This is a genomic window from Streptomyces yokosukanensis (genome assembly GCF_001514035.1).
Taxonomy (GTDB): Bacteria; Actinomycetota; Actinomycetes; order Streptomycetales; family Streptomycetaceae; genus Streptomyces; species Streptomyces yokosukanensis.
Genome location: NZ_KQ948208.1, coordinates 540647 through 652254, shown reverse-complemented (window position 1 = coordinate 652254; position 111608 = coordinate 540647). Strand labels below are relative to the sequence as shown.

The 111608-nt window shown below is 68.9% G+C and carries 122 protein-coding genes, 3 other RNA genes and 1 pseudogene (2 of these 126 running past the window's edge); 70 read left to right on the top strand and 56 right to left on the bottom strand.

The features are described from left to right. The 16 genes from AQI95_RS09680 to AQI95_RS09610 form a co-directional block, all read right to left on the bottom strand. Nucleotides 1-190: the beginning of a DNA cytosine methyltransferase gene (locus AQI95_RS09680; protein WP_067120289.1), read on the bottom strand. Its footprint begins 2054 nt before the window's first position; the window shows 190 of its 2244 coding nt (coding positions 1-190); its start codon is at nucleotides 188-190; its stop codon lies off the left edge, out of view. Continuing rightward, complete coding sequence (locus AQI95_RS47275; RefSeq protein WP_159056493.1) at nucleotides 190-363, bottom strand: hypothetical protein; 174 nt, start codon at nucleotides 361-363, stop codon at nucleotides 190-192. The genes AQI95_RS09680 and AQI95_RS47275 overlap by 1 nt, the downstream gene beginning before the upstream one ends. Then, the gene (locus AQI95_RS09675) at nucleotides 360-728 is read right to left on the bottom strand and encodes a hypothetical protein (RefSeq protein WP_067120287.1); all 369 of its coding nucleotides are present in this window, start codon (nucleotides 726-728) and stop codon (nucleotides 360-362) included. The genes AQI95_RS47275 and AQI95_RS09675 overlap by 4 nt, the downstream gene beginning before the upstream one ends. Nucleotides 729-749: 21 nt before the next feature. Beyond that, an RNA gene (locus tag AQI95_RS09670) (hammerhead ribozyme type II) lies at nucleotides 750-817 on the bottom strand. 58 nt (nucleotides 818-875) lie between these two features. Continuing rightward, on the bottom strand, nucleotides 876-1112 hold the full coding sequence (locus AQI95_RS09665; RefSeq protein WP_067120285.1) for a hypothetical protein: 237 nt from the start codon (nucleotides 1110-1112) through the stop codon (nucleotides 876-878). A gap of 113 nt (nucleotides 1113-1225) precedes the next feature. Then, on the bottom strand, nucleotides 1226-1645 hold the full coding sequence (locus AQI95_RS09660) for a hypothetical protein (protein ID WP_067120283.1): 420 nt from the start codon (nucleotides 1643-1645) through the stop codon (nucleotides 1226-1228). Continuing rightward, on the bottom strand, nucleotides 1642-1884 hold the full coding sequence (locus tag AQI95_RS09655) for a hypothetical protein (RefSeq protein WP_067120281.1): 243 nt from the start codon (nucleotides 1882-1884) through the stop codon (nucleotides 1642-1644). Before AQI95_RS09655 ends, AQI95_RS09660 begins: the two co-directional genes overlap by 4 nt. An 86-nt stretch (nucleotides 1885-1970) precedes the next feature. Continuing rightward, nucleotides 1971-2699: a DUF2786 domain-containing protein gene (locus AQI95_RS09650; protein WP_067120279.1), complete on the bottom strand. Its 729-nt coding sequence runs from the start codon at nucleotides 2697-2699 to the stop codon at nucleotides 1971-1973. Nucleotides 2700-2718: 19 nt separating this feature from the next. Further along, an RNA gene (locus AQI95_RS09645) (hammerhead ribozyme type II) lies at nucleotides 2719-2781 on the bottom strand. A gap of 5 nt (nucleotides 2782-2786) precedes the next feature. Continuing rightward, on the bottom strand, nucleotides 2787-3038 hold the full coding sequence (locus AQI95_RS09640) for a hypothetical protein (RefSeq protein ID WP_067120277.1): 252 nt from the start codon (nucleotides 3036-3038) through the stop codon (nucleotides 2787-2789). A gap of 74 nt (nucleotides 3039-3112) precedes the next feature. Beyond that, on the bottom strand, nucleotides 3113-3760 hold the full coding sequence (locus tag AQI95_RS09635; protein WP_067120275.1) for a hypothetical protein: 648 nt from the start codon (nucleotides 3758-3760) through the stop codon (nucleotides 3113-3115). Nucleotides 3761-3780: 20 nt separating this feature from the next. After that, nucleotides 3781-3866, bottom strand: an RNA gene (locus AQI95_RS09630) — hammerhead ribozyme type II. Then, nucleotides 3865-4077 carry a hypothetical protein gene (locus AQI95_RS09625; protein WP_067120273.1) on the bottom strand — a complete coding sequence of 71 codons (213 nt, stop codon included), beginning with the start codon at nucleotides 4075-4077 and terminating at the stop codon, nucleotides 3865-3867. Before AQI95_RS09625 ends, AQI95_RS09630 begins: the two co-directional genes overlap by 2 nt. A gap of 84 nt (nucleotides 4078-4161) precedes the next feature. After that, nucleotides 4162-4521: a hypothetical protein gene (locus AQI95_RS09620; protein WP_067120271.1), complete on the bottom strand. Its 360-nt coding sequence runs from the start codon at nucleotides 4519-4521 to the stop codon at nucleotides 4162-4164. A gap of 1197 nt (nucleotides 4522-5718) precedes the next feature. Continuing rightward, on the bottom strand, nucleotides 5719-6528 hold the full coding sequence (locus AQI95_RS09615) for a hypothetical protein (RefSeq protein ID WP_067120269.1): 810 nt from the start codon (nucleotides 6526-6528) through the stop codon (nucleotides 5719-5721). A gap of 30 nt (nucleotides 6529-6558) precedes the next feature. Further along, nucleotides 6559-7545: a hypothetical protein gene (locus AQI95_RS09610; protein ID WP_159056492.1), complete on the bottom strand. Its 987-nt coding sequence runs from the start codon at nucleotides 7543-7545 to the stop codon at nucleotides 6559-6561. A gap of 730 nt (nucleotides 7546-8275) precedes the next feature. Here AQI95_RS09610 and AQI95_RS09605 point away from each other — a divergent pair. From AQI95_RS09605 to AQI95_RS09495, 24 genes are all read left to right on the top strand, one after another. Further along, a complete protein-coding gene (locus AQI95_RS09605; RefSeq protein WP_229852562.1) occupies nucleotides 8276-8710 on the top strand; it encodes a phage terminase small subunit in 435 nt (144 codons plus the stop codon). A 29-nt stretch (nucleotides 8711-8739) separates the two neighbouring features. Beyond that, nucleotides 8740-9027, top strand: coding sequence for a hypothetical protein (locus tag AQI95_RS48880; RefSeq protein WP_229852564.1), 288 nt, complete (start codon nucleotides 8740-8742; stop codon nucleotides 9025-9027). A 24-nt stretch (nucleotides 9028-9051) separates the two neighbouring features. Beyond that, complete coding sequence (locus tag AQI95_RS09600; protein ID WP_244188684.1) at nucleotides 9052-10389, top strand: terminase; 1338 nt, start codon at nucleotides 9052-9054, stop codon at nucleotides 10387-10389. Between the two features lie 33 nt (nucleotides 10390-10422). Continuing rightward, nucleotides 10423-11850, top strand: coding sequence for a phage portal protein (locus tag AQI95_RS09595; RefSeq protein ID WP_067120263.1), 1428 nt, complete (start codon nucleotides 10423-10425; stop codon nucleotides 11848-11850). 38 nt (nucleotides 11851-11888) lie between these two features. Further along, the gene (locus AQI95_RS09590) at nucleotides 11889-12983 is read left to right on the top strand and encodes a VG15 protein (protein WP_244188683.1); all 1095 of its coding nucleotides are present in this window, start codon (nucleotides 11889-11891) and stop codon (nucleotides 12981-12983) included. 3 nt (nucleotides 12984-12986) lie between these two features. Further along, complete coding sequence (locus AQI95_RS09585) at nucleotides 12987-13484, top strand: hypothetical protein (protein ID WP_067120260.1); 498 nt, start codon at nucleotides 12987-12989, stop codon at nucleotides 13482-13484. A gap of 77 nt (nucleotides 13485-13561) precedes the next feature. Further along, nucleotides 13562-14623: a P22 phage major capsid protein family protein gene (locus AQI95_RS09580; RefSeq protein ID WP_067120258.1), complete on the top strand. Its 1062-nt coding sequence runs from the start codon at nucleotides 13562-13564 to the stop codon at nucleotides 14621-14623. Nucleotides 14624-14693: 70 nt separating this feature from the next. Further along, nucleotides 14694-15146 carry a hypothetical protein gene (locus AQI95_RS09575; protein WP_067120256.1) on the top strand — a complete coding sequence of 151 codons (453 nt, stop codon included), beginning with the start codon at nucleotides 14694-14696 and terminating at the stop codon, nucleotides 15144-15146. 2 nt (nucleotides 15147-15148) lie between these two features. Then, nucleotides 15149-15478, top strand: a complete 330-nt coding sequence (locus AQI95_RS09570; RefSeq protein WP_229852569.1) for a head-tail adaptor protein — start codon at nucleotides 15149-15151, stop codon at nucleotides 15476-15478. Further along, nucleotides 15478-15861: a DUF5403 family protein gene (locus AQI95_RS09565; protein ID WP_067120252.1), complete on the top strand. Its 384-nt coding sequence runs from the start codon at nucleotides 15478-15480 to the stop codon at nucleotides 15859-15861. Before AQI95_RS09570 ends, AQI95_RS09565 begins: the two co-directional genes overlap by 1 nt. 60 nt (nucleotides 15862-15921) lie before the next feature. Further along, entirely contained in the window at nucleotides 15922-16359 is a 438-nt protein-coding gene (locus AQI95_RS09560) for a hypothetical protein (protein WP_244188682.1), read from the top strand. 25 nt (nucleotides 16360-16384) lie between these two features. Next, on the top strand, nucleotides 16385-17125 hold the full coding sequence (locus AQI95_RS09555; RefSeq protein ID WP_067120248.1) for a phage tail tube protein: 741 nt from the start codon (nucleotides 16385-16387) through the stop codon (nucleotides 17123-17125). 97 nt (nucleotides 17126-17222) lie between these two features. Continuing rightward, nucleotides 17223-17561, top strand: a complete 339-nt coding sequence (locus AQI95_RS09550; protein ID WP_067120246.1) for a phage tail assembly protein — start codon at nucleotides 17223-17225, stop codon at nucleotides 17559-17561. A gap of 134 nt (nucleotides 17562-17695) precedes the next feature. Next, complete coding sequence (locus AQI95_RS09545; RefSeq protein ID WP_229852570.1) at nucleotides 17696-17938, top strand: hypothetical protein; 243 nt, start codon at nucleotides 17696-17698, stop codon at nucleotides 17936-17938. A gap of 3 nt (nucleotides 17939-17941) precedes the next feature. Beyond that, nucleotides 17942-22036, top strand: coding sequence for a hypothetical protein (locus AQI95_RS09540; RefSeq protein ID WP_067120243.1), 4095 nt, complete (start codon nucleotides 17942-17944; stop codon nucleotides 22034-22036). Next, nucleotides 22037-22882, top strand: coding sequence for a phage tail family protein (locus AQI95_RS09535; RefSeq protein ID WP_229852571.1), 846 nt, complete (start codon nucleotides 22037-22039; stop codon nucleotides 22880-22882). 1 nt (nucleotide 22883) lies between these two features. Continuing rightward, the gene (locus tag AQI95_RS09530; RefSeq protein ID WP_067120241.1) at nucleotides 22884-24089 is read left to right on the top strand and encodes a siphovirus ReqiPepy6 Gp37-like family protein; all 1206 of its coding nucleotides are present in this window, start codon (nucleotides 22884-22886) and stop codon (nucleotides 24087-24089) included. 35 nt (nucleotides 24090-24124) lie between these two features. Beyond that, the gene (locus AQI95_RS09525) at nucleotides 24125-24394 is read left to right on the top strand and encodes a hypothetical protein (RefSeq protein WP_067120239.1); all 270 of its coding nucleotides are present in this window, start codon (nucleotides 24125-24127) and stop codon (nucleotides 24392-24394) included. Between the two features lie 491 nt (nucleotides 24395-24885). Further along, nucleotides 24886-25311, top strand: coding sequence for a hypothetical protein (locus tag AQI95_RS48870; RefSeq protein ID WP_244188693.1), 426 nt, complete (start codon nucleotides 24886-24888; stop codon nucleotides 25309-25311). 14 nt (nucleotides 25312-25325) lie between these two features. Next, nucleotides 25326-25556 (top strand): hypothetical protein, encoded by a 231-nt coding sequence (locus AQI95_RS09515; RefSeq protein WP_067120235.1) that lies wholly within the window; start codon nucleotides 25326-25328, stop codon nucleotides 25554-25556. Nucleotides 25557-25628: 72 nt separating this feature from the next. Next, a complete protein-coding gene (locus AQI95_RS09510) occupies nucleotides 25629-26873 on the top strand; it encodes a tail fiber domain-containing protein (protein WP_067120233.1) in 1245 nt (414 codons plus the stop codon). After that, the gene (locus AQI95_RS09505) at nucleotides 26870-27226 is read left to right on the top strand and encodes a DUF2746 domain-containing protein (protein WP_067120231.1); all 357 of its coding nucleotides are present in this window, start codon (nucleotides 26870-26872) and stop codon (nucleotides 27224-27226) included. Before AQI95_RS09510 ends, AQI95_RS09505 begins: the two co-directional genes overlap by 4 nt. Beyond that, nucleotides 27141-28154: a peptidoglycan recognition protein family protein gene (locus AQI95_RS48865; RefSeq protein WP_341849464.1), complete on the top strand. Its 1014-nt coding sequence runs from the start codon at nucleotides 27141-27143 to the stop codon at nucleotides 28152-28154. Before AQI95_RS09505 ends, AQI95_RS48865 begins: the two co-directional genes overlap by 86 nt. Then, nucleotides 28151-28378, top strand: coding sequence for a DUF7439 family protein (locus AQI95_RS09495; protein ID WP_067120229.1), 228 nt, complete (start codon nucleotides 28151-28153; stop codon nucleotides 28376-28378). Before AQI95_RS48865 ends, AQI95_RS09495 begins: the two co-directional genes overlap by 4 nt. A 52-nt stretch (nucleotides 28379-28430) precedes the next feature. Here AQI95_RS09495 and AQI95_RS47270 read toward each other — a convergent pair whose 3' ends face one another. Then, nucleotides 28431-28733 carry a hypothetical protein gene (locus tag AQI95_RS47270; RefSeq protein WP_159056491.1) on the bottom strand — a complete coding sequence of 101 codons (303 nt, stop codon included), beginning with the start codon at nucleotides 28731-28733 and terminating at the stop codon, nucleotides 28431-28433. A gap of 201 nt (nucleotides 28734-28934) precedes the next feature. On the opposite strand from AQI95_RS47270, the gene AQI95_RS09485 reads away from it, so the two are divergent. The 14 genes from AQI95_RS09485 (at nucleotide 28935) to AQI95_RS09425 (ending at nucleotide 36795) form a co-directional block, all read left to right on the top strand. Next, nucleotides 28935-29378 (top strand): hypothetical protein, encoded by a 444-nt coding sequence (locus AQI95_RS09485; RefSeq protein ID WP_067120225.1) that lies wholly within the window; start codon nucleotides 28935-28937, stop codon nucleotides 29376-29378. Between the two features lie 268 nt (nucleotides 29379-29646). Continuing rightward, nucleotides 29647-29922, top strand: coding sequence for a hypothetical protein (locus AQI95_RS09480; protein ID WP_067120224.1), 276 nt, complete (start codon nucleotides 29647-29649; stop codon nucleotides 29920-29922). 91 nt (nucleotides 29923-30013) lie between these two features. Further along, a complete protein-coding gene (locus AQI95_RS09475; RefSeq protein WP_079071169.1) occupies nucleotides 30014-30883 on the top strand; it encodes a hypothetical protein in 870 nt (289 codons plus the stop codon). Nucleotides 30884-30934: 51 nt separating this feature from the next. Then, nucleotides 30935-31384, top strand: coding sequence for a hypothetical protein (locus AQI95_RS09470; RefSeq protein ID WP_067120221.1), 450 nt, complete (start codon nucleotides 30935-30937; stop codon nucleotides 31382-31384). 133 nt (nucleotides 31385-31517) lie between these two features. Next, nucleotides 31518-31940, top strand: coding sequence for a hypothetical protein (locus tag AQI95_RS09465; protein WP_244188680.1), 423 nt, complete (start codon nucleotides 31518-31520; stop codon nucleotides 31938-31940). A gap of 26 nt (nucleotides 31941-31966) precedes the next feature. Beyond that, nucleotides 31967-32875 carry an AAA family ATPase gene (locus AQI95_RS09460; protein ID WP_341849465.1) on the top strand — a complete coding sequence of 303 codons (909 nt, stop codon included), beginning with the start codon at nucleotides 31967-31969 and terminating at the stop codon, nucleotides 32873-32875. A gap of 29 nt (nucleotides 32876-32904) precedes the next feature. Next, a complete protein-coding gene (locus AQI95_RS09455; protein ID WP_067120218.1) occupies nucleotides 32905-33273 on the top strand; it encodes a hypothetical protein in 369 nt (122 codons plus the stop codon). After that, nucleotides 33270-33416: a hypothetical protein gene (locus AQI95_RS47265; RefSeq protein WP_159056490.1), complete on the top strand. Its 147-nt coding sequence runs from the start codon at nucleotides 33270-33272 to the stop codon at nucleotides 33414-33416. Before AQI95_RS09455 ends, AQI95_RS47265 begins: the two co-directional genes overlap by 4 nt. A gap of 11 nt (nucleotides 33417-33427) precedes the next feature. Further along, nucleotides 33428-33823, top strand: coding sequence for a CHC2 zinc finger domain-containing protein (locus AQI95_RS44645; RefSeq protein ID WP_341849463.1), 396 nt, complete (start codon nucleotides 33428-33430; stop codon nucleotides 33821-33823). Continuing rightward, nucleotides 33705-34319: a topoisomerase gene (locus AQI95_RS09450; RefSeq protein WP_208614112.1), complete on the top strand. Its 615-nt coding sequence runs from the start codon at nucleotides 33705-33707 to the stop codon at nucleotides 34317-34319. Before AQI95_RS44645 ends, AQI95_RS09450 begins: the two co-directional genes overlap by 119 nt. Next, on the top strand, nucleotides 34316-34669 hold the full coding sequence (locus AQI95_RS09445) for a hypothetical protein (RefSeq protein ID WP_067120213.1): 354 nt from the start codon (nucleotides 34316-34318) through the stop codon (nucleotides 34667-34669). Before AQI95_RS09450 ends, AQI95_RS09445 begins: the two co-directional genes overlap by 4 nt. Before the next feature lie 499 nt (nucleotides 34670-35168). Continuing rightward, nucleotides 35169-36071: a hypothetical protein gene (locus tag AQI95_RS09435; protein ID WP_244188679.1), complete on the top strand. Its 903-nt coding sequence runs from the start codon at nucleotides 35169-35171 to the stop codon at nucleotides 36069-36071. Continuing rightward, the gene (locus tag AQI95_RS09430) at nucleotides 36068-36415 is read left to right on the top strand and encodes a hypothetical protein (protein ID WP_067120208.1); all 348 of its coding nucleotides are present in this window, start codon (nucleotides 36068-36070) and stop codon (nucleotides 36413-36415) included. The genes AQI95_RS09435 and AQI95_RS09430 overlap by 4 nt, the downstream gene beginning before the upstream one ends. Continuing rightward, entirely contained in the window at nucleotides 36412-36795 is a 384-nt protein-coding gene (locus AQI95_RS09425; protein WP_067120206.1) for a hypothetical protein, read from the top strand. Before AQI95_RS09430 ends, AQI95_RS09425 begins: the two co-directional genes overlap by 4 nt. Before the next feature lie 63 nt (nucleotides 36796-36858). Here AQI95_RS09425 and AQI95_RS09420 read toward each other — a convergent pair whose 3' ends face one another. Further along, nucleotides 36859-38205 carry an NsdA family TPR-like regulatory protein gene (locus AQI95_RS09420; RefSeq protein WP_067120204.1) on the bottom strand — a complete coding sequence of 449 codons (1347 nt, stop codon included), beginning with the start codon at nucleotides 38203-38205 and terminating at the stop codon, nucleotides 36859-36861. Nucleotides 38206-38327: 122 nt separating this feature from the next. Here AQI95_RS09420 and AQI95_RS50335 point away from each other — a divergent pair, with 122 nt between their 5' ends. From AQI95_RS50335 to AQI95_RS09385, 7 genes are all read left to right on the top strand, one after another. Further along, entirely contained in the window at nucleotides 38328-39224 is an 897-nt protein-coding gene (locus tag AQI95_RS50335; protein WP_079071151.1) for an aminoglycoside phosphotransferase family protein, read from the top strand. 71 nt (nucleotides 39225-39295) lie between these two features. Beyond that, on the top strand, nucleotides 39296-40546 hold the full coding sequence (locus tag AQI95_RS09410) for a methionine adenosyltransferase (protein ID WP_067120200.1): 1251 nt from the start codon (nucleotides 39296-39298) through the stop codon (nucleotides 40544-40546). 101 nt (nucleotides 40547-40647) lie between these two features. Then, a complete protein-coding gene (locus AQI95_RS09405) occupies nucleotides 40648-41472 on the top strand; it encodes an aminoglycoside phosphotransferase family protein (protein WP_244188678.1) in 825 nt (274 codons plus the stop codon). Further along, the gene (locus tag AQI95_RS09400; RefSeq protein ID WP_107121581.1) at nucleotides 41469-42098 is read left to right on the top strand and encodes a histidine phosphatase family protein; all 630 of its coding nucleotides are present in this window, start codon (nucleotides 41469-41471) and stop codon (nucleotides 42096-42098) included. The genes AQI95_RS09405 and AQI95_RS09400 overlap by 4 nt, the downstream gene beginning before the upstream one ends. A gap of 73 nt (nucleotides 42099-42171) precedes the next feature. Continuing rightward, nucleotides 42172-43464: a serine--tRNA ligase gene (gene serS, locus AQI95_RS09395; protein WP_067120197.1), complete on the top strand. Its 1293-nt coding sequence runs from the start codon at nucleotides 42172-42174 to the stop codon at nucleotides 43462-43464. Next, nucleotides 43464-44486 carry a glycosyltransferase gene (locus AQI95_RS09390; protein WP_067120194.1) on the top strand — a complete coding sequence of 341 codons (1023 nt, stop codon included), beginning with the start codon at nucleotides 43464-43466 and terminating at the stop codon, nucleotides 44484-44486. The genes serS and AQI95_RS09390 overlap by 1 nt, the downstream gene beginning before the upstream one ends. Further along, nucleotides 44480-45457 (top strand): hypothetical protein, encoded by a 978-nt coding sequence (locus AQI95_RS09385; protein ID WP_229852581.1) that lies wholly within the window; start codon nucleotides 44480-44482, stop codon nucleotides 45455-45457. The genes AQI95_RS09390 and AQI95_RS09385 overlap by 7 nt, the downstream gene beginning before the upstream one ends. A gap of 2 nt (nucleotides 45458-45459) precedes the next feature. Here the strand turns inward: AQI95_RS09385 and AQI95_RS09380 are convergent, their stop codons facing one another. The 4 genes from AQI95_RS09380 to ychF form a co-directional block, all read right to left on the bottom strand. Continuing rightward, nucleotides 45460-46632 carry a PDDEXK family nuclease gene (locus AQI95_RS09380; RefSeq protein ID WP_067120192.1) on the bottom strand — a complete coding sequence of 391 codons (1173 nt, stop codon included), beginning with the start codon at nucleotides 46630-46632 and terminating at the stop codon, nucleotides 45460-45462. 3 nt (nucleotides 46633-46635) lie between these two features. Beyond that, nucleotides 46636-47682, bottom strand: a complete 1047-nt coding sequence (locus tag AQI95_RS09375; protein WP_229852582.1) for a DNA-methyltransferase — start codon at nucleotides 47680-47682, stop codon at nucleotides 46636-46638. Between the two features lie 19 nt (nucleotides 47683-47701). Continuing rightward, a complete protein-coding gene (locus AQI95_RS09370; protein WP_208614111.1) occupies nucleotides 47702-48601 on the bottom strand; it encodes a hypothetical protein in 900 nt (299 codons plus the stop codon). A gap of 580 nt (nucleotides 48602-49181) precedes the next feature. After that, nucleotides 49182-50270: a redox-regulated ATPase YchF gene (ychF, locus tag AQI95_RS09365; RefSeq protein ID WP_067120186.1), complete on the bottom strand. Its 1089-nt coding sequence runs from the start codon at nucleotides 50268-50270 to the stop codon at nucleotides 49182-49184. 184 nt (nucleotides 50271-50454) lie between these two features. Here ychF and AQI95_RS09360 point away from each other — a divergent pair, with 184 nt between their 5' ends. After that, nucleotides 50455-50976, top strand: coding sequence for a DUF6542 domain-containing protein (locus AQI95_RS09360; protein ID WP_208614110.1), 522 nt, complete (start codon nucleotides 50455-50457; stop codon nucleotides 50974-50976). A 73-nt stretch (nucleotides 50977-51049) separates the two neighbouring features. Here the strand turns inward: AQI95_RS09360 and ppgK are convergent, their stop codons facing one another. Next, nucleotides 51050-51796 carry a polyphosphate--glucose phosphotransferase gene (gene ppgK / locus AQI95_RS09355; RefSeq protein WP_067120184.1) on the bottom strand — a complete coding sequence of 249 codons (747 nt, stop codon included), beginning with the start codon at nucleotides 51794-51796 and terminating at the stop codon, nucleotides 51050-51052. Nucleotides 51797-51825: 29 nt separating this feature from the next. Continuing rightward, nucleotides 51826-52842 carry a 4-hydroxy-3-methylbut-2-enyl diphosphate reductase gene (locus tag AQI95_RS09350; protein WP_067120182.1) on the bottom strand — a complete coding sequence of 339 codons (1017 nt, stop codon included), beginning with the start codon at nucleotides 52840-52842 and terminating at the stop codon, nucleotides 51826-51828. Nucleotides 52843-52915: 73 nt separating this feature from the next. Here AQI95_RS09350 and AQI95_RS09345 point away from each other — a divergent pair, with 73 nt between their 5' ends. From AQI95_RS09345 to AQI95_RS09330, 4 genes are all read left to right on the top strand, one after another. Beyond that, nucleotides 52916-54286, top strand: coding sequence for an APC family permease (locus tag AQI95_RS09345; protein WP_067120180.1), 1371 nt, complete (start codon nucleotides 52916-52918; stop codon nucleotides 54284-54286). A gap of 194 nt (nucleotides 54287-54480) precedes the next feature. Next, a complete protein-coding gene (gene xseA / locus AQI95_RS09340; protein WP_067120178.1) occupies nucleotides 54481-55689 on the top strand; it encodes an exodeoxyribonuclease VII large subunit in 1209 nt (402 codons plus the stop codon). Next, on the top strand, nucleotides 55686-55910 hold the full coding sequence (locus AQI95_RS09335; protein WP_067120176.1) for an exodeoxyribonuclease VII small subunit: 225 nt from the start codon (nucleotides 55686-55688) through the stop codon (nucleotides 55908-55910). The genes xseA and AQI95_RS09335 overlap by 4 nt, the downstream gene beginning before the upstream one ends. A 174-nt stretch (nucleotides 55911-56084) precedes the next feature. Beyond that, nucleotides 56085-56675, top strand: coding sequence for a malonic semialdehyde reductase (locus AQI95_RS09330; protein WP_067120174.1), 591 nt, complete (start codon nucleotides 56085-56087; stop codon nucleotides 56673-56675). Between the two features lie 60 nt (nucleotides 56676-56735). Here the strand turns inward: AQI95_RS09330 and AQI95_RS09325 are convergent, their stop codons facing one another. Further along, nucleotides 56736-57263 (bottom strand): DUF4245 domain-containing protein, encoded by a 528-nt coding sequence (locus tag AQI95_RS09325; RefSeq protein WP_079071150.1) that lies wholly within the window; start codon nucleotides 57261-57263, stop codon nucleotides 56736-56738. Nucleotides 57264-57390: 127 nt separating this feature from the next. Here AQI95_RS09325 and glpX point away from each other — a divergent pair, with 127 nt between their 5' ends. Next, entirely contained in the window at nucleotides 57391-58425 is a 1035-nt protein-coding gene (glpX, locus tag AQI95_RS09320; protein ID WP_067120172.1) for a class II fructose-bisphosphatase, read from the top strand. A 113-nt stretch (nucleotides 58426-58538) separates the two neighbouring features. Here the strand turns inward: glpX and AQI95_RS09315 are convergent, their stop codons facing one another. Both AQI95_RS09315 and AQI95_RS09310 read right to left on the bottom strand, forming a co-directional pair. Further along, the gene (locus tag AQI95_RS09315) at nucleotides 58539-58913 is read right to left on the bottom strand and encodes a WhiB family transcriptional regulator (protein WP_079071149.1); all 375 of its coding nucleotides are present in this window, start codon (nucleotides 58911-58913) and stop codon (nucleotides 58539-58541) included. A 178-nt stretch (nucleotides 58914-59091) separates the two neighbouring features. Beyond that, a complete protein-coding gene (locus tag AQI95_RS09310; protein WP_067120167.1) occupies nucleotides 59092-59826 on the bottom strand; it encodes a DUF1707 SHOCT-like domain-containing protein in 735 nt (244 codons plus the stop codon). A 205-nt stretch (nucleotides 59827-60031) separates the two neighbouring features. On the opposite strand from AQI95_RS09310, the gene AQI95_RS09305 reads away from it, so the two are divergent. From AQI95_RS09305 to AQI95_RS09290, 4 genes are all read left to right on the top strand, one after another. After that, complete coding sequence (locus AQI95_RS09305; RefSeq protein WP_067120165.1) at nucleotides 60032-61702, top strand: fumarate hydratase; 1671 nt, start codon at nucleotides 60032-60034, stop codon at nucleotides 61700-61702. Between the two features lie 218 nt (nucleotides 61703-61920). Beyond that, entirely contained in the window at nucleotides 61921-62568 is a 648-nt protein-coding gene (locus tag AQI95_RS09300) for a hypothetical protein (protein WP_067120163.1), read from the top strand. Nucleotides 62569-62588: 20 nt separating this feature from the next. Beyond that, complete coding sequence (locus AQI95_RS09295) at nucleotides 62589-64175, top strand: hypothetical protein (protein ID WP_067120161.1); 1587 nt, start codon at nucleotides 62589-62591, stop codon at nucleotides 64173-64175. Then, the gene (locus AQI95_RS09290; protein ID WP_067120159.1) at nucleotides 64172-64885 is read left to right on the top strand and encodes a TIR domain-containing protein; all 714 of its coding nucleotides are present in this window, start codon (nucleotides 64172-64174) and stop codon (nucleotides 64883-64885) included. Before AQI95_RS09295 ends, AQI95_RS09290 begins: the two co-directional genes overlap by 4 nt. 61 nt (nucleotides 64886-64946) lie before the next feature. Here AQI95_RS09290 and AQI95_RS09285 read toward each other — a convergent pair whose 3' ends face one another. Beyond that, complete coding sequence (locus tag AQI95_RS09285) at nucleotides 64947-65873, bottom strand: macro domain-containing protein (RefSeq protein ID WP_244188677.1); 927 nt, start codon at nucleotides 65871-65873, stop codon at nucleotides 64947-64949. 89 nt (nucleotides 65874-65962) lie between these two features. On the opposite strand from AQI95_RS09285, the gene AQI95_RS09280 reads away from it, so the two are divergent. Next, nucleotides 65963-67324: an AfsR/SARP family transcriptional regulator gene (locus AQI95_RS09280; RefSeq protein WP_244188676.1), complete on the top strand. Its 1362-nt coding sequence runs from the start codon at nucleotides 65963-65965 to the stop codon at nucleotides 67322-67324. Between the two features lie 102 nt (nucleotides 67325-67426). Here the strand turns inward: AQI95_RS09280 and AQI95_RS09275 are convergent, their stop codons facing one another. Further along, nucleotides 67427-68932: a ricin-type beta-trefoil lectin domain protein gene (locus tag AQI95_RS09275; RefSeq protein ID WP_067120155.1), complete on the bottom strand. Its 1506-nt coding sequence runs from the start codon at nucleotides 68930-68932 to the stop codon at nucleotides 67427-67429. Between the two features lie 103 nt (nucleotides 68933-69035). On the opposite strand from AQI95_RS09275, the gene AQI95_RS09270 reads away from it, so the two are divergent. The 3 genes from AQI95_RS09270 (at nucleotide 69036) to AQI95_RS09260 (ending at nucleotide 73652) form a co-directional block, all read left to right on the top strand. Further along, nucleotides 69036-70433 (top strand): class II fumarate hydratase, encoded by a 1398-nt coding sequence (locus AQI95_RS09270; protein WP_067120153.1) that lies wholly within the window; start codon nucleotides 69036-69038, stop codon nucleotides 70431-70433. Between the two features lie 83 nt (nucleotides 70434-70516). Further along, complete coding sequence (gene fomD, locus AQI95_RS09265) at nucleotides 70517-71206, top strand: cytidylyl-2-hydroxypropylphosphonate hydrolase (protein WP_067120151.1); 690 nt, start codon at nucleotides 70517-70519, stop codon at nucleotides 71204-71206. 292 nt (nucleotides 71207-71498) lie between these two features. Then, nucleotides 71499-73652: a SpoIIE family protein phosphatase gene (locus AQI95_RS09260; protein WP_067120149.1), complete on the top strand. Its 2154-nt coding sequence runs from the start codon at nucleotides 71499-71501 to the stop codon at nucleotides 73650-73652. 85 nt (nucleotides 73653-73737) lie between these two features. Here AQI95_RS09260 and AQI95_RS09255 read toward each other — a convergent pair whose 3' ends face one another. Beyond that, nucleotides 73738-76086, bottom strand: a complete 2349-nt coding sequence (locus AQI95_RS09255) for a transglycosylase domain-containing protein (RefSeq protein ID WP_067120147.1) — start codon at nucleotides 76084-76086, stop codon at nucleotides 73738-73740. 240 nt (nucleotides 76087-76326) lie between these two features. On the opposite strand from AQI95_RS09255, the gene AQI95_RS09250 reads away from it, so the two are divergent. From AQI95_RS09250 to AQI95_RS09230, 5 genes are all read left to right on the top strand, one after another. Beyond that, a complete protein-coding gene (locus AQI95_RS09250; protein WP_067120145.1) occupies nucleotides 76327-77262 on the top strand; it encodes an SPFH domain-containing protein in 936 nt (311 codons plus the stop codon). After that, nucleotides 77259-77492, top strand: coding sequence for a type II toxin-antitoxin system antitoxin (locus AQI95_RS09245; RefSeq protein WP_079071148.1), 234 nt, complete (start codon nucleotides 77259-77261; stop codon nucleotides 77490-77492). The genes AQI95_RS09250 and AQI95_RS09245 overlap by 4 nt, the downstream gene beginning before the upstream one ends. A 94-nt stretch (nucleotides 77493-77586) precedes the next feature. Then, nucleotides 77587-78111, top strand: a complete 525-nt coding sequence (locus tag AQI95_RS09240; protein WP_067120141.1) for a PadR family transcriptional regulator — start codon at nucleotides 77587-77589, stop codon at nucleotides 78109-78111. Further along, nucleotides 78108-78797, top strand: a complete 690-nt coding sequence (locus AQI95_RS09235) for an ABC transporter ATP-binding protein (RefSeq protein ID WP_067120139.1) — start codon at nucleotides 78108-78110, stop codon at nucleotides 78795-78797. Before AQI95_RS09240 ends, AQI95_RS09235 begins: the two co-directional genes overlap by 4 nt. After that, nucleotides 78794-81133, top strand: a complete 2340-nt coding sequence (locus AQI95_RS09230) for an ABC transporter permease (protein ID WP_067120137.1) — start codon at nucleotides 78794-78796, stop codon at nucleotides 81131-81133. Before AQI95_RS09235 ends, AQI95_RS09230 begins: the two co-directional genes overlap by 4 nt. Nucleotides 81134-81220: 87 nt before the next feature. Here AQI95_RS09230 and AQI95_RS09225 read toward each other — a convergent pair whose 3' ends face one another. Next, complete coding sequence (locus tag AQI95_RS09225; protein WP_425264871.1) at nucleotides 81221-82165, bottom strand: LysR substrate-binding domain-containing protein; 945 nt, start codon at nucleotides 82163-82165, stop codon at nucleotides 81221-81223. Between the two features lie 139 nt (nucleotides 82166-82304). Between AQI95_RS09225 and AQI95_RS09220 the strand changes: the two genes are divergently transcribed. Together AQI95_RS09220 and AQI95_RS09215 are read left to right on the top strand one after the other, a co-directional pair. Further along, nucleotides 82305-82859: a peroxiredoxin gene (locus AQI95_RS09220; RefSeq protein ID WP_067120133.1), complete on the top strand. Its 555-nt coding sequence runs from the start codon at nucleotides 82305-82307 to the stop codon at nucleotides 82857-82859. Between the two features lie 3 nt (nucleotides 82860-82862). Next, nucleotides 82863-83396: an alkyl hydroperoxide reductase gene (locus AQI95_RS09215; protein WP_067120131.1), complete on the top strand. Its 534-nt coding sequence runs from the start codon at nucleotides 82863-82865 to the stop codon at nucleotides 83394-83396. A 24-nt stretch (nucleotides 83397-83420) separates the two neighbouring features. Here AQI95_RS09215 and AQI95_RS09210 read toward each other — a convergent pair whose 3' ends face one another. The 6 genes from AQI95_RS09210 to AQI95_RS09185 all read right to left on the bottom strand — a co-directional run bounded on the left by AQI95_RS09210 (nucleotide 83421) and on the right by AQI95_RS09185 (nucleotide 90623). Further along, complete coding sequence (locus AQI95_RS09210; RefSeq protein ID WP_067120129.1) at nucleotides 83421-84794, bottom strand: AI-2E family transporter; 1374 nt, start codon at nucleotides 84792-84794, stop codon at nucleotides 83421-83423. Between the two features lie 139 nt (nucleotides 84795-84933). Then, a complete protein-coding gene (locus AQI95_RS09205) occupies nucleotides 84934-85644 on the bottom strand; it encodes an aggregation-promoting factor C-terminal-like domain-containing protein (protein ID WP_208614109.1) in 711 nt (236 codons plus the stop codon). A 428-nt stretch (nucleotides 85645-86072) separates the two neighbouring features. Then, nucleotides 86073-87398 carry an RNA 5'-3' helicase PhoH2 gene (locus tag AQI95_RS09200; RefSeq protein ID WP_067120126.1) on the bottom strand — a complete coding sequence of 442 codons (1326 nt, stop codon included), beginning with the start codon at nucleotides 87396-87398 and terminating at the stop codon, nucleotides 86073-86075. Nucleotides 87399-87771: 373 nt separating this feature from the next. Then, entirely contained in the window at nucleotides 87772-88545 is a 774-nt protein-coding gene (locus AQI95_RS09195; protein WP_067120124.1) for an isoprenyl transferase, read from the bottom strand. A gap of 771 nt (nucleotides 88546-89316) precedes the next feature. Further along, entirely contained in the window at nucleotides 89317-90111 is a 795-nt protein-coding gene (locus tag AQI95_RS09190; RefSeq protein ID WP_067120122.1) for a class I SAM-dependent methyltransferase, read from the bottom strand. A gap of 26 nt (nucleotides 90112-90137) precedes the next feature. After that, nucleotides 90138-90623 carry a GNAT family N-acetyltransferase gene (locus AQI95_RS09185; RefSeq protein WP_067120120.1) on the bottom strand — a complete coding sequence of 162 codons (486 nt, stop codon included), beginning with the start codon at nucleotides 90621-90623 and terminating at the stop codon, nucleotides 90138-90140. 288 nt (nucleotides 90624-90911) lie between these two features. Here AQI95_RS09185 and AQI95_RS09180 point away from each other — a divergent pair, with 288 nt between their 5' ends. Beyond that, nucleotides 90912-91340 (top strand): DUF192 domain-containing protein, encoded by a 429-nt coding sequence (locus tag AQI95_RS09180; RefSeq protein ID WP_067120118.1) that lies wholly within the window; start codon nucleotides 90912-90914, stop codon nucleotides 91338-91340. A gap of 26 nt (nucleotides 91341-91366) precedes the next feature. Here AQI95_RS09180 and AQI95_RS09175 read toward each other — a convergent pair whose 3' ends face one another. The 14 genes from AQI95_RS09175 to AQI95_RS09110 all read right to left on the bottom strand — a co-directional run bounded on the left by AQI95_RS09175 (nucleotide 91367) and on the right by AQI95_RS09110 (nucleotide 102519). Continuing rightward, complete coding sequence (locus AQI95_RS09175; RefSeq protein WP_425264868.1) at nucleotides 91367-91981, bottom strand: OmpA family protein; 615 nt, start codon at nucleotides 91979-91981, stop codon at nucleotides 91367-91369. Nucleotides 91982-91988: 7 nt separating this feature from the next. Then, the gene (locus AQI95_RS09170) at nucleotides 91989-92573 is read right to left on the bottom strand and encodes a hypothetical protein (RefSeq protein WP_067120116.1); all 585 of its coding nucleotides are present in this window, start codon (nucleotides 92571-92573) and stop codon (nucleotides 91989-91991) included. 31 nt (nucleotides 92574-92604) lie between these two features. Next, complete coding sequence (locus tag AQI95_RS09165) at nucleotides 92605-93186, bottom strand: pilus assembly protein TadG-related protein (RefSeq protein ID WP_107121591.1); 582 nt, start codon at nucleotides 93184-93186, stop codon at nucleotides 92605-92607. Next, nucleotides 93183-93380 carry a Flp family type IVb pilin gene (locus AQI95_RS09160; protein ID WP_067120114.1) on the bottom strand — a complete coding sequence of 66 codons (198 nt, stop codon included), beginning with the start codon at nucleotides 93378-93380 and terminating at the stop codon, nucleotides 93183-93185. Before AQI95_RS09160 ends, AQI95_RS09165 begins: the two co-directional genes overlap by 4 nt. A gap of 125 nt (nucleotides 93381-93505) precedes the next feature. Beyond that, nucleotides 93506-94258 carry a response regulator gene (locus AQI95_RS09155; protein ID WP_067120112.1) on the bottom strand — a complete coding sequence of 251 codons (753 nt, stop codon included), beginning with the start codon at nucleotides 94256-94258 and terminating at the stop codon, nucleotides 93506-93508. 11 nt (nucleotides 94259-94269) lie between these two features. Beyond that, on the bottom strand, nucleotides 94270-95541 hold the full coding sequence (locus AQI95_RS09150) for a sensor histidine kinase (protein ID WP_244188692.1): 1272 nt from the start codon (nucleotides 95539-95541) through the stop codon (nucleotides 94270-94272). Nucleotides 95542-95662: 121 nt separating this feature from the next. Continuing rightward, on the bottom strand, nucleotides 95663-96550 hold the full coding sequence (locus AQI95_RS09145; RefSeq protein ID WP_067120109.1) for a DUF5936 domain-containing protein: 888 nt from the start codon (nucleotides 96548-96550) through the stop codon (nucleotides 95663-95665). A 14-nt stretch (nucleotides 96551-96564) separates the two neighbouring features. After that, nucleotides 96565-97509, bottom strand: a complete 945-nt coding sequence (locus tag AQI95_RS09140; protein ID WP_067120107.1) for a type II secretion system F family protein — start codon at nucleotides 97507-97509, stop codon at nucleotides 96565-96567. A gap of 7 nt (nucleotides 97510-97516) precedes the next feature. Beyond that, nucleotides 97517-98854: a TadA family conjugal transfer-associated ATPase gene (locus AQI95_RS09135; RefSeq protein WP_067120105.1), complete on the bottom strand. Its 1338-nt coding sequence runs from the start codon at nucleotides 98852-98854 to the stop codon at nucleotides 97517-97519. 16 nt (nucleotides 98855-98870) lie between these two features. Beyond that, entirely contained in the window at nucleotides 98871-99218 is a 348-nt protein-coding gene (locus tag AQI95_RS09130; RefSeq protein ID WP_067120103.1) for a TadE/TadG family type IV pilus assembly protein, read from the bottom strand. Between the two features lies 1 nt (nucleotide 99219). Next, nucleotides 99220-99600 (bottom strand): septum formation initiator, encoded by a 381-nt coding sequence (locus AQI95_RS09125; protein WP_067120102.1) that lies wholly within the window; start codon nucleotides 99598-99600, stop codon nucleotides 99220-99222. Between the two features lie 7 nt (nucleotides 99601-99607). Next, nucleotides 99608-100843: a CpaE/TadZ family protein gene (locus tag AQI95_RS09120; protein ID WP_067120100.1), complete on the bottom strand. Its 1236-nt coding sequence runs from the start codon at nucleotides 100841-100843 to the stop codon at nucleotides 99608-99610. Between the two features lie 12 nt (nucleotides 100844-100855). Further along, nucleotides 100856-101563, bottom strand: coding sequence for a Flp pilus assembly protein CpaB (cpaB, locus tag AQI95_RS09115; protein WP_067120098.1), 708 nt, complete (start codon nucleotides 101561-101563; stop codon nucleotides 100856-100858). A gap of 65 nt (nucleotides 101564-101628) precedes the next feature. Continuing rightward, a complete protein-coding gene (locus tag AQI95_RS09110; RefSeq protein WP_107121580.1) occupies nucleotides 101629-102519 on the bottom strand; it encodes a hypothetical protein in 891 nt (296 codons plus the stop codon). A gap of 312 nt (nucleotides 102520-102831) precedes the next feature. Here AQI95_RS09110 and AQI95_RS09105 point away from each other — a divergent pair. After that, nucleotides 102832-104534: pseudogene (locus tag AQI95_RS09105) on the top strand (chitinase). 121 nt (nucleotides 104535-104655) lie between these two features. Here the strand turns inward: AQI95_RS09105 and AQI95_RS09100 are convergent. The 5 genes from AQI95_RS09100 to AQI95_RS09080 form a co-directional block, all read right to left on the bottom strand. Then, entirely contained in the window at nucleotides 104656-105246 is a 591-nt protein-coding gene (locus AQI95_RS09100; RefSeq protein ID WP_079071144.1) for a hypothetical protein, read from the bottom strand. 73 nt (nucleotides 105247-105319) lie between these two features. Beyond that, entirely contained in the window at nucleotides 105320-106801 is a 1482-nt protein-coding gene (locus AQI95_RS09095) for a GntP family permease (RefSeq protein ID WP_067120094.1), read from the bottom strand. A 120-nt stretch (nucleotides 106802-106921) separates the two neighbouring features. Continuing rightward, a complete protein-coding gene (locus AQI95_RS09090) occupies nucleotides 106922-107332 on the bottom strand; it encodes a RidA family protein (RefSeq protein WP_067120092.1) in 411 nt (136 codons plus the stop codon). Nucleotides 107333-107348: 16 nt separating this feature from the next. Beyond that, nucleotides 107349-108122, bottom strand: a complete 774-nt coding sequence (locus AQI95_RS09085) for an IclR family transcriptional regulator (RefSeq protein ID WP_067120090.1) — start codon at nucleotides 108120-108122, stop codon at nucleotides 107349-107351. Next, nucleotides 108119-109162, bottom strand: a complete 1044-nt coding sequence (locus tag AQI95_RS09080) for a sugar kinase (protein ID WP_067120089.1) — start codon at nucleotides 109160-109162, stop codon at nucleotides 108119-108121. Before AQI95_RS09080 ends, AQI95_RS09085 begins: the two co-directional genes overlap by 4 nt. 144 nt (nucleotides 109163-109306) lie before the next feature. On the opposite strand from AQI95_RS09080, the gene AQI95_RS09075 reads away from it, so the two are divergent. Together AQI95_RS09075 and AQI95_RS09070 are read left to right on the top strand one after the other, a co-directional pair. After that, on the top strand, nucleotides 109307-110578 hold the full coding sequence (locus AQI95_RS09075) for an amino acid deaminase (RefSeq protein ID WP_067120087.1): 1272 nt from the start codon (nucleotides 109307-109309) through the stop codon (nucleotides 110576-110578). Between the two features lie 24 nt (nucleotides 110579-110602). Then, a protein-coding gene (locus AQI95_RS09070; RefSeq protein WP_067120085.1) for an N-acyl-D-amino-acid deacylase family protein crosses the window boundary here: on the top strand, nucleotides 110603-111608 show its 5' portion. 605 nt of this gene lie beyond the right edge of the window; 1006 of the gene's 1611 nt are visible here — the first part of the coding sequence; the start codon lies at nucleotides 110603-110605; the stop codon falls past the right edge of the window.

Genomic DNA, 111608 nt, shown 5'->3' with positions numbered 1-111608 from the left:
CCCAACCACCGGGCCCCGCAAAGAGGTTGACCACTCGGTCGGGGTCGCCAGGCTGAGGAGCGAAGAGCCAGTGCACCGGCCAGGGCGCCGCGACCTCCTCCAACTCGTTGGGCGACAGGTTGTCGAGGTCCAGTTCCTCGGGGGTTCCGAGTGCCCCGGCCGTGTCGAGGGTGAACGGAGCGGTGAGCATCACTCGCCCTCGTCTTCGAACAGGCAGTCATAGCCGAAGCAGTCACAGAACATGAACTCGCCCCAGAGTCCGCCGTATCCGCACAGGTTGCAGACGGCCCACTCTCGAACGGTGAGGCGGATCGACAGGGATATGCGGCAGCGGGGGCAGCCCAGATGGCTGGGGCCGTTCATGCGGCATCGCCCATCAGTCCGTACCGAGCGCGGTCGCGGGCGGGCATAGCGGTAGGCGGGTACCAGTCGAGGGGTTCGTGCTGGTTCCTGAGTTCCTGGACGGCAAGGTGATCCGCGGCTTCCGGCCGGACCGCGAGCTGGGCGTGCTGGAGCACCTCGTCAAGAAGGGCGTTCGGGTCGACGTCTTCGGGGTTGTGGGCCCACTTCATCTCGTGCGAGAAGTGGATGGTCGGTTGTGCCTGCCGCATGTGGGCGGCGGCTCGACCACCGCCCCAGGTGACGACCACATGGAAGGTGTCGTTGGCGAAGAACCTGGCGCCCGAGGCATTGAAGCCTACGGCGCCATGGGTAGAGCGTGAGCGCATCGTACGTATCCTTGAAGGCGATGCTGGCTGGCATCATCAGGCGAAGCGCACCACCGCTTCGCGACCCGCCTCACCAGCGGGTTTCGCCGGGCGCCCGTCCCTCGCCACTTCCGATGGCAAGGGGCGGGCGTCTTGGTTCACGGGAGATCAGGCGTCGGTGCCGTACACGTCGGTCACATCACGGGCGACGTCGTGGGCGTCGTCGGTGTCGAGGTCGTCAATCCACTGGTCCTCGTTCTCATCGAGCCAGTCCTGAAGGGCCTCGTCGTCATCGGCGATGTCGGCGGGAACCGTGACGGTGGACTCCACGTCGGTGACCGTGGTCTCGGTGACCTCGAAGCGGATGGTCAGGGTGACGGTCTCGGGCTCGGTTACGGTCGTCACTTCTTCTCCAATCGGATGCGTGCACGGCAGGGGGTGCAGGTCAGGTCTTCGTCGAGGAGCTCGGGCACGAGCCCGCACTCGAAGCACGGTTCGGTGTTGCGGTCGGTCATGAACTAGTCCTTCAGCGCACGGTCGAGGACCGGCCAGTACCAGGGGCATTCGTCCTCGGACCAGAGGCGATCTGCTGCGACGCGGCGCCGGGCCTGGGTGGCGCAGTTAGCGCACATGAACTGATCTCCGAGGACGTGAGTCGTCCAGGGGCCGCGCCCGCGCACCTTCGGCGGGCAGGTCTCGCAGGGGCCGCCACCGCGGATGTGCTGGTACGAGAGGACGGTGTTCCCGGTGTGCGGGGAGGTCGTCCAGACGGCCGCGTGCCCGCTTTCCTCGGCCTGGTCGTGAGCGAGCCGAAAGGCGTCGCGGTACCCGTAGTCGAGGAAGGTCCCCTCGGCCTTCTCCATGCGGTCGTGGCAGTAGAGACCGTGACTCAGGGCATCCGAGTCGGGGCACACGTACACGTCGTATCGCCAGGTCACTTGGCGTCCTCCTTGGTGGATTCCTGGAGGGCGTCGAGGATCTCGGCCATGGCCGGGCTCGGCTGCTCCTCTTCGGGAAGCAGCTCGGCGGGGAGGCTGATCAGGAGCCTGTGCGTTTCCTGGGCAAGGGCAACCAGGGTGTACCACTCGGCGGTGCCGGGGTCGAAGTCCTCGCGCCACGCGGTGACTTCGCGGCACATCTTCAGGACGGTGCGGATTGAATCCTTGGTGCTGTCCATGTCGGTCTTTCAAGCTCGGGGAGGTGTCTTCAGGGGGCCGCCCCCGTCCGTACAGAAGGGAGCAGGGGCGGCCGATGGGTGAGGGGTCAGACGCTCAGTGCACGGCGGCGTTGACCGACACGGGTCTGTCCGAGGTCGGCGCGGCGGCCTGCTTCCTGCCCGGCCTTGAGGCCGGTTCCGCGTCGCCTGGTACCCCCGCCCTTCCGGCTGTCGGGGTAGGCGGCGTTGAAGCGCGCCATGGTCACGGCCTTGCGGTCGGCGACGACCAGTTCGGCGGAGCGTCCCGAAGCCGATGCTGGAGCTTCCTGCCGTGCGCGGGCCTCGATCTCCTGAAGTCGCTTGTGGACGGTCAGGATGAATCCGGCCACCCAGGACTTCCGGTAGGTAATCGTGCTCTCGCCAGGGGCGGGGCGGCCCTGGCGCATGCCGTTGAACATCTGGAGGAGTAGCGAGGTAAACAGCAACTCCACACGGTCAAGGTCGGACTCGTAGCCGAAGAGGTGAACCTCCGCCTTCCCCCGGCTCTTGTCCTTCGTGATGCCGTGGCAGTTCAGCACATCGGCGATGTAACCGAGCAGGTATATCCGGTCGTTGGCGTAGTTCCCCTCGACGACGATCACGCGGTCACCGGGACGGTCCAAGGCCGGGTCGGAATCGGCGAGCATGGCCCGCTCAATTCCATACTTCGCCATCAGCTCAGCGGCCTTCGCGAAGTACGCCTTGGCCTCTTCGGCGGAGGCGGCGGTGTCTTCGGCCTTGGCCAGAAGTGCGCGAATCCTCGCGAGCATCGGGTTCGACTGCTCGTTGTCGTTCATGTCTACCTCGTAAATCTTGATGCGGCTGGCATCGTCAGGAAGCGGGCACCACCCCGCCCCGACCCCCGAAGGGGTTTCGCCTTTGCATCAGGTGGCGCTTATGAGGTCCCAACCGGTCAGCAGGTGCTTGATGAAGAGGTCGTTGAACTTCGCCTCCGCTGCTGCCTTGCGGGTTTCGTGGTCGTCGTCCTCGAAGGTGAAGGCCGTCTCCATGAAGGGCTCATCGACTCCGGGCAGGAAAAGCCCGGCCACCACCACATCGTCGAATCGGAGAACCAAGCCGAGCGCACCGGTCGCCAGACTAGAAAAGGCGGCCATCTCGTCGGGGTGCAGCATCATTTCTCGCTTTCGAGCAGGTTGAAGCCGCCCCTCCCCAAGGGGGAGTAATTGAGAAGGGGCGGCAGAACGGGGGATTAAGCGCGAGCCAGGTCGCGGTTGGAAGTGACCTCCTGAACGGAGATCCCGTGCTCGTGGATGACTCCACAGTCGTCCTCGCCGCACTCGCACTCCTGGCGGAGAGTCGTGGCGTGCATGTCGGCGCAGCCCTGGGCGTACTGCCAGGCGGACCACAGGCTTGTGAAGATCGATTCGGCGTCGCGCTCGTATCCTTCGGACTGCGTCACGACGACGCGCTCCGGCCCTTCGGCCTTGACCTCCCACAGCCCCACGAGGTCACCGGTTTCGCGCCACACACGCACCTCGTGCGCAGGCTCGCATTCACCCTCGAAGGTGCACCCGGACCCGTCGCAGTAATTCGTGAAGCAGTGCCATGTCACGGCCGGATCGCAGGTGTCCGGGTTTTCTCGACACTCGCGGCACTGACGGCGATCAATGACCTGGATGCCGCAACAGTCGCAATCGTGGTATCCGCGAACGATCTCCTCGGACTGGTCCTCAATCAGGTACCAACCCTCGGGGACGTATTCCTCGGCGTCGTCGGGTTCATCCGACAGGTAGAGCCAAACGTCGTCAGTCTGGGTTCCGGTAGTCCGGTCCCCCTTCCCGATGACCAAGTACAGGCAGTACGCGGCCTCACTCGGGTTTACGACTTGGGCACTCATGTGACCCCTGTTCATGCTTGATGCGGCTGGCATCGTCAGCAGCCGGGCACCACCCCGGCCGGACGCCCTGCCCACCGCTGGCGTGCGGGGACAAGGCGTTTCGCCTAGCTGGCCAGTTGCCAGACGCCCGCGAAGGCCCTGGACTTCTGGCCCGAGCACATCGGGCACCAGCGGCTGAATTCGCCGCGCTTCGGCGCCGGTTCGGTGACCGTCATTCCGGCACCGCACCGCGCCACGGCGGACGTTCCGAGCTGGCCTCGCTTCACGTGCAGCAGTCGGGAGTAGCCCCCGGTGCGGAAACCGACCTCGATCGGCATGGGTCCTCGCTTCGACTCGGCGGGCAGCCGCTCACACTTCCGATGAGAGCGACTGCCACTTTGCTAAGTTCTCGCAATCGGCCATCAAGAAGCGCGCAGCACCTCGTACTTGCGCCGCCACTCCTCGGCCTGAGCCTTGTAGTGGTTGCGGTACGCAGTCATCTGCGCCAGCTCGCGCTTCAGATCGTCGATGGCGTCCTGACGAGCGGTCGCCACGAGGGCAGCAAGCTCACGCTGGTCAGCCATGGCGAACACCATGCGGATCAGCTCGATCTCACCCTCCTCGGCCTCAGCGACCTCACGCTTCAGCGCATCCAGCTCACGAGCCACCTCGAAGAGTCGGTTCGACAGGTTGGCGTTCTGCTCCCAGAGGTCCGGGTTCGTCAGAACGTCGACCTTCTTCGCGAGGCTGACACCCTGAGCCTTGAACGTGGTGGCGGACATGTATCCCCATTTCAGATAGGGGTCGGCCCTCGGCCGGCCCCGACATACACCCCACCTCTTGATGGAGTGCTGCCACCCAAGCGCCACACCCTCTCGCTTGGGTCGCAGCACCCCACCGGACCGGAGCCCGGCGGGTGCATTCACGTTCGACAATGTGTCAGGCGCAGTCACGCCGTCGCTTCTCTTCGATCAGCACAGCCAGGCATCCCGCCCCAATGGGCAATCCAGGACGCCGACCGCCCGCCCCACATGGGCATCTCAGGCGGCTCGATGGCTGCGAACTATTCGCGTTCACTGTTGAGTTCTCAAGGATCGGGCGGTGCCTTTCTGTACCAACCCCTCTCGGGGTGGCCTCGGTCCGGCCGCCCCTGGCCAGTCGCCCAGCCAGGCCCGAGTTCAGCGCACTCGGAGCGCTCGGGCACTGCGGTCTTCGCTTCTCGCGCTGACCTTGCCGTACTCCCTGCAACAGCTCGCTTTGCAGAGCGGCCCCCCGCTCCCTCGGGGGTGGGGCACCCGATGCCCGGATGCTGGCGTGATGGTCATTTCCGCCCGGCCTGTCGGCCTTGCGGTGGTTCCGACCCTAGCGGATCTTCCTCGGTCTGCCAAGTTCTCGCATTCGCTTCAACTTGACCGCCTTGCCAGGCAGTTGGCGGCGCCGCATCGTGCGGCCCGTTCTCGGTTGCCCGGTTCGGCGTGGTCCCCACCGTAGTCGGCGGCTTCCGTTCGAGTCAAGTTCTCGCTTTCGCTGGAACTCGAAGCGGCTCAGCCTTGGGTTCTGCGCTGCGCGCCTTGCCCGTTGACCTGTCCGCTTGCCGCCTTGCCTGCCTGCCTTGCGGCCGGTCGGTGTTGGCGACGAGTCAGAGCTTGGCACACGTCGGCGAGTAAGCGCAAGTCTCGCAATCGTGGGCCGGTTGTCCGCCTTGGGGGTGCGGGGGGTGTGCGTCAGTGCGTGGCGCGCGAGGGTAGCGGAGGCCCCGGCCGGACCGTGCGGGGTGGGGGTATGACCCCCGGTACGCGAAAGCGCCGACCGCCACGTCTTAGCCGCTCGAAAACTGCCACGGTTCCAGGGTCGACCAATGACGAAGGGCCCGCCTGCCACCTGGGCAAACGGGCCCGCACGCGCGCCAAAGAACGCACCGATTTGTCTGATTGCCGTCGCCTCAGCGAGGGCCGCCGTACCTTGGAGCGGGCGGTGACTCAGGCCGCCTGAACTGCGCCGAGGTAGCGGTATCCGGTCCGCTCTGAGCAACCGAGGCGTTCCGCCAAGGTCTTGCCGTTGACCTTCGTGCCTTCGGACACCATGGCGGCGACGGTCTCCTTCACGACTGTCAGGGGGACCGCCTTCTTGGCACTGCCGTTGTGGCAGGGCTTGGGCTCTGACACCCCGGCGGTTGCCACTTCGCCGATCAGTTCCTCTGCCAATTCGTCGGCTGCGACTGTCAGCTCCTCGGCCGCCTCGGTCAGCTCGTCGAGGGTGTTCTTGACGCCATGAGCCTTGGAGAGGAGGACTCGGCCTTCGAGGTCGAGCGACTCGGCGAGGTCGGTTGCCATGAGGAGGAGGGACTCCTCCAGCTCGGTGATGCGCTGCTCGGCTGTCACGGAGGCCGGCGGGGTCGCCGCCATGTGGAGCATGTGTGCCACGACGAGTGGCGGCACCGCTGATACGACGGCGACGAGTAGCGGGGACGTTGCCATGTAGCTCCTGTCAATCAGGTGTGCCACGACCTGAGCTGACAGTGCCAGCCCGAGGGCGGCTCCGGCGCCTATGGTGGCAGTGACACGGCCTGGCGCTTGGGCGCGGCGGCGCACTTCGGAGATGACAGCGGCGCACGCGGCGTAGGCGGAGATGGACACCGGCATGAGCCAGGTGATCCAGCCGTGCCAGCCTGCCAGTTCTGCCATGCGGATCTCGCCAGGCACGGACATGACGAGGGCGGCGACGAGGACGAGCGGACGACCGCCGGTGAAGACGGAGCGGGCGTACCAGGGCATGTGCATCGAAGACATGGGCTTGCCTTTCAGGTCTACCGGTGGCGGTCAGGCAGCGGCCAGGGCGGCGCGGACGAGGGCGCGGCCCCGCGTGTTGGTGTCGATGGCTTCGTCGACCTGGGGCGCAGGCGTGTCGCTGTCAGTGCCAAGGAAGGCGGCGGCGCGGTCGAGTTCATCGCGGCAAGCACCGCACACGGTGCCTCGGCGGCCGAGCGGGAATGGCGCGCGGCAGACCTCGCAGCGAGCGCGGGTGTCCGGGGCAGGCTTCGGCCTCGGCTGCGGCCGGGCGGGCATTTGGTTCTTCAGCCGGTAGGAGATGAGCGCTGCGGCGCTGTCGACCTGTTCAGGGAGTCGGGTGGTCAAGGCGTTGGTGATCTTCAGGGCGCTGTGGCCCTCGGTGAGCCAGGCGGCGGCGAGCGGGGCCAGGCGGAGCACTTCGCTGGTGCTGAGCTTCAGGCGCCGGTCGGCTTCGCCGAGTGCGGCGAGCGCCTGGGCGGCTCGGCCGGTTTCGGCGTCTGCCGGGTTGTGCTTGGTGTTGGGGACTTCCTCCTCCTCGCGGGCCCTGGCCTGCTTGGTGCCCTCGCTGTCAGCGGCGGAGGGGTCGGGGAGGAGGTTCTTCCCCTGGTTCTTTTCTCCCTTGGGAGAGCCGCCGATGGGCCGACCGTCCGGCTTACCGACCGCCGGAATGTGGTCAGTCGGAAGATCGGTGACATGGGTCTCCGTGCACCACGTGCCGGTGCTGGGGTTCTGGAAGCGCTCGCGGCGGAAGTAGCCCGCTGCTTCGAGCTGCCGGAACGCCTTGGAGACGGCTGCCCGCCCTTCCTCTACGGCGTCGGCGAGTGACTCGACAGTGACCTTCGCGTCGTCGGGCATGGACAGGAGCGTGACGAGTAGGCCGCGGGCGACCAGCGACAGCTTCTTATGCCGTGCGGCCTGGTTGGGCACGACCACGAAGGCGTGGTCGTGGCGGTTACGATGCACGCGCATCGAGAGACAACCCCTCTCGGTGTCGGCCCCGGCGAGGTGTTCGCGCACCTACGACCCGGGGCCGTTTGCTTGGATGCTGCGCAACCTACGCGATACTTTGACTGCATGTCCAGCGCGGTGACGACTGAGCCAAGATCTCGCCATCGGATGTGACGGGCGTCACCTGCTGGCTCCTTTCCGAAAAGAAGCCACCGCTCCGTATATATAAGTAGAGGCTTGAGCGAATTAAGTTCCTCGCCCATTGGGGCCCCTTCGGGGCCCACAGATCGAATCTCCTTCGCCGCTGCGACTTTCTCCCTTTGGCCCCTTCGGGGCCCCTCGGAGAAGACCTTCGCCGCTGCTCTCCTCCTTGAGGAATGTCAAGTAATAGGGAGGGAAGTTGGCTTGGTCTACTTCAAGTCGAAGAGAACGTCTGCCAGCGAACTGGGAGAAGATTCGGCGCCGCGTCCTGAACCGCGACGGCCATGAGTGCACAGCCAGAGACCAATACGGCGTGCGGTGTGCCGAGCCAGCCACCGACGTGGACCACATTCGACCCGGTGACGACCATCGAGAGGCCAACCTGACATCGCTCTGCGGGTGGCATCACCGGGTCAAGTCCTCCCGAGAGGGAGCCACGGTCAAGGCTGCCGTACGTCGGCGCCAAGACCGCAAGTTCCGCAGGACCGAGTCTCATCCGGGCCTGCTGTGAGCGCGCAGAGCTCTGGGCTTCGAGCCTGTTGAGCCGCGCCGGCCCCCGAGGTCTCCCCTCCCTCGGGGGCCCTTGACTTGAAAGGAGGTGGGCGAGATCCCTGGCCCCGTACCGAACCGCGAGGCGGATCTCGCCCGCCCCCGCGAACGCAAGGGTAGTGATGTCCAGTCGGTGACCAAGGGTGTCCTCCGAGACGTCAAGGTCCCCAATGCCGACCGGAATTGGCACCCGATCGCAAAGCGCCTGTGGGACTCGCTGAAGTCCTCCGGCCAGTCCGACTTCTACCAGAACAGCGACTGGGCTTTCGCCTACTCGCTGTGCGAAGACCTCAGCTATTACAAGAAGGCTGGCAAACGTTCCGGCCAGATGCTTCAGACCATCTATTCGGCCTTTGAACGGCTTCTCGTTACCGAAGGCGACCGGCGTCGTGTGCGCATCGAGCTTCACGAGCCCGAGGCAGAGGAACAGTCCGCTGCTGTACTCGCCATCGCCGACTACAAGCGGGATCTCGGCCTCGACTGACCGCCGCTCCCCCTGAGTTACCCGAGGGGGTGAGACCCATCGCAGCCCTGACAGCAGAAGAGATCGATGCCCTCGAACCGTCCTTCCTTGGCCCCACCTGGCAGCGCGAGCCTGATGGCGCGTGGAAGCTGCCCGAGCACACCCTCGGGTGGCAGATCGCCGGATGGTGCGCCGAGTACCTGAAGGCCGAGGACGGCGGGCCCTGGCGCTTCACGCGCGAGCAGCTCCGCTTCGTTCTTCACTGGTACGCCGTTGACGAGTCCGGCCGGTTCACACACCGGAAGGGCGTCCTTCAACGGCTCAAGGGCTGGGGCTAACCCGGTAAGGACCCCCTCCTCGCAGTGATCTCCCTGGTTGAGTTCGTCGGGCCGTCCCGCTTCTCCCACTGGGACAGCGGACAGCCGGTCGGCGTCCCACATCCCCAGGCGTGGGTGCAGATCGCAGCCGTGTCCCGCGACCAGACTCGCAACACCATGACCCTGATGCCGTCTCTGATCTCGGACAAGATGATCGAGACGTACGGCATCAAGGCAGGGGCCGAGCTGATCCGCGCCAACGGCGGCCGGCAGAGGCTCGAAGCGGTCACCTCGTCGTTCCGAGCCCTTGAGGGCGGCCGAGTCACGTTCACGGTGCTCAACGAAACGCACCACTGGGTGACTGGCAACAACGGCGACCGCATGTACGAGACGATCGACGGCAACGCCACCAAGAAGGACAGCCGTTACCTCGCGATCACGAACGCCTACCTCCCCGGGGAGGACAGCGTCGCCGAGAAGATGCGCGAGGCGTACGAGAAGATCCTCGACGGCCGGGCCGTGGACGTCGGCTTCATGTACGACTCGATCGAGGCGCACCCCGCGACCCCTCTGACGCCCGAAGCCATGCGCATTGTCCTGCCGAAGATCCGCGGTGACGCGGTGTGGCTGCGCGTCGAAACGATCCTTCAGTCGATCCTCGATACGACGATGGCGCCGAGCCGCTCGCGACGGATGTGGCTGAACCAGATCGTTGCATCCGAGGATGCCCTGTACGGCCCGGCCGAATGGGATGTGCTCCGCGACGAGACGTTGCTGCTCCAGCCTGGTGACGAGATCACGCTCGGCTTCGACGGCGGCAAGACGGACGACGCGACCGCTCTGGTCGCGCTCCGTACGAAGGACATGGCGGCCTTCATCCTCGGTCTGTGGGAGAAGCCGGACGGTCCGAAGGGTGACGGCTGGATCGTCCCCCGTGAGCGGGTCGACTCGGCCGTGCATGAGGCGTTCCGTGTGTTCGAGGTGCAGGGCTTCTACGCCGACGTGGCGCTGTGGGAGTCGTACATCTCCGAGTGGGACGCCACGTACGGCGAGGGCCTGGCCGTGAAGGCGCCGGGCAAGGACCGTATCGGCTGGGACATGCGCTCCAGTTTGAAGCTGTCGACGCTCGCGCACGAACGGCTGATGCGCTCGGTCTTTGACCGCAAGCTCAAACACGACGGCGACCGCAAGCTCCGCCGACACTCGCTGAACGCAATGCGCCGCACCAACAACTACGGAGTCTCGTTCGGCAAGGAGAGCCGCGAGTCACCCAGGAAGATCGACGCCTACGCCGCGCTGATGCTCGCGCACGAGGCCCTGGTCGATCTGCGCGCCCGTGGCAAGAAGGTCCGCAAGCGGACCGGCCGGGGCTTTTTCCTTTAACCGATTGCGAGATCTTAGCAAGGGTGGTGTCTCTTGACTGCCTCCGTTTCGCCCGCCGCGCTCGCGCGGCAGCTCCTCGCCATCCTGAATCGGGACGGCGACCGGCTGAAGAGGGTCGACGACTACCTCCACGGCCGTCATGACGACCCGTACATGCCGCCACAGGCCGACGACGAGTACCGGCTCCTCGCGCGCCGCGCGGTCTCGAACTGGATGCCGTTGCTCGTCGGCACCCCGGCCCAGGCCCTGTACGTCGATGGGTTCCGGCCGGGCAGCACCGAGGACGGGTTGCTGGCCGAGGTCGAGACGACCTCGCCGGAGTGGGAGCACTGGCAGCGGTCGCGTCTCGATGCTCGCCAGGCCGCCGTCTATCGGGGAGCTCTGGCGTACGGCCACGCCTTCACCGTCACCGAGCGGGACGACAAGGACGGACTGGTGCGCACGAAGGGGCTATCCGCGCTCCGGACGGCCGCTCTGTACGAGGACCCAGCGAATGATGACACCCCGCACGCGGCGCTGACGGTCACCGCCTGGCCGTCGGGCGATACGCGCGGCAAGGCGCGGATGTGGGATGCCGCGCACGAGTATGCCGTGACGTTCCGTGGCCTGGACGACGAGAAGAGCATCACGGTCGCCTCGCTGCGGCGACACGGCTCGTCGGAGTGCCCGGTGACCCGGTTCGCTTCCCTCGTCGACCTTGAGGGGCGCACGCTCGGAGTGATCGAGCCGATGATCGCCCTGCAAGACCGAATCAATCAGACGATCTTCGACTTGCTTGTTGCGCAGACGTACGCCTCGGTGAAGGTCCGGACAGCCACGGGGATGGCGCCGCCCATTCAGCGCGACCTCGAAACGGGCGAACCGGTCCTCGACGCGCAGGGCAACCCCATCCCCCTGCCGATCAACCACAACGCCCGCCGGTTCCTGTTCGCCGAGGACCCGGACGTCCGTTTCGGAAGCCTCGACGAGACTCCGCTCGGCGGGTTCATCGACAGCGTGGACATGTCCATAAGACACTTGGCCGCAGTCAGCCAGACCCCACCGCACCACCTACTCGGCCAGATCGCGAACCTGTCGGCCGAGGCCCTTCTTGCTGCCGAGACGGCCCTGAGCCGCAAGATCGCCGAGTTCCGTACGGCCTTCGGGGAGAGCTGGGAGAGGGTGTTCCGCCTGGCCGCCGAACTGGCCGGCCACTCCGCCATCGACTTCAAGGGCGAGGTCATCTGGCGCGACATGGAGTCGCGGTCCCTGGCTCAGGCAGCCGATGCGCTCGGCAAGCTCCGCGAGCAGCTCGGCATTCCTGCCCGTGGCCTGTGGCGACGCGTCCCCGGCGTCACACAGACCGAGCTTGAGGACTGGGAGCGGACGGCCGAAGAGGACGACTCGGTGGGACAGTTGGCCACCGCACTGACCCGGGCCACACCTGAAGTCCCGGTCGCACCTGCGGCGGTTGCGGCATGACCAGTGCAGCACGGCAGGCGGAGACCGATCGGGCATCAGTGGCCTTCCATGTCGCGCTGAGCCAGATCGGCGCGAAGACCACGGTCGAGGCCCTGTCCCTGTGGAACGAGGTTCCGGCCGCGCAGCGCGCGGCTACGGCGTCGGGCTGGCTGCGAAAGGCAATCACGCTGGTTATGTCGAGGCGGCGCATGTCGCGCGACCTCGCTCGGGCCTACTACAGGCTCGCCCGCGCCCTTCAGACGGGCCGCACCGTCGCCGACCCGTACCACCCGGAGCCGACGCACGTCACGCTCGGCGACCTCCGGCGGGAGTTCGCCGCGCTGGCCGGCACCTATTCACCCGGCAACGATCAGGCGGGCGGGGCCGCGACCGGCGAGTCCGGGGAAGCCCCGTCCGCCCATGATGATGAGTCCGGCCCCGCCGATCAGGATGCCCCGGAGACGCCCAAGGTCGACGACGGTCCGGAGCTCGACGACGGAGACGACGACTGGGAAAGGGTGCTCGTCGAGGAGCTCGACGGTCTCCGCGAGGAAGAGGAGCGCATCGAGCGGGAAGCGGAGGAAGAACTCCGCACGGTCCTGGATGCGCTCGGCACACAGAACCTCGACCGGCGGCTGTCCCAGGTCGACGACGAGCAGGCCGCGAAGGACGCCGATCGGCAGCGCGCCGAGGCTCACCGGCAGGCAGGCGCTCAACAGGCCGCAGCCGCCAGCCGAGTTGCGATGAACGGCGGCCGGTCAACGACGTGGAACCACATGCGGCGTGATCGCCGATCCCTCGGGTACGTCCGGCTGTCTCGCACAGGGACACCGTGCGGCTGGTGCGCGATGCTGATCAGCCGGGGCCCGGTCTACAAGAGCCGCGAGTCCGCCACCTTCGCGGACGGCGACCGCTACCACGACAACTGCCACTGCTACGCGATGCCGGTCTTCTCCTGGCAGCAGTACGGCTCATCCGAGCTGTTCGCCCTGTCCCGCGAGTGCGAGGCCCAGTGGCCCAAGGTCACCCGAGGACTTAGCGGCAAGGCTGCGGTGAGCGCTTGGCGGCGCTTCATCCGCCAAAAGCAGCGCGAAGCACACAAGGCCGCAGCCCAGGAGGCGCGGCGATCCACGACCACAGCCCAGGAGGCGTGACCCGTGTCCGAACAGACCCCTGCCCCGACCGACGAGCAGACCAGTGAACACGAGCAGCTCCAGGGCGAATCGCCCTCTCCGGAGTCGCAGGCCGGCGCTTCGGAAAGCGACCTGCCCGAGTGGGCGCGCAAGGAACTGACCAAGGTGCGGGGCGAGGCCGCCTCGTACCGCACGCGGCTCCGTGACGCCGAGTCGAAGCTCTCCGAGGCGAAGTCGCCGGAGGAGTTCGAGGCCGCGCTCGCCGAGGTCAAGGCGAAGGACGCGGAGCTCGAACGCTCGGTCCTCGTCGGCTCAGTCGCCCGGAGGTTCGAGCTTCCTGACGACCTCGCCTCCCGTCTGCGCGGCGAGACGCCCGAGGAGCTGGAGAGCGACGCGAAGGCGCTTCAGATGCTGCTCGCCCCGAAGGCTCCCCCGTCTCTCGGTGGCGGCCTGAATCCGTCCGACGAGGACGACGGCGAGATGGACCCGCGCAAGCTCGCTCGCCGCACTCGGCGCGTTTAGCGCCGTGAAGGGACGTTTTCCCTAGCCCCCCCGAGCCGACCGGCCGGGGGTTTCCCTATGCCCCCGGAGTAGCTCTTTTGCCCACCGCACAGCACCAGGTCGTCAAGCCGCAGAAGCTCGTGAACACCGCAGTCGGGATGCTCGAACAGGAGTTGATCATCCCGAACCTGTTCCAGAAGCAGGGACTCGACGCCTTCAAGGGCGCCGAGAACGACACCATCTCCATGAAGGTCGAAGGCATCCTGCCGTTCCACGACTACGCGTGGCGCAACGACCGCAGTCAGCCGATCCAGTTCGACGAGTACAGCGAGCGCAAGATCGCTGTGAGTTTCGGCGGCAACTCCTACAGCGCCGTCAAGCTGACCGACGAGCAGAACGACTTCGATATCGACCAGTGGTCGAAGCTGCTCCGCCCGCAGGTCAAGGCGGTCTCCCGCGGCCTTCAGCGCCGCGCGGTGAAGACCCTGACCGGCCAGGCGTACAACGTCACCATCGGCAACGCGGCCCAGAACCTCCGCTCCGCGCTCATCGAGGCCCGACGCGTCCTCAACGCCTTCCACGCCCCGCGCGAGGGCCGCTATCTCCTGGTCGGCTCCGACTTCGAGTCGGCGCTACTGAACGACGAGAAGCTCAACCTGGCGCAGAACGTGGGCGATTCGGAGGCTGAGTCCGCGCTTCGCACCGCGACGCTGGGCGAGCGGTTCGGCTTCCGGATCATCGTCGACCAGACCATTCCGAGCGACGCCGCATACGCCTTCGCCTCCAGCGCCTTCATCTTCCTGTCCGGCGCCCCGAGCGTCCCGCAGTCCGTTCCGTATGGCGCCACCACCAGCTTCGAGGGCATCGCTCTCCGCTGGATTCGCGACTACGACTCGCTGTACCTCCAGGACCGCTCGGTCGTGAACACGTACAACGGCTTCCGCTCCGTGACGGACATCCTTGTCGGCTGGGACGACGCCGCCGAGAAGGAGATCATCTCGACGCAGGAGCACTTCGTGCGCGGTATCAAGCTCTCCCTCGACGGCAAGAGCGACTACCCCGAGGCCGCCTCCGAGCTGGCCAAGATCACGGGTGTCTCCGACGCGAAGGTCTGGACTCCGACCGGCCCGAAGCCGGAGGACGACCCGGCCAACGCCTGATACCCGCCGCGCAGGGGCCGGCGCCATGTGTGCCGGCCCCTGCTTGGCCTGCCCGAAAGGAGGTTGAGACGTGGCGTACGCGACGCTCGACGAGCTGAAGGGCCGCCTCGACTGGGAGTTGGACGAGGACGAACTCCGCATCGCCTCAGCGGCGTTGGAGGATGCCTCCGACTTGGCGGTGACGTACGGGCGGGAGTGGCCGGAGGCCACGGCTCCTCGCCTGGTGAAGACGCTCGTGCTGAAGTCCGCGGCGAGGTACATGCGCAACCCGAACGGCTACACGCAGAGCCGGGCGGGAGACGAGACGCTCGCCTGGTCGGACATCGGTCGCGACGCGGGCTCCATCTACTTCACGCGCGAGGAGATCCGGCTCCTGGAGGAGCTAGCAGGTCGCAGGCGAGGTCTCAGCAGCGTCCCCGTCTCGGCCTGGGGTACGCGGCTCCGCCCCGGCCGGTCCTCGGTCCCCGTCGACTACGGCGGCGACCCCTTCCCGCTGTTCGCTGACCAAGCGAGCCCCTGGTGAGCGTGCAACGACGACGCGGCCAGAAGGCGCGCGTCTGGCGAACGGTCGAAGTCGTCGACAACCGAGGCAACAAAGTCGTCGTGGCCGACCCCGAGGGCCCGATCTCGGTTCGGGCGGCCTTCATCCCTCAACGCTCCTCCAAGGCGGAGGTGCCGGGTCAGCAGCAGATCAACGTCACCAGGATGGTGGTCGACGCCCATCTCACGGGCGTCTCCCTGTGGTCACGCGTGGAGTACAACGGCCGTGAGTGGGACATCGTGTCCCCTCCCTCCTACCACCACGGCGACCGCCGCACCCGTCACTGGAGCATCGACATACGGGAGCGGCCCTGATGGCGAACATCTACAACAGCGTCGGCGGTAGGAAGCTCTCAAAGGTCATCGCCCTGAATGAGGGCGTACAGGCCGAACTCGAAGCGCGGACCTTCGAGATTGCCGTCCGCGCCGAGGAGATTCTTCAGCAGCACCGCGCCGACGGTCATTCGGAAATCCTCATAGAGGAGGGGAAGGTCGACAAGTACGTCATCCTCTCCGACGATCGCGGCCAAAGGGCCGCCATGTCGATCGAGTACGGGCGCAAGGCTTCCGTGGTCGTCCGCAAGGACAAGCACGGGAACGAGTTCCTGGACGTCGTACCCGAGATGGATGGCCTGTACGTCCTGGCCACTGCATCGAACCTTCCCAAGAAAAGGAAGGGCAAGGTGAAGGTCGACTAAGTGGCCGGCATACCAGACCACATCAAGGCCCTCGCCGAGCTCTCCCCCGTCGAAGACCTCTTGCTGGCCATCCTCCGCAAGGGTCTTCCGGGCATTCGTGTGAAGTCCCTCATCGACCAGCACGAGAAGTTTCCTCTGGTGCTGATCCGCCGCGATCCGTCCTTCGGTCAATGGTCTGCCGACACGCGCTTCACGGACTCGGCGCGAGTGGTGATCAACGCCTTCGCGCCCGATCCCAACGGCGACGAAGACGCCGCGATCCTGAGCGAAGCCGTGCGTGTCACCCTGCGGGATGCCTGGCTCAAGCCTCAAGTCATCCCCGGCCGGGGGCACATCACCCGCGTCGACATGAACTCATCCCCTCGCCGGGCAAGCGACTGGGCCACGGCCACCGGTCCCGTGCAGTACGCGGACCTCCCCACGGACGTGTGGCGTTACGAGTCGATCTACGACATCCAGATCCGGAAGCCGCGGACGCGCCCCTACCCCCCTCCCTGAAATCCCCCAGTAAGGAGTGCGCCCCTTGGCGCTGAACGACAATGCAACCCTTGTCGTTGGGAGTGGCAATTACCTGACCGCGCCGGTCGGTACCGCCATGCCCGATGACCTTCTGGTGCCTGTTTCCCCGTGGCAGTCCGTTGGCCACACGAGTCTTGAGGACGTTTTCGGCATCACGTCCGAAGGCGGCGAGGCCACCACCATCGGCACCCTCCAGAACAAGTCTCTGCGAACGAAGTATTCGGCTCGTACTGAGACCATGACCTTCACGCTTCAGCAGTTCGACACGACTGGACTGAAGCTCTATTTCGGCGCCAACGCGCCGATCCTTCCGGATGGTTCGGTCGGCGTGCCTGCCGATCCGGTGCCCACTCAGTCGGCATTTCTCGCCATCTTCATCGACGGTGAGAACCACTTCGCGTTCTACGCCCCCAAGGCGGAGATTTACCGCAACGACGACATGGCGATTGCGGACACCGAGTCTCTCGCGGGTCTGCCGCTCGGCGTGAAGCCGATGACGCTCGGCAACAACTCCTGGACGTACGCGGTGACTCCGCTCGGCGGAACGGTTGCGACCGGCGCTACGGCCGGTTCGCCTGGCACGTACACCCCGGCCGGAGCCGTCGCCCCTGTTGACCTCGCCGCTCTCGGCGCGGTGATCGCCACCCCGTCGAGCGCTTGGTCTGCCGGTCAGCACGTCGTGCTCGGCGACAGCTCGAAGGCGCACTGGGACGGCTCGAACTGGGTGACCGGCCCGGCCGCCTGACCCCTTCCCAGCCCCCGGTGCGAGCGCACGCGGACCCCGTTCACACCGGGCCCTCCCCTTTCTCGGTCCGCCCCAACTTCCGGAGGTCCGCACCCCCATGGCTTCTTTCTCCCTCGACAACATCCGCACCGCCGCCGAGGCCAAGTACGGCAGCACAGACATCGAGCTCGGCGACGACACCATTCGCCTCCTCAATCCGCTCCGCCTGCCGAAGGCGAAGCGCACGGCGCTGTCGCAGCTCCAGGACCGCATGGGCGGCGAGGACGCTGACCAGGAAGAGCTTCTGTCCGAGGCGATCCGTCTCGTCGCCGAGCACCCGAAGGCTGCTGACAAGCTCCTCAAGGAGGTTGGCGGCGACCTCGCTGTCCTAGCCGAGATCTTCGACCGGTACGGCAAGGGTGCCCAGGTGGGGGAAGCCTCGGCCTCTGCCACCTGATCGACGACTTCGGCGAGGGCCTGTATGCGGACCTGCGCTTCTACTACGGCGTTGATCTTGCCGACGTGATCGCAGGCCGCGGGCCCTCGCCCGCGTTGGTCCTCGCCTTGGTGCAGAGGCTGCCTGACACCTCCTTGACCGTCGCCCTCGCGTCCGGCGGCCGGGAGCACTTCGGCTGGGGCGTCGATCGCCACATGGCCGCAGACATCTTCGACGCGGTGAACCAGAACACGCGCGCCACGGGGCAGTGGGGCAAGGGCAAGGCCCCGAAGATCCCGCCGTTCCCCCGCCCGCAGATCAAGGCCAAGGCCAAACCGAAGGCCGGAAAGCGGGCCGCTTCGGTGGCCGCGATCTACAAGCACTTTCAGCGGAGGTAGCCCTTGGCAACGGGGCAGATCATCGGCCGCGTCGCCGTCAAGGTTCTTCCCGACACGTCGGACTTCCGCAAGCGGGCGGAGCGTCAGCTCGAACGCGTCGAGCAGCAGCTCAAGTTGACGGTCGCAACGAAGATCGACATGAGCGGTGCGTCGAAGGAGTTCGTCGAGGAGCTCCGGAAGATCAACAAGCGGAACAAGCAGTCCGACGCCCGCAAGATCAGGTTCTACACGACGATCAGCACCGACGGCATGGCGACCGCTGTGCGGAACGCCGCCCGCGAGCTACAGCACCGGGCGAACAGTCAGAAGATCGATTTCAAGGTCGACGACCTCAAGGCGGCCGGCAAGGTCGAGCTGGAGCTTGACGAGGAGTCCGCCCGCAGGGTCAAGCACAAGCTCAAGGACTGGGCCGACGACCTCAGCCCGCTGAAGATCAAGGTCGAGCTCGACATCCCCAACGGGGCCGGGGCCCGCATCTCCGCTCGGCTCCAGGTGCTCACGCGTCCGCGCACAGTGCCGATCGTGCCGAAGCTGGACAGCACCGCCGTCACGAAGGTGGCGACCGCGCTGGCCGCGCTGTCGGGTGCCCGCGTGCTGAACCGGATGTTCGAGAGGCTCAGCAACACCCTCAAGAACCTGGACAAGAGCGTGCCGGTCATCGGCTCACTGGCCCTGGCCATCGCGGGCCTGGCCGGGTGGGGCCTCTCCGCCGCGAGCAACCTGGCCGCGCTGTCGTCGAGCCTCGCCTCGATCGGCGCAACCTCGCTTCTCCTGCCCGGCCTCCTCGGCGGCATGGCGGTCGGCCTCGGTACGACGATCGCCGCGTTCAAGGACTTCAACAAGGTCCTGCCGGAGGTCAAGACCCAGCTCTCGGCGCTCCAGGACACCATCTCCGAGAACTTCTGGGCGAAGGCCGCGGAGCCCATCCGCACGATGGTCGACGAGCTCCTCCCGGAGTTCACGGCCGGTGTCGCCAAGACCGCCACCCAGCTCGGCGGATTCTTCGGCGGTCTCGCCAAGTCCCTTCAGGGCGCGCTCGATCCGGCCCTGAACCAGATGTTCACCGACCTCTCGTCGTCGATCAACATCGCGACGAGCGGCACGAACGCCTTCGCGAACATCATCGCCGTCCTCGGCAAGGTCGGCACCAGCTACCTGCCGTCGCTGGCTCAGTGGTTCGTCGACATCTCGGAGCGCTTCTCCGACTTCCTCACCAAGAGTGAGGGGAACGGCAAGCTCAAGGGCTGGATCGACGAAGGAATCCAGTCCCTCAAGGATCTGGGGTCGGTCCTCTTCAACGTCGGTGGGATTTTCGCCGGCATCAGTCGCGCGGCCGAGGCTGCGGGCGGCTCCTCGCTCGGCATGATGGCCGACACCCTCGAAAAGATCCACACGACGGTGGACAGCGAGGGCTTCCAGACCGGCCTGACCAACGTCTTCGCCGCAGCCCACACGGCGATGAACGCCATCGCCACCCAGTCGGGCCCGGCGGTCAAGAACCTCTTCGCTGAGCTCGGCAACCTTCTCACGGAGCTTCTGCCGCAGGTCGGCGAGATCATCGGCACTGCCCTGGACGCGGTCGCCTCAGCACTGGCGCAGCCAGCTGTGACCGAGGGCGTCAAGGCGATGTTCAACGGCATTCAGACTGCCGTCGAGGCCCTCGCCCCGGCCATGGCCCCTCTGGGCCAGGCGCTCGGCGCGCTGATGCAGGTAATCGGCGCGTTCGCCGCGATGCTCGGCCCGCTGATCGCAGCCGCGCTCGTTCCGTTGGCCAATGCGTTCACGGCGCTGGCGCCGTCGATCACGCCGATCATCCAGCTCCTCGGTGGTGCGCTGACGCAGGCGATCCAGGCCATCGCGCCAGTCCTGACGCAGCTCGTCCCGGTGATCGGCCAAGCGCTCAACGGTGCCTTCCAGTCGCTGAGCGGCATCCTGCCGACCATCGCCGAGGCGTTCGGGCAGATCGTCACGGCGATGGCGCCAGTCATCGCCCAGCTCGTGAGCGCGCTCGCGCCGATCCTGCCGATCATCGCGCAGCTCTTCGCGCAGATCTTCTCGGCACTCGCGCCGCTCGTGTCGACCCTGGCGTCCGCGCTGGCGCCAATCCTTCCGGTCCTGTCGCAGGCCCTCCAACAGGTACTGACGGCACTCCAGCCGATCATCCAGGTCGCGCTACAGATCATTACGGCGGTCATCCAGCCGCTGTTGCCGATGCTGAGCGAGGTCATCCAGTCGGTTCTTCCGCCACTGGCTGACGCGATTCAGCGACTGCTCGAAGCGCTCCAGCCGGTATTCGACGCCCTGCTCAAGGTCGTCAACATCCTGATGCCGGTCCTCGTGCCGGTCATCCAGTTCATCGTCGAGCTGTTGGCCAAAACGCTGGTCGACGCGGTCAACGGCGTTGCCCTGGTCTTCGAGGGCCTGGTCGAGATCGTGAAGGGTGTCTGGGACACCATCGTCGGCGTCCTGAAGATCGCCTGGGGCTTGATCGAGGGCCTGTTCACCGGCAACTTCAGCACGCTGAAGGAGGGCTGGTCTCAGTTCTGGTCCGGCATCTGGAGCTTCGTCAAGGGCATCTGGGACACCATCCTCGGCGCGTTCAAGACCTTCTTGAGCGTCGGCATCCTCGGCGCGGCCGGCAAGGGCCTCAAGGCCATTGGCGCCGCGTTCAAGGCGGGCTGGAAGGCCGTCCTGGAGTTCGGCAAGTCCGCCTGGTCGGCCATCACCAGCGGCTTCAGCTCCTTCGGCTCGTTCCTCGCCAACCTGGGCCGCTCGATGATGTCCCGTCTCGGCAGCCTGTTCTCTGCGGGCTGGTCGGCGATCAAGGACGTGGCCGGTAGGGCAATGTCCGCGCTCGGCCGGGCGATCTCCACGGGCATCACCGAGACGATCGGGTTCGTCCGACAACTGCCCGGCAGGGCCAAGGACGCGCTGAGCAACCTCGGTTCGACACTCGTCGGCGCAGGCAAGGCGCTGATCCGGGGCCTGATCGACGGCATCAAATCCATGTTCGGCGCGGTCAAGAACAAGCTCGGCGAGCTGACCTCGAAGCTGACCGACTGGAAGGGACCGGCACCGAAGGACGCCGTACTCCTCTATGACGCCGGTCGGCTGATCATCAAGGGCCTGGTCAAGGGGCTGGAGTCGGAGTTCGACAGCGTCAAGGCGGCGCTCAACGACCTCACGGCGCAGATCCCCGCGAACGCCTCTCAGGGCCTGAAGGACCGGATCAACAGAGACCGCGCCCAGCTCCTGAAGCTCGCAGCCCAGTGGGATGGCGGAGCCAAGAAGCTCGAAGCCGCCCGTGACAAGCTCGACAAGCTCCGCGAGGAGGCCGCGGACTACGCGTCCCGCGTGGCAGACAAGATCGTCGACACGGGCAATGTGACCCGCTTCGAGGACTCCACGTTCCAGGGCATCGTCACCGGCCTGCAAACGGCAGTCGACCAGGCCAAGCGGTTCGCGCGTGCTCTGGCCGATCTGAAGGCCAAGGGTCTGAATCAGACGGCCATCGACCAGATCGCCAGTGCCGGGCCGGAGGCAGGGCTCTCTGCGGCCGAGTCGATCGCGGCGGCCGGCAAGGACGGCATCGCCGAGATCAACCGTCTGCAAGACGAACTCGCGAAGTACGGCAAGCAGGCAGGCAAAACCGCCGCGGACGCGATGTACGCCAACGGCATCGCCATAGCCGAGGGCCTGGTCAAGGGCCTGGAGGCACAGCAGAAGTCCATCGAGAAGCAGATGCTCAAGATCGCTGATGCCATGGTGGCGGCGATCAAGAAGAGCCTCGGCATTCACTCGCCCTCGCGCGTATTCGCAAAGCTCGGCGGCTTCGTCGGCCAGGGCTTCGCCAAGGGCATCGAAGGCGAGTCCGACCGCGTGGCCAAGGCTGTCGACGCCATCACGGCCCGCCCCGGCTCGGCGGACTACGCCAGCGCCGCCCGCTCCGTCTCGGCCGCCGTGTCACACGGACTCGGCGCGGGCTCCTCTGGCGCGGTGACCAAGGTTCTCAACTACTACGCGGCCCCAGGGGCGTCGCTCAGCTCCGAAGAGGAGCTGTTCGCCGCGACCGGCCGCGCACGAATGGTGGGGTGGTGAGTGACTGCACTCCTACTGCAAACCGAGCGTGACGCGCTCGATCTGAACGGAGTGGCAGGGCAGGGTTCGGGCTTCCAGGCTACGGCCGGGCTGACCGGCCTCGGCCTGCCCTCCGTGTCCGCACAGTGGCTGGAGGGCGCGGGGGACGGCTCGCGCTTTCGAGGTCAGCGGGTCCTCTCCCGCGACTTGGACATGCCTCTCGACATCGTGGGCCGGGACAGGAAGCACCTGCGGCAGCTCATCTCTCGTCTCGCGCGGGCGGTGGCCGGGGAGTGCTCCCTCGTCCTGGTCGACGACGAGGGCGTTCGCTGGACGACACCCGTGTACCGCACGGGCGGCGGAGACATCGAGCTCAGCAACGGCAACGACCTGCAAACCGTCATCTCCTTCCGCGCTCCGGACCCGTACTTCACCGCCGGAACCGTCTCCACCCAAACCGTGGGTGGCGATCCCGGCAGTCAGCCGTTCCTCTCGTCGCTTGTCTCCCTGCCCCTCGCGGCCTCGCAGGCGATCGGCGAAGTGCAGCTCGACAACATCGGCGACGCTGACGCCTACCCGAAGTGGGAGGTGTACGGACCAGGCCGCGAACTGACCGTGGTCTCACCGACTGGCGAGACGCTCCAGTGGCACGGCACGCTCTCCGCCACGGAGAAGCTGATCGTGGACGTACGGGCCGGAGCCGTGAAGGACGGCACCGGGGCCAACCGGTACGCCGACCTGGCGTCGGCCCCCCGCTTCTGGACCGTGCCCCCTGGCACGTCGACCGCGAGCGTGAGCCTCCTCGACACCACCGCGGCCTCCAAGGTCGTGTGCTCGTGGAGGCCGCGCCGATGGATGGTGATCTGAACTGAAGCTCAGTGACCTCACGGTCGAGGTCCGCGACAAGTCCTTGACCCGCCTCGGTCTGATCCGGCCGGAAGACCTGTCGCTAGAGATCCAGGACCAGTACAACAACGTCGGCACGTGGAAGTTGACCTTGGCCAGCGAACACCCGCTCGCCGACGTTCTTCGGGTTCCCGGCTCCGGCCTCATCATCACCGGCCCCGGTGATGTGCTGATGTCCGGGCCGGTCACCTCGTCCGAGTACGCGGCCACCCCGGAGGACCGACACGGCAGCATCGTCTTCGATGGTGTTTCCGACACGGTGATCCTCTCGGACATGCTTGCCTGGCCCGAGCCGTCCAACCCCGACGTGACCAAGCAGTCCACTGGCCACGACGAGCGCACGGGCCCGGCCGAGTCCCTGATGCACGCGTACGTCAGCGCAAACTGCGGACCAGCGGCACCGGCCGCTCGGCGGCGAGCCGGGCTGGCCATGGGGCCGGACCAGGGCCGGGGCCCTTCCATCTCCAAGTCGGCTCGGTTCCCCCCGCTCGGTGAGCTGCTGACGGCTATCGCGGTCGTTGCCGATCTGGGCTTCCGCATCGTCCAGCGCGGCACACGCCTCGTCTTCGAGACGTACCAGATCGCCGACCGCACGAAGGAGGTCCGCCTCGACGTATTGGCGGGCACCCTCGCAGGCCAGCGCGTCTCGGTGTCGACCCCTGGTGCCACGCGCGTCATCGTCGCGGGCCAAGGCCAACAAGCAGACCGCACCTTCGTGCCGGTCGACAACGAGACCTCGATCGGCGCCGAAGCCGACTGGGGCCGACGAATTGAGAGGTTCGTCGACCAGCGCAACACCGACAACCTCGACGAGCTGACGCAGGCCGGCAACGAGGTCCTGGCTGACCAAGGGTTCACATCAACTGCTGTGCAAGCAGTGCCGGTTGAAGATTCGGCAGCCGAGTTCGGCGTCGACTGGGCCCTCGGCGACCGCGTGAGCGTCATCGCTGGCGGCCAGGAACTGACGGCGCCCGTAACCGGCATGGTCATCAAGGCCAACGACTCCGGGTTCCAAGCCGGAGCACTCCTCGGTGACCCGACCGGCTTCAACCCCAACGCCCTGGCGGCCAAGCGCGCGCAGAGCACCGAGAACCGCGTCTCCGCCCTGGAGCGCAACACAGAAGGAGGCGGGGCAGATCCCGTCATGAGTCTCATGGGAGCGTGGTAGTGGCGAATACGCCGAAGGCTTTCTTTCGAGCGGCGATGCCCACCGCGATGTCGACGGCCTACACCGTCCCCAATGCCGGTCTCGCCGTCGTGACGAACATCGTCGCCACCAACCCTTCGCCCACGGCAAGCGCGAGTGTGACTGTGCGGCTCGGCGGGGTGCCCCTCCTCTCGGGTGTCGGCATCGCGCCGAGCGGTGTCCTCACCCTCGACCTCCGGCAGGTGCTCACCTCGGGCGACACGATCGAGATCCAGGGCAGCGGCGCCCAGGCCCATACCCACATCAGCGGCGTGGAGGTGATCTGATGAGCCTCACTGTGTGGCCCGCCCCGGAGGACAAGGGAGTTGTCGGCCCCACTGGAGCATCCGGCGTCCAGGGGCCGAAAGGCGACACCGGCCAGCCCGGACCGCGAGGCGACACGGGAGCCACCGGCCCCGCAGGGCCCATCGGACCAACCGGGCCCCAAGGCGCAGCCGGACCCCAGGGCCCGGCCGGAGCGCCCGGAGTCGTTCAGTCGGTGTGCGGCATCAGTGCCGCGTCCATCACCCTCACCGCAGCCAACGTCGGCGCTCTCGCTGTGTCGTCGCGCGGGGCGGCGAACGGAGTCGCAGCACTTGACCCCTCCGGCCGGGTGCCGGCCGCCCAGCTCCCAGAGACGCTGCTGAACGAATGGGGCCCGGAGGATCACGGCCTGGTCGCGTGGGCCTTCGATCCAGCGGTGGCCAGCTCCACCGGTCTCTTCCCTGGCTCCGGCCCAATCCGGGTCACAGCCGTACGTCTCCGCCAGTCCGCGCCGGTGAGCCGAATCGCCTGGCACGCCACCGGCTATGCGGGCGGCCTGACCTCCGGCTCCTGGGCCGCGCTCTACGACGCCAACGGCAACCGCGTTGCCGCGACGGGAGACCTGTCCACCGCCACCTACGAGCCCGCCGAGGTCCACAACGGAGGTGGCGCCGCTATCAGTTCGCCCCTCGCCTCGCCAACCCTGCTCGCCCCAGGTGTCTACTTCATCGCCTGGCGCATGCAGTACAGCACCTCGGCCGGGGACGGTCCGATGCTCCTGGCGGCCGAGTCGTCAGCCGGAGCCCCACCGAACTTCTTCGGCCTCAACACGGTGAAGCGGTTCGGCTATTACGCCTCCGGCGCCACCACCGCCCCCGCCTCCATCTCTGTCTCTTCCATGCTCAACGGCGCGAACCGCTTCTGGGCTGCCGTGGCATAACGAAAGGCCCGTGAGTGAAAGCCATCTCCGCCGCCGTCCCGTTCCACCAGACCGGCGAGTACCAGAAGGTGTACGGCACGGTGACGATCACCATCGGCGAGCCCTACGCCTCCTACCCCGATCTCACCGCACCGGAGCGAGAAGCGATCCTGCGGGCAGCCATCGCTGCGATCCGCGGCGCCCTGCCCAGCGACCTGGAGTCCATGTTCCCCTCGCTGCGGTTCGCCGAGGACTCGACCGTCTGACTTCCCCTCCCTACCACCGGCCTCCGCGACATGAGCGGGGGCCTTTCCGTTGCCACAGGAAGGACCCGCTTAGTGGCGAAAAGCTCGTACCCCTTCGATGGGCAGACCGCGACCGAATCCCAGTACAGCCGTCTCTTCCGTGAGTTCCAGGACTCCGGAGTCGTCGGCACAGCTGACGGCCTCGATCTCAAGGTCTACGCGGACGGGTCTGGCATGAAGGTCTTCGTGCAGCCGGGCTTCGCGATCCTGCGGGGGCACGCCTTCTTCTCCACCGCAGTGGAGGCCCTGAACATCGCCGCACCCGACAGCGCCGAGCGACGCGACCGCATTGTCCTGCGCCTCGACCCGGCAGCGAACCGCATCGACCTTGCCGTGCTCAAGGGCGTAGCGGGCGGTGCCGCCATCGAGCCCACTCAGACCGATACCGACATCTTCGAGTTGTCGCTTGGACTGGTGCGCGTCTCCCCCGGCGTCACGAACATCGCGGCTGACGCGGTGATCGAAGCGCGGCGCTACTCCGGATCGCGCGTCGGCACATGGACGACGAATACCCGGCCGATGACGCCGCGCGTCGCCCAACTCGGCCTGAACCGAAACACCATGGGGTGGGAATACTGGGACGGAACGTCCTGGGTAGACCTCGCCCCCGTGGTCACGTGGTCGAACATCTCCGGCCGTCCAGCCACGTTCGCTCCGGCCGCCCACTCCCACGGCTGGGCTGAAGTAACCGGCAGGCCGACCACGTTCCCTCCGTCAAGCCACACGCACGACTGGGATTCGATTTCCGGCAAGCCCTCGACGTTCGCCCCTGCGACGCACTCACACTCGTGGGCGTCGATCACGAGCAAGCCGACCACATTCCCTCCGTCGGGCCACTCGCACGGCTCGTACCTGGAGGCCGGCGACACGATCGCCTGGGCGAACGGCTCGAAACAGCCACACGCTCGCGGCGTCTCCGGCTCCGGCACGTACTACGCCGTGTGGGTCCGTGGCGACGGCGGCTTCTGCCGAAACACCTCCTCGATCCGCTTCAAGGAGAACGTCCGCGATCAGGAGGTCGCCCCTGATGACGTGCTCGCCCTGCGCCCGGTTGTCTACGACCGGAAGCCGGAGGACGGGCAACCCGGACGGAAGGGCGAGGTCGGGCTGATCGCGGAGGAGGTCGAGAAGACCCTTCCGTGGCTCGTGAACTACCTGGACGGCGAGGTCGACGGTCTTCGGTACGACCTGCTTGGCGTCGCCCTTCTGTCCGTCGTCCAAGACCAGGACGCACGCATCAAGGCCCTGGAAGCGCGGCTCGCGGAGTCCGCCGGGTGATCGAGCCGAGCGTGCAAGTCGCCTTGGTCTCAGCGGGCGGCACCGTAACCGTCGCCCTGGTGGGGGTCCTGGTGGAGCTCGTACGGCGCCAGGGCCAAGCGCTGAGCGAAGTGCGCGAGCACACGGAAGAGGCCCGCCACCAGGTCGCGAACACGCACAGCACCAACCTGCGCGACGACGTGGACCGCGTACTCGACGGCATGGAGCAGCTCCTCGCGGGCCAGCTCCGCCATGACGAAGCCCTCGGCCGGCACGGCGACGAGATCAATGCCCTGCGCCGCGAGATGGCCCACGAACGTGTCGAGCGCCTGGCCGTCGCCGAGCGCCTCGACAACCACCTGTCCGCCAACTGACCTACCTCCCAGGCCCCTTCTCCATTCCGGAGAGGGGCCTTCGTCATGTCCAGAAGGAGAACTCCCCCTGTCTGCAACGAAGTACCCGTCGGCCGACACCGCTCAGTGGTTCTCGGGTCGGCACCCCGGCGACACCATGCCGCACCCGAACGTGATCGTCCTGCACACCACCGAGGGCGGCTCGTGGCCGGACTACTCCGGTGGCTCAGTCGCCCCGAACTTCACCGTGAAGGGCGGCCAGGTCCGGCAGCACTTCGCCGCGAACGAGTCGTCTCGCGCGCTGGTCAACAAGAGCGGCGGCGTCCAGACGAACACCCTGAACGTCATCCAGATCGAGCTGGTTGGCACCTGCGAGAAGGGCGGGCCCGGCCTGTACTGGCCCAACGCCAGTGACGCCGACCTGAAGCCCCTCGCGGATCTCGTGCGTTGGCTCACCCAGCAGTACCCCATCCCGCTCGTGTCAACCTCGAAGCCCTGGCTGGCCTACCCGTCGAGCTACGGGTCGAAGAACGGGCAGCGGATGAACTTCGCTGAGTGGACCAACTTCCGTGGAATCTGCGGCCATCAGCACGTACCGGAAAACGATCACGGCGATCCGGGAAACTTCCCCATCGACCGCCTGATTGCGCTGGTCAAGGGCGGGAAGCCCGCGCCCTCGAAGCCGTCGTCCGGCATCGTCGCCCTGTCGGCCGGCGTGCGTCCCGGGGCTCGGCACCCGCAGGTGAAGGATCTTCAGCAGCTCCTCATCAAGGCCGGGTACGGGCCGATCAAGGGTGCGGTCACCGACTACTACGGGGTGAACACCCAGGCCGCGGTGGCGCGTTTCCACGACCGCAATCCGAAGTACAAGTCGATCGGGCTGATCCGCGATCCCCGCATCGGGCCGTCCGGGTTCGTCGCTCTGCAGAAGCTGGCGGGCCGCCGATGAGCAAGATGCACACGCCCGGCTTCAAGCCGGTCTCGCTGGTGAGCCTGCTTCCCGTTCGCTACCGCTCGCGGGTCGGCGCAGTCCTGGCCGCGCTCGGCGTGGTGGTCAGCGTGCTGTCCGTCGCCTACGCGGACAGGCCCGAGATCGCGGTGATCGTCCAGATCCTGACGGCACTTGGTGTCGTCGCTCCGGCCGAGGAGCAGCCGGACGACCCGATCGAGTAATGACGAAGGCCCCGTTGACCTCTTCGGTCAGCGGGGCCTTCTCGTCGTTGCGCTACTTGCGCTTTGACTGCTCGATCTCGGCGACGGTGGTCACCTTGGGGCGGCGCGATTGCGCCTTCTTGGCAACTGCCTTCTTCGCTGCGGTCTTCTTCGCTGCGGTCTTCTTCGCGGGGGCGGCAGCCTTCTTCGCGGCAGGCTTCGACTCGGGCTCGACCAACTTCCGCGTCATCGTGGCCACCTCGTCGGCAGGAGCACTCGGGGCAGCGGAGGAACCCTCCTCTACCTGCGGAGACTCCGCTTCGAGGATCTCCTCCAGCGTGTCAGCGTGGTCCCCGCATCGGTCCGTTTCGACCATGCGCCCACCCTCGGTGACGGTGTAGTGACGGGTCTCGATGCCGACCCTCTTGCACACATCGCAAACACGTACGCTGAGTAGCACAACCATCGCACCCATTCGTTTGTCTTGACGAGTCAAAGTCTCGCGTGTCAGTGTAGGGGTGTATTGGGGCGCAGTAGAAGTTGCGCCCGGGGGGATGCCACACGCCGAAGGGACAACATGCCCGCCAAGAGCAAGATCCAGGATGAGCAGGAGGCAATCCGTTGGATTGAAGAGGGCAAAACCTACTCCTGGATCGTCGAGCAGTACAAGACTAAGTACAACATCGAGACGACGCCTTCCCTCTGGGCCTCCTTCCGCTCCCGAAGAGGGCTGAAGAGGCGCACGGCAAGGAATACTGAACTCATTCCTTGGACCGTAAAGGAAGAGCACTGGTTCGCTTACCCTTTGGCGATGCTACGCATTGAGGCTCGCGTGCGCGAGGGATTTAAGCTGCGTGATGTGGATGCCAAGCGACACGCCTCCTGGAAGGAATTCCTCAAGGAGGAGAACGCTGTCGTGTATTACGACCCCGACACCGAAGAAGGCTTCCACTACGTCCCCCGCGAAGCTAGTGATACCGACATCATCCGCCAGCCCAAGCAGGCTACACGCAAGCTCTGACAGCCAGCTCCCCTAGGGGTACGCACCCCTCTTGAGCTGCATAAACAGGCTCAGCCTCCACCCCAGGGATGACACCCCCTGGGGTTTGTTCTACTTCAGGCGTAGTCACGCCCCACCTCTCCTACGAAAGTTGATAGGACTTCTTCCATTAGGCTCGGTTTGGGGTTGACCAAGGCAACGTAAAAGGTCAAACTCTCAACAACTGTTCGGTTTGCGCGTTCGAGGCGTATGGAAGCCGCTTCGCACGTTTGGGGAGAGGAGCCTGTGCATGTCGCACGGCCGCGGGGTGGTCTCCGATAATGAGGGGGAAACGACTGGAAACCCTGAACAGAACTGCACGCCTTCGGTCGCGCTGCACATTGACCACGACAACTTCGACTTCCATATCACGGCACACCCTGACTACCGGGCGAGCGAAATGCGGAGCGTGCTGGCCCTTGCGAAAGAGCGAGGGCTGACGCTGTTCGACGAGGACGACCGCGATCCCGAGATCCTGGAGGACGGCTCGGTCCGCCTCTACCTGATGCCCGTAGTCAAGATCTGACGAAGGACGACACCGAGTGCCCATACGGCTCACAGACCTGCCGGTCCACACCCCCGACGTCCCCCGCGACGGGCGGGGGCGCCCCCTTGTAGTGCCCAAGAGCGGCGGCAAACCGCGCGCCCTGACCCGCACCACCACATTCATCGACGCGATCGAGGACAAGTCGGCCCTGACCGCGTGGGGTAAGCGCATGGTGCTGGTCGGTGCCGCCACGCAACCTTCACTGCTGGACCGAACGCGAGATCTTGATCCAGCGTCATATGAGGGGAAGAGTACGCTCAACTCTCTGGCAGAGCGAGCCGTCCAGCTCGCCGGAGCGCACACCAAACGGGAGAGGGGCACCCACCTTCACGCACTCTCGGAGCGCGTCGACCAGGGCGAGGAGCTCCCCGCCAGCGCGAGCGCCGCGGACTTGGCCGACATGGCGGCGTACAAGGTCTCCACGGTCGCACTCGACGTGGTGGCAGTAGAGACGTTCGTCGTCGTCCCCGAGCTGGGCGTCGCGGGCACCTTCGACCGCATGGTCCGCTACAGCGGCCCCGGCCCAGATGGAGAGCGGATCGAGGGCCAGTTCATCGCCGACCTCAAGACGGGGTCGGTGGAGTACGGGGGCCTGAAGATGGCTTCCCAACTCGCGGTGTACGCCCATGGCGAGCTCTACGACCCCACCAGGTTCCCCGCCGACCTGAGCGACGCGAAGGCTTTCGCCCGCTGGAAGAAGAGCGACGTGCCCGCCGGGGAAGCCGCGTCCGCGTACGGCCCACTGCCGCCCGTGAACCAGGACTGGGGCATCGTGATCCACCTTCCGGCCGGCCAGGCCGAGTGCACCCTGTACTGGGCCGACCTGCGGTTGGGCTGGACTGCCGCCAAGCTCGCCGGGGAGGTCCGGGCCATGCGGGGCGCCAAGGGCGCCTTGCAGAAGTTCGCGCCCAACGTTGCCTTTTCGGACCTGATTGCGTAATCTTGACTAACAGGCGGGCGCACGGCCCGCTTCACAAGAGAGGGGTTCCGAGTGGCCCATGACGGCCTGTCCGTCGAGGTGAGCGTCCCGTTCGGGGCGGACACCGAAGACCCGACCATCCGCCTCAGCGGCCCAGAGGGGGCCGTCCGCGAAGCCATCGGCTCGTCCTTCAGGTTCGATAGCGATACTTTGACTAATGCGACGCTGGCGGAGCTCATCATCGAGGCCAGTCGCATGGCCCGGAGTGCATCGCAGATCGTTCACGGCCTCGGCGCAAGCGTCGTTCCGTCGCAGCCCGACTCGCAGGCCAGCACTCCGAGACCAGCCGCACAGCCGCCCATGCCGGAGCAGTCCGGGGCGAAGGCGCTCCTGGAGCAGATCGATTCGTGCCGCACCATCGACGAGCTGAAGAGGCTGTGGGCGGAGAACCAGGCCGCGTTCTCCGACTCCAGTGTGATGGACGCCTGGAAAGCCCGCGGCCGGGTCCTGGCGGGCTCGTGATGCCCCGCCGAATCCTCGGCGCGGCTGTGGCCGTCGCCATAGCGGCTGGCTCCCGCATGCCCCGTGTTCCGACCCGCCGTGCCCCGTACACCGTTCACCGACAGAGTGGAGATCAGTAGTGCCCCTGAACCTCATGGACATCCCGACCGCCAACGGCGGCTGGTTCAAGCCGAAGGACAACGCCGACGCGGTTGCGATCCTCCTGGAGGTCAAGCAGTTCGACCGACAGCGCCCCACCCCCAATGGGCCGAAGGACAGCGTGCTCGCCGACGTGACGGTCTTCCAGACGCACGACGCGCTCTCCCGGCAGGCCCCAGAGGTCTCGAAGGGCCAGCGCATCGAACAAACCGTTCTGGCCCGCGACCTTGAGACGGTCGTCGGCGGCGCGGTGCTCGTCACCGTCACCCAGGTACCTCCCTCGAAGCCGGGCGCCCACCCTGCATGGGTGTGGAAGCAGGTCACCGACATGGGGATTCGCAACCAGGTCGTTGCGTACGCCGAGCAGCGCGACGCGGCGATTCAGTCGGCCGTCGCGGACGCTCCGTCCTTCGACTGACGCCAGCCAGTAGACGGGGGCGGCCACTGTGCCGCCCCCTCCCCTCAGCGATTGGAGCGCGCATTCTTACCCCTGGCCGGTCCCTGGCCCTTCATGCAGAGTCGGGCCGTGAGCTGCCTCGCGTCGAGGCGTTCGAGGCCCTCTACAACATCGGCTGCCGCCCGCGTCACGGCGAGGTCGTAATGATCGCCGGACGGTCCGGCACTCAGAAGAGTGGGCTGGCCCTGTTCTGGGTGGCCCAGATGAACTTGCCCACCCTCTACTTCTCCGCCGACATGAGCGCCTTCACTGCCTCGTCGCGGCTCGCCTCGATGGCGACCGGCGATACGACGGAGATGGTCGAGGCGGGCATGGCGGCCGGCGGGCGCTACAGAGAGACGTACCTCAATGCCGTCAGCGGTTCGCGGATCACCTTCTCCTTCGGAAGCCCGATCACCTGGAAGGCCGTAGACGAGGAGCTGGAGGCGTGGGTCGAGCTGTGGGACGACTATCCCGCCATCATCGTCTTCGACAACCTCATGGACTTCGAGGGCGCAGAGTCGGACTACACCGAGCAGATGGCCGTGATGAGCAGCGCGACCGAGCTCGCCCGCGCCACAGGCGCGACCGTCATCCTGCTGCACCACGCCAGTGACAAGAGCTGGGAGGCCAAAAGCGATCCGTGGGCGCCCCCTTCCCGCGACCAGGTGAAGGGCGGCCTCTCGGAGAAGCCGGAGCTGAGCCTTTCCGTGGCGCTGGACCCGAACTCGCTGGAGTACAGGGTCGCGGTCATCAAACAGCGGATGGGCCCTTGCGATCCGACGGCCCGCCGGTACGCAACGCTGCGGTGCCACCCCGAAGTCACCCGGTTCTCGAAGCTGGAACGCCTTGCGCCGCTCAACCAAAACCCGGCGGCGCAGTGGTCGCCGCTCGACGCCCTGAAGAAGGCCGCTTAACCAGAGAGGAATGCGAGATCTTGACAGATGTGGCGGCTAGGAACCGCAGGAACAAGAGGCGGGGAGCAGACTGGGAGACAGAGCTCCGCGATGAACTGCGCTCCGCTGGCATGGACGTTGAGCGACTTCGGTTGACCGGCAAGGACGACGAGGGAGACCTCGTGATCCGCCGGGGCGACGGCACCTTCCTGGTCATCGAGGCGAAGAACGCGAAGTTCGAGCCCGGCACGTTCGTCAGTGAAGCCGAGAGGGAGCGCGCCAACTTCGCGCAGCACCGGGGACTCGACCCCGCTTCGGTCGACTCGGTGGTCATCGTCCGGCGCAGGGGGGCTAGTTGGCGGCGGGCGTACGTCTTGTCCACCGTCGAGCGGTACTTCGAGCTAGAGGCGGATCGGTGATCACCTACGAGGAGACCGAGGAACTCCGGCGTCTGGCCCGCGAGCTGAACGACCTACTCAGCGAAGGCTCGGTGCCGCAAGGACTCACCGAACTCGGCTACGACCAGGACGCGGAGAGCTTCCGGGGGCGGAGGGTCGCGTGAGGCTCCGCCGCATGGATAACGACGCCCCGGAGCGCGAGAAGCCAGCCTTGGAGGCCGTGCTCGAACACTACGGCGTCGACATCAACTCGCATCGGGCCATGGGGATGGCGCGCTGCCCACTGCACGAGGACAACACCCCGTCCTTCTCCTACAACACCGACCGGCAGCTCTGGAAGTGCCACTCGTGCGGTGAGGGCGGGGACACCTACACGCTGATCATGAAGAAGGAGAGCACGGACTTTGTCGGAGCGCGAGCCTTTGCGGCCTCTCTCGCCCTCGCAACGCGAGATGGTGGAGGAGGCGACGAGCGCGTATCAGGCAGCGCTTACGGCGGACGCCGCGCGGTACCTGCTGGATCGCGGGATCGGAAAGGCCGAGGCGGATACACACCGGCTTGGCGTCGTTGACGACCCGCTCCCCGGCCACGAGCGCTACCGGGGGATGCTCGCCATTCCCTACCTCGGGCACCGGGGTCAGCCGCTGACGATCCGGTTCCGGTGCCTCAAGGATCACAACCACCGCGAGTACGGCCACGGCAAGTACAACACCATTGCCGGAGACCCGCCCCGCATGTACGGGGTCGATTCGATCCACGCGGCGGGCGACGAGATCCACCTCACCGAGGGCGAACTCGACCGCATCATCCTCCGCAAGATCGGCTGGCACGCGGTTGCCGTGCCGGGGGTGGAGATGTGGTTCGCCCGGCACCGCCGAATGCTCGCGGGCTTCTCGCGCGTCTGGGTCTGGAGCGATCCGGACGAGGCCGGAAGCAAACTCACGACGACCGTCTGTCGCTCCCTCCGGTCAGCCAAGCCGGTCCGTCTCCGCACGGGCGATGTCACCGATACCTACATGGCCGGCGGCTCTCAAGCCCTGTTCGACGCGAAGGAGGCCGCGGCTTGACCGCGCCAAAGACGACGAAGCGGCCCGCACGCAAGCCCGATCCCGTAACCGCGATCCTGGCGAACGTGAAGGCGACCCATCGTTCGGTGGCCGACAAGCGGATGCCGATCGGCGGCGGGCACAACCCTGCGAAGGCACGACGCTATTTCGCTGAGGAGGCCGACCGCTGGGCCTTCATCAAGATGACTCGCGACAAGGCGGAGCTCTCCGGCTGGGACGCCGAACTGCTGGAGCAGCTCTTCCACGCCCTCGCCGAGACCGGTCACCCGGAGACTGCGAAGTTCCACCTGGAAAAGGTCGCAGCGTACGCGGTCGCCGCGATCGGGCAGCTCGACCGGGAGGCTGCGTGACTCCCCGCCCCCTGCCTGGAACACCGGGCCCACGCCTTCAGGCGATCTGGGAGGCCCTCGACGAACGCGAGCGCGAAGCCTTCGAGCGGCACCTCCTCCAGGACACCGCAGCGGAAGACCTCGTCTGGATTCTGAGCCGCTTCGGGCACCGGGTCTCCGCCTCCACCATCCGCACATACCGGCGCCGCCTGCGCCAGGAAGCGACTGATTCTTGAGCAACCTTCTCGACGAGCTCCTCTCGAAGCCCGTGGGCCCATCCATACCGGCCCGCCAGACCGACCCCGACCGCGACTTCACCCGCCAGATCGAGGTCAGCGGGGACGGCGCCGAGGTGACCGTCCGAGGTCCGGCCGGCATGGACCCCAAGAGCACCGCGGCCTCTGTCCTGCTCTCTCAGGGCCTCGACCCCGACGAGTGGGAGATCAAGGGGTTCCGCTCCTCGGAGTGGACCATGCCCGGAGGCGAGACCGGACTCAGCACCCGCTTCTCCTTCGCTCGTATGAAGCCCGCGACGCACGCCGCGCACGACATCGACGAACTCTTGGCCGCGATCGACAACCATCGCCCCAACCAGAGTGACGCCGTGACCGTTGAGGGTGATCACACCTTCGTGATCGCGCTCGGCGACATGCAGTTCGGGAAGGCTGACGGGGACGGCCCGGCGGGCACACTGAAGCGCACGATCGAATGCATCGACCGCGCGGCCGAGCTCCTGGACGTGTATCGCCAGCGCTTCGACATCGGTCACGTCCATATGGGGTGGCTCGGCGATCACGTCGAGGGCTTCGTGTCGCAAGGTGGCTCGAACGCCTGGCGTACCTCGCTCACGCTCACCGAACAGATCCGACTGACCCGCCGCGTCATGCTGCACGGAGCCCTGACCATGGCTCCGCTCGCGCCTCGCGTATCGCTGGCAGCCGTACCCGGCAACCATGGAGAGGCCGTCCGGATCGCAGGCCGGGGCGTAACGCGCTACGACGACTCACACGACACGGAGTCCCTCATCTCTGTCCGCGACGCATTGGCGCTCGGCGCCGAGCGGTTCAGCCACGTCGAGTTTTACGTACCGGACACGGACGAACTGACCGTTGTCGTCGACTGCTCGGGCACGACAGTGGCTCATGCCCACGGCCACCAGTGGAGGCCGGGTCGGCACTTCGAGTGGTGGAAGGGCCAGGCGTTCAACAAGGCGAGCGCGATGCACCAGGCCGATCTTCTGCTCGCGGGTCACTTGCATCACGAGTTCGTGGATACGGACGGCCCGCGCACGTTCATCCAGCCTCCGGCCATGGAGAGCGAGTCGACGTGGTGGCGGCACGCGAAGGGCACGACTGGCGCCCCCGGCCTGGTGGTCGCCGTGACGAAGAACGGCGAGGTGCCGGTGAAGGAGGTGGTCCGATGAGTCTCCAGCTCGTCGACATCGGGAAGCCCGAGGTCGTCACCGAGGCTGACTGGACGATCCTCGCTGACCCGCAGGTGGAGAGCGTCGCTCAGGCAGTGGCCCGCGGATTTGCCCGTGACTACGGCCTGACGCTGGAGTACGAAGACGCCTACCAGGAGACGGTCATCATCGCCGCCGAGCGGGCTGCGTACGTGCGCCAGCTCCTCGCGGAGGCCGGGGCCGGGCTGCTGCACCGCTGGCTCTCCCAGCGCCTTCGGGATCGATGGCTCACCGAGGCCAAGCACCGGTCCGGGCACGTCTCCTACGAAGCCGCCCGGCACGCGGCAGAACGGACGGGCCAGTGACGGCGTACGACCGGCGGCTCGTCGAGCACCTCCTCCCGGCGGTGTGGGACGCCGAGGCCGCGTACGGCATTCGGAACCCGCAGACCCCCGACGCCGACATGCCCAAGGCCGCCACGGACCCGAAGTCGGCCACCACGCTCTTCGCCCACCTTGCCGACATTCGACGGGGCTGGGCGACGGCCCCGCTCTCCCTCGGCGAGCGCCAGGCCCTCGTCCTGCGGTACGGGGCCGACCTGCCAGACGACGAGTCCGGAGCGCTCCAAGGGGTCACCGGGCGGGCGGCGCGCTACCGCTGCGAGAGGGGCGTCGGGAAGATCGCCGCCCAGCTCAACGGGCGTGAGTACACCGACGGGTACGAAGAACTGAAGATCGCCGCGTGAGACTTGTGCACCATACGAACGCAGGCGTCCAGGCCACGAGCGCTGGGACGCCTGCGTTCCTGGCTATGCCGCTGCGTTGAGCTCCCTGACTCGCTCGTTGAAGTCGGCGACGAGCCGATGTCCGCCGAAGGGCCGCATGCGCCGCTGAAGGTCGTGTACTGCTTCCACGGCACGAGAGGACTTGACCTGCCTCGTCAAGCTGAGGGTGCGAACACCAGCAGCGTGAGCCGCCTCCAAGTCGTTTCGCTGCAAATGAGATACCGCGAGGGCCGCCTGAGACATGGCCCCGCGCCGGGCACGCCTCTGGCTTCTGGCGTGGTCGATGGACTTCCGGGCATGCTCATCCGCGGCGTTCGCATCCCCGAGGTCGCGGAACGTGTTGGCGTGCTCTCCATGCAGATAGGCCGGGTCGATGAAGGCCGCCCATTCCGGCTCATCTCCTGTCCGCGCCTTCGCATACGCCTTCTCAGACTCGATCACGGCGCGCGCCGCCGCAGACTTGTCATTGAGCAGTGCGAGCGCTCGCGCTTCGAGGCACCAGAGGTCTGCCAGGCAGGCCGGCGAGTCGACCCTTGACAACCCGAGGCGCCCAGCCTGAGCAAGGCGGCGCCCTTCGGCCGGGTCTCCGAGCAGCGTGGCTTGGTCTGCCATGCCAGCCAGGACGTGCGAACCCAAGGCGGCGTTGGCGGACTCCTCGGCAAGCCGAAGGGACTGGATCAGATAGCGCTGGGCGAGGCCGTGTTCGCCGTTGTCGTAGGCCATCCATCCTAGAAGGTAGGTCTGTTCGGCGGCGGCCTCGCAGAGGGCTCGTCGCACGTCATCGCTGTACGTGCGACGAAGGAGGGGATAGACGTGCTGGTTCATGTACTCGGCGAGGATCAAGCGGCCGGAGCCGCCCCCCTGTAGCACGTCCATCTTCTGGAACTCGCCGAACATGTTCTTCACTGCCGTCACGTCTTCCAGACGGACGCGAGGACCGGGCTCCGGCGCCTGGTCCAGGACGTTCATCAGCCAGTCGCGCGACGGCCCAACGCCAGCGAGGGCGGCGAAAGGTGCACCTGCAAGGAAGTTTCGTCGATCCACGTCAGCTCTCCCGAGGTCTGCGACAACCTCCACGGTAGCCGCGTAGGAAGAGTTGTACACGAGTGCACTCTCCACCCCCGCTCCGTCACCGAGCCCGAGATCGTACGTTGTGACCCGGTATCCGACACAGTCTGAGAAGACCGCCGCGATGATGTCAGGTAATGGCTGGCGCGGTATCTGGCCTTCGAGCCAGAAGCGGACTCGTGTCGTGCTGGTGGCGACATGGGGTTCGTTCCACAGCGCTGCCTTGGCTTTCACCCTTCTCGCCAACTCGCCACGGCTCATGCCGGATCGGTCGAGCCACCTTGCGAGTTTGTCGTTCGTCATGCTCAGCCTCTCTGTGACGGGAGGTAGCGGAAGCGACACCCTTCGACACCCCTGTCGACGGTACCGCGCAACACGCTCATGAGGTTGTCTAGGACCACGTTGATCACGGGGAGGGCAACATCATGGCGACTAGTGCATTGCAGGCCAGCACCACTGACCCTCAGCTCGCGGGGTACGGGCCAGCCGCGGTGAAGCCCAACTCGATCACGCGATGGGCCCTCGACGGGAGTTCACTACTCAAGGTCTACCGCACGATCACCCCGCACGAGAGGCGGCGTCGCGAGGTACACGCGCTCAAGATCGCCGCCGGGTGGGGCCTTTCGGTCCCTTCTGTGGTGGCGACTGGCGAGCATGGGGCCCACCCCTGGGCCGTGTTCGGAGCCGTGCCGGGGAAGCCCTACTCAATCCGCACCGCACGAGGAGTGCAGGGCTTTGTCCGGCGCGTCGGCACAGCGACTCAGCAGCTCCATCACGGAGTTGTCGGGATGCGCCCCGGCTCAGGGTGGCGGTGGAACCCAGGCGACACGCTCGGGTCCAACCGCGGGTTCCTTCTCGACCAGCTCACCAGTCGCTGTCGGCAACTCTCCTGGTGGCATGACCTGGAGGATGCCCTTGAGCCCTGCGATGAGCTCCCCACGGTGTACCTGCACGGTGACCTCAAGCCTGAGCACCTCCTGTTCGACGGCGAGCGCCTTCACATAGTCGATTGGGAGGCCAGCGGACGAGGCCCTGCCATGAGCGATCAGGCCGATGCCGTCTTCCATGTCATACGCGACTTGATCTATACGGCAGTAACGCCTCGCCGATTGCCCGTTGGACTCGTCAGCCAACTTGGCGCTCCGGGTGCCGCGTTGGCTTGGCGACTCGCTCTCTGGCTCGATCGACGACGCTCCGGAGACATCCACCTTATTCCGGCGCGTGACCTCTACCAGCTCGCCGCGGAAGACGATCCTTTGGCGGCCTGTGAGCAACTCGCCCGACAAGTCTCGCGCTTGCGGACTGCGGGCGTCCCGCGATGATCTTGGTTCGTCTGGCCGACCGGCCCGACGAGATCCACGCACATCCCTTCCAGCTCTGCGAGGAGTAGGCCATGCACCGAACCAGCACGACCTTCGGCAACAGCCACATAGTGATCGAGGCTGGAGCGCCCCAGCCGGACGCGACGACCATCGTCGAGCGAAAGGGCCTCGGCCACCCGGACACTCTCGCCGATCACCTCGCCGAGCAGCTGTCCCGGGCGTACAGCCGGTACACCGTGGAGCACTTCGGGGCCGTACTTCACCACAACTTCGACAAGCTGGCTCTCCTCGGCGGTGGGAGCGAAGTCCGCTATGGCGGCGGCAAGATGACCTCGCCAGTGCGCGTCCTCGTCAATGGTCGAGCCGCTCCTATGTGCGGCGGCGAGGCGATCCCCGTTACGGAGATCGTCGAAGCGGAAGTCAAGGCGTTCTTCGCCGAGAGGCTGCCGGAGGTCTCGGCTCACCTCGACATCGCCTTCAACATCACGAGCAACTCAAGTCCCGGCGCCGTGCTCACAGGCAACGACGTTCCGGACCGCACCCGCTGGTTCAACCCGCGCTCCATCGACGACCTCCGTGAGCGCCGCGTGCGCCTCTCGAACGACACTTCCCTCGGGACGGGTTGGGCCCCGGAGAACCCCTTCGAGACGTTCGTCCGCGACCTCGTAGACCACTTCTCCGGAGAGAGCGACTTCACGCGGGCCCACGCCTGGTGCGGCTCCGACGTGAAGCTCATGGGCTACTGGGACGGGCAGCACGCGGACATCGTGTTGTGCGTACCCCAGAAGTCGCGTCACGTCGCGAGTCGAGCGGAGTACGTGCGCAACGCTGAGGCCGTTCTCGCCGAATGCCACCGCCTCGCCGGCATCTGGCTTCCCGGCGCCGACGCGGCCTTCCGTCTCAACGCTCGCGACGTGCCCGAGAAGGACGAGCTCTACCTGACCTACACGGGCAGCTCGATCGAGTCCGGCGACGAGGGCGTAGTCGGTCGAGGCAACCGCGTCAACGGTCTCATCACGCCCCTGCGCCCGATGAACCTGGAGGGCGCGAGCGGAAAGAACCCCGTCTACCACGTCGGCAAGCTCTACAACATCGCCGCCCTTCGGCTGGCACGGCGACTCCATGAGGCGACTGGCGAACACGCGGAAGTGCACCTGGTGAGCACCACGGGCCAAAGGCTGGACCAGCCGTGGCGAGTGCTGGTCCGTCTTACAGCTCAGGAAGTCGAGATCGACAAGGTGCAGGCTCTCGTCACCGAGGCTCTGGACGAGTTCCCGGCCCTCACCGACGAGCTCATTCACGACGGGATCGTGCTGAGCTGATGACTATGCGGACGCTCGGCGGGGTGCCCGAGGGATGTCGAGAGCGGCTGATCGCACACTACGGGCCGAAGGTCCAAGATTGGCTCGACACCGTACCCAGCGTGCTGGGGCAGGTGGCGGAACGCTGGAACCTTTCGCTTGAGGGGTACCACGACGCTGGACACGCCTCCGTGATCGCCACCGCGACCGATCCCGACGAGCGTCCGCTGCTCCTCAAGGCTTGGGCTGATCCCGCTCGCTACCGCCACGAGATTCGTGCCCTTCGACTGTGGGCCGGCGGGATGACGGTCGATGTCATGGAGACTGCCGACGATCATGCGGTGGCACTCCTCGAACTGGTGGGAGGGCGCCCCGGAGGCTCCGATTGGCGGCAGCGGGAAACCCAGATGGTGGCCGGCGCATTACATGGGCTGCACATCCGCGGGCGGGCCGAGTCACTCACAATCAGTCTCCCGCTCCTCAGTGACTACCTTCGCTTCGAGGTGCTGCCGCGGATCGAGAAGCGAGTGCTGAGTCTCGATCTTGGGCAATGGGCACCGCTCGTGGAAGACGAGTTTCACGCGCTCGCCACGCTCAAGGAAGATCCCGAACGATCTACTGTTCTGCACGGCGACCTCTACCGGGAAAACGTGCCGTTCGACCGCAACGGCCATCCGCGTCTGCTCGATCCCGTTCCTATGGTGGGCGACGCCGCCTTCGACTGGGCCTTCTGGACCGTCTACTACGACCTTGGCCGAGAGACAAAACAGCGGCTCGCGACAGCCGCCCGGATCTCGCGCATCCCCGTCCCGGTGATCGCACCGTGGTGCCGCCTACTGTCCCTGGACGGCCTCCTCTACTACGTGGACACCGGTGATCCACGAGCACCGCAGATGACAGAAGTGCTCTCCTTCCTATCGGCCCGAGGAGCCGGGGGCTACGCATGAGAACGCACATCCTCCGCCACGGTCAGACGGAGTACAGCTCGAAGCACCTCGCCAACGGGGACCCCTCCTTCCCCGTCCAGCTCAGCGAAGAGGGGGTGAGGTCGTGCGAGCGCGCCTGGACCGTGCTGCCCCTGCACAGCGTGCGGACATGGGTGGCCAGCGAGTTTTCGCGGGCCAAGCAGACCGCCCTACTGCTTACGGGAGTGCCCGCAGCGGAGGTCGCGATCGAGCCCCGGCTGAATGAACTGGACTACGGCGAATTCGAGGGCGGCCCGTGGCTCGGCTACGGCGATTGGCTTGACCAACATGGCGCGTGGCGGCGCCCACCAGGCGCCACGGAATCGCAGCGGGAGGGTATCCGCCGGATGCTCCTCGGGCTGAAGGACTGCCTGGCTCTCCCAGGCCCGCGCCTCATCGTGGGGCACGGCTTGCTCCTGTCTGTCCTCCTTTGGCAGCAGAAGCGATCCGGGGGCGAGACCGTGCCTCTGTTCTTCCCAGAGGCCCCCTGCGTGCAGCCGCTCGATGTTGCAGACGAGGTACTTGGCAGCTGGATCGCGGAGCTCCTGTCTGATCTTGATATCGAAGCCCGTCAAGATCCAGACGAGCGGAGTGACGCAGCGATATAGCGGGGCGACGCCGCGTCGGCAGTTGCTACCGTCAGAGCGGTAGCTCACTTCCCGGAGAAGAAGGACCCCAGCCATGCATGATGCTCGCGCCCTGATCGACATGGGGGCCGAAGCGGTACGTCGGCTCGCTCGACGCGGTTACTCCCTGGACCTGTCCGTCCTGGAGGACCTCCAGGCCCGGCGGAACCAGAGCATTCGTGTGGCCGACGAGCTGCGGGCGGAGTCCAAGCGCGTGGCCAAGGAGGTCCAGGAGACCGCGAAGCAGGGCGGGGATATCTCCAAGCTGAAGGAGCGGGCCCGCGAGATCAAGGACCAGATTCGGGAGATCGAGGCCGACCAGGAGAAGGTCCAGGACGACCTCCGCAACCTCCTCCTCAGCATCCCGAACATCCCCGACGACAGGGCCCCGGATGGCGACTCTGAAGAGTTCGCGGTCGAGGTCCGCCGAGTAGGGACTCCGCCGACCTTCTCCTTCGAGCCGAAGGACCACGTCGATCTTGGCGAGGCCACCGGAGTCCTCGACTTCGCTCGGGCGACGAAGCTCTCGGGCCCCCGTTTCGCCGTCTCGCGCGGAGCAGGCGCAGCCCTTGAGCGGGCACTCGTCACGCTCTTCCTCGACGTTCATACGCGTCGGCACGGCTACGTCGAGCACTCGGTTCCGTTCCTGGTCACCCGCAAGACGATGACCGGCACGGGTCAGCTGCCGAAGTTCGAAGAGGACCTGTTCAAGACCGGCGTCGCGGATCGCGAACTGTTCCTGATCCCGACTGCTGAGGTCCCGCTCACCAACCTCTACGCCGACGAGATCATCCCGCCCGGGGAGCTGCCGCTCGCCCTCACGGCTCAGACGCCGTGCTTCCGCTCGGAGGCCGGCTCGTACGGCCGCGACACCCGGGGCCTCATCCGCCAGCACCAGTTCACCAAGGTGGAGATGGTGCGGATCTGCGACCCCGAGGATGCCGACGCCGAGCTGGAAAAGATGATCGGCCACGCTGAGGCGTGTCTGAAGGAGCTGGGCCTCGCGTACCGCGTGATGACCCTCGCCGCAGGCGACACGGGCTTCTCCGCCCAGCTCACGTACGACCTGGAGGTGTGGCTTCCCAGCCAGAACACCTACCGCGAGATCTCGTCGGTCTCGAACTTCGGCACCTTCCAAGCGCGCCGCGCCAATATCCGCACCCGTGGCGCGGACGGCAAGCCCAAGCTGGTGGCCACGCTCAACGGCTCGGGCCTTCCGATCGGCCGCACCCTGGCCGCGGTGCTCGAACAGGGTCAGCAGCAGGACGGCTCGATTGTCCTGCCCGAATCACTCGTTCCCTACCTCGGCTTCCGCCGTATCTCGGCGGACGGAACCCCGGAGGCATAGTGCTCGTCGGCGTCTGCGACTTTCCTGGTAGCTACGCTTTTCCCCCAGCCGGATACGGCGGGATCGAACGATGGCTTTGGGCGGTCGCGGTAGGCGCCCGTGCCGCAGGCGCCGACGTGCATCTCCTTGGGCCGGGATGGCTCCAGGATCTGGAAGCCGACTGGGCCCGCAAGCCGGTTCGCCTTGAAGATGTCACCGCGGGCTCACTGGCCGAGCGTGAGCTCAAAGCGGCCGGCTATGACCTCCTGGTCGTCGGCCATGAGTACCCGTCACTCCCTGCCTGGGTGCGAACCTGGAGCCAACTGGGCGGGGACGTGGCCACGTTCCAGCACTCCCCAGTGTTCCAGCACACCGAATCCGCATTCGACGGCAAGCGGTCCCGGCTGTATTGCTACTCGCCCGAGATGATCGAGCGGTACGCGGCTCACCAGCCGATCCCTGAGCTTGCTGTTCACCTCGGCCTCAACGAGGAGGAGCCGCCCTCGGCCGCTGGGCAGGATCTTGTGTGGCTGGGTCGAATAGACGAGGAGAAGGCCCCGCACCTCGCGTTGAGAGCAGCCCAGATACTCGGCCGTCGCATTCGCATCGTTGGGCCTGTCTTCGACGAGGACTACGTACGCCGGTACGAGAAGCTCTTCACGGCGGATCACGTCGAGGTTGTCGGCGAAGTCGGCGGCCCGGCGAAGACCGCCGCTCTCCGTGACGCGTCGACATTCGTCTACACCTACGCGCGTACATACGTGGAAGCTGGAGCCGCAGTGTTCGGCGAGTCCCTGCGAGCTGGAACCCCGATCGCGGCCCTTGTCTGGCGCACGGGGACGTGCGCTGAAGCCGCCCTGTGTGACCAGACCGGGGCGATCACTGTCGTCGACCCAGGTGTGGACGACGAGACGGCGGCGATCAGCCTCGCTGAGGCCATCGAGCAGGCCGAGGCCCTCGACCATCGCCAGGTGCAGTCCATCGGGCAGCACCGCTTCGACCCCGCACGGCATTTCGAGGGGATGGCGGCTCGCCCGTGCTGAGTGGCTCCCCGACCACGCAGATCACCGGGGTACTCCGGAAGGCGTTAGGGCCTCACTGGGAGTTCTCCCTCGACGGGGATGCCTTGGAGATCCACCACCCTGATCGCGGCACCCCGTACCGGCCTCCCCGGCGTCCGCCTTCCTGGGCAGGACTGCTCGGCACGCTCGAAGAGGGCTTCGCTGCACAGGGCATACGACGGGATGCCTGCCTGCCCCTCCGGTGGGGGCGCGAGACCGAGCTGACCATCTCGGCCGTCCAGGCTCTCGACCCCCTCCTGAAGGAGGGCCGCCCTCACACGTACCGCCGAGGGTTCATCCCGCAGCCCGTTGTGCGCTTCACGGGCCAGCGCACCGAGTCCGGAGAGCTGCGCGACGGGTTCCTGACCTCGTTCGTCAACGTCTCCTGTGTCCAGCCCCTAGACGGCGTTGACGGCTACGGGGAGACACTCGACGCCTGGCTGTCGGTGCTGTCCCGACTCGGCTTTCACGCCCGGCACATCAGCATCTACGGCCGTGTCCAGGTGTGGCAGCGCCGCCAGGTCAGGGGAATCACCCTGCGGTTTCGGCACCTGGACCTCACCCTCGGCGACATCGTTCTCCTCTGGCACGCCGAACACCCACAGCGCCTGGCGGTCGACCTGGGAACGAGCCTTGAACGCTTGGCCTGGGCGCGCACGCGAGAGGCATGGCCCAGGCTCGTCTTCGGGCCGCTCGCCGAAGCAGCGCCCATGGCGACCCTCGACGCCATACGCACCGCGACCCTGTTGCTCGGAAGCGGCATCAGGCCCGCGCCGAGAGGTGCCGGGGGCATAACTCGCCGAGTCATCGGCACAATCGACCATGAGCAAGTGCGGCTGGGCGTAAGCGCCGCAGTTCGGTCATCCCACCAGTACTGGACGAACTTCGAACCGCTCCCCACTCCCTGGCCGGCAGTAGCTGCCAGCATTGAGGGCGAGTGCAGCCGCACCTGATCTCATATCTTCGTCTGCCCCGGGGAGACGCCGCTCGCCTTGCGTTGCCTGCCCTTTGGCGCGGGGCGAAGCTCCGGAAGGTACTTGGCCAGCCGCATCGTGATTGTTTCGCGCAGGCGACCGACAGACCCGCCGGTTGCCAGCGCGGCTTCCGGCGAAACGTCCAAGGTGTAGTGGCTGAGGGCGGCTGCATCGGTCCCGATCACGCGCCACAGGTTCAGCGCATTAGGGGTCTGTGTCTGCGACTGTTCGACGTCGAACACATAGATCCATGCCGGCGGGTTGTCATCGGGCTGCTGACCGTCTTGCACCAGTCGCCACGTGCCGTCCGTGTGCTGGACCAGATCGGGGCGACCCAAATGCCGCTGCCAGCTCTCCCAGACCGCCCGCGGGATCGCGAAGATACATCCAGCCGAGGCATCGTGCGCCCCGATCTGAAACTTGAACATCATCTGGTAGAAGGTGCGCTTAAAGGCATTCGCGATATTGGGACCCTCAATGCCTTCTGCGAGCCACTGAGGGTGGGACGCGACACTCTCCCCGAACTCCCCCTTATGCGCGTGACGCGCCCAGCGAAGAAGCTCCACAGACTTCCTGTATGTACCGTGGAAGTCCATGGTCTGGATTTCGAAGATCCCGTACCGACCCACGGTTAGCGCACCACCGGAGTCGGACTTCATCTCGATCATTGTTGCATCGAAGGAGAATTCGGGGGATCGATCTGTGGGACTGATCGAGATTTCCCCGCCGAGCTTGTTCTGGAAGTAGACGATCGAGGGCTTTCCGTCAGCGACACGCTTGCGCAGCTCGTCGGCCGCACCCTTGTCCGCCAGAACAGTGGCCGCGATGATCTTCACGTCGTCGCCTGCGGTATACCCGAAGAGTCGGTGCGCAGCATCTTGAAGCATCGAGTCATCCAGGGCGCGGAACGGACATGCCAGCCAGTCCTGGCGGGTTCCGTTGCTCGTGCTGCTAATTGTGCAGACACCCTTGGAATTCTTCTGTTTGACGCAGTCGGTGTTCTTTCCGGTCGCCCTAGTGATGAACGGGCAACGCTCGGCCTCCTGGTCACTGAGGCTCTCCGGCGTCTCGGCGACTATCGGAAAAACGCGATGCCCGAACCACTCGCCGATGACATTATTCGCCGCCTTGTTGGCGGCACCTCCCCCGGTCAACTGCTATTCCCCTACTCCGTCGTCGAATGAAAGCTGCTCTTGCTGAAGTGCAGCTGCCGCATTTTTCACGGCGGCCTGATGGAAAGACTCTCCCAGTTCAAATCCGATGGCGTTGCGACCTGTGGACGCGGCGACAGAAAGCGACCTACCGGTCCCACAGAACGGATCGAGCACAGTCCCCCCGGGAGGGCACGACGTCAGGATTCGCGGCTTGATGAGGTCGATAGGGAACGTGGCAGAGTGGCCGTCAGAGCCGGACCGGACGCCGGTCTTGACTACGTCACACGCTCCCTCCTCCGCTTCATCGACGTCGTAGTACACGACGTCTTGCGCTCCACCCTCGACTTCTTCGAAGTCGTAGTAGTACTTGGCACGACCTTCCTTCGGTCGCTTCACGAAGTGGAAGAAGTGTTCGTGCGTCAGGCGAAGTCGATCCTTTTCCGGCCGAGGGGGAACGTTCGGCTTGTGCCAGATGAGGTCATTTCGCAGGATCCACCGAAGGTCCTGCATCGCAATGGCGAAGCGGGCGGGGATGAGGAGCATCTGCTTCTCCTGACGGTACCCACCCATCGGCGTACGCCGTCGCGAGCGCGGGTTGTCGCCGAGCCCTTGGCGCCCGTCATGGCGAATGCTGGACCAACGGGCAAAGTAGGTGTCGCCGATGTTGATCCACATGCTGCCCTGGGGCTTCAGCGCTGCGGCGCCTCGCTGGAGGATCTCGACGAGGTGGCCGATGAACCACTCCGGAAGCGGCTCCAGTCCGAGCACCCCGCCGTGCTTCCGGTACCACTCGTAGGGCGGCACGTCCGTCTGTACTCGCGAACTGTCCTCAGCGAGCCACTCCTTGAGGATCTCCTCGTTGTGCTCCAGGCCATAGCTGCGGAGGCCCCAATAAGGCGGGGAGGTGATCAACAGGTCGACAGACTCCGGAGGAAGGTCCGCCATGAGGTCATAGGCGTCCCCACGGTGGACCTTGATCCGAGCACCGCTCGGGCCCTCGTTCGCCTCGGGCGTTGTGCTCTGAGTCATCTCTTCTACCTGTGCTACCACGCAGAGCAGCCTAGAGGGTCTATCGGACAGTGGCGAACAAGTGGGCACTACTCTGGCCCGCCAGACCAGGCTCCTCCGCATGTCGGACAACCGCGTCAGCGTCGTCCGAGCGCGCCGAGATGACGGCCTCGACGACCTCACCTATCGCAACCCGCGGGATGTTGTCGTGGCCCTCGACAGTCTCGATCTCGGTGACAGCCGTCACCGTGTCCGTCTGGGGGTCGGTGACGGTCACTGCGACCGTGGCGGGCAGGGCGTCCGGGGTCTGCTCAACGGGTGCCGTGACCTCCACGGTAACGGTCATGTTGTCGGCCATCTGCGATTCCGCGGTGACCGTCACCGTTCCCTCTTCGGGTTCGTGAACGACATCCCATGTCGGCTTGGTGCTGGGGTCAGCGACTTGGGCCATCCAAAGCCGGAACGGGAGCAGGTCGCCGATCACCTTCTCCACCTGGTCGGGAATGAACGCGTCGAGTTCGTCGGTGAGCTTGCGATTCTCCTTGTCCTTCCCCTTACCGGAAGTCGCGGAGGACTTGCCGCCCGCTCCGCCCTTTCCGGAAGGGTGCTGCTCGCCCTTCTTGCGATTCTTCTCCGCGTTCTTGGCATCTTGTTCTTCTGCGGGGGCGACTTGGCGATACAGGGGGCCGCTGGCGAGGACGTGTGCCTCCTTCCCGTCCAGCGTGGCCGGAGGGCCCACAGGCGGCTGCTGCGGCTTGGGCCGATCCGGCTCGCTTGACTCGTCAGAGCCGTAGGCGAGGTCGTGAGCCTGCTCCTTGGTCATGCCTCGGTGGAGAGCTTCCTTGATGACGGCTTTGCGCTGCTCTTCGGTCAGCTCGACGCCGGCCACCCCTCCATGGCCGTCAAAGAATGTAGGCACACGGCCTTCGTCGGGAGTCTCGGCCAGAACGTCATTGTCCACCGGCTCAGCCTCATGAGGGGTTGAGTCGGGCATCGAGCGCGTGGCCCGCCGAGCGGACTCGTTCACACTCGATTCCTGCATGGCCAGCGTGCCCGAGAAGGCGACCGCGCTCGCGAGCATCCCGTACCCAAGCAAGGCGGCCCCCCTCTGTGGTTCCCCCTTACCGGGGAGCGCGAGGACGCGAGAAACGAGCGGACGGCGAATAGCCATGTGGACCCCCTGTCGTCACGGAATGATGGCTTCCGGACCAGTAGAACAGGGAACGAGTGTTCGAGTCGAGGGAGTATTTGCGCTCATTCCGAAGTCATCCTCCGGTTGCAGGAGAAACCCACCCGAAGGATGACGTGAGCGGCGTTACCGACGAGTCATCAGCTGTCGCCATCCCAGCACGGGGCGCCCCCCAGAGATCCAGCACCAACCCAGCACGGTGCAGACGATGAGGGGTGACGAGAGGTGACGAGGTGTCAGATTATCCAGCACCGATCCAGCACGGGAAAGACTTAGGGGCCCGACCTCGAAAGGCCGAACCCCATCTGACCTGCATGTTTGCCAGATCAGCGACGTGGTGGTATGTCACCCGCTACACATTGAAGCGGAACTCCACCACATCCCCGTCCTGCATCACATACTCCTTGCCCTCCATGCGCGCCTTGCCCTTGGCTCGGGCCTCGGTGACCGAGCCGGTCTCGACCAGGTCGTCGAAGGAGATGACCTCGGCCTTGATGAAGCCCTTCTGGAAGTCGGTGTGGATCACGCCGGCTGCCTCGGGGGCCGTGGCGCCCTTCTTGATCGTCCAGGCGCGGGACTCCTTGGGGCCGGCCGTGAGGTAGGTCTGCAGGCCGAGGGTGTCGAAGCCGACGCGGGCCAAAGTGGCGAGGCCGGGCTCGTCCTGGCCGACCGACTGCAGGAGTTCCAGGGCCTCGTCCTCGTCCAGTTCGGCGAGGTCCGCCTCCAGCTTGGCGTTGAGGAAGATCGCCTCGGCGGGGGCGACCAGGGCGCGCTGCTCGTTCTTGAAGTCCTCGTCGGTCAGTTCGTCCTCGTCGACGTTGAAGACGTACAGGAACGGCTTCGTCGTGAGCAGGTGCAGGTCGTGGAGGAGTTCGTTGCGCTCGGTGCCCTGGACGATGCCGTGCGTGAAGAGCGTGTCGCCCTTCTCGAGGATCTCCTTGGCCTCCTCGACCGCCTTGACCTTGGGGGCCACGTCCTTCTTGATCCGCGACTCCTTCTGGAGGCGCGGCAGGACCTTCTCGATGGTCTGCAGGTCCGCGAGGATCAGCTCGGTGTTGATCGTCTCGATGTCGTCCTTCGGCGAGACCTTGCCGTCCACGTGCACGACGTTCTCGTCCTTGAAGGCGCGGATGACCTGGCAGATCGCGTCGGACTCACGGATGTTCGCGAGGAACTTGTTGCCGAGGCCCTCGCCCTCGGAGGCGCCGCGCACGATGCCGGCGATGTCGACGAAGTCGACCGTGGCCGGAAGGAGGCGCTCGGAGGAGAAGATCGAGGCCAGCTTGGCCAGGCGGGCGTCGGGGACGCCGACCACGCCGACGTTCGGCTCGATCGTGGCGAACGGGTAGTTGGCCGCCAGCACGTCGTTCTTGGTCAGGGCGTTGAAAAGGGTCGACTTGCCGACATTGGGCAGGCCGACGATTCCGATCGTGAGCGACACGTTGCGACTTCCCGTAGATGAGTGGGCCAGGGGGTGCCAGGGGCCAGAGACCGACACTGACCGATCCCCCAGTTTACGGCGTCTGCGCCCGGCGGCTCGCGGGAGCATCGAACGCCTGGCCAAGCTCTTCTCACCGGCGTGTCTGATGGGTGATTCGACACATAAGCAGACCTAAGTTGGACCAGTGGAGCAACACAGATCGCGACCCTCGCACAACGGACCGCGACGTGGCACGCCGCAACCCGCGCACCTGCCCTCGCAGGCGCGGCGCAGGCCGGGCGGGGAGGGCAGATACGGGGCGCGGCAGGCACGGGGCGGGCGGCCGCTGCCGAACCTCCGGCTCACCGGACTCGGCTGCGGACTGTTCTGTACCGTGGCGATGTTCCTGCTGGGCTGCCTGGACTCGGTGCTGTTCGGCGGGGCCCTGACGGTGTACGGCGTGCTGTTCCTGCCGGTGTGCGTGCTGACCGGGCTGTGGGTGCGGGCCGGGGACGTGCTGTCCGCACCGGTGGTCGTGCCGATCGCCTTCGCCGTGGGGCTGGTCCCCGTCGTCGACGGGGGCGGGGGGCTGCTCGGCCGGCTGATGGGGCTGTTCACCGGGCTCGCCACCCAGGCCGGCTGGCTGTACTGCGGGACGCTCCTCGCCGGAGTGATCGTGCTCGTCCGCCGGGTGCGGTGGGTGCGGCAGCGCCGGCGGCGGATCTAGGGCCTCGCCCTCGCCCTGGCCGGCGCCGTCCCCTGCGGTGGCCGGGGGCTCGCCGAACGCGGCCCCCGGTGCGCTACGCCAGCTGGGCCGCTCTCATCGCCGCTCCCACGATCCCCGCGTTGTTCTGCAGCTGGGCGGGGACGATCTCGGCTCTGATGCCGTCGAGGAAGTGCAGGAACTTGTCGGCCTTGCGGCTGACCCCGCCGCCGATGATGAACAGCTCGGGCGAGAACAGCATCTCCACATGCGCCAGATACTTCTGGACGCGCTGCGCCCAGTGCTCCCAGCTCAGTTCGTGGTCTTCCTTGGCCTTGCTGGAGGCCCGCTTCTCGGCGTCGTGGCCGCCCAGCTCCAGGTGGCCCAGTTCCGTGTTCGGGACGAGGACGCCGTCCACGAAGACGGCGCTGCCGATGCCGGTGCCGAAGGTGAGCAGGATGACCGTGCCCTTGCGGTCCCGGCCGGCGCCGAACTCCATCTCGGCGACACCCGCCGCGTCCGCGTCGTTCAGGACGACCACCGGGAGGCCGCCCAGTCTGCCGCTGAACAAGGCGCGCGCGTCCGTGTCGATCCAGCTCTTGTCGACATTCGCCGCCGTAAGGACCGTGGCGCCGCCCGCGACCACTCCGGGGAAGGTCAGACCGACCGGGCCGGTCCAGCCGAAGTGGTCCACGACCTGCTTGACCCCGTCGGCCACACCGTCCGGTGTCGCCGGGTGGGGGGTGAGCACCTTGCAGCGCTCCTGGGCCAGGTCGCCCTTGTCCAGGTCCACAGGGGCGCCCTTGATCCCGGATCCGCCGATGTCCACGCCGAAGATCTGCATGGCACCACGTTACGACGCGGGACTGACAGTCACGCCTCGGCGCCGTCCGCGGCCCCCGTCCCGCCGCGCTCGGCGACCAGGGTGGCCGCCTCCTCGCGCAGGTCGCGGCGCAGCTCCTTGGGCAGCGAGAAGGTGATGGACTCCTCGGCCGCCTTGACGATCTCCACGTCGGCGTAGCCGCGCTCGGCGAGCCACTCCAGCACCTGCTCGACCAGGACCTCCGGGACGGAGGCGCCGGAGGTGACGCCGACGGTGGTCACGCCCTCCAGCCAGGCCTCGTCGATCTCGGCGGCGAAGTCGACCAGGTAGGCCTCGCGGGCGCCGGCCAGCTTGGCGACCTCGACGAGCCGCTTGGAGTTGGAGGAGTTGCGCGAGCCGACGACGATGACCAGCTCCGCCTCGGAGCCCATCTGCTTCACGGCGAGCTGGCGGTTCTGCGTGGCGTAGCAGATGTCGTCGCTGGGCGGGGAGACGAGCCCGGGGAACTTGGTCTTCAGGGCGTCGACGGTCTCCATGGTCTCGTCGACGGAGAGGGTGGTCTGGGAGAGCCAGACGACCTTCGACTCGTCGCGGACCTCGACCTTGGCGACGTCCTCGGGGCCGTCGACGAGCTGGATGTGCTCGGGGGCCTCGCCGGAGGTGCCGATGACCTCCTCGTGGCCCTCGTGGCCGATCAGGAGGATGTCGTAGTCCTCGCCCGCGTAGCGGACGGCTTCCTTGTGGACCTTGGTGACCAGGGGGCAGGTGGCGTCGATGGTGGCGAGGCGGCCCTGCCTGGCCTCCTCGTGCACGACCGGGGCGACGCCGTGGGCCGAGAACATGACGATGTTGCCCGGCGGCACCTCCTCCGTCCGTTCGACGAAGACGGCGCCCTTCTTCTCCAGGGTCTGCACGACGTACTTGTTGTGGACGATCTCGTGCCGGACGTAGATCGGCGCCCCGTACTGTTCGAGGGCCTTCTCGACGGCGATCACGGCGCGGTCCACACCGGCGCAGTAGCCACGGGGGGCGGCGAGCAGGACACGGCGGCCAGGCGAAGCGGTCATGCGTCCCATCGTAAGGCCGCGTTCGGCGGTCCAGAGATCGCGTCCCCGGTGCCGTGCGGGGAGGCTGGTTGCCATGTCCGACACGGAGACCGCGGCTTCCCCGACGGATGAGCACCGGCGGCTGCGGCGCAGCCTGGGCCTGCGGGACCTCGTGGTCTACGGACTGCTCTTCATCGCCCCCATGGCGCCGGTCGGCGTCTTCGGTACGCTGGACGCCAGGTCGCGCGGGGCAGTGGCGCTGGTGTACGTGGTGGCCACGGTCGCCATGGGATTCACCGCATTCAGTTATGCGCAGATGGTGCGGGTCGTGCCGCAGGCGGGGTCGGTGTTCGCCTACGCGCGCGCGGGGCTCGGCGAGGGGGCCGGGTTCATCGCGGGCTGGATGGCGATGCTGGACTACGTCCTCATCCCGGCGGTGGCCTACCTCTTCTCCGGGATCGCGATGAACGCGCTGGTCCCCGAGGTGTCCCGGTGGGTGTGGACCGCGCTGGCCGTGGTCGTGACGACCCTGCTGAACCTGTGGGGTGTACGGGCGGCGGCGCTCGCGGGTTTCCTCGTCCTGGTGATGGAGATCGTCGTCCTGCTGGTGTTCGTGGTGGCGGCGCTCGTGGTGCTGGCGCGGGACGGGGCGCACCGGGGCCTGTGGTCGCCGCTGTCGGGGGACGGCACCCAGGGCCCCTTCACGCTCGCGGCGGTGATCGGCGCGGTGTCGGTGGCGGTGCTGTCGTATCTGGGCTTCGACGCGATCGCGTCGTTCGCCGAGGAGGTCACCGGGGGGTCGGCGAAGGTGGCGCGGGCGCTGCTGTTCTGTCTGGCGCTGGCGGGTGTGCTGTTCGTGGCGCAGACGTACCTGGTGGCGCTGCTGGAGCCGATGACGTCGGCGCAGCTGGTCGCCGACCCCGGCAAGCAGGGCGCGGCCTTCTACGACGCCGTGGACGCCTCCGTCGGCGGCTGGCTGCACGATCTGGTGGCTGCGAGCAAGGCGATCGGGGCGGCGTTCGCGGCGCTGGCCGGGCAGGCCGCGGCGGGGCGTCTGCTGTTCGCGATGGGCCGGGACGGGCGGCTGCCGCGTGCCCTGTCCCGGACGGATGGGGGCGTGCCGCGGGTCGCCCTGCTGGTCGCGGCGGTGATCACGCTGCTCGCGGCGGGGTGGGCGGCGCGCCGGGACGACGGCCTGGACAAGCTGGTCTCGGTGGTCGACATCGGCGCGCTGACGGCGTTCACGCTGCTGCACGCGAGCGTGGTGGGCTATTTCGGGGTACGGCGACGGGGCGGGCGGGTGAGCTGGTGGCGGCATGTGCTGGTGCCGGTGGTGGGGGCGGCGATCACGGTGGCGGTGATCGTGGAGGCGAGCGGGGTGGCGCAGGTGGTGGGGGCGGTGTGGTGGGGCATCGGGGGGCTGGTGCTGGTGGGGCAGCAGGGGCGGGCGGGGGCTGCTGGGTAGCTGAGCGGCGAGGGGGCTGGGGGCGGGTTTCCGCCCGCCCGCGCCGGCGGGGTGCCGGTGGCATGACGGCCGGCGGCGGTGCGGCTCCGGAGGTGCGGGGAACGGCGCGACCAGCCATCGCGTGGCCGCGGTCGGGCGTCGGCCCGCGGGCCGACGGCGCTCGACTGTCGGCACCGGCCGTTACGCTCGACCGCATGGCTGTGAACACGACCCCCGAGGCCCCCCTGCCCGTGGGCGAGGTCTCCCGGATGATCGGGGGCTGGATCGACCGCCTCGGCGCGGTGTGGGTCGAGGGGCAGATCACGCAGTTGTCGCGGCGGCCCGGCGCCGGGGTCGTGTTCCTGACGCTGCGGGATCCGTCGCACGACATCTCCGTGAGCGTGACCTGCTATCGGCAGGTGTTCGACGCCGTCGCCGATGTCGTCGGCGAGGGCGCCCGCGTCGTCGTCCTGGCCAAGCCGGAGTGGTACGCACCCCGGGGCCAACTGTCCCTGCGCGCCGCCGAGATACGGCCCGTCGGCGTCGGCGAGCTGCTGGCCCGGCTGGAGCGGCTGAAGAAGGCGCTCACGGCCGAGGGCCTGTTCGCGCCGGAGCGCAAGAAGCCGCTGCCGTTCCTGCCGCAGCTGATCGGGCTGGTCTGCGGTCGCGCCTCCGCCGCGGAGCGGGACGTGCTGGAGAACGCCCGGCACCGCTGGCCCGCCGTCCGCTTCGAGGTGCGCAACGTCCCGGTGCAGGGTGTGCACGCCGTCGTGCAGGTCGTGCAGGCCGTCAAGGAGCTGGACGCGATCGAGGACGTGGACGTCATCATCGTCGCGCGCGGTGGCGGCAGCGTGGAGGACCTGCTGCCGTTCTCCGACGAGCAGCTCGTGCGGGCCGTGGCCGAGTGCCGTACGCCCGTCGTCTCCGCGATCGGCCACGAGCCCGACAACCCGCTGCTGGACCACGTCGCCGATCTGCGCGCCTCCACGCCCACCGACGCGGCCAAGAAGGTGGTGCCGGACGTGGGCGAGGAGTTCGAGCGGGTGCGGATGCTGCGGGACCGGGCCAGGCGGTGCGTGGAGGCGTTCGTGGAGCGCGAGGAGCGGGGGCTGGCCCATGCCCTGGCCCGTCCCTCGATGGAGGATCCGCACCGGATGCTCGACGAGCGCGCCGACCAGGTGGCCTCCCTCGTCGAGCGGAACCGGCGCACCCTCGGGCATCTCCTGGACCGCGCGGACTCGGAGCTGACGCACACGCACGCGCGCGTGGTGGCTCTCTCCCCGGCGGCCACGCTCAGACGCGGATACGCGGTGCTGCAGAGGGCCGACGGGCATGTGGTGCGCGGCCCGGACGAGGTGACCGGGGGCGAGGCGCTGCGGGCCCGTGTCGCCGATGGCGAATTCACAGTGAAGGTAGGCGAATGACCGGCAAGGTGGACGAAGCGCTCTCCTACGAGCAGGCGCGGGACGAGCTGATCGAGGTCGTACGGCGCCTGGAGGCGGGCGGTACGACGCTGGAGGAGTCCCTGGCGCTGTGGGAGCGCGGCGAGGAGCTGGCCAAGGTGTGCCGGCGCTGGCTGGAGGGGGCACGGGCCCGGCTGGACGCGGCGCTCGCCGAGGAGGCCGAGGAGGAGGACGCCGAGTAGGCGCCCGCGTCCGGCCCGGTGGCGTGGGCATCCGCGCGTTCGAGGCTGTGAAGCGGGTCACCACACCCCGACCTTTGTTGAAGGTTGAACTTCACTGGCGTATGGTCGTCTCGTCAGCCGATCCGGACCACGGTCCGGTACGTCGGATCACGGCGCCAGCTAGGAAGTCCACGCATGTCTCTCGTTCTTGACCCCGCCGCCCAGGACCTGCTGTTCCGCGAGGCCCGCACCGCGAACACCTTCACCGACGAGCCGGTGACCGAGGAGCAGGTCCAGGCGATCTACGACCTGGTCAAGTACGGCCCCACCGCCTTCAACCAGTCGCCGCTGCGCATCACCCTGGTCCGTTCCACCGAGGCCCGCGAGCGCCTGGTGCAGCACATGGCCGAGGGCAACCAGCCCAAGACCGCCACCGCCCCGCTGGTCGCGATCCTCTCCGCAGACAACGAGTTCCACGAGGAGCTGCCGGCCCTCTTCCCGCACTTCCCGCAGGCCAAGGACGTGTTCTTCAGCGAGCGTCCGGCCCGTGAGGGCGCCGCCGCGCTGAACGCCGCCCTGCAGGCCGCGTACTTCATCATCGGCGTCCGTGCCGCCGGCCTGGCCGCCGGCCCGATGACCGGCCTCGACTTCGAGGGCGTCCGCAAGGAGTTCCTGGACGACGACCACACCCCGCTGATGGTCGTCAACATCGGCAAGCCGGGCGCGGACGCCTGGTTCCCGCGTTCGCCGCGACTGGCGTACGACGACGTCGTCACGACCGTCTGAGACCCCCGTACGGCAAGAGGCCCCCGGCGATGCCGGGGGCCTCTTGCCGTATGTGCGGGCTCACTGCGTCTTCAGCGCCGCCGCCAGCTTCGTCAGCTCCGAGAAGGACGCCGTACCGGCCACCACCGTCGTGGAGCCCGGCGTGCCGTTCAGGACGAGGGCGTCGTAGCGTCCGCCCGTGCAGCGGGTCCAGGTGTGCCCGCCGATCGTCTCGGTCTGCTTCGTCACCGACCCGCCCTGGCTGGCCTCGTGGATGAAGTCGGCCGGCTTTTGGGTGGACTGCTCGATCTGCACGTACTGGCTGTCCGGGGTCTGGAAGCCCAGGTGCCAGCTGTCGCCGTTCTCGCCCTGGAAGCGCACGGAGGTCGCCTTCCAGGCGCTCGGCAGACCCTCGGGCGCGGCCACCGGATAGCTCGCCGCGCGGCGGGCCGTGAGCAGCTCGACGCGGTAGTCGACCCGCTTGAGGTCGGGTGCGCGATCGCTGTGCGGGATGGCGAAGAACCAGATGATCACCGCCGCGATGCCGATCACCGCCAGGGAGAGAACCATGTCCCGGGCCGTCTTCTGCTTGCCGTTCGAACCTGCCACGCCCTCTATCGTCGCAGGTACCCCAAGCGCTCATCCGTGGGGTCCCCTGCTCATTTTGTCTGCCTAACGATAGAGTCAGGGCCAACACCCTCATCCGGCCGTCGTCGTATCAGAAAGGTGCGCTCCGATGACCGAAAATCATCATCTCCCGTCCGAGCTCGATGTTCCCTCCGAGGCTCCCGACCGCAACCTCGCCCTGGAACTCGTCCGGGTGACCGAAGCCGCCGCCATGGCCGCGGGGCGCTGGGTGGGGCGCGGTGACAAGATCGGCGCCGACGGTGCCGCGGTGCGCGCCATGCGAACCCTCGTCTCCACCGTGTCGATGAACGGCATCGTCGTCATCGGCGAGGGCGAGAAGGACGAGGCCCCGATGCTCTTCAACGGAGAGCACGTGGGCGACGGCACCGGTCCGGAGGTCGACATCGCCGTCGACCCGATCGACGGCACCACGCTGACGGCCAAGGGCATGCCGAACGCGATCGCCGTCCTCGCCGCCGCCGAGCGCGGCGCCATGTTCGACCCGTCCGCCGTGTTCTACATGGACAAGCTGGTCACCGGCCCGGAAGCGGCCGACTTCGTCGACATCGACGCCCCCGTGGCCGTGAACATCCGGCGGATCGCCAAGGCGAAGAAGGCCACGCCGGAGGACGTCACCGTCGTCATCCTCGACCGGCCGCGCCACGCGAGCCTGATCAAGGAGGTCCGGGACGCCGGCGCGCGCATCAAGCTGATCTCCGACGGCGACGTGGCCGGCTCGGTGTACGCGCTGCGCGAGGGCACGGGCGTCGATCTGCTGCTCGGTGTCGGCGGCACGCCGGAGGGCATCATCTCGGCCTGTGCCGTGAAGTGCCTGGGCGGAACGATCCAGGGCAAGCTGTGGCCCAAGGACGACGCGGAGCGGCAGCGGGCCATCGACGCCGGGCACGATCTGGACCGTGTGCTCACCACCGACGACCTGGTCTCGGGCGAGAACGTGTTCTTCGTCGCCACCGGGATCACCGACGGTGAGCTGCTGCGGGGCGTCCGGTACCGCTCGGAGACCGCGCTGACCGAGTCGATCGTGATGCGGTCGAAGTCGGGGACGGTGCGCAGGATCGATTCCGAGCACCGGCTCAGCAAGCTGCGGGCCTACAGCGCGGTCGACTTCGACCGAGCCAAGTAGGTCCGGGGGCGCGCGGCGCCTCGAGCGGGCGTCCCCTGTGCGGAGGGGGCGCCCGCTTTCGACGCGCTGGCGTGCCAGAAGCCGCGCGGCAGGCGGGAATCCGACGACAGGCCCTAGCCCGCCATGCGGTTCGCCGTCGCCCTTGCCGCCTTCTTCAGCTCCATCTCGCGGCGGCGGCGCCTCGCCAGGACCACTCGGCGTTCCGCTGCCGTGAGGCCGCCCCACACGCCGTACGGTTCGGGCTGGAGGAGGGCGTGTTCGCGGCACTCGACCATCACCGGGCAGCGGGCGCAGACGCGCTTGGCCGCCTCCTCGCGCGACAGCCGGGCGGCGGTCGGCTCTTTCGACGGCGCGAAGAACAGGCCGGCCTCGTCTCGCCGGCACACCGCCTCGGTGTGCCAAGGAGCGTCTTGATCCCTGTCTCGCACTGGCACCCGCTGGGCCGGAACGGCAGCGACCTGCAGGGACGAATGCGGCGGTTGCAGCACGGTCTACTCCTGACGACGGCTTCGCGAGCGAGAGACGATGCAGCAAGCCCTACCCGCTGTGCGCGCGCCTATGCACAGCGTTCCAGGCCGCCGGCGCGCGGCGGCTCGTTCGCGCCCCTGCCGAGGCGGCCCGGGAGGAGCGGAACCTTCCGTCCGTTCATCGGCTGATTCGCGAGCGTCAACGCCCCAGGTGTTTGCGCAGCTTCCGGTCGACCTTGTCCTGGACGCGCTCCAGCTTGCGGTCGACCTTGCTCTGCACCCGGTCCAGGATGTCCGCCACGCGCTTGCCGCGCCTGGGGCGTGCCTCGACATTGCCGAGCACGGCCCAGCCGTCGACGTAGACGACCGGCGCGTCGGGCTCGACCGGGTCCAGCGTGTCCACCTCGAAGTTGCCGAGGACGCCGCCTCCGGTGCCGCGCAGCGTCACGTTCTCCGGGACGTGGATCTGGATGTCCCCGAAGACCGAGACGGCCTTGATGACGACCTGCTGATACTCGAAGATCGCCTCGCTGAGGTCGATCTCGACGCTCCCGAAGACCGAGTACGCGTGCAGTCGGCGCCCGGCGCGCCAGCGGCCGCGGCGCACCGCGCTGCTGAAGACGGCGACGACATTGGCAGCGGCCTCGTGCGGTATCGCGCCCGGGGCGGGGCGGGGCGGGACCGCGGTGTAGGCGGGGCCGGTGGGGCGCTGGTGGGCGGCGGGCAGGTCCCGGATGAAGACGTCCAGCTCGCCCACCGTCTTGGCGTGCAGCACTCCCTCGACGCGCTCGGCGTGCTCGTCGGCGGTCAGCCGGCCCTCGGCGAGGGCCTCGCGCAGGATGTCGGCGATCCGGTCGCGGTCGGCGTCCGAGGCGCGCAGTTCGGTGACGCCCGGTGCGGCGTCCTGGGTACGGGCGGGCTTCTGAAGGTCCACGACGGCAGCGTACCGAAACGCGATAGATCGCGACTAGGGGTGTGGACGACTCCTGGCGTGTCGCAGCGTCCGATCCCGCCACTGAGCCCCACCTCACACGCACTGAGCCTTACCTCACAGGTTCCGTGCCGGTGGCAGGTTCTAGGCTGGTGAGGCCCGCCAGCGTCGGCGGGCGGCCGTCCGTCAGAGTGAGGAATGGGCTGAGATGCCTGAGTTCGCGTACACCGATCTGCTCCCCCAGGGAGAGGACACCACCCCGTACCGGCTGGTGACGTCCGAGGGCGTCTCCGCCGTAGAGGGCCCGGACGGGCGGACGTTCCTCAAGGTGGAGCCGGAGGCGCTGCGCAAGCTGGCCGAGGAGGCCGTCCACGACATCCAGCACTATCTGCGGCCCGCGCACCTCGCGCAGCTGCGGCGCATCATCGACGACCCCGAGGCGTCGGGCAACGACAAGTTCGTCGCGCTGGACCTGCTGAAGAACGCGAACATCGCGGCGGCCGGCGTCCTGCCGATGTGCCAGGACACCGGCACGGCGATCGTCATGGGCAAGCGCGGGCAGAACGTCCTCACCTCGGGCGAGGACGAGAAGCACCTCTCGCACGGCATCTACGACGCCTACACCAGGCTGAACCTGCGCTACTCGCAGATGGCTCCGCTCACCATGTGGGAGGAGAAGAACACCGGCTCCAACCTGCCGGCCCAGATCGAGCTGTACGCGACCGACGGCGGCGCCTACAAGTTCCTCTTCATGGCCAAGGGCGGCGGCTCCGCCAACAAGTCCTTCCTGTACCAGGAGACGAAGGCGGTCCTGAACGAGGCCTCCATGATGAAGTTCCTGGAGGAGAAGATCCGTTCGCTCGGCACGGCCGCCTGCCCGCCGTACCACCTGGCGATCGTCGTCGGTGGCACCAGCGCCGAGTACGCGCTGAAGACCGCGAAGTACGCCTCCGCGCACTACCTGGACGAGATCCCGGCCGAGGGTTCGGAGCTGGGCCACGGCTTCCGGGACAAGGAGCTGGAGCAGAAGGTCTTCGAGCTGACCCAGAAGATCGGCATCGGCGCGCAGTTCGGCGGCAAGTACTTCTGCCACGACGTCCGCGTGGTCCGCCTGCCCCGGCACGGCGCGTCCTGCCCGGTCGCGATCGCCGTCTCCTGCTCGGCCGACCGCCAGGCGGTCGCGAAGATCACCGCCGAGGGTGTCTTCCTGGAGCAGCTGGAGACCGACCCGGCGCGCTTCCTGCCGGAGACGACCGACGAGCACCTTCAGGCCGACAGCGACGTCGTCGAGATCGACCTCAACCAGCCGATGGACACGATCCTCGCCGAGCTGACCAAGTACCCGGTCAAGACCCGGCTGTCGCTGACCGGCCCGCTGGTCGTGGCCCGCGACATCGCGCACGCCAAGATCAAGGAGCGGCTGGACGCGGGCGAGGAGATGCCGCAGTACCTGAAGGACCACCCGGTGTACTACGCGGGCCCGGCGAAGACCCCCGAGGGCTACGCCTCCGGTTCCTTCGGTCCCACGACGGCCGGCCGCATGGACTCCTACGTGGAGCAGTTCCAGGCGGCGGGCGGCTCCAGGGTGATGCTGGCGAAGGGCAACCGCAGCAAGCAGGTCACCGACGCGTGCGACGCGCACGGCGGTTTCTACCTCGGCTCCATCGGCGGCCCGGCCGCCCGCCTCGCCCAGGACTGCATCAAGAAGGTCGAGGTCCTGGAGTACGAGGAGCTGGGCATGGAGGCCGTCTGGAAGATCGAGGTCGAGGACTTCCCGGCGTTCATCGTGGTGGACGACAAGGGCAACGACTTCTTCCAGGACCCGGCTCCCCAGCCGACGTTCACGTCGATCCCGGTACGGGGTCCCGGGCTGGCCTAGCCCGCGCAGCCGCACCAGCAGCCGTACCAGGGGGGTTCCCCGCCCCCCCTTCCCCCTTGCAGAGCCCCTGGCCGTCCGCCAGGGGCTCTGCCCGTGGATCGGAAGCACATCGGAAGCGGCGAAACCGGCTCATGCCCGGTGGTTGTCGGGCAAGGTGGCTCCGTTCGTACCGAAGAGACGAGCGAGACCCGGCGGTCTGCCGGGAGCTGCGAGGACCCATGAACCACACCTACAAGCCACCGGGCTTGTTACCCTCCGCCGGCCAGGAACGGACATGTGCGCTGATCATCGCCGGTGTCCCGCTCCTTCTGATCCTGCTCACCGGCGTACTGCCCCAACTGGCCTCCGACAGCGGCGGATCCACGGGCACGACCGTGGACGGCCGGGGCGGCTACTCCTACCAGCCCTCCGCCACGGATCCGGTGACACCGGACCTCTCCACGCCGTACGGCGCGACGCCCGGCGCGCCCACCTCCGGCGCCACCTCCGACGCCGACACCGGCACCGGCCTCTCCCCGAGCCCGGCCGGCACGGAAGCCGCGCAGAGCCCGACCGTCACAGAGCAGACAGAGAGCACCGACGGTCCCGGCGCGACGGTCCAGCGCTTCTTCGAGGCCATCAACACCCGTGACTTCCGGACCGCCTGGAACCTCGGCGGCAAGAACCTCGACTCGTCCTACTCGTCCTTCGTGTCCGGCTTCGCCGAGACCCGGCAGGACGACGTCACCATCGGCTCCGCCGACGGCACGACCGTCCCGGTGAGCCTGGTCGCCACGCAGGACGACGGCACGCAGAAGTCGTACAGCGGCCGGTACACCGTCGTGGACGGGGTCATCACCGGCGCCTCGATGACCCCCGCCGGCTGAGCAGAGCGGAGCACGAAGACATGGCGAGTGACATCCTTTCCCTCCCCGCTCCGCCGCCGGAGCCGTCCGGGCCGCTGCCGGGACGCCCGTCCGGCGACGCCACGAGCAACGCCACCCGGCTGCTGTGCGCCGGCACCTACCTCGACCCGCTGTACCGGGCCACCGTCATCCGCGAGCTGTTGACCCACCGGTTCAGGGTGGTGGCACCGTCGTACGGCTACGACGCGGTTCCCGTGCTCGCGCACGCCCTGGCGGCGCGCCGCCTGCACCGGGCCCGGCTGGCCGTCCTCGGTGCGGGCCTCGTCGTCACGTCCGTCCTCGTGGGGACCGGCGTCCTGAACGCGTTCGCCGGGTGGCTGACCGCGCTGTGGCTGGTGTGGGTCACCGCGTACCTGCGGCGGGTCGTCACCCTGCAGACGCTGATATCCCGGCTGCGCGGCCGTACCGGCCAGGCGGGCCGGACGGACGGGTTCGACGGCTCCTATCCCGAGCACCCCCTGCTGACCGCCGAACTGGTGGCCAAGATCGACCGGGAGCAGATGTCGGACGGCAGCCTGGTCCGCTACGGCGGCTACAAGCCGTTCGTGGGCGCGGGCGAGCCGGTGCGGCGCTGGTCCACCGCCGAGCTGCTGATCGGGGCGCCGACCCCCGCCTTCGAGCATCACCAGCGCTTCCCGGGCACACCCCCGGACGCCGTCGTGAACGGCCAGGAGCCGAAGCGGCGGGAGGTCATCGCCTTCACCGCCGCGGAGATCACCGCCTATGTCGCCGAGCGCATGACCGCGGACCTGCGCGACCGGGCACGCGCGTCGGAGCGGATCGACGGACTCGCCGTCGAGCGGAGCACGTTCACCACGGCCGTCACAACCCGTCTCGGGGCGTGGGAGCCGACCCGGGACAGCCGCGACGACGGCTGGGAGGACCGGTACGGCTCCCAACGCGCCTATCTGTGCGTCCGCGTGGGTTCGTGGAACCAGGAACTGGTCACGACGGCGTTCGTCGGCTTCGACCTCAAGGGCAACACCCTGCACACCGAGTTCTACTCCTACGTGCTGGCACCCATCCAGGCGAGCTTCCACCTGGTGGACCGGCTGCCCGCCGCCCTGAGCGGCCGGCTGCTGCTCAGGGTCGCCTGGCACACCCTGCGCAGCACGCCCGAGGCCGCGCTGCGCCCCGCCCTCGCCCGGCTGCGCGCCGTGCTGCCGGGCCTGTTGCCCTGGCGCTGGAACAAGACCCGGATCCGGGTGCTGCAGCCGCCCGACACCAGCGAGTTCCGCCTCGGCCGCTACGCGGACACGGTGGTGAACCGAGGGGCGCTCACGAGCATCCGGGAGATGGCCACCAGCGACGACTTCCACGTCTTCTTCCAGGAGACGGACACGATCAAGTACACGCAGATCGTCGAGCGGCAACTGCTGCAGGTCGTCCGTGACTTCCTGTACGAGCACAACGTGGACCTGGCGGAACACGAGGCCCGCCAGACGAACATCCTCAACAGCTACGGGGACAACAACAACTTCGTGAACAACAACAGCGGCACCGTCAACTCGGGGACACAGAACTTCCATCGCGGCTCCGACGGCGGCCAGGGGGCGGGAACCTCATGAGCGGCACCGGCAACGACTACGGGCACAACAACAACTTCGTGAGGGACAACAGCGGCAGCGTCAACTCGGGGACACAGAACTTCTACGACGGCCCTCCGGCCGCGGCCCGCCCGGCCGCCCCGGTCCAGGGCTCCGCCGGTCCCTCCCCGGACCGCAGCCGCAACGTCTTCGTCGTCCACGGCCGGGACGAGGAGGCGCGGCTGAAGGTGTTCGACCTGCTGCGCCTGCTCGATCTGCGCCCCCTGGAGTGGGAGGACCTGGTCAGAGCCACCGGCAAGACGGCGCCGTTCCTCGGCGAGGTCATCGCCGGGGCCCCCGCCCAGGCCCAGGCGGCGCTGGTCCTGCTCACCCCGGACGACGTCGTCCAGCTCCATCCGGACCTGCGGGGGCCGAACGAGCCGCCGTACGAGAGCGAGCCGACCGGTCAGCCCCGGCCGAACGTGCTGATCGAACTGGGCATGCTGCTGATGGCCTACCCGGAGCGCACGCTCATGGTGGAGATCGGCGCGCTGCGCCAGATCTCCGACATCGGGGGCATGAACGTCATCCGGTTCGACGGCTCGGCGACCGCGCTGGGCAAGATCGTCGAGCGGCTGAAGCTGGCGGGCTGCCGGGTCAACGACACCGGCTCCGACTGGCGCCAGACCTGGCCGTACCGCCATCTGTCGGCGTACGCCCGCACCGGGCGGGCCGTGCCGCCGACCCGCTGAGCCGCGGTACGGGCCCGCTGGCCGGGGGACGGGCCCGCACCGCACCAAAGGGTGCCCGGTGTCAGACGTGACGCCGGGCACCCGCCGCGAGGCCGGCCAGGAACGCGCCGGTCTCCGGCAGGTCGATCCGGCCCAGCTCGCCGGGGCGGACCACCACGTGCAGTTCGCGGCAGACCGCCCGTTCCCACGAGTGCGTGACGAACGACAGCAGGATCAGCCGCAGCAGGCTGTCCTCGTCGAGGTCGTGCAGCCGGGCGAGCCCCGCGCCGGTCAGCGGCATGGTGACCCGTTCCAGCTGGGCGTGCCGGTGCACGGCGTCCCACAGCCGGTCCAGGCCGAACCACAGGTCGTGCACGCTGGAGGAGGCGACGCAGTCGTTGCCCATCCGGCTGTAGGCGACGGCGAAGACCAGCTGCGGCCGGTGGCCGAGGGCGGCGACGGTCCCGATCGGATACCGGTCCCGTTTGCCCCGCGGTTTGTCCCGCTCGCTCTCGCGCGCCACCGGCGCCACCCCGTCCAGCGCGGCGGCCAGCTCCGCGTCCAGCCGCCGGGCGTTTCCCGCGTAGCGGCGGGCGAGCAACTGCCCCTGCACACTGCCGTCGTTGATGACGACGCCGTCGGCCACCAGGGTGTCGAAGGTGTCGGTGAACCCCACCACCAGATGGCCGGGCCGGTCGAAGAGGTCGCCCTCCTCGACCACCACCGTCATACCGGGGCGCCCGAACTCCTGCCGCACGGCGGACTGCGGCCGGGTCCGGGCGAGACCCCAGGCCAGACACAGGGCGACGGAACCGGCGAGGACCGGTCCGGGACGGGACACACAGCCGGGGAACAGCTGCCCGACGAACTGCACGACGGCCGACACGGCCCCGAAGGCCGCCAGCACACTGCCCGCGAACATCCGCCGCCCGCGCCGCGATCCGGGAAGCCGGAGACGGAGCCGGAGACGGGCGGAGCGGAACGGCGGGAGCGGACCGGTCAATCGCATGATTCCCTCCATTGTCCCTTGCTACGCTGACGCACAGTCACGCTGCGGAGGGGGCGAAGCGCGTGCATACCCGCATATCTCGCGTACGCGTGAGCGTCCTGGGCCCCGCCCGACTGGACGTGAACGGCGCTCCGGTACGCCTCACCCCGCTGACGGCCCGTCTGCTGGTGCGTCTGGTCGCCGCCGAGGGCCAGGCCGTGACCGCGCGCCGGCTGTACCGGGACGTCTGGCAGCAGACCGTCGAACTGCCGCGCCAGGAGCTGCGCAACCGCAACGAGGTGCAGAAGCGGATCCTGGAGCTGCGGCGCGCCTTCGACCTCGCCGGGCCGGGGCACGGCGCCCGGATCATACGGACGGGCCAGCTGCCGTCCGGACACGGCATCCAGAGCACCTACCAACTGGATCTCACCGAGGCCGAGTTGGACAGCACCGAGTTCACCCGCCTGGTCGGCGACGCACTGCGCGCGGCACCGGCGTCGGCCGTCCGGCTGCTCGCGGAGGCGCTGCGGCTCTGGCGCGACCGGCCGCTGCCGGAGGTGCACGGCGAGGAGTTCGCGAGCGCACCGGTCCGGCGGCTGACCCGGCTCCGGGAGACCGCACTGCGGGAACTGATCGACGGACACATCGCGCTCGGCCGCTACGACCTCGCCCTGCCGGTGGCGGAGCAGCGGGTCCTGGAGCGGCCCGACGACCCCGAGGCGGCCGCCGTCCTCGCGGGCCTGAACGCCCGGATCCGCGCGCGGTACGGCGGTGAGCTGCTGCGCCACACGCTGGGCGGGCTGCGCGTGGACGTCGCCGTGGTGCGCGGCGACCTGTTCGACCAGGAGGACGCCAATCTGGTCGTGGGGTTCTCCGACACCTTCGACACGTTCGCCGACGACGTCGTGATCAGCCGGGAGAGCGTGCAGGGCCAGCTGGTCGACCGGCTCTTCGAGGGCCGGCACAGGCTCCTGGACGACAAACTGCGGCGCGGGCTCGGGGAGTTCACCCCGCTCGCCACGGAGAGCGTCCGGGCGAAGCGGCGCGGTCGGCGCGTCCGCTATCCCGTCGGTACGGTGGTGGCGGTGCCCGTCGGCAGGCGCCGTGTCTTCGCCCTGGCCTACTCCCGGCTGGGCAACGACCTGCGTGCCCGGTCCGGCCCGGACGACCTGCGACTGAGTCTGGAGCGGCTGTGGCCGTCGGTCGCCCGGCACGGGCTGTTCAAGCCGGTGGCGATACCGCTGATCGGCGCGGGCCTGTCCCGCATCGTCGAACTCGACCGCACCCAGCTCGTGCTGCTGATCGTCGAGACCTTCACCCAGAGCCTGCGGCAGGATCCCGCCGTCTGTCCCGAGCTGCGCATCGTCTTGCGCACCGACGACCTGGAGCGGACCGACCTGTCTGCGGTCGAGGCGTTCCTGCGGGGGGCGGGCGAGCGGGGGCCGGCCTCCCCGCCGGCGGTGCTGCGTTGACCCGGTCACTCCCCCAGCAAAGGCCTGCCGCCGCTTCCGCCGACAGCGGTCGCCCGCTTCCGGAACGCTTCCGGAAGCGGGGCCGTTCGTGCTTCGCGCCGGTCAGCTGAAGCGCTGGGCGGCCGAGCCGTCGCAGTCGCGCAGTCTGATCCGGTCCTCGGGCGCCGCCTGTGTGAGGCACATCCCCGTCGCCGCCGCCGGGCGAAGGGTCCCCGACCGGCGGACGAACTGCTGGTTCGTGCCGCCATGGCAGTTCCAGACGATCAGGCCGGTACCGGCCGTGTAGCTGCCACCGGGTACGTCCAGGCACCGGTCATGGGTCAGCTCCAGGTGCAGGGAGCGCTGTGCGGGGTCGTACCACCAGCCCTGGTTGCGGCCGCCGTGGCAGTCCCAGCCGATCACCTCGGTGCCGTTCGCGCTCGAACCCCCGGAGGCGTCGAGGCAGTTCCCGGTGGCCTGGTCGGTCAGCGGCCGGAAGGCGTCGTCCCAGGCGCCCGGGTACAGCTTGGGGCTGCCGGTGCTCGCCGGGTCGGCGCAGCCCGCCTCGCGGTAGCCGGAGTCGTAGAACTGGGTGAGGCAGGAGGCGAAGGCGCCGTGGCCCCGGTAGTCGGGGTGGAAGGACTGGCGCAGCGAGTTGGAGTCGGGCGGGAAGGGGTTGGTGAGGTCGACGTACAGGCCGCGCGCCCAGGTGTCCTCCATGCAGACCTCGTGGCCGTGGAAGAGGCGGGAGTCGTCCAGGTAGTACGCGCCGCTCCGCTCGGCGGCCTCGCGCATGCCGCGTTCGAAGAGCGGGACGGCGGTGTCGCGGCCCCAGGCGGCGTCGGAGTCGTACCCCATGCAGCCGCCGAGGAGTTTGCCCGGGAAGTTCGGGTTGTCGTGGATGTCGGGGCCGATGGGGCTCGGGTAGCCCATGAGGACGAGCCGGTAGTCGTCGTCGCCGTAGCCGGCGTCCCGCATGACCGTCTTCAGGTCGGTGACGGTCGCCTCCACCTTCGGGACCAGGCCGTCGACGCGGGTCTGCCAGCCGGGGCCGTACGCGGGTCCGCAGGGGCCCTGGAGGGTGATGTAGCGGGTGACGCAGTCGGTCATGACGGGCCCGAACTGGAGATCGTCGTTGGCGCCGACGACCAGCACGATCATCTTGATCCGGGTGTTGCGGGCCTTGACGGCGAGGCTGTCGCTCTGCACGAGTTCGTCGGCGTACTGCTTGCTGCCGCCGATCCGGATGTTGCCGGTGGAGGCGCCCGAACAGGCGACGTTGTACGTGATGTCCGCGGGGATGCCGGTGCGGTGGATGGCGGAGTCGGGCGAGCGGTGGCACCAGTTGTCCGGGCCGTCGGTGCCGGGCTCGTAGGTGCCGACGCCCTCGCCGGAGATCTCGCTGTCGCCGAGGGAGATCAGCGCGGTCCTGCGGTCGGCCAGGGGCCGCTCGGCCGGGTCGCCGTAGAGGGCGGTCGCCTCGGCGGCCCGGATCCGCTCCAGGCCGGTCGGCAGCGCGACGGCGGCCCGGGCCGCGTGGGCGGCGGGGGCCGTGAGGCCCGCGAACACGGTGGCGGCCGCCGCGACAGCGACGGCCGTACCTCTGATCCTGGATCTGACGCGTGGCATGACGCCTCCCCGAAGCAGGTGTTACCCCGGGTATTTACTGGCGGGTAGCCGCAGAGGGAATACGCATGCGACGACATGTGCTCCCTTTTTCGGAGGTACGACGATGACGACCGAAGAGCCGCAGTACCGGATCGAGCACGACTCGATGGGCGAGGTCCGGGTCCCGGCCCATGCCAAGTGGCGGGCGCAGACACAGCGTGCCGTGGAGAACTTCCCCGTGTCCGGGCAGCGGCTGGAGCGGGCGCACATCGAGGCGCTGGCGCGGATCAAGGGGGCGGCCGCGAAGGTGAACGCCGAACTCGGGGTGCTGGACAAGGAGGTCGCCGAGGCGATCCAGGAGGCGGCCGGGGAGGTCGCCGCGGGCAGGTGGGACGAGCACTTCCCGGTGGATGTGTTCCAGACCGGTTCCGGGACCTCCTCCAACATGAACACCAACGAGGTCATCGCCACCCTGGCGAGCGAGCGGCTCGGCCGGGACGTGCACCCCAACGACCACGTCAACGCCTCGCAGTCGTCCAACGACGTCTTCCCGTCCTCGATCCACATCGCCGCCACCGCCGCCGTCACCCACGATCTGATCCCGGCCCTCGCGCACCTCGCCGACTCCCTGGCCCGCAAGTCCGAGGAGTTCGCCGATGTCGTGAAGTCGGGGCGGACACACCTGATGGACGCGACCCCGGTGACGCTGGGCCAGGAGTTCGGCGGGTACGCGGCCCAGGTGCGGTACGGCATCGAGCGGCTCCAGGCCTCGCTCCCCCGGCTCGCCGAGCTGCCGCTGGGCGGCACCGCCGTCGGCACCGGCATCAACACCCCGCCCGGCTTCTCCGCCGCCGTCATCCGGGAGGTGGCCCACGCCACCGGGCTGCCGCTCACCGAGGCCCGCGACCACTTCGAGGCGCAGGGCGCCCGGGACGGGATCGTGGAGACCAGCGGACAGCTGCGGACGATCGCGGTCGGGCTGACGAAGATCGCCAACGATCTGCGCTGGATGTCCTCCGGGCCGCGCACCGGGCTCGCCGAGATCCGGCTGCCGGATCTGCAGCCGGGTTCGTCGATCATGCCGGGCAAGGTCAATCCGGTCGTCCCCGAGGCCGTGTTGATGGTCGCGGCGCAGGTCGTCGGCAACGACGCCACCATCGCCACCGCCGGAGCCGCCGGGAACTTCGAGCTGAACGTGATGCTCCCGGTCCTCGCCAAGAACGTCCTCGAATCCGTCCGGCTGCTCGCCAACGTCTCGCGGCTGCTGGCCGACCGGACCGTCGACGGCATCACCGCCGACCGGGAACGGGCCCGCGAGTACGCCGAGTCCTCCCCGTCCGTGGTCACCCCGCTGAACAAGTACATCGGCTACGAGGAGGCCGCGAAGGTCGCCAAGAAGTCGCTCGCGCAGCGCAAGACGATCCGTCAGGTCGTGCTGGAGGGCGGGTACGTCGAGCGCGGCGACCTGACGCTGGAGCAGCTCGACGAGGCGCTGGATGTCCTGCGGATGACGCGTCCGTAACCGCGAGCGAACGTTTCCGGCCACCGGCGGAACCGTGATGTGCACCGCAGCCACCGTGTGCCTACGGCACCTAATATCTGTCCATGACGGACGACGGAGCGGTGACACACGTAGACGCGGGAGCTGCGACCCACTGGGCCCCGGGGACCCCGATCCTGTGGCGCTACCGGGAGAACGCCGGCGAGCACTTCCACATCGCCCGGCCCGTCACCGTGGTGCGCGACGACGAGGACCTGCTCGCCGTGTGGCTGGCTCCCGGCACCGAATGCATGAAGCCGGTCCTGGCCGACGGCACACCGGTGCATCTGGAGCCGCTGCAGTCCCGCTACACCAGGCCGCGCACGGTGCAGCGGGACCGCTGGTTCGGCACCGGTGTGCTGAAGCTGGCCCAGCCCGGCCGGCCCTGGTCGGTGTGGCTGTTCTGGGATCCGGGCTGGCAGTTCAAGAACTGGTACGTCAACCTCGAACAGCCGCTGGTCCGTTGGGCGGGTGGGGTGGACTCCGAGGACCACTTCCTGGACATCTCCGTCCATCCCGACCGCAGCTGGCACTGGCGTGACGAGGACGAGTTCGCGCAGGCCCAGCGGGACGGGCTGATGGACGCGCGGACCGCCGAGCGGGTCCGGGCGGCCGGGCGGGACGCGGTCGAGGAGATCGCGGCCTGGGGGCCGCCGTTCTCGGACGGCTGGCCGCACTGGCGCCCGGACCCGTCCTGGGCGGTACCTTCTCTCCCCGAGGGCTGGGACCGTACGCCCGCGCACGTGTCCTCATGAGACCCTTGATGCGCCCCCGGGCACGAAACGTAGGATCGTCCTCCGCAAGGGCGCACAAGTGCAACTCCGGGAGCATGCGCCGGGCTTGACCGAACGTCACCGAGGGGCGGCAGCACGTGAGCGAGGGGCACCACGGCACCACCACCGCCGGCCGCGCCAGGCATGCCGGTGACACAGGAACCTCTGACCGCGCGGGAATTCCGTTCCTGGGGCACGTATTGCGGGTATCGGGACTTCTGCGGGACCAACTGCGCGCTCGGCGCGCAGCGCCGTACGGATGGATGCGACACGCGTGACGGAGCAGCCCACCTCCTTCGAGCGCCCCCAGGGCGCCGACCCCGCGGATGGCCGCGGGGCGCTCTTGCGTACCCCGAAGCCGGCCGGCGCCCCCGCCTTACCGGTGCAGGCGCGGGCCGAGGGCCCGCCGTCCGGACCGGGGACGGCCACGCCCTGCGGCAAGGGAAGGGACGGCACGGGGTCGCCGGCCCCGGCCGGCAAGGGAAAGGACGGCAAGGGGAACCAGCCCCCGGTCGGCAAGGGGAAGGAGCCCCCAGTCAACGGCCCCGAGCACTCCCAGCCCGCCGCCACCGAACCCGGCGCACACCGCCCGCGCCCCGCCCCGGAGGCCATTCCGCCGCAGCCGGGCGCCGAGCAGGAGCGGACGCCGGGCGGTCAGGACCGCCGTACCGGGCGGGGCCTGCCGCCGGGTCGGCCCACGCCGATGCGGCGCGACGGCGACCGGCTGAGATTCGTGGGCGCGGCCACCCGGCGGATCGCGCGCGGTCTGGATCTGGACGAGATCGTGATGGGCCTGTGCCGGGCGACCGTGCCGACGTTCTCGGACGCGATCCTGGTCTATCTGCGCGACCCGCTGCCGGTCGGCGACGAGCGGCCCACCGGACCCGTGGTGCTCAGGCTGCGCCGCACCGACCGGATTCCTGAGGAGCGGGACACCGAGGGGGTGCTGCTGCCGCCCGCCTTCGAGCCGGAGCCGGAGCCGAGCCCGCTGGCCGAGCTGTCCTCGCTCACCACCGAGCTGTGCGAGGTACGGCCCGGTGGCGCGCTGAACGAGGTGCTGCGCGGTGTGCGGCCGGTGTTCGCCGATGCGCCGGCCGCCCGTGCCGCGCTGCCCGAACTGCTCGGCGAGGGCGGCGAGTCCGTGGTGCCACCCGGGCAGCACGCCATCCTCGCGCCGCTGCGCGGCCGGCGCCGGGTGATCGGCGCGGCGCTGTTCCTGCGCCGCCCGGAGCGGCTCGCGTTCGAGGCCGACGACCTGCTGGTGGCGGCCCAGCTGGCCACGCACAGCGCGCTCGGCATCGACAAGGCGGTGCTGTACGGCCGGGAGGCCTACATCGCCGACGAGCTGCAGCGCACCATGCTGCCCGAGACCCTGCCCCGGCCCACCGGTGTACGCCTGGCCTCGCGCTATCTGCCGGCCGCCGAGACCGCACGGGTCGGCGGCGACTGGTACGACGCGATCCCGCTGCCCGGCAGCCGGGTCGCGCTGGTCGTCGGCGACGTCATGGGTCACTCCATGACCTCGGCGGCGATCATGGGCCAGCTGCGCACGACGGCGCAGACCCTGGCCGGGCTCGACCTGCCCCCGCAGGAGGTGCTGCACCACCTCGACGAGCAGGCGCAGCGCCTGGGCACCGACCGCATGGCGACCTGTCTGTACGCGGTCTACGACCCGGTCACGCACCGCATCACCATCGCCAACGCCGGCCATCCGCCGCCCGTGCTGCTGCACCTGGGCGGCCGGGCCGAGGTGCTGCGGGTGCCGCCGGGCGCGCCCATCGGGGTCGGCGGCGTCGACTTCGAGGCGGTCGAGCTGGACGCGCCCGCCGGGGCCACGCTGCTCCTCTACACCGACGGCCTGGTGGAGTCCCGGCTGCGGGACGTGTGGACCGGCATAGAGCAGCTGCGCGAGAAGCTCGCCGCGACGGCCCAGCTGACCGGCCCCGATCATCCGCCGCCGCTGGAGGCGCTGTGCGACGAGGTGCTGGACATGCTCGGGCCGGGCGACCGGGACGACGACATCGCGCTGCTCGCGGCCCGCTTCGACGGGATCGCGCCGAGCGATGTCGCGTACTGGCGGCTGGAGCCTGAGGAGACGGCCCCCGGCCAGGCCCGCCGGCTGGCCCGGCGCGCGCTCGCCCGCTGGGACCTGGAGGACCTCTCGGACTCGGTGGAGCTGCTGGTCAGCGAGGTCGTGACCAACGCCGTACGGTACGCGTCGCGGCCGGTGACGCTGCGGCTGCTGCGCACGGATGTGCTGCGCTGCGAGGTCGGCGACGATGTGCCGCAGCTGCCGCGGCTGCGGCAGGCGCGGGCCACGGACGAGGGCGGGCGCGGCCTGTACCTGGTCAACAAGCTGGCCCGGCGCTGGGGCGCGACCCGGCTGTCCACGGGCAAGGTGGTCTGGTTCGAGCTGAACCGGAGCTGAGCCGGTCCGCTGGATACACGACGCGAAGGGCGCCCGGGAGGCCCGGGCGCCCTTCGCGTATGCGCTGCTGCCGGCCGACGTGCTCCTACTGGCCGATGCCCTGACCGATGTCCTGGCCGCCGCCCGGATCGAGCGGGTTGTCCGTGGCGGCGCCCGTCGGCGTCTGCGTCGGCGACTGTGTGGGGGGCTGCGTCGGCGTCTGGGTCGGTGAGTGCGTCGGTGAGTGCGTCGGCGTGTGGGACGGCGACGTGGAGGTCGACGGCTTGCTGGACGGCGTGTGCGACGGTGTGCCGGACGGCGTCGAGGAGGGCGTCGTCGGCGTGTAGGTCGGCTGGACGGCGGCGCCCTGCGTGGTGTCCAGGTCGAACGTGGCCTTGTCCGTCACGCCGAAGGTGTACGCGGCCCAGATCTGCGCCGGGTAGCCACCACCGTTGATCCGGCCCGGGGGCCGGACCAGGGGACCGGTCGCACCCGTCATGGACACATGGGCGTTGGTCTTCGGGTCCTCGCCGAACAGGCCGACGGAGGTGACCAGGTCGGGCGTGTAGCCGGTGAACCAGGCGGACTTGTTCTCGTCGGAGGTACCGGTCTTGCCGGCCACCTGCTGGCCGTCGCGCAGCGCGTTGTCGGCCACGTGCTCCTTCGCCGTACCGTCGTCGACCACGCCGGTGAGCACGGAGGTGACGGTGTCGGCGGCGGTCCGGCTGATCACCGAGCCGCCGATCGGGTCCGGGATCTTCACCGAACTGCCCTGCCGTTCGGCGGACTTGAGGATCGAGGGAGTGACCTTCTCGCCGTGGTTGGCGAAGGTGGCGTAGATCCCGGCCATCTCCAGGGGGCTGGCGCCCATGGAGCCGAGCGTCTGGGCGGGCACGGCCTGCATGCCCGTGGTGTCCATGCCGAGCTGCTTGGCCGTGGCCATCACCTTGTCCATCCCCACGTCCATGCCCATCTGCGCGAAGACGGAGTTGACGGAGTTGTTCATCGCCTGCTGGACGGAGATGGGCCCGTAGCTCCTGTGGTCCTCGTTCGGCGGGCCGAAGCCGACCTTGCGGCCCTGGTCGACGACCTGGCGGCCGCTGGTGCCGTCATAGACCGTGTTCGCGGTGATCGGGGTGCCGTCCTGCGTGGTGGCGCTGTTCTGCAGCGCCGCGGCCAGGATGACCGGCTTGAACGTCGAGGCCGGCTGGAAGTCCCTGCGGGTGGCGTTGTCGGTGTAGTGGTGGTAGTAGTCCTGCCCGCCGTACAGCGCGACGATTTTGCCCGTCTTGGGGTCGACCGAGACGGCGCCGGGCTGGATGTCCCCGTCGACCTTGCGCTTCTTGGGGTCGAGGTTGCTGGTCAGCTGGGACTTGACCGACTTCTCCAGCGCGGCCTGCTTCTTCCGGTCGATGTTGAGGGTGATCGTCCAGCCCTTGTCGATGACCGCCTTCTCGGCCTCGGCCGGGGTGAGCCCGTCCTGCGCCATCAGCTGCTGCTCCAGCTGCCGGTTGGCGAGGTCGACCAGATAGCCCTTCTGCCCGCCGAGGCCGGGGACGCCCTTGGGCTCGAGGATCTTGGGGAAGTGCATCGCGTCGCGCTTGGACTTGGTCAGCCAGCCCTCCTCGACCATGTTGTCGAGGACGTAGTTCCAGCGCGCCGTGACCAGGCGCTTGCCGGTGTCGGTGGCGACGGCCCAGTCGTACTGGCTGGGTGCCTGGAGCAGCGCGGCGAGGTACGCACCCTGCTGGACCGTGAGTTTCTGGGCGTCGGTGTGGAAGTAGGCCTGGGCGGCGGCCTGGATGCCGTAGGCGTGGCGGCCGTAGTAGCTGGTGTTGATGTAGCCCGCGAGGATGTCGTCCTTGGAGTTCTCCCGGTCCACCTTCAACGAGATGACCAGTTCCTTCAGCTTGCGCGTGACGGTCTGGTCCTGGTCGAGGTAGTAGTTCTTGACGTACTGCTGGGTGATCGTGGAGCCACCCTGCTTGCCCTTGCCGGACAGGGTGTTGATCAGACCGCGGGCCGTGCCTTTGAAGTCGACGCCTGCGTCGTGGTAGAAGCTCTTGTTCTCCGCGGCGACGAAGGTCAGCTGGACCTTGCGCGGCACCTTCGACAGGTCCACGATCTCGCGGTTGACCTCGCCCTTGCGGGTCAGCATCGTGCCGTCGCTGAACTTGTAGACGTTGCTCTGCTGTTGGGCGGCCACATTGCCCTTCGGGATGTCCACGTACATGTAGAGCCCGATGAACGCGGCGATGACCAGCAGGCAGAGCCCGAAGAACGTGCCGAGGATCTTCTTCCAGGTGAAGAGCCGGCGTATGAAGCTCTTGGCGGGCTTGCCGCCCGCCGGGGCGCCCGCCGAGGCGACGGCCGCCTCGGGTGCGGAACGGCGGCGTCTGGGCGCCACGCGGCGGCCACCGCGCTGTCGCGCTCGTCTCTCTTCCGCTCGTCCCATGGGTCCCTACGCTCGCTTCCGTCTCGGGGTCAGCTCCGAAAGCTAACACTCGCCTATAAGACAAAGGGCGTCCGATCCGCTCTTTTGCGGACGTGACAATCAGCACCCGCCCCAAGGGAACCGACGGCCCTGGAGGCCACAGGGTTGCTTCGGGGTTGCTTCCGGCCGTAAAAGTGCTATCAGTTAGATAGAAGCAAGCTAGGCCTGCGCGGCAGGCCTCAGGAGAAACGGGGACCACCCATGTCCGCACACGACCCGGCCACCACCGCCGACGCACCCCAGATGCCCGCACCACGGGTGCGTGAGTTCACCGCGCACAGCATCGGCGGCGGACTCGCCCTGCTGCTCGGACTCCTCGGGCTCGGCGCCACCGCCGCGCTGCTCGCCGGCGCCTCGGCCACCTCCGCCACCGGCGCCAAGGCCGGACTCATCGTCGCCGGGATCGTCGTCTTCCTCGCCGCGGTCATCTCGCTGCGCGGACTGAACACGGTGGCGCCCGGCGAGGCCCGGGTCGTCCAGCTCTTCGGGCGCTACCGGGGCACGATCCGGCAGGACGGCCTGCGCTGGGTGAACCCCTTCACCTCGCGGACCCGGATCTCCACGCGGGTGCGCAACCACGAGACCGCCGTCCTGAAGGTCAACGACGCCTACGGCAACCCGATCGAGCTGGCCGCGGTCGTGGTGTGGAACGTGCAGGACACCGCGCAGGCCGTCTTCGAGGTGGACGACTACGCCGAGTTCGTCGCCACGCAGACCGAGACGGCCGTGCGGCACATCGCGATCGAGTACCCCTACGACGCCCATGACGAGGGCGGGCTGTCGCTGCGCGGGAACGCCGAGGAGATCACCGAGAAGCTCGCCGGCGAACTGCAGGTCCGGGTGGAGGCGGCCGGAGTGCGGATCGTCGAGTCGCGCTTCACGCATCTCGCGTACGCTCCCGAGATCGCCTCGGCGATGCTGCAGCGGCAGCAGGCCGGAGCCGTCGTGGCCGCCCGGCAGCACATCGTGGACGGCGCGGTCGGCATGGTCGAGGCGGCGCTCGCGCGGATCGCGGAGGCGGGCATCGTGGAACTGGACGAGGAGCGGAAGGCGGCGATGGTGTCCAACCTGATGGTCGTGCTGTGCGGGGACCGGGCCCCGCAGCCGGTCCTCAACACCGGGACCCTCTACCAGTGACGGACTCCTCGGAGACTCCGAAGCGACGGCCGCAGCAGCGCAAGCAGGTGCTGCTGCGGCTCGACCCGTCCGTGTACGAGGCGCTTTCGCGGTGGGCCGGGGACGAGCTGCGCTCGGCCAACGCGCAGATCGAGTTCCTGCTGCGCAAGGCGCTGGCGGACGCGGGGCGGCTGCCACGGGACGCCGGTCCGCTGCCGCGCAGAGGCAGGCCACCCGTTTCGGAACCGTGACAATCGGCTCCCACCTGCACAGCCGTACTGCGGGCCATGATCTCCACACTCCGCGTATACACGCGACGTATACACCGTGTGTAGAGTGCTCCACATGTCCATCGGTCACACCCTCCTAGGGCTCCTGGAGTCCGGCCCGCGCCATGGCTACGACCTGAAGCGGGCCTTCGACGAGAAGTTCGGTCACGACCGGCCGCTGCACTACGGCCAGGTCTACTCCACGATGTCCCGCCTGCTGAAGCACGGCCTCGTGGAGGTCGACGGCATCGAGGCCGGCGGCGGCCCCGAGCGGAAGCGGTACGCCGTCACCGACGCCGGCATCACCGACGTCGAGCGCTGGCTCGCGACCCCGGAGAAGCCCGAGGAGTACCTCCAGTCGACCCTGTACACCAAGGTCGTCCTCGCGCTGCTGACCCACCGGGACGCGGCCGACATCCTCGACACCCAGCGCGCCGAGCACCTGCGCAGCATGCGGATCCTGACCGACCGCAAGCGCAAGGGCGACCTCGCGGACCAGCTGATCTGCGACCACGCGCTGTTCCATCTGGAGGCCGACCTGCGCTGGCTGGAACTGACCGCCGCGCGCCTGGACAAGCTCCGTGAGGCGGTGGCCCGATGACCGCTCCCGCCGGCTCCCTGCTCTGCGCCGAGAACCTGCGCAAGGCCTACGGACCCACCCTCGCGCTCGACGGCGCCGCGTTCTCCATCCACCCCGGCGAGGTCGTCGCCGTGATGGGCCCCTCCGGCTCCGGCAAGTCGACGCTGCTGCACTGCCTCGCGGGCATCGTGCCGCCCGACTCCGGGTCGATCACCTACGACGGCCGCGAACTCGCCGGCATGAACGACGCCGAGCGCAGCGCGCTGCGGCGCAGCGAGTTCGGGTTCGTCTTCCAGTTCGGCCAGCTCGTCCCGGAGCTGACCTGCGTGGAGAACGTGGCGCTGCCGCTCCGGCTGAACGGCACCTCCCGCAAGCAGGCCGAGAAGGCCGCGCTCGGCTGGATGGAGCGCCTGGAGGTGGACGACCTCAAGGGCAAGCGCCCCGGCGAGGTCTCCGGCGGCCAGGGACAGCGCGTCGCGGTGGCCCGGTCGCTGGTCACCGGGCCCCGGGTGGTGTTCGCCGACGAGCCGACCGGCGCGCTCGACTCCCTCAACGGCGAGCGCGTGATGGAGCTGCTGACCGACGCGGCCCGCTCCGCCAACGCAGCCGTCGTCCTCGTCACGCACGAGGCCCGGGTGGCGGCCTACTCCGACCGGGAGATCGTGGTGCGCGACGGCAAGTCGCGGGACATGGAGCGCGCGCTGTGAACGCTCGTCAATGGGGCCGGGATCTGGGAATGGGGGTCCGGTTCGCGTTCACCGGTGGGCGCGAGGGCTGGATCCGGGTGCTGCTGACGGCGGTCGGCGTCGGTCTGGGCGTGGCGCTGCTGCTGGTGACGACCGCGATCCCGAGCGCGCTCGCGGTACGGCACGACCGCGACGAGGCCCGTCTCGACTACACCTACGGCCCGAAGCGGCCGAAGGCCGCGAACACCCTGCTGATCTCCGACTCCGACACGACGTACCACGGCGACGACGTCCGTGGCCGGCTGGTGGAGCCCGAGGGTCCGAAGGCACCGCTCGCCCCGGGCCTGTCGAAGTACCCGGCGCCGGGCGAGATGGTCGTCTCCCCCGCGCTGAAGAAACTGCTCGACTCCGGTGACGGCAGACTGCTGCGCGAGCGGCTGCCGTACCGGATCGCCGGGACGATCGGCGAGAGCGGGCTCGTCGGCTCGCAGGAACTGGCCTACTACGCCGGCGCGAAGAACCTGTCCCCACGCATCGACGGCTACCGCACGGCCCGGATCAGCGAGTTCGGGCACCTGGACGGAACGACCTCGTCGAACTCGATGGACCCGGTGCTGATCCTGCTGGTGCTGGTCGTCTTCGCCGTGCTGCTGACGCCGGTCGCCGTGTTCATCGCCGCCGCCGTACGGTTCGGCGGCGAGCGGCGCGACCGCCGGCTGGCCGCGCTGCGGCTGGTGGGCTCCGACACCCGGATGACCCGGCGGATCGCGGCGGGCGAGGCGCTCGCCGGATCGCTGGTCGGGCTGGTCTTCGGCACCGTCTTCTTCCTGCTCGGCCGGCAGCTCGCGGGCTCGGTCGAGATCGTGGGCGTCAGTGTGTTCCCCAGCTATCTCAACCCCGCGCCCGCGCTGGCCGCCCTGGTCGCGGTCGCCGTCCCGGCGGCGGCGGTGCTGGTCACGCTGTTCGCGCTGCGCGGGGTGGTCATCGAGCCGCTGGGCGTGGTCCGTACGGCCAAGCCCAGGCGCCGTCGGCTGTGGTGGCGGCTGTTGCTGCCGGCGGGCGGCCTCGCGCTGCTCGCCCCGATGATCGGGCAGGGCCGCGGGCACGGCGACTTCAACCCGTATCTGGTGATCGGCGGCGTCCTCCTGCTGCTCATCGGCGTGACCACCCTGCTGCCGTGGATCGTCGAAGCGGTGGTGGCCCAGCTCGGCCGGGGCGGTATCGCCTGGCAACTGGCCGTACGACGGCTGCAGTTGAGCAGCGGTACGGCGGCGCGCATGGTCAACGGGATCGCGGTCGCGGTGGCCGGGGCGATCGCGATGCAGATGCTGTTCGCGGGTATCCAGGGCGAATACACCAAGAACACCGGGCGGGACACCACCCGCGCCCAGATGCAGGTCAGCCTGCCGCAGGGGGTGGACTTCCTCCCGACCGCCGCGAAGTTCTCCGCGACCAAGGGGGTGCGCAAGGCGACCGCGCTCGGCAGCATCGACCTGGGCGACCGGGACTGGCGGCGCGGGCCCAACACCACCATCCCGATGACCGTCGGCACCTGCGACGCGCTGCGCGAGGAGGCCCGGATGACGTCCTGTCACGACGGGGACGTCTTCGTGGCCAAGGGCGGGGACAACGACGCCGACGTGGCCAAGCTCGCCCGGTCGGGCCGCACGCTCCACATCAACACCACCAACGGCATCGGCCCGGGCAAGGACGCCCCCTGGACCGTACCGGGCCATCTGCAGCAGGCCACCGCGATCACCAGCCCGATCGGGATGCGGACCAGTGGTGTGCTGCTGACCCCGGCGGCCGTGCCCGAGCGGGTGAACCGCCTGCTGACCGGGGTGGTCTATCTCTCGGTGGACAAGTCGGTGCCGGACGCGCAGGAGCACATCCGCAACACCGCCGCGCGGATCGACCCGTTGGCGGACGCGGTCCTGTGGTCGGCCACCGAGCGGTCGAAGCAGTTCGACTCCATCCGCACCGGTACGTTCGCCGGCGCCATCTGTGTGCTGGCGCTGATCGGCGCGAGCCTGCTGGTCTCGCAGCTGGAGCAGTTGCGCGAGCGCAGGAAGCTGCTGTCGTCGCTGGTCGCCTTCGGCACCCGACGGCGCACCCTGAGCCTGTCGGTGCTGTGGCAGACGGCGATCCCGATCGCCCTGGGCCTGCTGCTCGCCACGGCCGTCGGGCTCACCCTGGGCGCGGTGCTGCTGAAGATGGTGGGCGTGTCGCTGGGGGTGGACTGGTCGAGCGTGCTGTCGATGACCGCCGCCGGCGCGGCGGTGGTCCTCACGGTGACCGCGCTGAGCCTGCCGCCGCTGATCCGGATGATGCGGCCGGAGGGGCTGCGCACGGAGTAGCCGGCCGGCGCTCCGGGGAGAGTGGCTGCGGGGTGTACGCGGCGCGGACCAGCGGGGGGACTGGTCGCGCGGTTCCCCCGCAGCCCTTCAGGGCGTTTCCAGCACCCGTACCGGCAGCGCGCCCAGCGCCTCGCGCAACGCCGCGGCCAACTCCTCGTACTCCGCCGAGCGCGCCGCCCCCGCCCTCATCGCGAGAGCGACCCGGCGGCTCGGGGCGGGCTCGGCGAAGGAGCCGGTGAGGAGTTGGCTGCTGCGGGTCGTCTCCAGCTTCAGCGCGGTGCGCGGGAGCAGGGTGCAGCCGAGGCCGCCCGCGACCAGCTGGACCAGGGTGGACAGGCCCGCGGCGGTCGTGCTCACCGGCGCGTTTTCGCGGCCCGCCTCCCGGCAGATGTCCAGGGCCTGGTCGCGCAGGCAGTGCCCCTCGTCCAGGAGCAGCAGGTTCAGCTCCTTCAGGGCCTCGCGCGCGATGCCCTCACGGCCGCCGAGCCAGTGGTCGAGCGGGGTGACGAGCACGAAGTCCTCGTCGAACAGGGGCAGTTCGACGACCCCGGGCACACCGAGCGGGACCGCGAGCAACAGCAGGTCGAGGCGGCCCGAGTGCAGGCCGTCGAGCAGGCTGGCGGTCTGCTCCTCGTGCACCTGGAGGTCGAGGTCCGGGTAGCGCTCGTGCACGAGCCGCAGCACGGTGGGCAGCAGATACGGCGCGACCGTCGGGATCACCCCGAGGCGCAGGGCGCCCGTGAACGGCGCCCGGACCGCCTCGGCCTCCTCCAGCAGCGCGCCGACCGCGTCCAGCACCGCCTTCGCCCGCACCGCGAGCCGTTCGCCGGCGGGCGAGAGCAGCACCTTGCGCGTCGTACGCTCGAGAAGGGTCACCCCGAGGGTCTCCTCCAGCGCCGAGACCGCTCCCGACAGGGCGGGCTGGCTCATCCCGATGGCCGCCGCCGCGTCCCGGAAGTGCAGATGCTCGGCCACGGCGGCGAAGGCACGCAGCTGCGCGAGGCTCGGCTGCCTCCGCTTGCCGCTACTGATGGTCACTGATAGTCCCCTCCGATCAACATGACCGATTGTAGCTATTTCACTAATCAATGCAGCCTGTGCCAACATCACCACAGTCCAACCCATGGGAAAGATCCTCAAAAGGGGTCTTTCTTCGCTGCAAGGAGAGCGTGTGCTCACTGTCGGTGACAAGTTCCCCGAGTTCGAACTGACCGCCTGCGTCTCGCTGGAGAAGGGCAAGGAGTTCGAGCAGATCCACCACAAGTCCTACGAGGGCAAGTGGCTGGTCGTGTTCGCATGGCCGAAGGACTTCACCTTCGTCTGCCCGACCGAGATCGCCGCGTTCGGGAAGCTGAACGACGAGTTCGCCGACCGTGACGCCCAGATCCTCGGCTTCTCCGGTGACTCCGAGTTCGTCCACCACGCCTGGCGCAAGGACCACCCGGACCTGACCGACCTGCCGTTCCCGATGCTGGCCGACTCCAAGCACGAGCTGATGCGCGACCTCGGCATCGAGGGCGAGGACGGCTTCGCGCAGCGCGCCGTCTTCATCGTCGACCCGAACCGTGAGATCCAGTTCACCATGGTCACCGCCGGTTCCGTGGGCCGTAACCCCAAGGAGGTCCTGCGGGTCCTGGACGCCCTGCAGACCGACGAGCTGTGCCCGTGCAACTGGACCAAGGGCGAGAACACCCTGGACCCGGTCGCGCTGCTGGCCGGTGAGTGACCCATGTCGCTCGACTCCCTGAAGGCCCGCGTCCCGGACTACGCCAAGGACCTGAAGCTCAACCTGGGCTCGGTCATCGGCAACTCCGACCTGCCGGCGCAGGCGCTGTGGGGGACGGTGCTGGCGACCGCCATCGCCTCGCGTTCCCCGATCGTCCTGCGTGAGCTGGAGCCGGAGGCGAAGGCGAACCTGACGCCGGAGGCGTACACGGCCGCCAAGTCGGCCGCCGCCGTCATGGCGATGAACAACGTGTTCTACCGGACGCGCCACCTGCTGTCCGACCACGAGTACGGCACCCTGCGCGCGGGTCTGCGGATGAACGTCATCGGCAACCCGGGCGTGGAGAAGGTCGACTTCGAGCTGTGGTCGTTCGCGGTCTCCGCGATCAACGGCTGCGGCATGTGCCTGGACTCGCACGAGCAGGTGCTGCGCAAGGCCGGCGTCGAGCACGAGACCATCCAGGAGGCGTTCAAGATCGCCTCCGTGGTGCAGGCGGTCGGCGTCACCCTCGAGACCGAGGCCGTCCTGGCGGAGTAGCCGGTACCGCTTCGAGGACCCCGCTCACCCTTGGTGGGCGGGGTCCTCCGCGTTCTCCGCCACGGACGCGTCCACCGCCGGGGCGAGGGACTTCCGCTGCTGCAGTTCCTCCGAGTACTGCTTCAGATACGCGACCACCGTGTTCGTCACCGCCACCAGCGGTACGGCCACCACCGCGCCGCCGATACCGGCCACCATGCCGCCGGCCGCGACCGTGAGCACGACCGCCAGCGGGTGGACGCGGACGGCGCGGCCCAGGATGAACGGCTGCAGGACATGGCCCTCGATCTGCTGGACCGCGAGGACGACCACCAGCGTCATGACCGCCGTGAAGACGCCCTGGGTCACCAGCGCCACGATCACCGCGAGCGCGCCGGAGGCGACGGCGCCGACCAGCGGGATGAACGAGAACAGGAAGATGAACACGGCCAGCGGGACGGCCATCGGCACGTTCAGGAAGTAGATGCCTATGCCGATGAAGATCGCGTCGATCAGGGCGACCAGGACCGTGCCGCGCACATAGGCGGTCAGGGTGCGCCAGGCGCGCGGACCGGCGCCGGCCACACCCGGGCGGGCCGCGGCGGGCACCAGCTTCAGGAACCACTCCCAGATGCGCTTGCCGTCGTAGAGCAGGAACAGTGTCGAGAAGAACACCAGCAGGATGCTGGTGAGGGCCTCGACGATGACCTGAACGCCCTCCAGGCCCGCGGACGTTATCTGGTCGGCGTTGGCGCCGATCGCCTCGCGCAGGTTCTTGGCGATCTGGTTGATCTGCTTGTCGGTGACGTGGAAGGGGCTCTTCAGCAGCCAGTTGCGCAGATCGTCGATGCCGGACTGGATCTGGTTGGAGAGCGTGTCGATGTTCTCCATGACCTGCCAGGTCACGAACCAGCCCATCAGCCCTATGACGACGAAGCCGCTGATGGCGGTGAGCGCGGTGGCGATGCCGCGCGGCACCCCGCGCCGGGTGAGCCGGTCCACGGTCGGCTGGAGCAGCGCGGTGACGAGCAGGGCGATGACGAAGGCGAAGACCACCAGTTGGACCGAGCTGATGACCCGCATCAGGACCCAGACGGTGCCGGCGAGGACCAGCAGGCGCCAGCCGGCCTCGGCCGCGACCCGCACTCCCCAGGGCACGGCCTCGACGGGGTCGGGGCGGTGGCCGGCCGACGGCGCGGAGCCTCCGGTGGGCGGGGTGGCGGCGTCGACGGCCGCGGAGGCCGCGTCGGCGGGGGTGGGGTCGGTGTCGTCGGCGGGGGCCGGACCGGCCGGTCGGGGCGCGTCGGGGGACTGCGCGGTGTGCTCGCGCTCCACCTCCGCACGGCGCTGGTCCAGCCGCTCGCTCATCTCGGTGAGACCGGCACCGAGCCGGCCGAGCCACCCTGGCACTCGCGACATGATCCGTCCTCTTCCCCCGCGTCCCCGCGTGCTCGCCACCTCTCCTCCCCCTGGAGGTTTCGGGTACGACCGTACAGGGCGAAAGCCCCTCCCCTGAGGACGGGGAGGGGCTGCGCAAGGTTGAGAGCGGCGACCGGGCTCAGTAGTTGCCGTTCGCCTGCCAGAACGTCCAGGCGTCACAGGGACTGCCATAGCGCTCGTTCATGTAGTTCAGGCCCCACTTGATCTGCGTGGCCGGGTTGGTCCGCCAGTCGGCGCCCGCGGACGCCATCTTGCCGGCGGGCAGCGCCTGGACGAGGCCGTAGGCGCCGGAAGAGGCGTTGACCGCCTGGTAGTTCCAGGTGGACTCGTGGTCCACGATGTTGCTGAAGCACTGGAACTGGCCGGACGGCACGATCTGCCGCGCTATGGCCTGGACCTGCGCCACCGTGTACGAGGACTGAACGGGGAAGCTGGCATCGCTGCTGTCGCCGCTGCGGCTGGCCGCCGCCTTCGTCTCGGCGCGCTGCTTGGCTGCCTCCTTGGCCGCCTCGGCTGCCTTCTCGGCTGCCGCCTTCTTGGCGACGGCGGTGTCGGCGGCCGCCTTGCGGGCTGCCTCCTCGGCACCCTTCTTGGCGCTCGCGTCGGCGGCGATGGCCTGGGCGTCGGCCTGCTGCGTCAGGGACGCGGACTGGACCTGGGCCTGCTGACCCGCGGGTATGTCCGCGAGGAGCGTGGTGTCGGCTGCCGTCGCCTCGGCGTCGTTGTTGTTCTGCGCGACGCTGCCCGAGGCAACTCCGACGACGCTTCCGACGGCGGTGACCGCGGTGGCCGAGGCCACTGCGAATCCCCGGACCGAAATCCGGCTCACACGGTTTCCTTCCAGCATCGCCCGCTTCGGTGACCCTGGCGGACGCAATCGTGCCCCTGACACTGGCCTCCCAACTGCGGGGTCACGGGAGGCGCGGGCCCGGTGGGCAACTCCCCCTTCGGGAAGCGCCGCGTGGTGCTCGGGCGGCATACGACGAACTCTATGGAGTTGGTGGTGCTTCTGTGGTGCTGTACCGCTGGGGGTACAGGTGCGTCGTATGCGGGGCCTGACAGGACTGAGACTCTGCCGTAACCGGACGCCGGGTGGCAATTCTGTGTTGCGTGTGAAAGCTCACATCCCGTTTGCCCCTGGGGATTTCTGGAAAGCTCCACGCACGAAGGCGCCGCCCGGCTAGGCTCTTGGCCTTTGCCGAACGGCGCCAACTTCCGTGCGGTACGGGTCAGATGCGACCTTCCCGCTCGGACGGGTCAGATATGACCATCCTCCAGCATTTCGGTCACAAGCGCGGCGATCTGGGACCTCTCGGACCGGGTCAGCGTGACATGCGCGAAGAGCGGGTGCCCCTTCAGCTTCTCCACGACGGCGACCACGCCGTCGTAGCGACCGACCCGCAGATTGTCCCGCTGCGCCACGTCATGGGTGAGAACGACCCGCGAGTTGGCGCCGATCCGGGACAGGACGGTCAGCAGGACATTCCGCTCCAGGGACTGCGCCTCGTCCACGATCACGAACGCGTCGTGCAGCGAGCGGCCGCGGATGTGGGTGAGCGGGAGCACCTCCAGCATCCCGCGCGCGGTGACCTCCTCGATGACCTCGCGGGAGGTGACCGCCGACAGCGTGTCGAAGACGGCCTGCGCCCACGGGCTCATCTTCTCCGCCTCGGTGCCCGGCAGATAGCCCAACTCCTGCCCGCCGACCGCGTACAGCGGCCGGAAGACCATCACCTTCTGGTGCTGGCGGCGCTCCAGGACCGCCTCCAGACCGGCGCACAGCGCCAGCGCCGACTTGCCGGTGCCGGCCCGGCCGCCCATCGAGACGATCCCGACGTCCGGGTCGAGCAGCAGATCGAGCGCGATGCGCTGCTCGGCGCTGCGGCCCTTGATGCCGAACGCCTCACGGTCGCCGCGCACCAGACGGACATTGCCCTCGGCGGTCATCCGGCCGAGCGCCTTGCCGCGCTCCGACTGGATGGTCAGGCCGGTGTGCACGGGGAGGTCGCAGGCCTCCGGCACATACACATGGCCCTCTTCGAAGAGGACGTCCACCTGCTCCCCGGGGAGTGTCAGTTCGGACATGCCGGTCCAGCCGGAGTTCTCGGTGATGGCGAGTTCGGCGCGGTACTCCTCGGCGAGCAGCCCGACCGAGGACGCCTTGATCCGCAGCGGCAGATCCTTCGACACGACGGTGACGTCGTACCCCTCGGCCTGCAGATTGCGGGCCACCGCAAGGATGCGGGAGTCGTTGTCCCCCAGGCGGTAGCCGGTGGGCAGCACACTGGGGTCCGAGTGGTTGAGCTCGACACGGATCGTCCCGCCCAGCTCCCCGATCGGGATGGGGGCGTCGAGGCGACCGTTCTTCACCCGGTAGTCGTCCAGCAGGCGCAGGGCCTGGCGGGCGAAGTAGCCGAGTTCGGGATGGTGCCGCTTGGCCTCCAGCTCCGTGACCACCACGATCGGCAGCACGACCTCGTGCTCGTCGAAGCGGGTCAGGGCGTTCGGGTCGGCCAGCAGGACGCTGGTGTCGATGACATAAGTGCGCCGGTCTGACTTGTGGCGCTTTGTGCTGGTCACCACGGAAGGACGTACCCCCTCGGATGAGGTCGGGGAGCGACGGAGTGGAAGCCGGGCCGGGAGGGTGGGGGTGCCACGGCCGGTGTCCGGCCCCCGCGCACGGCGGGCCGACGACCGGCCCTCCGCGGCTGCTTCCGTGCAGTGACCGCACGATCGGGCTGGTGCAAAGGGCCTCCCGGGCGGACGGCCCCGTGCCGCCCGCTGAGATCCGACACCCGTGGTTCGGGCGTCGACCTGTTTGGCTTATGCCCTCGAACACCCGCAGCCATGCAAATGTGGCCACCGGCGTGCTGGTGAACTCCTTGTTACATCCACCCGAATCAGGGTATGCGCGACACCCCGCCGACCGGTCGGCCGACGGGGCGTTCGGGATGCCTCAGCCGCCGTAACGGCGGTGACGTGCGGCGTAGTCGCGCAGGGCGCGCAGGAAGTCGACCTTGCGGAAGGCGGGCCAGAAGACCTCGCAGAAGTAGTACTCCGCGTGCGCGGTCTGCCACAGCATGAATCCGGACAGCCGCTGTTCGCCACTGGTGCGGATGACGAGGTCCGGGTCGGGCTGGGCGCCGGTGTAGAGATGACGGCCGATCATGTCTGTGTCGACGGACTCGGCGAGGTCCTCCATCGTGACGCCCTTGTCCTGGGCGTCGAGCAGCATGGCGCGCACGGCGTCGGCGATCTCCTGCCGGCCGCCGTAGCCGATGGCCACGTTGACGAGTATGCCGTCGATGTGGGCGGTGGCCTCCTCGGCCTCCTTCAGGATGTGCTGCAGGCCACCCGGGAGCAGGTCCATCGCGCCGACGTGGTGCACACGCCAGCGGCCGTCGGCGGCGAGGGCGCGGACGGTGTTCTCGATGATGCCGAGCAGCGGGACGAGTTCCTCCTGCGGCCGCTCGAAGTTGTCCGTGGACAGCAGCCACAGGGTGACGACCTTGACATCGGTCTCGGAGCACCAGCCGAGGAATTCCTCGATCTTGTCCGCACCGGCCCGGTGGCCGTGGACGGTGGTGGAGCCCGACGCCTTCGCCCAGCGGCGGTTGCCGTCCATGATGACGCCGATGTGCTTGGGCACCTGATCGTGGTCCAGGTGGCCCTCCACCCGGCGTGCGTAGAGCCTGACGAGCAGGCTGCGCAGGTTGTCGCGCAGGTTCACGTGGCCCTCCCGGGGGTTGGCGTGGGGGTTCGATGCCTAAGGGTGCCCGAGCCGCTGAGCCTACCCCCGTCGGGGCCCTGCTTCTGGCTCGGGGTTTGGGATTTGGGTGGTAGCGGTGCCTCGGCCGCTACGGGCCGGTGCGGGCCGGTCACGCGGCTCCCCGCACTCCTTTGAGTGAGGACGCGAGCCCCTCGCCGAGAGGTTCCGGAGGCGGGGAGAAAAAACGGGCCGGTCCGTGGGGGGGAGACGGACCGGCCCGAGGGGGGGCTTCCACCATAACCCTTCGTAAGGGATGGTGGGTGCATCGGCGGGCCACAACTACTCTCCGAAGTCATCCGGCGACGCCCCGATGGGCGCGGAACGCTGGATTCAGGGGTGTCGCATGGCCGATTCACAGCGGAATCCCAGGGGGAACCGGTCGGATACAAAGTGATTCGGAGGGATCCAGACACTTTGGGCCGTCTTGGGGATGTGTCGACGAGTCGCCCTCGCGTCCCCCCGACGGGCTACCCGACCGGTGAATGGTGACTTGACGATTCCGCTACGCGGGCGCGGGCGGATCGCCGGGGGTCACAGCACCGCGCAGCCCCCTCCACTGCGCGATGCCGCCCGCGCAGCTTTGCTGACGCGAATACCCTTGGTCTGAACTTACGTGGCGGGTGGGACGGATGTGAACCGCAGCGGATAACAATGTGGGAACCCGAGGGAAACTTCGAGTGAACCACGGCTGTTTTCGGCCGTTTTCTCCGGCGTATCGGGTTACCGGGTTCGTCAGCGGGCCGGCTTGCGAACGTCGAAGAGATGCCGGGTGCTGTGCGCGACGAACGGGCCCTCCCGCTCGATCCGTTCGTGCAACGCGCGGAGTCGGGGCCGGTACTCCTCCACCGTGAAGCCCGGGACCATCCACACGACCTTGCGCAGGAAATGGACGACGGCGGCGATGTCGCGGAACTCCATCCGCAGCCGCTCCGCCCGCAGCCCGGCCACCTCAAGTCCCGCCGCCTCCGCGTCGGCCCGCTCACGCCCGGGGTCCCGGGCCGTGCGCACCTGCTCCGACTGCGGCCCGAGGAAGTACTCGACCAGCTCGAACACGCTGGCCGGCCCGACATGCTGGGCGAAGTAGGTGCCGCCGGGCCGCAGCACCCGGGCGATCTCACCCCAGTACGGGCGCACCGGATGCCGGCTGAGCACCAGGTCGAAGGCCTCGTCGGCGAACGGCAGCGGCGCGTCGTCCGGGGCTGCGACGACCATCACACCGCGCGGCCCGAGCAGGGCGGTGGCCTTCGCCACGTTCGGCGGCCAGCCCTCCGTCGCCGCGGCCGACGCCGGACGGGCCGGCTCGGCACGGCCCAGCGCGAAGTCCAGCACCTCGCCGCCGCCGGTCTGGATGTCCAGCACCGCCTCCGCCCGGGCCAGCCGCCTCCCCGCCGAGACGGCATACCCCCACGAGGGCCGCTCCTCGCTCGCCCGCCCCTCGAACCAGGAGAAGTCCCATCCCTCGGTCGGCACGGCGGCACCCTCGGCCACGAGGTCTTCGAAGGCACCGGAGGCAGGGTTCACGGACATGTCAGCCATGATCGCAGAACGCCGCGTCACCGGTGGCCTGCGCCGTCTCGCTCGGCGAGGACGAACAGCAAGTGCCCGTCGTCCTCGTGGGCAACGGTGTCGACGCGCTCGAAGCCGTGTCTCTCCAGCAGGCGGACGGAGGCGGTGTTCGTGTGGAAGGGCTCGGCGTACAAGGGCCGTATCCGCTCCAGCTCCAGATAGCGGCCGAGGGCGCGGGTGCCGATGCCGCGGCCCCAGTACGGCCGCCCCAGCCAGTACCCGACGAGACGCCGCCCGTCCTCGGTCCAGGAGCAGACGTTTCCGGCGACCGCGCCGTCCACGGTGACCGTCCGTACGAAGCAGTCGGGATCGGGCAGCACACGCACGCGCCAGTGCCGTAGGAAGGCGTCCCGCGGCCGAGGGGTGAATCGCGACCGCCGGACCGCCTCCGGGTCGTGCTCATAGGCGAGGAAGACTTCCAGATCGTCGTCCGTGACGGCCCGCAGACGCACTTCACCGTGTTCGTCGGTCATGCGAGGCAGTGTGGCAGCCGCCACTGACAACGCCTCCCCGCAGAGGGACGACGAGCCGGTGCGACCGCCCGCAGGCGCTCGGGCGGAAGCGAGGGCGGAAGGCGAGGGCGGAAGGCGAGGGCGGAAGGCGAGGGCGGAAGGCGAGGGCGGAAGGCGAGGGCGGAAGGCGAGGGCGGAACACGACACCGAGTCCAGTCATGGACGCCTTCCCAGTGGGGAGGAGGTGGGGTGGCAACCGGGTTTTCTCCACGGGTGGGTCGGTGGTGCCTCGGGGCTTCGGGAGGGGACATGGGAAGACGCTGGCGGGACGGGTCCGGAACGCTGACCGTGCCGAAGCAGGAGAGCGGGGAGGGCACAGCGGGCCCGGTGCCCCCGGTGGTCCTCCCCCTGGAGATCGCGGTCTCCTACCGGGCCCGGACGAAGGGGCTGCTGGGCCGGGACGCGGTCGACGGGGCGATGCTGCTGTCACCGGCGAGCAGCGTGCACACCTTCGGGATGCGGATCCCGATCGACGTCGCCTACCTGGACCGGCACCTGACCGTCCTCGCCGTCCGCACGATGCGGCCGGGCCGCCTGGGCCTGCCCCGGCTGCGGGCACGGCATGTGCTGGAGGCCGAGGCCGGGGCGATGGCGGGGTGGGGGCTGCGGGCGGGGGTGCGGGTCGGCGTCGACGCGGACGCGGACGCCGAGGGCGGTGTTCGCGTACGGGGTGGGTGAGGGGCGAGGGCCGTGCCGCAGGGTGCTCAGTCCTGGGTGCGGGGGAAGGAGACCTCGACGCGTCGGTTCTTGCGCCGGCCCTCCTCGGTGGAGTTGTCGGCGATGGGGTACTGCTCGCCGTAGCCGCGGACTTCGAAGGTGACGCCGGGGTCGTTCAGGTCCTGGTCCAGGACGGCTTGTACGGCGTTGGCGCGTTGCCTGGACAGGATGTCGCCGTGGGCGGCGGAGCCGAGGTCGTCGGTGAAGCCGAAGACGCGGATCTGGGTGGCGTTCTGCTTCTTGATCTCCTCGGCGATGGTCGCGATCCGGGCCTTCGCGTCGTCGCCGAGCTTGGCGCTGTCCTTGCTGAACAGGACTTCGGCCTGCAGTGCGAAGGTGACGTCCGCGTTGGTGTCCTCGCGCCGCTCGTCCCCGCTCTGGTCTTCGACGACCGACTTGATGTCCAGCACCTTGGGCGCGGCGAGGGTGGCGCCTTCCGGGAGCTTGAGATCGGGATCGGTGGGGTCGATCTTCACGGGCGCCGCGGCGGAGGGCTCGGTGACGGGGGGCTGACTCGGGTCCGTGTCGTCGGCTCGGGCCGGGGTGGCGGCGAGGAGGAGGGTGGCGGCGGTGAGGGTGAGCGCGAGACGGGTGGTGATCACTTCGGCCTCACCCGGAGATCTTGATGGTGGCCGAGGAGAACGTCGGCAGCTGGAACTCCACCGAGTCCGTGGTCGCCGGAGGCGCCGGGAACTGCATGAACACCGCCAGGGTGGCGCCGGCCTTGAGTGCGGAGAAGCCGGTGGTGGTCAGCGGGCGGCCCTCGGTGTCCCGCAGCACGTAGTACCGCTTCTTGCCCTGCGGATCGACCAGCGTGGCCCCGCCGAAAGACTTGCCGTTCTTGATGATCTCTGTTTCATTGCCGCTCAGCGCGGAGGGGATCACCGTGGTCTGAGCACCGTCGTTCTTCAAGGTGCCGTTGACCGTCACGAAGCCGCCCCCGTCACGTTGCGCCGAGGTGATCTGGAGCAGCAGGCCGTCCGACCCGTGCAACTCGGCCAGCGGCTGGTCCGACTGCCCCTCCTGGGCGCTCGGTTCGGAGCCGCTCGTACGGGAAGCGGTCGCCGAACTGTCCGGCTTCTTGTCGTCGCCGCCACCGCTGCCACCGCAACCGGCCGCACCGATGGCCAGCCCGGCCGCAACGGTCAATGCGACCGTCCCCCTGCGGGCCTTCGCAGTGAACCGCATGCTCATCGCTCCGCTTCCTTCGTCATTGATCGTTCGCTCATGAGTCGGCCAGGTGGACGTCGAAGAGGTCTTCGGGTTTCGGAAGTCCCGTTGTGTCGTCCGGGTTCAGCTTCCAGACCTTGTCCTTGCAGATGAGCGGGGGAAGGCCGTTGCCCTTGACAGTCTGGTCGGGGGCCTCGCAGAGGGGTTCGATCACGGCTGTCGCGTGCGCCGTCGCATGCACGTTCCCGGTGCCGGGCACGACGGAGTCACCCACGGGCTTGACCGTCCTGGCGTCGACCACGTAGCTCAGCGGCGGTCGGAACGCACAATGCGCCGTCGCGCCGTTCTGTTCCGCGAGTTGGCCGGCTCGCCAGCAGAAGTCGTCACCGCCGTCGCCCTCGAAGAGGGCTCGCCACTTGGTCGGGTCGCGTACGTCGTCCACCCACTTGCCCGCGAGCTGGTCACGGGTCTTCTGAGCCGCAGCCAGAGCTGCCGCGTCCGCCGCCGTCTGCGCGCTGCTCCGGTTCACCGCGGCCTGACCGACCGCGAGGTAGGCCAACGCGAGAAAGAGCAGGCCCGCCACCACCGTGATGTAGATGGGGAAGGCCTGCCCTGCGTCGCGGTACGGAGGAATCAGCCGCCGGTGACCTCGGTGATCTTGTTCGTGATCGCGTCGAAGATGGTCTGCCCGATGCTCGTTCCCGTGATCGCCAGGACGATCGCCACGACCACCGCGATGATGCCGAGGTACTCCACCGCGGTCTGACCCCTGTCGCTGCGGGCAACACGGGTCCGCAGGTATGCGACGGTGGTGTTGAACCAGTTGCTCATGGTGGTCCCCTCCGGGTTCGCCTCCGATCCGGGCAACGTATGCCGGAACACCGCGCCCGCCGGAGGGTCCCAGGGCCCAAGACCGGGCCCATTCGCCGCTCTTGGCACTTCCTCGCGCCCTCACCTCACGCCACCCCCAGCCACTTCGCGGCCGCCTGGGACCTGGTGGTGGTCTGGAGCTTGGCGAAGATGCGGTTGATGTGGTTCTTGACCGTCTTCTCGGAGATGAAGCAGGCGGCGGCGATCTGCTGGTTGGTCATGCCGGACGCGATGAGGTCCATGATCTCCGCCTCCCTCGCACTCAGCCGGAATCGTGAACGGAACGACTGTCCCATAGATGATTGCAGTTGCGAAAGCGCTTGGGGGGAGTTTTCCCCTAAAAAATACGGGACTTGAGGCTTCGCGTGTGCAGGTGCATTGGCCCTCAGCTCGGTCAGCAACGCCTTCGCCGCCCCCGGCGTCACATGCGGCCGGCCCTCCCGGACGTCCCGCACCGCCCTCACCAACTGCTCCGTCGTGAACTCGCCGTGCACCAGGTATCCCCCCGCCCCCAGCCGCAGCGCCTCCCGCACGGTCTCCGTCTCGTGGCTGTAGGTGAGCATCATGACCGGCGCCAGCCGCACCAGGTGCGGCAATGCCGAGATTCCATCGACGCCGGGCATACGGACGTCGAGGAGGATGACGTCCGGGCGGTGCCGCAGCGCCGCCTCGTACGCCTCGCGGCCGTCCGACGCCTCCGCCACCACCGTCGTGTCCTCGCGGGCGGAGAGCAGGACCGTGAGGCCTGCCCTGACCACGGGGTTGTCGTCGGCCACCAACAGCCGCAGCGGGGGCCGCGGCGGCGAGGGTGCCTCCGGCCAGGGGTGAGCGTGCTGCATGGTGCCTCCTCTCAGGTGTCTCGGGCTTCTCGGGTGTCCCGGGTCTGCCCGGCTGCCGGGGCGGATCGGGTCAGGGTGGACAGGCGGAGTTCCACGCGTACCTCCGTGCCCCGTTCGTGCCCGCCCCGGCCGATGCGAATGCGGGCGCCCGCCTGTGCCGCCCGTTCCACCATGCCGAGCAGTCCGAAGTGGCCGGACGCGCGGAGCCGGTCCAGTGTGGTGCCGGGCGGCAGGCCTTCGCCGTCGTCGTGGATGGACAGGCGCAGCAGATCGCCGTGGACCGCGACGCGTACGTCGACGTGGGTCGCGGACGCGTGCCGGTGGGCGTTCTCCAGCGCCTCCGCCGTGATGGACAGGAGATGGCGGGCCAAGGGGGCGGGCGGGGAGGGGGTGCCCGGGGGCGGGAGCGAGCACGTGGCCCCCAACGACGTTCGGGAGATGAAGTCCCTTACGTGGGCATGCAGTTCGGGCCACAGGGAAGGCTCCCGCGCCGCGGGCGGCGCGGCCTCGCCACGCAGGTCCCTCAGCAGTTCCCGGGATTCCGCCGCCGCCCTGCGCGCCGAGCGCGACACCAGGTCCGCCTGGGCCCTTATGCGGGCCGGGTCGGGGTCCTGTGCCGAGGCCGTGGCCGCCAGGCCGTCGGCCGCCAGCGCCACGCCGTACAGGGTCTTGGCCACCGAGTCGTGCATCTCGCGGGCCAGCCGGGCGCGTTCGGCGCTCACCGCCTCCGCCGCCGCGAGGCGCGCCTGGACCGCCGTCAGGGCCTGGGTCGCGGCGCCGAAGCGGAGCATCAGGTTGCGCAGGGTCGAGCCCATCGCGCCGGAGACGACGCACAGGCCGGGCAGAAGGAGGGCCTCGGCGACGGGGGCGTGCCGGTCGGCCTTCAGGGTGGCGTGGACCAGGAGCAGGATCAGTGCCTGGAGCGAGGCGAAGAAGGCCGCGCCCCGCCAGCTGTAGGCGAGGCCCGCGAGCAGCGGGGTGCAGACGCTGACGTAGGCGAGGGTGGTGTCCGGGCCGGCCGAGACGAGCAGGAGGGAGCCGACGAGGGTGTCGGCGGCCAGGAGGCTCGGGTGGCGCAGGAGCAGGGGGCCGAAGCGCTCCCAGTCCCGGAAGAGGACGTAGGACGCCATGAAGGTGACGACCACGGCGGCGCCGACCAGGCGGGCGCCCAGTCCGGGGGCCGCGTGGAGCAGGGCGGCCGGGGCGGCGAGCGCGATCATGGCCAGGCGGAAGCCGAACACTTGCCGGCACATCGCCTGCAACGCGCTGACCTGGATCTTCATGGAGGGTTCGGTGGTGGGTGCCGCCGCACCGGACGTCGTCGTCGTACGGCGTGCGAACCGGCCGAGGACGTGCAGGGCTCCCCTGCTCCGCCCGGTCACTCCGGCCACCGCCATCCCCGCCTCACTTCCCGGTCAGTGAGCCGAAGTCCACGCCGGAGCCGAGGATCAGGCCGGCGCCCAGCAGGAGCATCGTGGCCGGGACCATGAACGTGGTGATCATCAGCGTGGCCTTGGGCACCGCGCGGGCGGCCTTGCGGCGGGCGTTCTGGGCGTCGGTGCGGCGCATGTCCTTCGCCAGGGAGACGAGCGTGTCGACGATCGGCGCGCCCAGTTCCTCGCCCTGCTGCAGTGCCGTCACGAACATCGCGACCTGCTCGGAGTCGTTCCTGCGGCGCAGTTCCGCGAAAGCCTGGCGGCGGCTCATGCCGAGGTCCATCTGGCGCAGGGTGATGCGCAGTTCGTCGGCCCAGGGGCCCTCGTAGCGGGAGGCCACGCGGTCCAGGGCCTGGCGGAAGCCGAGCCCGGCACTGACCACCACGGCCAGCACGTCCAGGAAGTCCGGCAGGGTGCGCTCGATGACGTCCCTGCGGACCCGGATCGCCGACCAGATGCCGACCTCCGTCCAGAACGCCCCGAAGAGCAGCAGCAGTAGGGCCACGAACCACTGGCCGCGCAGGAGGAAGACCAGGAAGCCCACGGCGCCGAGCGCGCCGTAGACCGCGCGGCGGGCCGCGTAGCGGTCGATGGTCAGGCCGCCGGGGTTGCCGGCGAGGTCGATCTTGCGGCGGTACTTGCCGACGAGGCGCGGGCCCATCAGGCGCAGGACGGCGGGGGCGTAGCGCATGCCCATGCGGTCGATGACCGAGCCGACCGCGCCGGTGCGGGTGGCGCCGACCTCCAGGGCGACGGCGAGGTCTCCGGGGAGCTTGGCGTCCGCGCGGTACATGCGGATGCCGGTGAAGGCGCCCCAGACGGCGAGGCCCATCAGCAGCGCGAGCAGGAATGCCACGGAGTCCGCTCCCCTCACACGTCGATGCGGCTGAGGCGGCGGATGAACACGAAGCCGACGGCGTACATGGCGAACGCGATGATCACGCAGGCCTGGCCGACGGGTGAGCCGGTCATCCGCTCCAGGGCGCCGTCCTTGACGCCGTTCATCAGGAACAGCGCGCCGACGCCCAGGACGGGGACGGCGTACGACGTCATGGTCACCTGGGACAGCTGGGTGCGGATCTCGCGCCTGGTCTCCTTGCGTTCCTCCAGCGTCTCGGTCAGGTTGCGCAGGGCGCCGACCACCTGGCCGCCCGCGCGGTTCGACAGCACCAAGGTCGTGACCAGCACGACCAGTTCGCGGGAGGGGAGCCGGTCGGCCAGCTCGCCCAGCGCGTCGTCCAGGGACTGGCCGATCGCCAACTGGTCGGCCACCTTCCCCAGTTCCTCGCCCGCCGGGGCCTCCAGCTCCTCCGCCGCCATGCCGATCGCGGTGCGCAGGGCGAGGCCGGCCTGGGTGGCGTTGGCCAGGATGCGGGCGAGTTCGGGCAGTTGGTTGATGAACCGCTCGATGCGTTTCTGGCGCTGCCAGTTGAGGAACTGGACGGCCGCCCAGATGCCGAGCAGTCCGGCGAGCGGGCCGAAGAAGGGGGCCAGCGTGGCCTGGCCGATCAGCCAGAGCGCGGCGACCGCGGCGAGCATGTGGACGAAGAACTCGCCCGGGGTGACGTCCAGACCGGTCGCCGCCAGCCGCAGTTCCAGCCAGCGGCCGAAGCGGGTACGGCGCAGCCGCCGGTCGAGGTCGCGAAAGCGGCGCCTGCGGCCGGTCGCCGGCACCGGGCCGGTGTGGATGAGACGGTCCACGAGGGCGGCGCGCTGGGCCCGGCCCGAGGCGTAGATGTGCACGCCGGCCACCGCCAGGACGCAGGTCAGCAGCGCCACACCGGTGGTGAGCTGGACGAGGGTGTGCAGTTGCATGGGGGGCCTACCTGGCTTCTCGGGTGGCGAGCTGGTCCGCGGAGTGGGCGACCCCGAAGGCCTGCGGGACGGGCTGGCTCGCCATGTAGAGGCGGTCGGCGCTGCGGCGGGGCAGCGGGAAGTACTGGAAGGTGCCGTACACACGGCCGTCGGAGGTCATGGGCCGGGCGTCGAAGCGGGCCACGGTCGCGATCCGGTACGGCTCCCCGCCATGGCTGTCGAGAAGCGCGATCTCGGTGATCCGGCGGGCGCCGTCGGCGAACCTGGTGAGCTGGACGATGACGTCGACCGCGCTGTTGATCTGGTCGTGCAGCGCCACGAAGGGGACCTCGACGTCGGACATGGAGGCCAGGGTCTGCAGCCGGGTCAGCGCGTCCTCGGCGCTGTTGGCGTGGACGGTGGCGAGGGAGCCGTCGTGGCCGGTGGACATCGCCTGGAGCATGTCGAGGGACTCGCCGCCGCGGACCTCGCCGACCACGATCCGGTCCGGGCGCATCCGCAGGGAGTTGCGGACCAGGTCGCGGATGGTCACCTGGCCCTGGCCCTCGACGTTCGGCGGCCGCGCCTCCAGGCGGACCACATGGGCCTGCTGGAGCTGGAGTTCGGCGGAGTCCTCGATGGTGATGATGCGTTCGTGCGGCGGGATGAGCCCGGACAGCGCGTTCAGCAGGGTGGTCTTCCCGGTGCCCGTGGCCCCGGAGACGATGATGTTGAACTTCGCCTGCACCAGCCCCGCCAGCAGATACACCATGTGCTCGTCCAGCGAGCCGAAGGAGATCAGCTCCTGCAGGGTGAAGGAGCGCGGGAAGCGGCGGATGGTGAGGATCGGGCCGGTCAGCGACAGCGGCGGGATGATGACGTTGACGCGCTCGCCGGAGGGCAGCCGGGCGTCCACCATCGGGTTCGACTCGTCGACCCTTCGGTTCACGGTCGACACGATCCGCTCGATGGTCTGCATCAGCTGGTCGGCGGAGGCGAACCGGATCGGCAACTGCTCGACCCGGCCGCCGCGTTCCACGAAGATCGCGTCGGCGCCGTTCACCATGATCTCGGTGATCGAGGCGTCCTCCAGCAACGGCTCCAGGATGCCGAGGCCGAGCGCCTCGTCCACCACCCGGCGGATGAGCTGTGCGCGCTCGACCGTCGACAGGACGGGACCCTCGCGGCTGATGATGTGTCCGAGCACCCGTTCGAGTCGCGCCCGACGTTCGGCGGCGGCCAGCGAACTCATCTCAGCGAGGTCGATCTCCTCCAGCAGCTTGGCCCGGTAGGAGGCGACCAGATGCCCTTCCTCGCCCCGGCTGCCGTGCTCCTCCGGAGTGCTGATGCGTGCCCGCAGGCTCATGTCGGCGACTCCTCGCTCAGTGGTCCAGCGGCATGGTGGCGGACTTGGTGGCGTCGCCGAAGTCCCAGACGATCTTCGGGATCTTCACGGTGGCGGTGACGGTGACCGAGTCGCCCCCGCCCCCGCTCTCGCCGCATCGCACGGTGAGCGCGCCGCTGACCGCACCGGCGCACGCCTGCTGTGCGTCCTGCCGCAGGGAGGCCGCCCGCGCACCGGCCCGCGCCGCCGTACCGGCCTGCTCGGCGGCGTAGGCGACGGCGCCGATCTGGATGCCCGCCATGCCGACGATGAGGAGGACCGGGATGAACCCGAGGTACTCCAGGGCCACTTGGCCCGTGTCCCGCCGCCTGCGCCTGTACGACATCTCAGCGCTTCACCTCCTCGACGGCACCGGCGTGGCCGTGCACCGTGGCGGGAAAGGAGAACACCCCGGGGAAGAGAACCGGGACCTTGAGGGAGACGTCGGCCGTGACATAGCCGGACGCACTGCAGTTCACCGTCGCATCCCCTCTCCACGCCGCCGACAGGTGCTTCATCCCCGCGCTCGAACAGGCCGCCTGCCGCGCGCCGCCCGGCGCCGCGGCCGTCCCCGCCCGCGCCGCCTCGTCGGCAGCATTCCCGGCCAGCGTGAAGGTGTACCCCACGAGCACGGCCTGCCACAGCAGCACCAGCGTCAGGACGATCAGCGGCGTCATCCCCAGGAGCTCGATGCTGACCTGCCCCCGGTCCCCACCCGGCCTTCTCATGCCCCGCTCACTCCTTCCGCCGCCGGAAGCCGACCGGGCCGCGCCCGCCGCCGCGATGCGCCGCGCCCTCGGCGGGCTTCACCAGCCCCAGTTCCCCGGCGAGCGCCCACAGCGCCTGCTTCACGGAACTCCTGCCGTCCAGTTCGTGGACCCGGCCCGCGTCCACGACAGCCTGCAGTTCCTTGAAGTTGGCGGGCACGGAGGTACGCGCCAGCGCCGTACCGGTGATGCGCTGGACCAGCGCGGGCTGGATCTCCGTGTGGCGCGAATGCCGGTTGACGACCACCGTCGTCTCCTCCGCCTTGCGGATCTGCAGCCGGTCCCACATCCGTACCGTCCGCTTGGCGGCGCGTACGGAGATCACGTCCGGGGTGGTCACGAGCAGGGCGGTGTCGGCCATCTCCACCACCGCCGCGCCGGCGCCGCTGAGCTGGGCGCCGCAGTCGACCACGACCACCTCGTAGCGGGAGCGCAGGGCGCTGACGATCTGCCGGGCGGCGCGGTCGGTGACCTCCTCGCCGCGCTCGCCCTCGGCGGGGGCGAGGAGCAGGGCCAGCCCGGTGTCGTGCCGGAAGACGGCGTCGGCGAGGACGCGGGGCGAGATGTCGGTGATCGTGGCGAGGTCGACCACGGACCGCCGGAACTGGATGTCGAGGTAGGAGGCGATGTCCCCGGTCTGCAGATCCAGGTCGACCAGGGCCGTCGCCCGGCCCGAGGCCTGCGCGGCGAGGGCCAGCTGGATCGCGGCCAGCGTGGCTCCCGCTCCCCCCTTGGCGCCGCTGACCGTGACGACCGTACCGCCGGCGCCGCCGAACACGTCCGCGCCGTGGCCGAGATGGCGCCGTACCCCGGTCGACCACTGGGCGACGGCCTGGACCCGGCTGGCGAGTTCCTCGTACGACAGCGGGAGCGCGACCAGGCCGCGGGCGCCGGAGTCCATGGCGGCGGAGAGCAGGCCGGGGCTCGCGTCGGTGGTGACGAGGATGACGCCGACGGCCGGGAAGCGCAGCGCGACCTCGCGGATCAGTTCCAGGGCCGGGACGGGTCCGATGTGCTCATGGACGACGACCACTTCGGGGAGCTCGTCCACGGACTCGGCGGCGAGCCGGGCGAGGGTGTCGACGAGCTGGGTGGAGTCGCCGACGGGGGGTTGCGGTTCGGCGTCGGGGAGCTGGCTGAGGAGGGTGACGAGGGAGCGGACGGCGTCGGGGTCGGCGCCGGCCGGGAGGATCCTGGTGGGCATGCGGGCCGCCTCTCACTTGTCCGTCGCGAGTTCGTAGGTGCGGTCCTTGTCGGGGACGCCGGTCCCGCCGCCGGGCGCGACCAGCGCGAGCCGGACGCGCTGGGCGAAGGACTCGGCGTAGGTGATGCGCTGGGCGTCGAGGGTGGACAGCGCGAAGGTGATGGGGACGGCCTCGGTGGGCTGCTGCTGGTTCTTGCCGCTGTCGGGGTCGAGGGCGGTGATCCGGCCGACGTCGAGGACCCGGGCGTCGGTGACGATGATCTTCGACTGGTCGGGGTCGCCGTCCTTCTTCCCGGCGAAGGTGGCGTAGACGTTGACCCGGGAGCCGGGGGTGATCTTGCCCGCCACGCCCGTCGCCGCGTCGATCATGATGGCGACCTCCTGCTGTCCGGGCTGGAGGGCGGGCTGGTCCACGATCATGTCGGTCTGGAGCAGCGACCCGGCGCGCAGTGTGGTGACGGCGATCTTGCCCTGGATCTGATGGAGGTCGGTGACGGCGTTGCCGGACAGCCACCGCTTGGGCATCTCGATCTTCTCGAACTGCCCGGTGTCCAGCGCGGTGTAGGGCGTGACGTCGGACCTGACCCGGTAGGCGGTGACCTCGGGTCCGACCTTGGAATCCACGTTGTGGACGACGGAGAGCACCCCGGCGAACGCGCCGAGAGCGCACAGGACCGACAGGATCAGCAGTATCACGCCGCGGCGCTGACGGGAGTTCATGAACCGTGCAACCTCGTTGGGGGAATCGGTCGGGCGGGATGCGGGATGTCGGCGTGCCGGTCGGGTCAGGCGGGCGTGCGCTGTTCCAGGGCGCGGGGTGCGACGGGTTCGTGGCCGGGCGGGGTGGCGGAGCAGAAGACGCAGCGGTCGCCGATGACGTCGAGCCCGCACCAGTGGCAGGTGGTCTGCCGTACCGATGCGACCAGTTGGTACAGGACGGAGAGATCGGCGAGATGGCTGCAGAACTCGGTCATGCGGCCGGTCCCCCACCACACCGGGGACTCGGCGGGCAGCGGGACCTCGCGCAGTCCGTGCACGCTCCACCGGCCGGCGAGCCCCGAGACCCAGTCGCCCTGGGTCTGCTGCTGCCCTCTGGCGACGAGCATCCAGGTGTTGAACTCGGGCCCCTTGAGGGTGGCGCCGGGCCCGGTGCGCACGAGCTGCGGCTCGGGATGGGCGAGCACGGCGAACTGGCTGCCGGGCATCCAGGACTTGGCGTGCGCCTTGAGGCCGACCGGCACCCGGTCCAGTCTGGCGACGGAACCCAGTACGGCTCCGGCGTGGATGTAGTGGGTGAGCAGCCGTCCGGCGGAGGCGATGACGCCCGGACTCAGATCGCAGGAGGCGAGCTGGCGCAGCTGCCGGGCGAGCACGGCGACGCCGAGGGGCGGCAGTTCGGGCGGCCGGAAGAACGCGATGCGGTCGCTCTCCAGCAGCGAGCGCAGGGTGTGCAGCCGCCGCACGACGGGGTCCGCGGTGGCCTGGGAGCAGACGACCACGAGGTATCCGTGCTGCTCGGTGAGGGTGTGGAGTTCGGTGAGCGCGTGCTCCAGCGGCCGCTGGTCGAGGCCGCTCAGCACGACGGCCGGCATGGTCCGTTCGTCCTGCGCCGGCAGTGCCATGTCGGCACTGGTCACGGCAATGGCAGTTGGCACGCGCGGCTCCCCGCTCTTCACACTCGCCGGTCCACGGGAGTAACTCCCGTGCACCGGGACGACTTCACTGCGTGACTACGTGAGCACTGTATCCACGGCCGAATGACCGGAGAACAGCGTTTGTGAAGCTCGTATGGAACTCGCTCTGCGCAAGTCCCGCCAAATCAGGACAGGTTGAGCACGCACACGGAAACACTTCTGGTCTGGACCTCTTGACACCCGGATTGGTCTGGACCAACTTGTACGCCAACGGTGGCCACCGTCGCTCTCCCTCCCTCCCCGAACTTCCCCACCGGAGGCCCAGTGGACCACGCACAGGCACACGCACCAGGCATACCCAGACCCCGCGGACGGCGAATCACCCTGTGGTCCGCCGCCACGGCCCTCGCCCTCTCCGTCGCCGGCCTCACCGCCGCCGCCGGCCCGGCCTCCGCCGCGGACGTCGACAACGTCAAGAACGCGGGCTTCGAATCGGGCCTGACGAACTGGACCTGTACATCGGGCAGCGGCACGACCGTCTCCTCCCCGGTCCACGGCGGCTCCTCCGCCCTCAAGGCGACCCCGGCCGGCCAGGACGACGCCCAGTGCACCCAGACGGTCGCGGTCCGGCCCAACTCGACGTACACGCTCAGCGCGTGGGTCCAGGGCGGCTACTCCTACCTGGGCGTGACAGGCACGGGCACGACGGACGTCTCGACGTGGACCCCGGACACGGCGGCCTGGAAGCAACTGTCCACGACCTTCACCACGGGCGCGTCCACCACCTCGGTCACGGTCTACACCCACGGCTGGTACGGCCAGGCGGCGTACTACGCCGACGACGTCTCGGTCTACGGCCCCGACGGCGGCGGAGGCGGCGACCCGGCCCCGACGGTCCCGGCGGCCCCCACGGGACTGGCCGTCTCCTCCACGACCTCCTCCTCGGCCTCCCTCTCCTGGTCCCCGGTCTCGGGCGCGACGGGCTACAACGTCTACCGGGACGGCACGAAGGTGACGGCGGTGACGGGAACGTCGGCCACGGTGACCGGTCTGTCGGCGTCGACGTCGTACGGCTTCCAGGTGACGGCGACGAACGCGGCGGGCGAGTCGGCGAAGTCGGCGTCGGTGACGGGCACGACGGCGTCCTCCGGCACCGGCGGCGGGGGCGGCGCGCTCCCCAAGCACGCGGTGACGGGCTACTGGCAGAACTTCAACAACGGCGCCACCGTCCAGAAGCTGTCGGACGTCCCGTCGTCGTACGACATCGTCGCGGTGGCCTTCGCCGACGCGGCGTCGACGCCGGGCGCGGTGACCTTCAACCTGGACTCCGCCGGGCTGGGCGGCTACACGGTCGACCAGTTCAAGGCGGACATCAAGGCGAAGCAGGCGGCCGGCAAGAAGGTCGTCGTCTCGATCGGCGGCCAGAACGGCACGGTGTCGATCAACGACTCGGCCTCGGCGGCGAACTTCGCGAACTCGGTCTACTCCCTGATGCAGACGTACGGCTTCGACGGCGTCGACATCGACCTGGAGAACGGCCTGAACGCGACATACATGACCCAGGCACTGCGGTCCCTGTCGTCCGAGGCGGGCCCGTCCCTGATCATCACGATGGCCCCCAGACGATCGACATGCAGTCGACGTCGAACTCCTACTTCCAGACGGCCCTGAACATCAAGGACATCCTCACGGTCGTCAACATGCAGTACTACAACAGCGGTTCCATGCTGGGCTGCGACGGCAAGGTCTACAGCCAGGGCTCGGTCGACTTCCTCACGGCCCTGGCCTGCATCCAGCTCCAGGGCGGTCTCTCCCCGTCCCAGGTGGGCCTGGGACTGCCGGCCTCGACCAGCGCGGCGGGCAGCGGCTACGTCTCACCGACGGTGGTCGACAATGCCCTGGACTGCCTGACGGCGGGCACGAACTGCGGCACCTTCAAACCGTCCAAGACCTACCCCGACCTGCGGGGCGCGATGACCTGGTCCACGAACTGGGACGCGTCGGCGGGCAACGCGTGGTCCAACGCGGTGGGAGCACACGTACACGCCCTGCCGTGATGTGAGACCCGCTCACCGACGACGACGCCCGGCCCCTGGAAAGGGTCCGGGCGTCACTGTGTGCGCACCACGCGCGCTTCCCCGATCCGCGCCACGCGCCGGATCCGGTTCACCCGCTCGTTCACTCGGTGTCCGCGGACCCCTCGGTGTCCGACGCGGCCCCGGTGTCCTCGCCGTCCTCGAAGTACGCGTCCAGGACCGCGTCCAGTTGCCCGTCCCACTCCTGGAAGCGGGACCTGGACGCCGCCTCGATCTCGATCGGGTACCAGCGGCGCTCGGGGGTGTGCACGGTGATCGTGTAGCGCTTGCCGAAACGGGGGGACTCCGTCTCGACCGCCGCGATCTCCTCCCAGCGGAACTCGCAGGACTCCTCGTCCAGGCGGAGGCGGACGCCCTTGCGGTCGGCCACGATCCGCGCGCGGCGGTCGGACGCCTCGAAGACCGGGCCGTCGTCCGCCGTGTCCTCCTCGGGTTCCGAGGACTCCTCCGGCTGCGCCGACGCCACCGCGTCCTGCGGCTCCTGCTCCGACTCCGGCTCCGGCTCCGCCGACGACCGCGCCGTGTCCGGCTCGGAGTCCTTCGGCCCGCCGGGCCTGGCCGGGGCCGTGAGTCCGGGAATGAACGCCGGGTCGAAACCGGCGCCCGTCACGGGCTCGGCTTTCAACGGCTCGGCCTCGGACGGCTTGCTGCTCGCTCCTATGCGCTGCTCCACGGCGGCAGTATGGACGACTTCCCTGTGCCGGAACCAGTCAGCCCGCTCATCCCCGGGTTCACTCACGTCACGTTCACACGAACACGCTGACCGCCGACGCGACCGCGAAGCCCGCCACCGACAGGACCGACTCCAGGACCGTCCACGTCCGCAGCGTGTCCCGTTCGCTGATGCCGAAGTACTTGGCGACCATCCAGAAGCCGCCGTCGTTGACGTGCGAGGCGAAGATCGAGCCCGCGGAGATGGCCATGATGACCAGGGCCACGAAGGCCTGGGAGTGGTGGCCCTGCGACAGCAGCGGGGCCACGATTCCCGCCGTCGTCACGATCGCCACCGTCGCCGAGCCCTGGGCCACCCGGAGCACGAGCGAGATCAGGTACGCGAGGACGATCACCGGCAGGCCCACGCCGTGGAAGGTGTCGGACAGGGCCTGGGCCACCCCGCTCGCCTTCAGTACGGCGCCGAAGATCCCGCCCGCGCCGACCACCAGCAGGATGTTGCCGACCGGCTTCAGGGAGGAAGTCGACACCGCCTCCAGGGACTTGCGGGACCAGCCGCGGCGGATGCCGAGGAGGTAGTAGGCCATGAGCAGGGCCAGGGTCAGGGCCACGAACGGGCTGCCGAAGAACTGCAGGACCGAGCGGCCCGGGGACGGGTCCAGGGCGATCGAGGAGAAGGTGGCCGCGAGGATCAGGATCAGGGGCGTGCCGATGATGACCAGGACCGTGGCGAGGGGTACCGGCTCCTCCCGCGGCTCCACGCCCTGCGCACGCTGTTCCGCCGCCACCGCCCGCGTCGCCTCCTCCGCCGCCTCGACCATGTCCTGCGGTACGGCGACGAAGATCCGCTTTCCGATCCAGGCGGAGAACGCCCAGGCGGCCAGCACGGCCGGGATGCCGCAGACGACGCCCATGAGGATGACCCAGCCGAGCTGGACGTGGAGGAGGCCGGCGGCCGCCACCGGGCCCGGGTGCGGGGGCAGGAAGGCGTGGGTCATGGAGAGACCGGCGAGCAGGGGCAGGCAGTAGAGCAGGATCGACCTGCCACCGCGCTTGGCCGCCGCGTAGACGAGGGGCGCCAGGACGAAGATGCCCACGTCGAAGAAGACCGGGATGCCGAAGATCAGGCCCGTCAGACCCATGGCGAGAGGGGCGCGCTTCTCTCCGAAGAGCGACAGGAGGCGGGAGGCCAGTACCTCCGCGCCGCCGCTGACCTCCAGGATCGCGCCGAGCATCGTGCCGAGGCCGATGACGATCGCGACGTGGCCGAGGATGCCTCCCATGCCGGACTCGATGGTGGAGACGGCGCTGGAGCTCTGGACGGTGCCGAAGAGTTCGGAGACCGAGAGGCCGGCCAGCAGGCCCACGGTTATGGAGACGGCGAGCAGCGCCACGAAGGGCTGGAGCCGGACCTTGATGATCAGGAAGAGCAGGAGGGCTATGCCGAAGGCGGCGACCGTGAGCAGGCCGGGGGTGCCGTCCACGAGGAGGAGCAGGCCTCCGGTGTGGGGTGGTGGGGCGGTCGTCGGGGCGGACGAGGCGAGAGAAAGGGACATTCGGGGGTCCTCTTCGTAAATGCATCGTGCTTTCGGGCAGGGAGGAGCGCGGCACGGCGCCCAGGGGGTGAGGGCCGCCGTGCCGTGCGGGGCGTGCGGGAGGTGAGGGATCGTCAGGACTCAGCCGAGTACGGCGAGCGCGTCGATCTCGACGAGGAGGCCGGCCGGGAGGCCGACGTAGACCGTGGTCCGGGCGGCGGGCGGCTGGGTGAGGCCCTGCTCCTCGAAGTAGGTGTTGTAGATCTCGTTCATCTCGGCGAAGTGGCCCACGTCCGTCAGATAGACGCGGATCATCATCACGTCGTCCCAGCCCGCGCCGCCCTCTTCGAGGATCGCCGCGACGTTGGCGAGGGTCTGCAGGGTCTGCTCGCGCAGGGTGGGACCGGCCGGCGTGGGGGGCTTGCCGTCCTCGGCGGGCAGGAAGCCGACCTGGCCGGCGACCTGGAGGATGTTGCCCTTCTTCACTCCGTGCGAGAACTTGGCGGGCGGGGTGGTGTGGGTCTTCGGGGTGAGGGCGATCTTCTCCGTCATACCTGGTCCTTCTCGGTCATGCGAGGTCCCTCGTGGGGTCCGTCACGGGCGTTCTTCCGGAGTACTCGCCGCTGATCGCGTCCGCGCTGCGGCGGACCTGCGGGAGCAGGGTGAGGAGTTCCTCGGCGGTGACCACCACGTTCGGCGCGGACACCGACATCGCGGCGACCACCCGGCCGTCGGCGCCGCGGATGGGGGCGGCGACGCAGTTGATGGACTCCTCGTGACCACCGAGGTCGGTGGCCCAGCCCTGTTCGCGCACCTGCTCCAACTCCCGCAGGAAAGCCGGGGCGTTGGGGGTGGAACGGGCCGTGTACAGGGGGTAGTCGAGCTTGTCGGTGAGGGCGCGGCGCTCGGGTTCGGGCAGGTCGGCGAGGAGGAGCTTGGCCACGGCCGCGACCGTGACGGCGACCGGCTTGCCGATCCGCGAGTACATGCGGACCGGGTAGCGGCTCTCCACCTTGTCGATGTAGAGGACCTCGCCCTCCTCGTACACGGCGAGGTGCACGGTGTGGCCGCAGGCCTCGTTCAGCCGCACGAGGTGGGGGTGGGCGATCTCGCGGATGTCGAGGTTCTCCATCGTCTCCTGGGCGAGGGCGAAGAGGCGGGCGCCGAGACGGTAGCGCTGGTCGGACTGACGGTAGACCAGGCCGTGCTCGTGCAGGGTGCGCAGGAGGCGGAGCGCGGTGGACTTGTGCACGCCGAGGCGCTCGGCGACCTGGCCGAGGTCTGCGGGACCCTCGGCGAGCAGCGGCAGGATGCTCAGGGCGCGGTCGACGGTCTGGCTCATGGGGTGTTCGCCTCCTGTGTGGCCCGCTCGGCCTGCGTCCAGCCGGGGGCGAGTCGAAGTCTCCCCCATGCGGCGCCGTCCAGGGCGGTCAGGCGGTCGGCGTGGTCCCGGGCGGGGGGTGCGGCCAGGTCGCCGGGGGCGGTGAGGGCGGCGGCGGCGAAGAGGTGGCCGTGGCGCAGGCGCTCCCGTGCGGGCAGGCCGCGGAGGGTGGCGGAGAGGAAGCCGGCGGCGAAGGCGTCTCCGGCGCCGGTGGTCGCCACGACGTCCACGTGGAGGGCCGGTTCGAAGGCGGGCGGGGTCGCGGCGGGCCGCCGCTCGAACGCCGTCGCCCCCCTCTCCCCCTGCTTCACCACCAGCACCCCCGGCTCCGGGAGCGCCGCCCGGATCGCCTGCGGGCCGCCCGTGACGCCCCAGGCCTGCGCCGCCTCGTCCTCGCCGACGAAGACGATGTCCGCGCGGCGGGCCAGGTCCAGCAGGGTCAGCGGGTCCCCCGCGGTGCGCCACAGGGACGGGCGGTGGTTGACGTCGAAGGACAGCAACGGGCGGCCCGGACGCGCGGCGGTCAGGGTGTGCATCAGGGCACGGCAGTCGTCGGACAGGGCCGCCGTGATGCCGGACAGGTGCAGGACGCGGCCCGCCCGCGCCGCCGCCAGGTCCACGTTGTCCGCGGACATGGCGGAGGCGGCCGAGCCCGCCCGGTAGTACGCCACCTCGTGCGCGCCCGTGCCCCGCTCGCCGGCCGTGCGGAAGTAGACGCCGGTCGGGCGTGCCGGGTCCCGGGAGACGGACGAGACGTCGACGCCGTACCCGGCGATGCGCTCCACCAGGTGGTCGCCGAAGCCGTCCGCGCCGACCCGGCCGACCCAGCGCGCGGTGTGCCCGGCCGCCGCCAGCACGCACACCACGTTGGACTCGGCGCCGCCGATCGCGCGGTCGAAGGAGGGCACGTCCGCGAGGCGGCCCGGTCGGCCGGGCAGGAAGGTGACCATGGACTCGCCGAGTGCGACCACGTCCACGACGTCCCGGGCCGCACCCTTCACGGCGTAAGCAGCGTCGTTGATGATGACTCCTGTCCGATCCCCGGGTCACGGCTTCGTTGACCCGATGTCGGCGAGATGCTAGACACCATTCAGCAACCCATGCAATGGCCGTTGCAGATAATGCAACGGCGAGAGAGGGGCTCCATGAGCAGCGAAGCGCTCACCCGGCTGGCCGAGGAACGCGTCGACCACCGCTTCAAGGGCCTCCCGCCGGACGCCGACGGCCTCACCGTCGGTGAACTGGCCGCCCAGCGCCGCAACCTCTTCGCCGAGGCCGACGGCTTCACCACGCCCGTCCTCGCCCTGTCCGCGGAGCGCCTGGAGCACAACCTGGCGCTCATGGAGACGTACGCCGCCCGGCACGGCCTGGCCTTCGCTCCGCACGGCAAGACCTCCATGGCCCCGCAGCTCTTCCAGCGGCAGATCGACCACGGCGCCTGGGGCATCACCCTGGCGGTGCCCCACCAGGTGCGCGTCGCCCGGGCGTTCGGCGTCCAGCGGGTCTTCCTCGCCAACGAGCTGGTGGACGCCCCGGCGCTGCGGTGGATCGCCGGGGAACTCGCCGCCGACCCCGCCTTCCGCTTCGTCTGCTACGTCGACTCCGTGCGCGGCGTGGAGCTGATGGACGCCGCGCTCAAGGGCTCCACGCGGCCCGTCGACGTCGTCGTCGAACTCGGCGCCGGGGACGGCGCCCGCACCGGGGTGCGCACGGAGGCGGACGCCCGGGCCGTCGCCGAGGCCGTCGCGGGCACCGCGACACTGCGGCTCGTCGGCGTGGCGGGGTACGAGGGCGAGGTGCCGCAGGCCGATCCGGAGCGCGTGCGGTCGTATCTGCGGCGGCTGGTGGCGCTCGCCGCCGACCTCGACAAGGGCGGGCTGTTCGGCCGGGCCGAGGAGATCGTGGTGAGCGCGGGCGGCAGCGCCTGGTTCGACGCGGTGGCCGACACCTTCGCCGAGATTCCCGGGCTGTCCCTCCCCGTGCTGAAGCTGCTGCGCTCGGGCGCGTACGTCTCGCACGACGACGGGCACTACCGCAGGCTGACCCCGTTCGCCCGGGTCCCCGAGGAGGGCGCCCTGGAGCCCGCCTTCCGGCTGTGGGCGCAGGTCGTCTCGCGGCCCACCCCCGAGCAGGCCTTCGCCGACGCGGGCAAGCGCGACGCGGCCTACGACCTGGACCTGCCCGCCGCCCAGGTGGTGCGCCGGGGCGGGGTCGAGCGGCCGGCCGACGGGATCACCGTGACCGGACTGTCCGACCAGCACACCTGGCTGCACACGGAGGAGGGCGCGGACGTCGAAGTGGGCGACTGGGTCGGCCTCGGCCTGTCCCACCCGTGCACGTCCTTCGACAAGTGGCAGCTGATCCCGGTGGCCGAGGCGGACGGGACGGTCGTCGACTACATCCGCACGTACTTCTAGGAGCCGGTGAAAGGGAGGCGGGACATGGAGGACCTGGTCATCCGGGACGCCGACGTCGTCGACGGCAGCGGCGCACCGTCGTACCGGGCCGATGTGGTGCTCGACGGCGGGCGGATCGTCGCGATCGTCGCGGAGGCCGCCGCGGCCGGCTGCCGGCGCCCGCGCGCCGTGCGGGAACTGGACGCGGAGGGCCTGGTCCTCTCCCCCGGCTTCATCGACATGCACGCCCACTCCGACCTCGCGCTGCTGCGCGACCCCGGCCACGGTGCGAAGGCGGCGCAGGGGGTGACGCTGGAGGTCCTCGGCCAGGACGGGCTGTCGTACGCGCCGGTGGACGACCGCACCCTGCGCGAGGTGCGGCGGGCGATCACCGGGTGGAACGGGTACGGCGACGACATCGACTTCGACTGGCGCTCGGTCGGCGAGTATCTGGACCGGCTGGACCGGGGCATCGCCGTCAACGCGGCCTATCTGATCCCGCAGGGCACGGTCCGCGCGCTGGTCGTCGGCTGGGAGGACCGCGAGGCGAGCGGCGAAGAGCTGGACCGTATGCGGCAGTTGGTGGCGCAGGGGCTGGAGCAGGGCGCGGTCGGGCTGTCCTCCGGGCTCACCTACACACCGGGCATGTACGCCCCGGACGCCGAACTGACCGAACTCTGCCGGGTGGTGGCCTCGTACGGCGGCTACTACTGCCCGCACCACCGCTCCTACGGCGCCGGCGCGCTGGCGGCGTACGCCGAGATGGTCGACCTCACCCGGGAGGCCGGCTGTCCGCTGCATCTGGCCCACGCGACGATGAACTTCGGCGTGAACGAGGGCAGGGCGCCCGAGCTGCTGGCCCTCCTCGACCGGGCCCTGGACGCCGGCGCGGACATCACGCTGGACACCTATCCCTACACACCCGGCTGCACCACCCTGGCCGCGCTGCTGCCGAGCTGGGCGAGCGCGGGCGGCCCGCGGGAGGTCCTCGCCCGGCTCGCCGACCCGGCGACGGCCGAGCGGATCCGGCACCATCTGGAGGTGACCGGCT

Coding starts and splice junctions, on each gene's coding strand:
- AQI95_RS09210 (WP_067120129.1), bottom strand. CDS start 84,794: ATGTCGCGAGTGCCAGGGTGGCTCGGCCGGCTCGGTGCCGGTCTCACC.
- AQI95_RS09620 (WP_067120271.1), bottom strand. CDS start 4,521: ATGTCCGCCACCACGTTCAAGGCTCAGGGTGTCAGCCTCGCGAAGAAG.
- AQI95_RS09525 (WP_067120239.1), top strand. CDS start 24,125: ATGCCCACCGCGATGTCGACGGCCTACACCGTCCCCAATGCCGGTCTC.
- AQI95_RS09275 (WP_067120155.1), bottom strand. CDS start 68,932: ATGCCACGCGTCAGATCCAGGATCAGAGGTACGGCCGTCGCTGTCGCG.
- AQI95_RS48865 (WP_341849464.1), top strand. CDS start 27,141: ATGCCCTGCGCCGCGAGATGGCCCACGAACGTGTCGAGCGCCTGGCCG.
- AQI95_RS09410 (WP_067120200.1), top strand. CDS start 39,296: ATGCACCGAACCAGCACGACCTTCGGCAACAGCCACATAGTGATCGAG.
- AQI95_RS09190 (WP_067120122.1), bottom strand. CDS start 90,111: ATGTCCGTGAACCCTGCCTCCGGTGCCTTCGAAGACCTCGTGGCCGAG.
- AQI95_RS09295 (WP_067120161.1), top strand. CDS start 62,589: ATGGCGAGTGACATCCTTTCCCTCCCCGCTCCGCCGCCGGAGCCGTCC.
- AQI95_RS09185 (WP_067120120.1), bottom strand. CDS start 90,623: ATGACCGACGAACACGGTGAAGTGCGTCTGCGGGCCGTCACGGACGAC.
- AQI95_RS09140 (WP_067120107.1), bottom strand. CDS start 97,509: ATGCAACTGCACACCCTCGTCCAGCTCACCACCGGTGTGGCGCTGCTG.
- AQI95_RS09420 (WP_067120204.1), bottom strand. CDS start 38,205: ATGACGAACGACAAACTCGCAAGGTGGCTCGACCGATCCGGCATGAGC.
- AQI95_RS09180 (WP_067120118.1), top strand. CDS start 90,912: ATGGGAAGACGCTGGCGGGACGGGTCCGGAACGCTGACCGTGCCGAAG.
- xseA (WP_067120178.1), top strand. CDS start 54,481: ATGGCTGTGAACACGACCCCCGAGGCCCCCCTGCCCGTGGGCGAGGTC.
- AQI95_RS09075 (WP_067120087.1), top strand. CDS start 109,307: ATGAGCAGCGAAGCGCTCACCCGGCTGGCCGAGGAACGCGTCGACCAC.
- AQI95_RS09655 (WP_067120281.1), bottom strand. CDS start 1,884: ATGGACAGCACCAAGGATTCAATCCGCACCGTCCTGAAGATGTGCCGC.
- AQI95_RS09435 (WP_244188679.1), top strand. CDS start 35,169: ATGAAGCCCGCGACGCACGCCGCGCACGACATCGACGAACTCTTGGCC.
- cpaB (WP_067120098.1), bottom strand. CDS start 101,563: ATGAACTCCCGTCAGCGCCGCGGCGTGATACTGCTGATCCTGTCGGTC.
- AQI95_RS09300 (WP_067120163.1), top strand. CDS start 61,921: ATGAACCACACCTACAAGCCACCGGGCTTGTTACCCTCCGCCGGCCAG.
- AQI95_RS09130 (WP_067120103.1), bottom strand. CDS start 99,218: ATGTCGTACAGGCGCAGGCGGCGGGACACGGGCCAAGTGGCCCTGGAG.
- AQI95_RS09235 (WP_067120139.1), top strand. CDS start 78,108: ATGACCGCTCCCGCCGGCTCCCTGCTCTGCGCCGAGAACCTGCGCAAG.
- AQI95_RS09240 (WP_067120141.1), top strand. CDS start 77,587: ATGTCCATCGGTCACACCCTCCTAGGGCTCCTGGAGTCCGGCCCGCGC.
- AQI95_RS09345 (WP_067120180.1), top strand. CDS start 52,916: ATGTCCGACACGGAGACCGCGGCTTCCCCGACGGATGAGCACCGGCGG.
- AQI95_RS09150 (WP_244188692.1), bottom strand. CDS start 95,541: ATGAAGATCCAGGTCAGCGCGTTGCAGGCGATGTGCCGGCAAGTGTTC.
- AQI95_RS47270 (WP_159056491.1), bottom strand. CDS start 28,733: ATGGTCGAAACGGACCGATGCGGGGACCACGCTGACACGCTGGAGGAG.
- ppgK (WP_067120184.1), bottom strand. CDS start 51,796: ATGCAGATCTTCGGCGTGGACATCGGCGGATCCGGGATCAAGGGCGCC.
- AQI95_RS09155 (WP_067120112.1), bottom strand. CDS start 94,258: ATGCAGCACGCTCACCCCTGGCCGGAGGCACCCTCGCCGCCGCGGCCC.
- serS (WP_067120197.1), top strand. CDS start 42,172: ATGCATGATGCTCGCGCCCTGATCGACATGGGGGCCGAAGCGGTACGT.
- AQI95_RS47275 (WP_159056493.1), bottom strand. CDS start 363: ATGAACGGCCCCAGCCATCTGGGCTGCCCCCGCTGCCGCATATCCCTG.
- AQI95_RS09615 (WP_067120269.1), bottom strand. CDS start 6,528: ATGTCTTCGATGCACATGCCCTGGTACGCCCGCTCCGTCTTCACCGGC.
- AQI95_RS09290 (WP_067120159.1), top strand. CDS start 64,172: ATGAGCGGCACCGGCAACGACTACGGGCACAACAACAACTTCGTGAGG.
- AQI95_RS09480 (WP_067120224.1), top strand. CDS start 29,647: ATGTCGCACGGCCGCGGGGTGGTCTCCGATAATGAGGGGGAAACGACT.
- AQI95_RS09305 (WP_067120165.1), top strand. CDS start 60,032: ATGCCTGAGTTCGCGTACACCGATCTGCTCCCCCAGGGAGAGGACACC.
- AQI95_RS09255 (WP_067120147.1), bottom strand. CDS start 76,086: ATGGGACGAGCGGAAGAGAGACGAGCGCGACAGCGCGGTGGCCGCCGC.
- AQI95_RS09465 (WP_244188680.1), top strand. CDS start 31,518: ATGGACATCCCGACCGCCAACGGCGGCTGGTTCAAGCCGAAGGACAAC.
- AQI95_RS09170 (WP_067120116.1), bottom strand. CDS start 92,573: ATGAGCATGCGGTTCACTGCGAAGGCCCGCAGGGGGACGGTCGCATTG.
- glpX (WP_067120172.1), top strand. CDS start 57,391: ATGACCGAAAATCATCATCTCCCGTCCGAGCTCGATGTTCCCTCCGAG.
- AQI95_RS09270 (WP_067120153.1), top strand. CDS start 69,036: ATGACGACCGAAGAGCCGCAGTACCGGATCGAGCACGACTCGATGGGC.
- AQI95_RS09350 (WP_067120182.1), bottom strand. CDS start 52,842: ATGACCGCTTCGCCTGGCCGCCGTGTCCTGCTCGCCGCCCCCCGTGGC.
- AQI95_RS09335 (WP_067120176.1), top strand. CDS start 55,686: ATGACCGGCAAGGTGGACGAAGCGCTCTCCTACGAGCAGGCGCGGGAC.
- AQI95_RS09495 (WP_067120229.1), top strand. CDS start 28,151: ATGAGCAAGATGCACACGCCCGGCTTCAAGCCGGTCTCGCTGGTGAGC.
- AQI95_RS09430 (WP_067120208.1), top strand. CDS start 36,068: ATGAGTCTCCAGCTCGTCGACATCGGGAAGCCCGAGGTCGTCACCGAG.
- AQI95_RS09125 (WP_067120102.1), bottom strand. CDS start 99,600: ATGAGAAGGCCGGGTGGGGACCGGGGGCAGGTCAGCATCGAGCTCCTG.
- AQI95_RS09160 (WP_067120114.1), bottom strand. CDS start 93,380: ATGAGCAACTGGTTCAACACCACCGTCGCATACCTGCGGACCCGTGTT.
- AQI95_RS09550 (WP_067120246.1), top strand. CDS start 17,223: ATGGCTTCTTTCTCCCTCGACAACATCCGCACCGCCGCCGAGGCCAAG.
- AQI95_RS09285 (WP_244188677.1), bottom strand. CDS start 65,873: ATGCGATTGACCGGTCCGCTCCCGCCGTTCCGCTCCGCCCGTCTCCGG.
- AQI95_RS09215 (WP_067120131.1), top strand. CDS start 82,863: ATGTCGCTCGACTCCCTGAAGGCCCGCGTCCCGGACTACGCCAAGGAC.
- AQI95_RS09450 (WP_208614112.1), top strand. CDS start 33,705: ATGGTGGAGGAGGCGACGAGCGCGTATCAGGCAGCGCTTACGGCGGAC.
- AQI95_RS09135 (WP_067120105.1), bottom strand. CDS start 98,854: ATGAGCCTGCGGGCACGCATCAGCACTCCGGAGGAGCACGGCAGCCGG.
- AQI95_RS09250 (WP_067120145.1), top strand. CDS start 76,327: ATGTCCGCACACGACCCGGCCACCACCGCCGACGCACCCCAGATGCCC.
- AQI95_RS09400 (WP_107121581.1), top strand. CDS start 41,469: ATGAGAACGCACATCCTCCGCCACGGTCAGACGGAGTACAGCTCGAAG.
- AQI95_RS50335 (WP_079071151.1), top strand. CDS start 38,328: ATGGCGACTAGTGCATTGCAGGCCAGCACCACTGACCCTCAGCTCGCG.
- AQI95_RS09330 (WP_067120174.1), top strand. CDS start 56,085: ATGTCTCTCGTTCTTGACCCCGCCGCCCAGGACCTGCTGTTCCGCGAG.
- AQI95_RS09120 (WP_067120100.1), bottom strand. CDS start 100,843: ATGCCCACCAGGATCCTCCCGGCCGGCGCCGACCCCGACGCCGTCCGC.
- AQI95_RS09485 (WP_067120225.1), top strand. CDS start 28,935: ATGCCCGCCAAGAGCAAGATCCAGGATGAGCAGGAGGCAATCCGTTGG.
- AQI95_RS09565 (WP_067120252.1), top strand. CDS start 15,478: ATGGCGAACATCTACAACAGCGTCGGCGGTAGGAAGCTCTCAAAGGTC.
- AQI95_RS09650 (WP_067120279.1), bottom strand. CDS start 2,699: ATGAACGACAACGAGCAGTCGAACCCGATGCTCGCGAGGATTCGCGCA.
- AQI95_RS09085 (WP_067120090.1), bottom strand. CDS start 108,122: ATGAGCCAGACCGTCGACCGCGCCCTGAGCATCCTGCCGCTGCTCGCC.
- AQI95_RS09625 (WP_067120273.1), bottom strand. CDS start 4,077: ATGCCGATCGAGGTCGGTTTCCGCACCGGGGGCTACTCCCGACTGCTG.
- AQI95_RS09675 (WP_067120287.1), bottom strand. CDS start 728: ATGCGCTCACGCTCTACCCATGGCGCCGTAGGCTTCAATGCCTCGGGC.
- fomD (WP_067120151.1), top strand. CDS start 70,517: ATGACGGACGACGGAGCGGTGACACACGTAGACGCGGGAGCTGCGACC.
- AQI95_RS09635 (WP_067120275.1), bottom strand. CDS start 3,760: ATGAGTGCCCAAGTCGTAAACCCGAGTGAGGCCGCGTACTGCCTGTAC.
- AQI95_RS09095 (WP_067120094.1), bottom strand. CDS start 106,801: ATGTCCCTTTCTCTCGCCTCGTCCGCCCCGACGACCGCCCCACCACCC.
- AQI95_RS44645 (WP_341849463.1), top strand. CDS start 33,428: ATGGATAACGACGCCCCGGAGCGCGAGAAGCCAGCCTTGGAGGCCGTG.
- AQI95_RS09090 (WP_067120092.1), bottom strand. CDS start 107,332: ATGACGGAGAAGATCGCCCTCACCCCGAAGACCCACACCACCCCGCCC.
- AQI95_RS09640 (WP_067120277.1), bottom strand. CDS start 3,038: ATGATGCTGCACCCCGACGAGATGGCCGCCTTTTCTAGTCTGGCGACC.